Source organism: Flagellimonas baculiformis (assembly GCF_033441575.1).
GTDB lineage: Bacteria > Bacteroidota > Bacteroidia > Flavobacteriales > Flavobacteriaceae > Flagellimonas > Flagellimonas baculiformis.
In genome coordinates, this window is sequence record NZ_JAUZVW010000003.1 from 1 (window position 1) to 115,343 (window position 115,343).

97 protein-coding genes and 1 pseudogene (1 of these 98 running past the window's edge) are annotated in these 115,343 nt (G+C 46.7%); 57 read left to right on the forward strand and 41 right to left on the reverse strand.

Annotated features, from left to right (window positions below):
• Positions 1-69: 69 nt before the first annotated feature.
• Positions 70-714 (reverse strand): hypothetical protein, encoded by a 645-nt coding sequence (locus SD450_RS05000; RefSeq protein WP_318343544.1) that lies wholly within the window; start codon positions 712-714, stop codon positions 70-72.
• Between the two features lie 342 nt (positions 715-1,056).
• Here SD450_RS05000 and SD450_RS05005 point away from each other — a divergent pair, with 342 nt between their 5' ends.
• The 18 genes from SD450_RS05005 (at position 1,057) to SD450_RS05090 (ending at position 22,428) form a co-directional block, all read left to right on the forward strand.
• Entirely contained in the window at positions 1,057-2,448 is a 1,392-nt protein-coding gene (locus SD450_RS05005; RefSeq protein ID WP_318343545.1) for an NAD(P)/FAD-dependent oxidoreductase, read from the forward strand.
• A 12-nt stretch (positions 2,449-2,460) separates the two neighbouring features.
• On the forward strand, positions 2,461-4,071 hold the full coding sequence (locus SD450_RS05010) for a 4Fe-4S binding protein (RefSeq protein WP_318343546.1): 1,611 nt from the start codon (positions 2,461-2,463) through the stop codon (positions 4,069-4,071).
• Positions 4,072-4,171: 100 nt separating this feature from the next.
• The gene (locus SD450_RS05015; RefSeq protein ID WP_318343547.1) at positions 4,172-4,861 is read left to right on the forward strand and encodes a glycosyltransferase family 2 protein; all 690 of its coding nucleotides are present in this window, start codon (positions 4,172-4,174) and stop codon (positions 4,859-4,861) included.
• 1 nt (position 4,862) lies between these two features.
• Positions 4,863-6,347, forward strand: a complete 1,485-nt coding sequence (locus SD450_RS05020; protein WP_318343548.1) for a cellulose synthase family protein — start codon at positions 4,863-4,865, stop codon at positions 6,345-6,347.
• Positions 6,348-6,350: 3 nt separating this feature from the next.
• A complete protein-coding gene (locus SD450_RS05025; protein WP_318343549.1) occupies positions 6,351-7,703 on the forward strand; it encodes a mannosyltransferase in 1,353 nt (450 codons plus the stop codon).
• 219 nt (positions 7,704-7,922) lie between these two features.
• Positions 7,923-8,540, forward strand: a complete 618-nt coding sequence (locus SD450_RS05030; protein WP_072875789.1) for a GNAT family N-acetyltransferase — start codon at positions 7,923-7,925, stop codon at positions 8,538-8,540.
• A gap of 78 nt (positions 8,541-8,618) precedes the next feature.
• The gene (locus tag SD450_RS05035; RefSeq protein ID WP_318343550.1) at positions 8,619-9,809 is read left to right on the forward strand and encodes an argininosuccinate synthase; all 1,191 of its coding nucleotides are present in this window, start codon (positions 8,619-8,621) and stop codon (positions 9,807-9,809) included.
• A complete protein-coding gene (gene argC / locus SD450_RS05040; protein WP_318343551.1) occupies positions 9,802-10,776 on the forward strand; it encodes an N-acetyl-gamma-glutamyl-phosphate reductase in 975 nt (324 codons plus the stop codon). The genes SD450_RS05035 and argC overlap by 8 nt, the downstream gene beginning before the upstream one ends.
• Positions 10,777-10,881: 105 nt before the next feature.
• Positions 10,882-11,676 carry a pyrroline-5-carboxylate reductase gene (gene proC, locus SD450_RS05045; RefSeq protein WP_072875795.1) on the forward strand — a complete coding sequence of 265 codons (795 nt, stop codon included), beginning with the start codon at positions 10,882-10,884 and terminating at the stop codon, positions 11,674-11,676.
• Between the two features lie 38 nt (positions 11,677-11,714).
• Positions 11,715-12,863 carry an aspartate aminotransferase family protein gene (locus tag SD450_RS05050; RefSeq protein ID WP_318343855.1) on the forward strand — a complete coding sequence of 383 codons (1,149 nt, stop codon included), beginning with the start codon at positions 11,715-11,717 and terminating at the stop codon, positions 12,861-12,863.
• Positions 12,860-13,798 carry a Rossmann-fold NAD(P)-binding domain-containing protein gene (locus SD450_RS05055; RefSeq protein ID WP_318343552.1) on the forward strand — a complete coding sequence of 313 codons (939 nt, stop codon included), beginning with the start codon at positions 12,860-12,862 and terminating at the stop codon, positions 13,796-13,798. Before SD450_RS05050 ends, SD450_RS05055 begins: the two co-directional genes overlap by 4 nt.
• Positions 13,799-13,897: 99 nt before the next feature.
• The gene (argB, locus tag SD450_RS05060; RefSeq protein WP_318343553.1) at positions 13,898-14,677 is read left to right on the forward strand and encodes an acetylglutamate kinase; all 780 of its coding nucleotides are present in this window, start codon (positions 13,898-13,900) and stop codon (positions 14,675-14,677) included.
• Complete coding sequence (locus tag SD450_RS05065) at positions 14,674-15,747, forward strand: M20 family metallo-hydrolase (RefSeq protein WP_318343554.1); 1,074 nt, start codon at positions 14,674-14,676, stop codon at positions 15,745-15,747. Before argB ends, SD450_RS05065 begins: the two co-directional genes overlap by 4 nt.
• A gap of 69 nt (positions 15,748-15,816) precedes the next feature.
• The gene (argH, locus tag SD450_RS05070) at positions 15,817-17,100 is read left to right on the forward strand and encodes an argininosuccinate lyase (protein WP_318343555.1); all 1,284 of its coding nucleotides are present in this window, start codon (positions 15,817-15,819) and stop codon (positions 17,098-17,100) included.
• A gap of 224 nt (positions 17,101-17,324) precedes the next feature.
• On the forward strand, positions 17,325-17,801 hold the full coding sequence (locus tag SD450_RS05075; RefSeq protein WP_072875812.1) for an Hsp20/alpha crystallin family protein: 477 nt from the start codon (positions 17,325-17,327) through the stop codon (positions 17,799-17,801).
• 83 nt (positions 17,802-17,884) lie between these two features.
• A complete protein-coding gene (locus tag SD450_RS05080; protein ID WP_318343556.1) occupies positions 17,885-18,367 on the forward strand; it encodes a hypothetical protein in 483 nt (160 codons plus the stop codon).
• A gap of 150 nt (positions 18,368-18,517) precedes the next feature.
• Positions 18,518-20,113 (forward strand): M1 family metallopeptidase, encoded by a 1,596-nt coding sequence (locus SD450_RS05085; protein WP_318343557.1) that lies wholly within the window; start codon positions 18,518-18,520, stop codon positions 20,111-20,113.
• 125 nt (positions 20,114-20,238) lie between these two features.
• The gene (locus tag SD450_RS05090; RefSeq protein ID WP_318343558.1) at positions 20,239-22,428 is read left to right on the forward strand and encodes a DUF5916 domain-containing protein; all 2,190 of its coding nucleotides are present in this window, start codon (positions 20,239-20,241) and stop codon (positions 22,426-22,428) included.
• An 88-nt stretch (positions 22,429-22,516) separates the two neighbouring features.
• On the opposite strand, the gene SD450_RS05095 is transcribed toward SD450_RS05090, so the two are convergent.
• The 5 genes from SD450_RS05095 to mvaD all read right to left on the reverse strand — a co-directional run bounded on the left by SD450_RS05095 (position 22,517) and on the right by mvaD (position 26,946).
• The gene (locus SD450_RS05095) at positions 22,517-22,927 is read right to left on the reverse strand and encodes a hypothetical protein (protein ID WP_318343559.1); all 411 of its coding nucleotides are present in this window, start codon (positions 22,925-22,927) and stop codon (positions 22,517-22,519) included.
• Between the two features lie 37 nt (positions 22,928-22,964).
• Positions 22,965-23,813: a pseudouridine synthase gene (locus SD450_RS05100; RefSeq protein ID WP_318343560.1), complete on the reverse strand. Its 849-nt coding sequence runs from the start codon at positions 23,811-23,813 to the stop codon at positions 22,965-22,967.
• 63 nt (positions 23,814-23,876) lie between these two features.
• Positions 23,877-24,782 (reverse strand): geranylgeranylglycerol-phosphate geranylgeranyltransferase, encoded by a 906-nt coding sequence (locus SD450_RS05105; RefSeq protein WP_318343561.1) that lies wholly within the window; start codon positions 24,780-24,782, stop codon positions 23,877-23,879.
• A gap of 10 nt (positions 24,783-24,792) precedes the next feature.
• Positions 24,793-25,722 carry a mevalonate kinase family protein gene (locus SD450_RS05110; RefSeq protein WP_318343562.1) on the reverse strand — a complete coding sequence of 310 codons (930 nt, stop codon included), beginning with the start codon at positions 25,720-25,722 and terminating at the stop codon, positions 24,793-24,795.
• Between the two features lie 138 nt (positions 25,723-25,860).
• Complete coding sequence (mvaD, locus tag SD450_RS05115; protein ID WP_318343563.1) at positions 25,861-26,946, reverse strand: diphosphomevalonate decarboxylase; 1,086 nt, start codon at positions 26,944-26,946, stop codon at positions 25,861-25,863.
• Between the two features lie 92 nt (positions 26,947-27,038).
• Between mvaD and SD450_RS05120 the strand changes: the two genes are divergently transcribed.
• From SD450_RS05120 to SD450_RS05130, 3 genes are all read left to right on the forward strand, one after another.
• Complete coding sequence (locus tag SD450_RS05120) at positions 27,039-27,515, forward strand: TspO/MBR family protein (RefSeq protein ID WP_318343564.1); 477 nt, start codon at positions 27,039-27,041, stop codon at positions 27,513-27,515.
• A gap of 116 nt (positions 27,516-27,631) precedes the next feature.
• Complete coding sequence (gene glpK, locus SD450_RS05125) at positions 27,632-29,128, forward strand: glycerol kinase GlpK (protein WP_318343565.1); 1,497 nt, start codon at positions 27,632-27,634, stop codon at positions 29,126-29,128.
• A gap of 30 nt (positions 29,129-29,158) precedes the next feature.
• Complete coding sequence (locus SD450_RS05130; protein WP_318343566.1) at positions 29,159-29,887, forward strand: MIP/aquaporin family protein; 729 nt, start codon at positions 29,159-29,161, stop codon at positions 29,885-29,887.
• A 7-nt stretch (positions 29,888-29,894) separates the two neighbouring features.
• Here SD450_RS05130 and SD450_RS05135 read toward each other — a convergent pair whose 3' ends face one another.
• Both SD450_RS05135 and SD450_RS05140 read right to left on the reverse strand, forming a co-directional pair.
• Complete coding sequence (locus SD450_RS05135; protein WP_318343567.1) at positions 29,895-31,160, reverse strand: BaiN/RdsA family NAD(P)/FAD-dependent oxidoreductase; 1,266 nt, start codon at positions 31,158-31,160, stop codon at positions 29,895-29,897.
• On the reverse strand, positions 31,160-31,855 hold the full coding sequence (locus tag SD450_RS05140; RefSeq protein WP_318343568.1) for a glycerophosphodiester phosphodiesterase: 696 nt from the start codon (positions 31,853-31,855) through the stop codon (positions 31,160-31,162). The genes SD450_RS05135 and SD450_RS05140 overlap by 1 nt, the downstream gene beginning before the upstream one ends.
• Positions 31,856-32,101: 246 nt before the next feature.
• Between SD450_RS05140 and SD450_RS05145 the strand changes: the two genes are divergently transcribed.
• A complete protein-coding gene (locus SD450_RS05145; RefSeq protein ID WP_318343569.1) occupies positions 32,102-32,521 on the forward strand; it encodes a hypothetical protein in 420 nt (139 codons plus the stop codon).
• Positions 32,522-32,568: 47 nt separating this feature from the next.
• Here SD450_RS05145 and SD450_RS05150 read toward each other — a convergent pair whose 3' ends face one another.
• From SD450_RS05150 to SD450_RS05160, 3 genes are read right to left on the reverse strand one after another with little or no spacing between them, the layout of a single operon-like run.
• Entirely contained in the window at positions 32,569-34,440 is a 1,872-nt protein-coding gene (locus SD450_RS05150) for an alpha-amylase family protein (protein ID WP_318343570.1), read from the reverse strand.
• Entirely contained in the window at positions 34,437-36,743 is a 2,307-nt protein-coding gene (locus tag SD450_RS05155) for a glycoside hydrolase family 65 protein (protein WP_318343571.1), read from the reverse strand. Before SD450_RS05155 ends, SD450_RS05150 begins: the two co-directional genes overlap by 4 nt.
• 56 nt (positions 36,744-36,799) lie before the next feature.
• On the reverse strand, positions 36,800-37,819 hold the full coding sequence (locus SD450_RS05160; RefSeq protein WP_318343572.1) for a LacI family DNA-binding transcriptional regulator: 1,020 nt from the start codon (positions 37,817-37,819) through the stop codon (positions 36,800-36,802).
• 371 nt (positions 37,820-38,190) lie between these two features.
• On the opposite strand from SD450_RS05160, the gene SD450_RS05165 reads away from it, so the two are divergent.
• The 7 genes from SD450_RS05165 (at position 38,191) to SD450_RS05195 (ending at position 52,933) form a co-directional block, all read left to right on the forward strand.
• Positions 38,191-41,313 carry a SusC/RagA family TonB-linked outer membrane protein gene (locus tag SD450_RS05165; protein WP_318343573.1) on the forward strand — a complete coding sequence of 1,041 codons (3,123 nt, stop codon included), beginning with the start codon at positions 38,191-38,193 and terminating at the stop codon, positions 41,311-41,313.
• Between the two features lie 10 nt (positions 41,314-41,323).
• A complete protein-coding gene (locus SD450_RS05170) occupies positions 41,324-42,898 on the forward strand; it encodes a RagB/SusD family nutrient uptake outer membrane protein (RefSeq protein WP_318343574.1) in 1,575 nt (524 codons plus the stop codon).
• A gap of 339 nt (positions 42,899-43,237) precedes the next feature.
• On the forward strand, positions 43,238-46,585 hold the full coding sequence (locus tag SD450_RS05175; RefSeq protein ID WP_318343575.1) for an FG-GAP-like repeat-containing protein: 3,348 nt from the start codon (positions 43,238-43,240) through the stop codon (positions 46,583-46,585).
• On the forward strand, positions 46,578-49,817 hold the full coding sequence (locus tag SD450_RS05180) for a VCBS repeat-containing protein (RefSeq protein WP_318343576.1): 3,240 nt from the start codon (positions 46,578-46,580) through the stop codon (positions 49,815-49,817). Before SD450_RS05175 ends, SD450_RS05180 begins: the two co-directional genes overlap by 8 nt.
• Before the next feature lie 10 nt (positions 49,818-49,827).
• The gene (locus tag SD450_RS05185) at positions 49,828-51,159 is read left to right on the forward strand and encodes a vanadium-dependent haloperoxidase (RefSeq protein ID WP_318343577.1); all 1,332 of its coding nucleotides are present in this window, start codon (positions 49,828-49,830) and stop codon (positions 51,157-51,159) included.
• Positions 51,160-51,182: 23 nt separating this feature from the next.
• Positions 51,183-52,079, forward strand: coding sequence for a GyrI-like domain-containing protein (locus tag SD450_RS05190; protein WP_318343578.1), 897 nt, complete (start codon positions 51,183-51,185; stop codon positions 52,077-52,079).
• On the forward strand, positions 52,076-52,933 hold the full coding sequence (locus SD450_RS05195) for a hypothetical protein (RefSeq protein WP_318343579.1): 858 nt from the start codon (positions 52,076-52,078) through the stop codon (positions 52,931-52,933). The genes SD450_RS05190 and SD450_RS05195 overlap by 4 nt, the downstream gene beginning before the upstream one ends.
• On the opposite strand, the gene SD450_RS05200 is transcribed toward SD450_RS05195, so the two are convergent.
• Positions 52,930-56,643: a metallophosphoesterase gene (locus SD450_RS05200; RefSeq protein ID WP_318343580.1), complete on the reverse strand. Its 3,714-nt coding sequence runs from the start codon at positions 56,641-56,643 to the stop codon at positions 52,930-52,932. The two genes, SD450_RS05195 and SD450_RS05200, sit on opposite strands and share 4 nt — an antisense overlap.
• 56 nt (positions 56,644-56,699) lie before the next feature.
• Between SD450_RS05200 and SD450_RS05205 the strand changes: the two genes are divergently transcribed.
• Positions 56,700-57,893: a Pycsar system effector family protein gene (locus tag SD450_RS05205; protein WP_318343581.1), complete on the forward strand. Its 1,194-nt coding sequence runs from the start codon at positions 56,700-56,702 to the stop codon at positions 57,891-57,893.
• A gap of 3 nt (positions 57,894-57,896) precedes the next feature.
• Here the strand turns inward: SD450_RS05205 and SD450_RS05210 are convergent, their stop codons facing one another.
• A complete protein-coding gene (locus SD450_RS05210; RefSeq protein ID WP_318343582.1) occupies positions 57,897-60,272 on the reverse strand; it encodes a GAF domain-containing protein in 2,376 nt (791 codons plus the stop codon).
• A gap of 117 nt (positions 60,273-60,389) precedes the next feature.
• On the opposite strand from SD450_RS05210, the gene SD450_RS05215 reads away from it, so the two are divergent.
• The 4 genes from SD450_RS05215 (at position 60,390) to SD450_RS05230 (ending at position 64,416) form a co-directional block, all read left to right on the forward strand.
• Positions 60,390-61,286, forward strand: coding sequence for a metallophosphoesterase (locus tag SD450_RS05215; protein WP_318343583.1), 897 nt, complete (start codon positions 60,390-60,392; stop codon positions 61,284-61,286).
• 1 nt (position 61,287) lies between these two features.
• Entirely contained in the window at positions 61,288-62,463 is a 1,176-nt protein-coding gene (locus SD450_RS05220; protein WP_318343584.1) for a helix-turn-helix domain-containing protein, read from the forward strand.
• A gap of 92 nt (positions 62,464-62,555) precedes the next feature.
• Positions 62,556-63,698 carry an acyltransferase family protein gene (locus SD450_RS05225; protein ID WP_318343585.1) on the forward strand — a complete coding sequence of 381 codons (1,143 nt, stop codon included), beginning with the start codon at positions 62,556-62,558 and terminating at the stop codon, positions 63,696-63,698.
• A gap of 76 nt (positions 63,699-63,774) precedes the next feature.
• Complete coding sequence (locus tag SD450_RS05230; protein WP_318343586.1) at positions 63,775-64,416, forward strand: hypothetical protein; 642 nt, start codon at positions 63,775-63,777, stop codon at positions 64,414-64,416.
• Here SD450_RS05230 and SD450_RS05235 read toward each other — a convergent pair whose 3' ends face one another.
• The 6 genes from SD450_RS05235 to SD450_RS05260 all read right to left on the reverse strand — a co-directional run bounded on the left by SD450_RS05235 (position 64,417) and on the right by SD450_RS05260 (position 70,619).
• Complete coding sequence (locus SD450_RS05235) at positions 64,417-66,579, reverse strand: acylase (protein WP_318343587.1); 2,163 nt, start codon at positions 66,577-66,579, stop codon at positions 64,417-64,419.
• A gap of 52 nt (positions 66,580-66,631) precedes the next feature.
• On the reverse strand, positions 66,632-67,669 hold the full coding sequence (locus SD450_RS05240) for a TPM domain-containing protein (protein ID WP_318343588.1): 1,038 nt from the start codon (positions 67,667-67,669) through the stop codon (positions 66,632-66,634).
• An 80-nt stretch (positions 67,670-67,749) separates the two neighbouring features.
• On the reverse strand, positions 67,750-68,082 hold the full coding sequence (locus SD450_RS05245) for a 2Fe-2S iron-sulfur cluster-binding family protein (RefSeq protein ID WP_072875890.1): 333 nt from the start codon (positions 68,080-68,082) through the stop codon (positions 67,750-67,752).
• A gap of 31 nt (positions 68,083-68,113) precedes the next feature.
• Positions 68,114-69,172, reverse strand: coding sequence for an NAD(P)/FAD-dependent oxidoreductase (locus tag SD450_RS05250; RefSeq protein WP_318343589.1), 1,059 nt, complete (start codon positions 69,170-69,172; stop codon positions 68,114-68,116).
• A 65-nt stretch (positions 69,173-69,237) separates the two neighbouring features.
• Positions 69,238-69,477 carry a NifU family protein gene (locus SD450_RS05255; RefSeq protein ID WP_108422822.1) on the reverse strand — a complete coding sequence of 80 codons (240 nt, stop codon included), beginning with the start codon at positions 69,475-69,477 and terminating at the stop codon, positions 69,238-69,240.
• A gap of 2 nt (positions 69,478-69,479) precedes the next feature.
• Positions 69,480-70,619 (reverse strand): Mrp/NBP35 family ATP-binding protein, encoded by a 1,140-nt coding sequence (locus SD450_RS05260; protein WP_318343590.1) that lies wholly within the window; start codon positions 70,617-70,619, stop codon positions 69,480-69,482.
• Between the two features lie 279 nt (positions 70,620-70,898).
• Here SD450_RS05260 and SD450_RS05265 point away from each other — a divergent pair, with 279 nt between their 5' ends.
• Positions 70,899-72,557, forward strand: coding sequence for an amidase (locus SD450_RS05265; RefSeq protein WP_318343591.1), 1,659 nt, complete (start codon positions 70,899-70,901; stop codon positions 72,555-72,557).
• Here the strand turns inward: SD450_RS05265 and SD450_RS05270 are convergent.
• The 3 genes from SD450_RS05270 to trmB are packed head-to-tail and all read right to left on the reverse strand — an operon-like array spanning position 72,554 to position 74,185.
• Positions 72,554-72,877 (reverse strand): MGMT family protein, encoded by a 324-nt coding sequence (locus tag SD450_RS05270; protein WP_318343592.1) that lies wholly within the window; start codon positions 72,875-72,877, stop codon positions 72,554-72,556. The genes SD450_RS05265 and SD450_RS05270 overlap by 4 nt on opposite strands.
• A 1-nt stretch (position 72,878) precedes the next feature.
• Positions 72,879-73,508 carry a LysE family transporter gene (locus SD450_RS05275; protein WP_318343593.1) on the reverse strand — a complete coding sequence of 210 codons (630 nt, stop codon included), beginning with the start codon at positions 73,506-73,508 and terminating at the stop codon, positions 72,879-72,881.
• The gene (gene trmB, locus SD450_RS05280) at positions 73,505-74,185 is read right to left on the reverse strand and encodes a tRNA (guanosine(46)-N7)-methyltransferase TrmB (RefSeq protein WP_318343594.1); all 681 of its coding nucleotides are present in this window, start codon (positions 74,183-74,185) and stop codon (positions 73,505-73,507) included. Before trmB ends, SD450_RS05275 begins: the two co-directional genes overlap by 4 nt.
• Positions 74,186-74,270: 85 nt before the next feature.
• Here trmB and SD450_RS05285 point away from each other — a divergent pair, with 85 nt between their 5' ends.
• On the forward strand, positions 74,271-75,383 hold the full coding sequence (locus SD450_RS05285; protein WP_318343595.1) for a glycosyltransferase: 1,113 nt from the start codon (positions 74,271-74,273) through the stop codon (positions 75,381-75,383).
• Here the strand turns inward: SD450_RS05285 and SD450_RS05290 are convergent.
• Positions 75,308-76,363 carry a sensor histidine kinase gene (locus tag SD450_RS05290; RefSeq protein ID WP_318343596.1) on the reverse strand — a complete coding sequence of 352 codons (1,056 nt, stop codon included), beginning with the start codon at positions 76,361-76,363 and terminating at the stop codon, positions 75,308-75,310. The genes SD450_RS05285 and SD450_RS05290 overlap by 76 nt on opposite strands.
• Positions 76,363-77,049 (reverse strand): response regulator transcription factor, encoded by a 687-nt coding sequence (locus tag SD450_RS05295; RefSeq protein ID WP_318343597.1) that lies wholly within the window; start codon positions 77,047-77,049, stop codon positions 76,363-76,365. The genes SD450_RS05290 and SD450_RS05295 overlap by 1 nt, the downstream gene beginning before the upstream one ends.
• A gap of 213 nt (positions 77,050-77,262) precedes the next feature.
• Between SD450_RS05295 and SD450_RS05300 the strand changes: the two genes are divergently transcribed.
• The 5 genes from SD450_RS05300 (at position 77,263) to SD450_RS05320 (ending at position 84,529) form a co-directional block, all read left to right on the forward strand.
• Entirely contained in the window at positions 77,263-79,629 is a 2,367-nt protein-coding gene (locus SD450_RS05300; protein WP_318343598.1) for an autotransporter outer membrane beta-barrel domain-containing protein, read from the forward strand.
• 97 nt (positions 79,630-79,726) lie between these two features.
• Positions 79,727-82,546: a TonB-dependent receptor gene (locus SD450_RS05305; RefSeq protein ID WP_318343599.1), complete on the forward strand. Its 2,820-nt coding sequence runs from the start codon at positions 79,727-79,729 to the stop codon at positions 82,544-82,546.
• 148 nt (positions 82,547-82,694) lie between these two features.
• On the forward strand, positions 82,695-83,006 hold the full coding sequence (locus SD450_RS05310) for a T9SS type A sorting domain-containing protein (protein ID WP_318343600.1): 312 nt from the start codon (positions 82,695-82,697) through the stop codon (positions 83,004-83,006).
• A 147-nt stretch (positions 83,007-83,153) separates the two neighbouring features.
• Positions 83,154-83,477, forward strand: a complete 324-nt coding sequence (locus SD450_RS05315) for a T9SS type A sorting domain-containing protein (RefSeq protein ID WP_318343601.1) — start codon at positions 83,154-83,156, stop codon at positions 83,475-83,477.
• Between the two features lie 65 nt (positions 83,478-83,542).
• On the forward strand, positions 83,543-84,529 hold the full coding sequence (locus SD450_RS05320; protein ID WP_318343602.1) for a long-chain-fatty-acid--protein ligase: 987 nt from the start codon (positions 83,543-83,545) through the stop codon (positions 84,527-84,529).
• 2 nt (positions 84,530-84,531) lie between these two features.
• Here SD450_RS05320 and tyrS read toward each other — a convergent pair whose 3' ends face one another.
• Positions 84,532-85,824 carry a tyrosine--tRNA ligase gene (gene tyrS / locus SD450_RS05325; protein ID WP_318343603.1) on the reverse strand — a complete coding sequence of 431 codons (1,293 nt, stop codon included), beginning with the start codon at positions 85,822-85,824 and terminating at the stop codon, positions 84,532-84,534.
• Positions 85,825-85,910: 86 nt separating this feature from the next.
• Between tyrS and SD450_RS05330 the strand changes: the two genes are divergently transcribed.
• Positions 85,911-86,915, forward strand: coding sequence for an NAD-dependent epimerase/dehydratase family protein (locus SD450_RS05330; RefSeq protein ID WP_318343604.1), 1,005 nt, complete (start codon positions 85,911-85,913; stop codon positions 86,913-86,915).
• Here the strand turns inward: SD450_RS05330 and SD450_RS05335 are convergent.
• Genes SD450_RS05335 through SD450_RS05345 form a run of 3 tightly spaced genes read right to left on the reverse strand, consistent with a single transcriptional unit; the run spans position 86,899 to position 89,402 of the window.
• Positions 86,899-87,333 (reverse strand): DUF4296 domain-containing protein, encoded by a 435-nt coding sequence (locus SD450_RS05335; protein ID WP_318343605.1) that lies wholly within the window; start codon positions 87,331-87,333, stop codon positions 86,899-86,901. The genes SD450_RS05330 and SD450_RS05335 overlap by 17 nt on opposite strands.
• A gap of 3 nt (positions 87,334-87,336) precedes the next feature.
• Positions 87,337-88,671, reverse strand: coding sequence for a dihydroorotase (locus SD450_RS05340; RefSeq protein WP_318343606.1), 1,335 nt, complete (start codon positions 88,669-88,671; stop codon positions 87,337-87,339).
• Positions 88,672-88,673: 2 nt separating this feature from the next.
• Positions 88,674-89,402, reverse strand: a complete 729-nt coding sequence (locus SD450_RS05345; protein ID WP_151891483.1) for a polyprenol monophosphomannose synthase — start codon at positions 89,400-89,402, stop codon at positions 88,674-88,676.
• A 122-nt stretch (positions 89,403-89,524) separates the two neighbouring features.
• Between SD450_RS05345 and SD450_RS05350 the strand changes: the two genes are divergently transcribed.
• Genes SD450_RS05350 through SD450_RS05360 form a run of 3 tightly spaced genes read left to right on the forward strand, consistent with a single transcriptional unit; the run spans position 89,525 to position 92,583 of the window.
• Positions 89,525-91,180, forward strand: coding sequence for a glycosyltransferase family 39 protein (locus SD450_RS05350; protein ID WP_318343607.1), 1,656 nt, complete (start codon positions 89,525-89,527; stop codon positions 91,178-91,180).
• Positions 91,177-91,833, forward strand: a complete 657-nt coding sequence (locus tag SD450_RS05355; protein ID WP_318343608.1) for a DUF4271 domain-containing protein — start codon at positions 91,177-91,179, stop codon at positions 91,831-91,833. Before SD450_RS05350 ends, SD450_RS05355 begins: the two co-directional genes overlap by 4 nt.
• A 6-nt stretch (positions 91,834-91,839) precedes the next feature.
• The gene (locus tag SD450_RS05360; RefSeq protein WP_072875948.1) at positions 91,840-92,583 is read left to right on the forward strand and encodes a uroporphyrinogen-III synthase; all 744 of its coding nucleotides are present in this window, start codon (positions 91,840-91,842) and stop codon (positions 92,581-92,583) included.
• A 52-nt stretch (positions 92,584-92,635) separates the two neighbouring features.
• Here SD450_RS05360 and pckA read toward each other — a convergent pair whose 3' ends face one another.
• Positions 92,636-94,252 carry a phosphoenolpyruvate carboxykinase (ATP) gene (gene pckA / locus SD450_RS05365; protein WP_318343609.1) on the reverse strand — a complete coding sequence of 539 codons (1,617 nt, stop codon included), beginning with the start codon at positions 94,250-94,252 and terminating at the stop codon, positions 92,636-92,638.
• A gap of 62 nt (positions 94,253-94,314) precedes the next feature.
• A complete protein-coding gene (locus tag SD450_RS05370; protein WP_318343610.1) occupies positions 94,315-94,707 on the reverse strand; it encodes a DUF423 domain-containing protein in 393 nt (130 codons plus the stop codon).
• A gap of 77 nt (positions 94,708-94,784) precedes the next feature.
• Here SD450_RS05370 and SD450_RS05375 point away from each other — a divergent pair, with 77 nt between their 5' ends.
• From SD450_RS05375 to SD450_RS05390, 4 genes are all read left to right on the forward strand, one after another.
• The gene (locus tag SD450_RS05375) at positions 94,785-96,158 is read left to right on the forward strand and encodes a saccharopine dehydrogenase family protein (RefSeq protein ID WP_318343611.1); all 1,374 of its coding nucleotides are present in this window, start codon (positions 94,785-94,787) and stop codon (positions 96,156-96,158) included.
• A gap of 48 nt (positions 96,159-96,206) precedes the next feature.
• Positions 96,207-96,677, forward strand: a complete 471-nt coding sequence (locus tag SD450_RS05380) for an Lrp/AsnC ligand binding domain-containing protein (RefSeq protein WP_318343612.1) — start codon at positions 96,207-96,209, stop codon at positions 96,675-96,677.
• Positions 96,678-96,715: 38 nt separating this feature from the next.
• Entirely contained in the window at positions 96,716-97,036 is a 321-nt protein-coding gene (locus SD450_RS05385; protein ID WP_318343613.1) for a hypothetical protein, read from the forward strand.
• A 123-nt stretch (positions 97,037-97,159) separates the two neighbouring features.
• Complete coding sequence (locus SD450_RS05390; protein ID WP_318343614.1) at positions 97,160-97,678, forward strand: ferritin; 519 nt, start codon at positions 97,160-97,162, stop codon at positions 97,676-97,678.
• Positions 97,679-97,740: 62 nt separating this feature from the next.
• Here the strand turns inward: SD450_RS05390 and SD450_RS05395 are convergent, their stop codons facing one another.
• The 3 genes from SD450_RS05395 to SD450_RS05405 all read right to left on the reverse strand — a co-directional run bounded on the left by SD450_RS05395 (position 97,741) and on the right by SD450_RS05405 (position 103,124).
• Complete coding sequence (locus SD450_RS05395; protein ID WP_318343615.1) at positions 97,741-98,442, reverse strand: zinc metallopeptidase; 702 nt, start codon at positions 98,440-98,442, stop codon at positions 97,741-97,743.
• Between the two features lie 93 nt (positions 98,443-98,535).
• The gene (gene ald / locus SD450_RS05400) at positions 98,536-99,636 is read right to left on the reverse strand and encodes an alanine dehydrogenase (protein ID WP_318343616.1); all 1,101 of its coding nucleotides are present in this window, start codon (positions 99,634-99,636) and stop codon (positions 98,536-98,538) included.
• A 287-nt stretch (positions 99,637-99,923) separates the two neighbouring features.
• Positions 99,924-103,124, reverse strand: a complete 3,201-nt coding sequence (locus SD450_RS05405) for a leucine--tRNA ligase (protein ID WP_318343617.1) — start codon at positions 103,122-103,124, stop codon at positions 99,924-99,926.
• Positions 103,125-103,213: 89 nt separating this feature from the next.
• On the opposite strand from SD450_RS05405, the gene SD450_RS05410 reads away from it, so the two are divergent.
• The 5 genes from SD450_RS05410 to SD450_RS05430 all read left to right on the forward strand — a co-directional run bounded on the left by SD450_RS05410 (position 103,214) and on the right by SD450_RS05430 (position 106,707).
• Complete coding sequence (locus SD450_RS05410) at positions 103,214-104,092, forward strand: cell division protein FtsX (protein ID WP_318343618.1); 879 nt, start codon at positions 103,214-103,216, stop codon at positions 104,090-104,092.
• 76 nt (positions 104,093-104,168) lie between these two features.
• Positions 104,169-104,432, forward strand: coding sequence for a DUF3098 domain-containing protein (locus tag SD450_RS05415; protein WP_318343619.1), 264 nt, complete (start codon positions 104,169-104,171; stop codon positions 104,430-104,432).
• Position 104,433: 1 nt separating this feature from the next.
• The gene (locus SD450_RS05420) at positions 104,434-105,228 is read left to right on the forward strand and encodes an undecaprenyl-diphosphate phosphatase (RefSeq protein ID WP_318343620.1); all 795 of its coding nucleotides are present in this window, start codon (positions 104,434-104,436) and stop codon (positions 105,226-105,228) included.
• A 35-nt stretch (positions 105,229-105,263) separates the two neighbouring features.
• The gene (truB, locus tag SD450_RS05425; protein ID WP_318343621.1) at positions 105,264-105,953 is read left to right on the forward strand and encodes a tRNA pseudouridine(55) synthase TruB; all 690 of its coding nucleotides are present in this window, start codon (positions 105,264-105,266) and stop codon (positions 105,951-105,953) included.
• A gap of 34 nt (positions 105,954-105,987) precedes the next feature.
• Complete coding sequence (locus SD450_RS05430) at positions 105,988-106,707, forward strand: hypothetical protein (protein ID WP_449757761.1); 720 nt, start codon at positions 105,988-105,990, stop codon at positions 106,705-106,707.
• On the opposite strand, the gene SD450_RS05435 is transcribed toward SD450_RS05430, so the two are convergent.
• The 6 genes and pseudogenes from SD450_RS05435 to SD450_RS05455 all read right to left on the reverse strand — a co-directional run bounded on the left by SD450_RS05435 (position 106,690) and on the right by SD450_RS05455 (position 112,522).
• Positions 106,690-107,310, reverse strand: coding sequence for a thioredoxin family protein (locus SD450_RS05435; protein ID WP_318343623.1), 621 nt, complete (start codon positions 107,308-107,310; stop codon positions 106,690-106,692). The two genes, SD450_RS05430 and SD450_RS05435, sit on opposite strands and share 18 nt — an antisense overlap.
• A 107-nt stretch (positions 107,311-107,417) precedes the next feature.
• Positions 107,418-108,833: a TolC family protein gene (locus tag SD450_RS05440; RefSeq protein WP_318343624.1), complete on the reverse strand. Its 1,416-nt coding sequence runs from the start codon at positions 108,831-108,833 to the stop codon at positions 107,418-107,420.
• On the reverse strand, positions 108,817-110,172 hold the full coding sequence (locus SD450_RS05445; protein ID WP_318343625.1) for an HlyD family secretion protein: 1,356 nt from the start codon (positions 110,170-110,172) through the stop codon (positions 108,817-108,819). The genes SD450_RS05440 and SD450_RS05445 overlap by 17 nt, the downstream gene beginning before the upstream one ends.
• Complete coding sequence (locus SD450_RS19525; RefSeq protein ID WP_404828228.1) at positions 110,172-110,960, reverse strand: ATP-binding cassette domain-containing protein; 789 nt, start codon at positions 110,958-110,960, stop codon at positions 110,172-110,174. Before SD450_RS19525 ends, SD450_RS05445 begins: the two co-directional genes overlap by 1 nt.
• A gap of 21 nt (positions 110,961-110,981) precedes the next feature.
• Positions 110,982-111,845: pseudogene (locus tag SD450_RS19530) on the reverse strand (ABC transporter transmembrane domain-containing protein); the annotation flags it as partial.
• A complete protein-coding gene (locus SD450_RS05455) occupies positions 111,845-112,522 on the reverse strand; it encodes a TetR/AcrR family transcriptional regulator (RefSeq protein WP_318343627.1) in 678 nt (225 codons plus the stop codon). The pseudogene SD450_RS19530 and the gene SD450_RS05455, both read right to left, overlap by 1 nt.
• A gap of 119 nt (positions 112,523-112,641) precedes the next feature.
• Here SD450_RS05455 and SD450_RS05460 point away from each other — a divergent pair, with 119 nt between their 5' ends.
• From SD450_RS05460 to SD450_RS05470, 3 genes are read left to right on the forward strand one after another with little or no spacing between them, the layout of a single operon-like run.
• The gene (locus SD450_RS05460) at positions 112,642-113,205 is read left to right on the forward strand and encodes a DNA-3-methyladenine glycosylase I (RefSeq protein WP_318343628.1); all 564 of its coding nucleotides are present in this window, start codon (positions 112,642-112,644) and stop codon (positions 113,203-113,205) included.
• Positions 113,192-113,776 carry a hypothetical protein gene (locus SD450_RS05465; RefSeq protein WP_318343629.1) on the forward strand — a complete coding sequence of 195 codons (585 nt, stop codon included), beginning with the start codon at positions 113,192-113,194 and terminating at the stop codon, positions 113,774-113,776. Before SD450_RS05460 ends, SD450_RS05465 begins: the two co-directional genes overlap by 14 nt.
• 13 nt (positions 113,777-113,789) lie before the next feature.
• Entirely contained in the window at positions 113,790-114,446 is a 657-nt protein-coding gene (locus SD450_RS05470) for a DUF2490 domain-containing protein (protein ID WP_318343630.1), read from the forward strand.
• On the opposite strand, the gene aat is transcribed toward SD450_RS05470, so the two are convergent.
• Positions 114,417-115,028, reverse strand: coding sequence for a leucyl/phenylalanyl-tRNA--protein transferase (gene aat, locus SD450_RS05475; protein WP_318343856.1), 612 nt, complete (start codon positions 115,026-115,028; stop codon positions 114,417-114,419). The genes SD450_RS05470 and aat overlap by 30 nt on opposite strands.
• Before the next feature lie 186 nt (positions 115,029-115,214).
• Positions 115,215-115,343 carry the final stretch of a DUF3127 domain-containing protein gene (locus tag SD450_RS05480; RefSeq protein ID WP_318343631.1) on the reverse strand. Its footprint extends 249 nt past the window's final position, so the window shows 129 of its 378 coding nt (coding positions 250-378); its start codon lies off the right edge, out of view; it ends in the stop codon at positions 115,215-115,217.

The window sequence follows — 115,343 nt, forward strand, 5'->3', positions numbered from 1 at the left end:
TACTCATCTGACAAATCTAATTTAAGGGTTAAACTAATTTATAAAGATTGTCAGATTAAGTCTTAACTATTACAAATAAATAAATGAATAAATAGTTAGCTCAACAATTTGACCAGAAAAAGGTATTTCAAATTCCTTTTTTTCATAATCCTCAATAACACTTTTTGTAAGATGATAGATGAATTTCGATTGCATAATTATTTTATCTTTCTGCAATCTATATTTGTCTTGTTGCTTTCTAAACCTCCTAACTAATTTTGGATATTTTTTATCCAGTTCTTTCAAATCTTTTCTTGTCTCGCTTGCTAACTCCTGTAGTACTTGGTCTTTATGTTTTGTAAATTCAATTTCTTTTTGCCATCTGTTAGAAAACGATTGAAGTGTTTTGAAGTCTTTGATTTGTTCTTTTTGTGAAACTTGTACAATTTTTCCTTTTTTGGCTTTATAAAAAGGCCCGGAAAGATTGTTATGAAAATAGGTCAGATACAATTCTCTAAATATAAAATCATCACAAAATCCATAGTCTTCAGGTTTTCCGTCTGCTTCTAAATAGGATATTTTTAGACCGACACATAAAAATCTTTTCTCTCTTTCTAGAAGTGATTTCCCATCTAATGCTCGTTGTTTTAATTCTTCAAAAATCTTTCTAGTCCTAACTTGTTCAGCAAAGGAGTCTTCTTTAAACTCAAGTTCTTCCGGCGAAAAATGTTGCATACATTCTTAAAATTTGGTATATAAGATATTATTGGAAATCTCCTAGCGCTAAAGATGTCATTCCTTTCAAACAAATGATATCGACCGACACTGAAATCAAGTTCAGTACAAACATGTAAAGTTAATGATAATCAGAATACTATATCCAAGAAATGCATTCTCGACACCTTCCTTTGCCAGCAGGCAGGCAATTTTTCTAAAGAAAAACACTCGAGCTGACATTTCTTCAACCTGCTAAATCCCTAAAGAACACCTCAAACACAAATTAAATCCTTTCTAAATTGGGGGACAGGGTTAAGTTCCTATCTTTAGGTACGACACAAGACCCATAATCCTTCTTTCATGGAGCACATTGTCATCATTGGAAATGGAATAGCGGGGGTGACCGCGGCCCGGCACATCCGAAAGCTTTCCAACAAAAAAATCACCATCGTTTCCGCCGAGACGGATTATTTTTTCTCTCGAACCGCGCTGATGTACGTCTATATGGGCCACATGAAGTTTGAGCACACCCAACCCTACGAAAACGCTTTTTGGAGAAAAAACAAGATCAACCTTGTCCGTGCAAGGGCCGAAACTATCGATACCCAAAACAAGAAGATCCATGTGAAGGGTCGCCCCACTAAATTTTACAACAAAAACATCCATGTCCCGACAGTGGATGGGGAGTGGATCTCGTACGACAAGCTTGTCATTGCCACAGGATCCAAGCCCAACAAGTTTGGATGGCCGGGCCAGGATCTGGAGGGTGTCCAAGGATTGTATTCCAAGCAGGACCTTGACCTTTTGGAGCAAAATGCGCCGAACAACGACCGTTGCAAAAGGGCGGTGATCGTGGGTGGTGGGCTCATCGGTATCGAGTTGGCCGAAATGCTTCGGACACGTGACATCCCCGTCACTTTTTTGGTACGGGAAAGCAGCTTTTGGAACGGTGTTTTGCCCAAGGGCGATTCCCAAATGATCAATGAGCACATTCGGGAGCACCACATCGACCTTCGGTTGAATGCCTCTTTGAAGGAAATTGTTTCCGATGGGAACGGGAAGGTCAAATCGGTGATCTTGGAAGAAACCGAAGAAGAAATCCCTTGTAATGTGGTGGGATTGACGGCAGGTGTGACGCCAAATATCGATTTTTTGAAAGGTTCTGGGATTGAACTGGGTCGTGGTGTAAAGGTGAACCGCTTTTTGGAAACCAACATAGCGAACGTGTACGCCATTGGCGATTGCGCGGAACAGCACGAGGCCATTGGCAACCGAAAACCCGTGGAAGCCGTTTGGTACACGGGCAGGATGATGGGCGAGGTACTGGCACAGACCCTTTGCGGCAACCGAATGGAGTACCGCCCGGGCCATTGGTTCAATTCGGCCAAATTTCTGGACATTGAGTACCAAACCTATGGTTGGGTGTTCCCCGAACGGAAGAAAACGGACTCGGAAATCCATTTTCATTGGCGACATCCCCAGGAAAAAATCTGCATCACCATAGCTTTCGACAGGGGTTCCGAAACCTTTTTGGGCATCAATACCTTTGGTATCCGGATGCGGCATCAGGTCATCGACCATTGGTTGAACGAGAAAAGGGATATCGATTTTGTGATGGCCCATTTGGTGGATGCCAACTTCGACCCTGAATTCTACAAAGGATTTGAATCTGAAATCGTTTCAAAATACAATGCCGATTTCGGAAAATCCATCACCTTGAAAAAGAAAAGTCTCATCAGAATATTTCAATAGGAAAAACAACCCATGAACAGTCAAACCCACAACCCGAGCATGGCCCTGACCGGGGAACCTCCAAAAAGCCTGAGCACAGGCCAAAAAATGGCGACCCTTTTGGGAATGGCAGGACTTGGAATCCTGCTGTTGGCTGTGTTCAATGTCAATTTCCCGAACCAAACCTTGTGGTTGATCGTTTCGCTTTCCGCGATCAGCATCGGGACCCTTTGGTTTTCCTGGGATGCCTATTCCCAAAAATTGCCGGGCATCAAAAATGACGGGGTGTGGTTCAAATCCATTTCCAGTCGGGGTTTTTGGGCCTGGGTCGTCGGGTTGGCACTCACCGGCTTTTACATCGTGCTTTATTTTTATCCCGAATATCTCGGATTGGTGAGCGGCGGGGAAAACCGGGGCGTCATTGCGCTTTTTGACCCTTTGAGCAAATTGCTGAGCGGCAATCCCGCCAGTCAGTGGTTTGTCTATGGCACTTTATATACCGTCGCCATTTTGATTTTTGGGGCAAAGTTCCTTTGGAAATACCGACATAGCCGTTACCAACGATTTCGCACTTTCAGTGTGATGTTCTTTCAATTGGCCTTTGCCTTCACCATACCCGAATTGATGGCCCGGCTTAACGGCCACAAGATCCTGGATGGGGGAAGCCTGCCCTACTACGACCTCAAAAACGTCTGGCCCCTCAACTATTATAACTTTGAAAGTTACCGCATCAAAGGATTTTTAAGTTCGGGGGATATTGGCCTTGCCCTGCTTATTTTTGGCATTGTGTCCATTTTTGTGATTACCCCGATATTGACCTACAAATACGGAAAACGATGGTACTGCTCCTGGGTCTGTGGGTGCGGCGCACTTGCGGAAACCGCCGGGGATTCCTTCAGGCAACTCAGTGATAAATCCACTTTTGCCTGGAAAGTGGAACGTTGGGTGGTGCACAGCGTGGTCGTTTTTGTCACCTTGATGACCACGGCGGTCGTCTATTCCTATTTGGGCACGGACACCAGCAAATATTGGCTCACCAAGAGCACTTTTTTGATTGGGGTGGCCGTGTTGCTCACTCTCGTTTTCGGTTGGGCAATGATTTTTAAGAGAGACCAGCTCCAAAAAGATGCCCAATATGGGGCCATTGGGTATTTCGTGATTATTTTGGCCTTGATTGGGTTCCATTTTTTCAGTGGCGAGGGGCAGGTGTTTCTTTTCAAATCCGAAACCCTTCGGAAATCCTATTCCTTTTTGATCGGCAGTATTTTCTCGGGTGTCATCGGCACAGGGTTCTATCCCATTTTTGGGAGCCGGGTCTGGTGCAGATACGGATGTCCCATGGCGGCTATCTTGGGCTTCCAGCAACGGTTGTTGTCCCGCTTCAGGATCACTACCAATGGCGGACAGTGTATTTCCTGCGGCAACTGTTCCACCTATTGCGAAATGGGCATCGATGTGCGTGCCTACGCCCAAAAAGGCGAGAATATTGTCCGTTCCAGTTGTGTGGGTTGTGGCATTTGCTCTGCCGTCTGTCCGCGGGGCGTGCTCAAACTGGAAAATGGTCCGCTAAAGGGACGGATTGACAGCAACCAAGTGCTTTTGGGGAACGATGTGGACCTCATGGCACTGGTCAATCAAAAATAACGGACAAAACATTTCCTTTACCTTCATTTTATGTGGATGGACCCTAAAAATCCATGGAAAAGTTTAGTTTTGGTTACTTCAAGCAAAAACTAGCTCTTCAGTGGCGGACATCAAAGTCATTATTCCTGCGATCAACGAAGGAGATTCCATTGGAAAAGTGGTTTCCGAACTGCCAAAACACGTTTCCGAAATCGTAGTGGTGGACAATGGTTCCAAGGACGATACCATGGCAAATGCACGGAAAGCAGGGGCCACCGTCATCACCGAAAACCGCAAGGGATATGGCTCTGCCTGCCTAAAAGGATTGAATTATATTTCCGAACAATCCAAAACACCCGACATCATCGTATTTATCGACGGAGATTATTCCGATTATCCCGAGGAGTTGGATAAGGTGGTCGCCCCGATCTTGGAAAATGAGGTGGATTTTGTGGTCGGTGCACGAACAAAAGCGCTTCGTGAACCCGGTTCGATGACCCCGCAACAGGTTTTCGGGAACCAATTGGCCACTTTTTTGATGAAATTGTTCTTTAGGTCAAGATTTACGGATTTAGGTCCATTCAGGGCAATTAAATATGAAAAACTCAAAGAATTGGACATGCAGGATACCACTTATGGGTGGACTGTGGAAATGCAGTTAAAAATTTTAAGAAAAAAAATGACATATACCGAAGTACCAGTGCGTTACAAAAAAAGAATTGGCGTCTCAAAAGTGTCTGGTACGGTAAAAGGTACTATATTTGCAGGCATAAAAATTTTGGGTTGGATCTTTAAATACAGTTTAAAATAAAATGGGACTTACTATCGCTCTTATCATCATTGCTGTTTATAGTACAGCCTTGATCCTGATTTTCTTCTACAGTCTTGCCCAATTGAATCTTTTGGTCAACTATTTGGGTTACAAAAGACGAAACGAGGAAGCCCCAAAATTCAACCTGTTAGATCCAAAGGAAATTCCCTTTGTCACCATCCAGCTTCCCATCTACAACGAAGAGTATGTGATGGAACGACTGTTGGACAACATCGCCAAGATAGAATACCCCAAAAGCAAATTGGAGATCCAAGTCCTGGACGATTCCACGGACGACTCCATCATAGAGACCGCAAAACGGGTGGAAGAGCTCCAAAAAACAGGACTCGACATACAACATATCCGTAGGGAAAACAGAAAAGGGTTCAAGGCCGGGGCACTCAAAGAAGGACTGGCCATTGCCAAAGGGGAGTTCATCGCCATATTCGATGCCGACTTCCTTCCTGAAAGTGATTGGTTGAAAAAAACCGTGCCCTATTTCAAGGACAGCGAGATCGGTGTGGTGCAGACCCGTTGGGGACACATCAACCGCGACTACTCCACCTTGACCCGTATCCAAGCCTTTGCATTGGACGCCCACTTTACTTTGGAACAAGTGGGAAGAAACTCCAAAGGACACTTTATCAACTTTAACGGTACTGCTGGTATCTGGAGAAAACAATGCATCCTCGATGCAGGCAACTGGGAAGGTGACACCCTTACCGAAGATTTGGATTTGAGCTACCGTGCACAGTTGAAAAACTGGAAATTCAAATATTTGGAAGATGTGGAGACTCCCGCCGAGCTTCCCGTGGTGATCAGTGCCGCCCGTTCCCAACAGTTCCGTTGGAACAAAGGAGGTGCCGAAAACTTCAGAAAAACGGTTTGGAGCGTCATCAAGGCGAAGAACATTCCGTTCAAGACCAAGTTCCATGGTGTGATGCACCTCTTGAACAGCTCCATGTTCCTTTGTGTGTTCATCGTGGCCCTCTTGAGCATTCCCATGCTCTACATCAAAAATACCTACGGGCATTTGGGCTGGGTGTTCGAAGTGACCAGCTTTTTCATCGTCAGCACCATTATCCTGTTCATCTGCTATTGGTTCACCTACAAGAGTATCCAAGGCAGTAGTTTTGACAATTTTGTGGATTATATCAAACTCTTCTTTACCTTCTTCTCCGTGGCATTGGGCTTCTCTTTGCACAACACCGTGGCCGTTTTGGAAGGACACCTTGGGAAGCGAAGCGAGTTTGTACGTACCCCAAAGTTCAACATCAACAGTATTACCGACACATGGAAGGGCAATAAATACTTGACCAAAAAGTTATCGCCCAACATGATTTTGGAATTTGCCCTGATGGTCTATTTCCTATTCGGAATGTATAGCGCGGTTCCCTTGAACGACTACGGATTGTTCCCTTTCCACTTGATGTTGTTCCTAGGCTTCGGATTTGTATTCTTTAAATCCCTGACATCCAAGGCTTAAAACATGCTATCTTACTGGCGACTGCATAGATACCCGATACTTTTTGTTATCGGCTCCGTGTTGTTCTACACCAGTTTTGCCTATGACCTTGCCCGCACCGATTTCGTGAAACTTTTCATGCTCTTTGCGGCAACGTTCTTTCTTTGCCATAAGATCATGCAGTTTGAAAAATGGAACTTCAATTTCCTGTTGGTCATCGGTATTTTGTTCCGGTTGGTATTCCTCGTGGCCGAACCCAATCTCTCCCAGGATTTTTTTCGTTTCATATGGGATGGGGAACTCATCAAAAATGGCATCAATCCCTATCTGCACACCCCGGACCAACTCATGGAGCAGGGCAATGTGCCCATAGCCAATGCGGAGGGGCTCTATGCAGGAATGAGCGAGCTCAATGCTCGCCATTATAGCAATTACCCCCCAGTGAACCAATTGTTCTTTACGCTGGCAGCCCTTTTGGGAGGCGGGAGCATCCTCGGTTCCATCATCGTAATGCGATTGACCATTATCCTTGCAGACTTGGGCATCCTCTACTTTGGCAGAAAACTGCTGCAAAACCTCAACCTTGCCAACCACATGGCCTTTTGGTATTTTTTGAACCCCTTGGTGATCATAGAACTGACAGGAAATCTCCATTTTGAAGGCATCATGCTGTTCTTTTTTGTGTGGTCGCTCTACCTCATCTCGAAAAACCAATGGTTGTGGGGCGCACCTGTCTATGCTGTTTCCATCATGGTGAAACTGGTGCCCCTTTTGCTCCTGCCCATGTTCCTCAAATACCTGGGAATCAAAAAAGGTGTGGCTTTCTATGGCATAGTAGGTCTTTCCTGCGTTCTGATTCTCTACCCCTTTTATTCCTCCTTTTTTATTGACCATTATTCGGAGACCGTCGGGCTCTGGTTTTCCAATTTTGAGTTCAATGCAAGTGTGTACAATGTGGTCAAAAAAATCGCTGTTGAACAGTACGAGGCCAAACCGTGGGAACTCATCGAATCCTACGGTTCCATGATCGTCAAAGCTATGATAGCCATCGTATTGATGATTGCCCTTCTCCGGAAAAACCAGAAATTACAAACGGTCATCACCTCGATGATGCTGGCTCTGGCGTGCTATTATTTTCTGTCCAGCACAGTCCATCCGTGGTACGTGGTGTTCCTTTTGGGAATCGCCATTTTTACGGAATACAAATTTGTTTTGATCTGGTCGTTTGCCGTTATCCTGAGTTATTATGCCTATACCGACCCAGACTATACGGAAAATCTTTGGCTACTGGCCGTTGAATACATTTTGGTGATTGGCTTCTTTCTTTATGAAATGATAACCAAAGGGCCAAAAAAGTTATATTTCTTCAAAAAATGACCCTCACCCACGGGTCTATTCGGATTAATTTGTACTTTTGATTCATAATGAAAGGACAAGAGTACATATCGTTTACACTGAGCGTTCCCGCGCCCATCAGTCCATTTTCTCCCCGTCGCCGCCCGTAAGGGTGCAAAACTATTTATGGAAATAGGTGAGTCCATTTCCGCAAAAACCAACAACTTTTTTTAATAATTTTTATCAGTCTATACGCTTGCAATGGAAATTGTAATTGCCAACGAATCACATTTTAAATACGCACAGATCATCTGTGACACCATCGCGGAATCAGCCAAGATCCGAGGGACCGGTATTGCCAAACGCACCCCTGAATACATCATGAAACGGTTGCAGAACGGGAACGCCATCATTGCTTTGGATGGTGATAAATTTGCCGGGTTCTGCTATATCGAAGTCTGGGGCAACAAGGATTTTGTCGCCAACTCCGGATTGATCGTACACCCCGATTACAGGAACCAGGGATTGGCCAAACAGATCAAGAAAGCCGTTTTTGACCTGTCCCGGAAAAAATTCCCCGATGCCAAGATCTTTGGGATCACCACTGGTTTGGCCGTGATGAAAATGAACTACGAACTGGGATACAAACCCGTTACCTTTTCCGAGCTTACGGACGATCCCGAATTCTGGAAGGGCTGTCAGACCTGTAAAAACTTTGACATCCTGACGCGGACGGAACAGAAAATGTGCCTCTGCACCGGAATGCTGTACGACCCCAACGCCAAAAAAGCGGAAGAACCCAAAAAATTGAACAGCAAGGCATTCCAAAGACTGAAGCAGATCAAGGAAACCCTTTTTCTTAAAAAGAAACAAAAGTAAATGTCAGTTCGAGCGCAGTCGAGAACAACATCACATTTCGACTCCGCTCAATGTGACACATAAATCGAACATAAAACCATGAAAAAATTAGTATTGGCCTATAGCGGCGGATTGGACACTTCCTATTGTGCAAAATACCTATCCCAGGATGAAGGCTTTGAAGTCCATGCCGTGAGTGTGAACACTGGCGGGTTCAGCAAAGCTGAAATCGAAGAAATCGAAAAAAAGGCCCTGGCATTGGGCGCCACCACCTATACCTCCATCAACGCCATCAACACCTTCTATGACAAGGTGGTGAAGTACCTCATCTTCGGAAACGTGTTGAGGAACAATACCTACCCCCTTTCCGTGAGTGCCGAACGGATCGTTCAGGCCATCGAGATCGTGAACCATGCCAAGAAAGTGGGTGCCAAATATATTGCCCACGGCAGCACAGGTGCCGGAAACGACCAAGTACGGTTCGATATGATCTTCCAGATCTTGGCCCCGGACATCGAGATCATCACCCCTATACGCGACAAGAAACTGGCCAGGGAAGTGGAAATCGAGTATCTGCAGAAAAACGGGATCGATTATTCTTGGGAAAAGGCCAAGTATTCCATCAACAGGGGACTTTGGGGTACCTCAGTGGGCGGTTCCGAGACCTTGACCTCCCATCTGTCCCTACCGGAAAATGCATTTCCGAGCCAATTGGAAAAAGAACTTCCAAAAGAACTGAAGCTGACGTTCAGCAAAGGGGAATTGGTGGCCGTTGATGGGGAAAAGGACACTCCAGTGGCCAATATTGAAAAACTTGCGGAAATCGCTTCCAAATACGCCATCGGAAGGGACATCCACGTGGGCGACACCATCATCGGGATCAAGGGGAGGGTCGGTTTTGAGGCCGCTGCCCCATTGATCATCATCAAAGCGCACCATTTGTTGGAAAAACACACCTTGAGCAAATGGCAGCAATATCAAAAAGAGCAAATGGGCAATTTCTATGGCATGTTGCTCCATGAAGGCAACTATCTGGACGAAGTGATGCGGAACATCGAGGCCTTTTTGGCAGATACCCAAAAGCACGTTTCCGGGGATGTGTACCTAACGTTACACCCATACCGATTTGAACTGAACGGGATCTCGTCCGAGCATGACCTTATGAACGCTTCCTTTGGAAGTTATGGGGAAATGAACAAAGGATGGACCGCAGATGACGCCAAAGGGTTCATCAAAATATTGTCCAATTCGGGCAAAATTGCGAACCATGTAAACCAAGACCATGATTAAAGCGGGAATCATAGGAGGTTCTGGATATACGGGCGGGGAACTGATCCGAATATTGCTCCACCATCCTAACGCCAAAATCGATTTTGTATATAGTACCACGAGGGCCGGAAAACCCATTGCTTCGGCACACCAAGATCTTTTGGGGCTGACCGATCTTACATTTTCCGGAGAAATCAATCCGGCTGTGGATGTGGTCTTTTTGTGTTTGGGCCATGGCAATTCTACGTCATTTTTGAACGAACACGCATTCTCGGCAAGTACCAAAATCATCGACCTGAGCAACGATTTCAGGCTACAGGCCGATTCCACCTTCAACGGCAAACGTTTCATTTATGGACTTCCCGAATTGAACAGGTCTGCCGTTGCATCAGCCGAGGCCATCGCCAATCCCGGCTGTTTTGCCACCGCAATCCAACTGGCTTTGTTGCCCTTGGCAAAGGCCGGTCTGCTGGCAAACGAAGTGCATGTGAATGCCGTGACGGGAAGTACAGGAGCCGGCGTAGGCCTGTCCGACACCTCCCATTTCAGCTGGAGGAACAACAACGTTTCGTGGTACAAACCCTTTACCCACCAACATTTGGGGGAAATTGGGGAAAGTCTCAAGTCCTTCGGCAACAATGTGGGCAAGCTGCTATTTTTGCCGAACCGGGGAAATTTCACCAGGGGCATTCTGGCTACGGCCTATACCCATTTTGAAGGTTCTTTGGACGAAGCCAAAAAACTGTATTCGGATTTTTATGCCGATGCCGTTTTCACCCATATGTCCGAAGCGGAAATCCATCTGAAACAAGTGGTGAACACCAACCAGTGTCACATCCATTTGCACAAGCACGATGACCTCTTGTTGGTGACTTCTGCCATTGACAATTTGTTGAAGGGTGCCTCGGGGCAAGCTGTACAGAACATGAACCTGATGTTCGGTTTTGCAGAGACCGAAGGGCTGTTATTAAAAGCAGGAGTATTTTAAAAACCTTAGGCCAAACTGTCACATCGAGCGCAGTCGAGATGCTAGACCTAGATTGATGAAAATTTACATCTCTCGACTGCGCTCGAGATGACAAACAAGAAAACCATGAAAATAGCGATCATAGGAGCAGGAAATTTGGGACTGGCCATTGCCAAAGGGATTTTGCACACCAACGGGGCCACCACCATGTACCTGACCAAAAGGAACACCAAGGGCATCAAGGATTTTGAGAAATATGGAAACGTCACGGTCACCTCGGACAACCTAGAGGCCGTAAAAAATTCCGACATCCTCATCTTTGCCGTACAGCCGGGCCACTTTGCCTCCATTTTGGAACAGAGCAAGGAGCTACTTACCGAAAAACATGTGATCATCAGCACCATTACCGGTTTTGGCATCGCCAGGATCGAAAGTATCATCGGTGCCGATAAGTTCATCATCCGTAGCATGCCCAACACGGCCATTTCCGTGGGCAAGTCCATGACCTGTATCTGCAGTAACGAACTGGGCAAAAAACGGGTAGATCTGGCCAAGGCCATTTTCAACCGAATGGGACACACCATGGAAATCCCCGAAGAGCAAATGCAGGCAGCCACGGTGATCTGTGCAAGCGGTATCGCCTTTTGGATGCGCTTGATACGTGCCACGACCCAAGGGGCCATCCAGTTGGGGTTCGATGCCAAGGAAGCCCAGGAACTTGCCATGCATACCTGTAACGGAGCTGCCAGCCTGTTGATCGAATCCGGTAGCCATCCCGAAGAGGAAATCGATAGGGTGACCACACCAAGGGGCTGCACCATAGAAGGACTGAACGAAATGGAGCACCAAGGGCTCAGCTCTTCCCTCATCAGGGGCATTGTGGCCTCCTACGAAAAAATCAGCCAGATCAAAAAAGGATAAAACTTTCGACCATGATCGAGACGACAAACAAAAAGACCATGAAACTATTCGACGTTTACCCCCTATATGACGTGACCCCGGTATCGGCAAAGGGCATTGAAGTCTGGGACGACAAAGGACAAAAATACTTGGATTTCTATGGCGGCCATGCCGTGATTTCCATTGGGCATACCCATCCCCATTACGTAAAGCGCATCGAGGATCAATTGGAAAAAATCGCTTTTTACAGCAATTCTGTGCAAAATCCGGTTCAAGAAGCATTGGCCGAAAAACTGGGAAAAGCATCAGGTTGCGAAAATTATACCCTATTCATGTGCAATTCGGGGGCGGAAGCCAATGAAAATGCACTGAAAATGGCTTCGTTCCACACCGGAAAGGCCAAGGTCATTGCCTTTAGGAACAGTTTCCATGGTAGGACGTCCGCTGCCGTTGCCACAACGGACAACCTAAAGATCAATGCCCCCATCAATCTGCAACAGGAAGTGACCTTTCTGCCCTTGAACGATTTTGATGCGTTTGAAAAAGCCATCTCATCGGAAGGGTATTGTGCGGTGATCTTGGAAGCGATCCAAGGCGTGGGCGGTCTTGACGAACCCACCACTGAGTTCTATCAATTCATCGCCGAAAAATGCAAGGAGAATGGCGTGGTCCTCATCGCGGACGAGGTACAGTCCGGTTATGGGCGAAGCGGAAAATTCTTTGCGTTCCAGCACCATTCGGACACTGAGCGGAGTCGAAGTGTCCAGCCCGGTATCATTTCCATCGCGAAAGGTATGGGGAATGGCTTTCCAGTGGGCGGAATTTTGATCCATGAATCTTTTGAAGCTTCCTATGGACTTTTGGGCACCACCTTTGGTGGAAACCATTTGGCCTGTGCCGCAAGTTTGGCCGTTTTGGAGGTTTTGGAAGATGAAAATCTCGTGGAAAACGCCGCAGAACTTGGCATCTATTTTAGAACAAAGGCGGCAGCCGTTCCCGAAATCATCAAGGTGAAGGGCAGGGGACTCATGATCGGACTGGAGTTTGATTTTGAAGTGGCCGACCTGCGCAAAAAACTGATCTATGACCATCACATGTTCACCGGGAGTGCCAACAACAAAAAACTGCTACGGTTTTTGCCCGCACTCAACATCACCAAAGAACACATAGACCTATTTTTTGAAGCCCTCCAAAAAGCATTGAAATGAAACATTACCTGTCCATAAACGATATTGACTCCCTCCCCGATTGGGTGGAAGAAGCGATCAACCTCAAAAAAGACCCTTATCAGTTTGAAGGTTTGGGCAAACGTAAAACCTTGTGCCTGCTGTTTTTCAACAACAGCCTTAGAACCCGCTTGAGTACCCAAAAAGCGGCCATGAACCTCGGTATGGAGGTCATGGTGATGAATTTTGGCAGTGAAGGTTGGGCCCTGGAGTACGGAGATGGGACCATTATGGACAAAGGTACCTCGGAACATATCAAGGAAGCGGCACAAGTGGTCTCCCAATATTGTGACATTGTGGCCATCAGGGCTTTTGCCGGTTTGGAGGACAAGAAAAAAGACGAGGCGGAGGAAGTGATCAATGGATTTGCCAAATATGCATCCATCCCGGTGGTGAACATGGAAAGTTCCGTGGGACATCCGCTCCAAGCGTTGGCAGATGCCATCACCTTGGCCGAGAACAAGACCAAGGACCGACCCAAGGTCGTGCTGTCCTGGGCACCACACCCTAGGGCATTGCCACATGCCGTGGCCAATTCCTTTGTGGAAATGATGAAATTGCAAGATGCTGAATTTGTGATCACGCACCCCGAAGGATATGAACTGAACCCAGAGATCACGCAAGGGTGCCGGATAGAACATGATCAGGACAAGGCCTTGGAGAATGCAGATTTTGTGTATGTGAAGAACTGGAGCAGTTATACGGATTATGGAAAAATCGTGAACAAGGACCCCAACTGGACCATGACCGAACAAAAATTGGGTGTGGCCAAATTCATGCACTGTTTGCCTGTCCGCAGAAATGTGGTGGTTGAAGATGCCGTGTTGGACGGAACACAATCCTTGGTGGCCCAACAAGCCAAAAACCGGATCTATTCGGCACAAATCGTCTTGAAAAAGATATTGGAAAATCTATAATTGATTATTATTGATCCAAACCGACCAAACCTTATATGTGAATCACTTCCAATGGCCAATATTGACGGGAAGGACACATTATAAAATAGAAATAAACAAATGAAACAAAAGTTATCCGTAGTAAAAATAGGCGGCAATCTGATTGAGGATTCCAAGGGATTTGAACATGTCCTGGACCTGTTTTCCAAAATGCACGGAAACAAGATCTTGGTCCATGGAGGCGGCAACAAAACCACCGAAATGAGTGAAAAGTTGGGCATTGAATCCAAAATGGTCAACGGGCGACGAATCACTGATGCCGATACCTTGGATATTGCCATCATGATCTATGGAGGTCTGGTCAGTAAAAAAATCGTGGCCAAGCTCCAGGCCTTGGGCACTGATGCCATCGGGATGAGTGGTGCGGATGCCAACGCTATCAGGGCCCACAAACGACCCGTTCTAAAAGTGGATTTTGGGCTCGTGGGCGATGTGGATTCCGTCAATGCCTATGGCATCTTCAAATTGCTCCAAGCAGGGTTCACCCCTATTTTTTGTGCCCTTACGCACGATGGGCAAGGACAGTTGCTGAACACCAATGCCGACACTATTGCCGCTGAACTTGCCATTGCCATGTCCGATCAGTTCGATACCACGCTTTACTATTGCTTCGAAAAGAAAGGTGTGCTCCAGGATGTGGAAGATGAAAACTCGGTGATTCCCCATATCGATTCCAAAGGCTACGATGAACTTTTGGCCTATGGCATCATTTCCGATGGAATGCTCCCCAAAATGCACAATTGCTTCTATGCGCTGAAGAACAACGTTTCCAAAGTGTGTGTGGGCAACAGTAGCATGCTCGAAGCTGGCAATCCTGAATACACAACGCTGACCTTATGAAATTGACCCAAGAAATATTGACCGAAAAGGCCATAGCACTGTTGAAGGAACTCATTTCCATTCCCTCCTTTTCCGGGGAAGAGGACAAAACAGGGGATGCCATTGAAGCCTTCTTACAGGGTTTTGGGATACAAACGGAGCGTCAATACCACAACATCTATGCTTTCAACAAATATTTTGATGAAAGTAAACCCACCCTATTGCTCAACTCGCACCACGATACAGTAAAACCGAACAGCGCCTACACCAAAGACCCTTTCCATCCACATGTTGAAGATGGCAAATTGTACGGTTTGGGAAGCAACGATGCGGGCGGGTGTCTGGTTTCCTTGCTCGCCACCTTCGTCCATTTTTATGACAAGGAAGGATTGAGCCACAACATCATCATGGCAGCCACGGCGGAGGAAGAGGATGCAGGGGAGAAAAGTATCCGTGCTTTGCTGCCCATCCTCCCCAAAATTGATGTGGCCGTGGTGGGCGAACCCACTTTGATGGATCTCGCCATTGCCGAAAAAGGGCTCGTCGTTTTTGATGCCGTGGTGGAAGGCACCCCTTCACATGCCGCCCATCCGAACAACAACAATTCCATATACAATACTATCGAAGTGCTGCAATGGTTCAAGGACTATACGTTTGAAAAAGTTTCCGATGCCTTGGGTGAGGTGAAACTCACTGTGACCCAGATCAATGGCGGAAAACAACACAATGTGGTGCCCGCACAAGTGGATTTGGTGGTGGATGTTCGGGTGAACGACTGCTATACCAACCAAGAAATTGCAGATATGCTGCAACGGGAGGCTCCCTGCAAAATGACACCTCGCTCGTTACGTTTGAATTCATCCTGTATTGACCCTAATCACGACTTGGTAAAAAGTGGTCTGGCCTTGGGCAGAAAAACCTATGGTTCCCCTACCTTGTCCGATCAGGCGGCATTGACATGCCAATCGGTGAAACTGGGACCAGGTGACAGTACCCGTTCCCACTCCGCCAACGAATTCATTTTTGTGGATGAGATTGAAGAGGGAATCACTTTATATATTAAAATATTAGAAGGTTTTCTAAAAAAATAAAACACAAGTACAAGCTTCAAACACAAAAAACTGTGCTTGAACTTGACAATTGAACTTGAATTATTCACTATGAAACTCTGGGACAAAGGTTTTAGCACCGATAAAAAAATAGACCATTTTACCGTGGGCAACGACCGCGAACTAGATCTGGTACTCGCCAAATACGATGTGATCGCTTCCACCGCACATGCTAAAATGCTGGGCAAGGTGGGGTTGATCACCGAAGAAGAAGCCAAGGATTTGGTGAAAGCGTTGGGTGAAATCGGTAAGGATATCGAAAAAGGGAATTTTACCATTGAAAACGATTTTGAAGACATGCATTCCAAAATTGAATTCATCCTGACCGAAAAATTGGGCGATACCGGCAAAAAAATACATTCGGCACGATCCAGGAACGACCAAGTTTTGGTGGCCATGCAATTGTACCTGAAAGAAGAACTTTCCGAAATCAGGGAGCAAGTGAAATCCTTGTTCGACCTGTTGATGGATTTGGCCGAAAAGCATCAAAAAGTGTTGTTGCCCGGCTACACCCACCTACAGATTGCGATGCCCTCCTCTTTTGGACTTTGGTTTTCTGCCTATGCCGAAAGCTTGATCGATGATCTGTACTTTGTACAGGCCGCCCATAAGATTGCAGACCAAAACCCGTTGGGAAGTGCCGCCGGTTATGGGAGTTCCTTCCCGATAGACCGTACGTTCACCACAGCCGAAATGGGTTTTGAAACCTTAAAATACAATGTGGTGGCCGCCCAAATGGGCCGCGGAAAAGTGGAAAAAGCCGCTGCTTTTGGTATTTCCAGCGTGGCTGCCACCCTTTCCAAAATGGCGATGGACATCTGCCTTTACATGAGCCAGAACTTTGATTTTATTTCGTTCCCGAACGAACTCACCACGGGCAGTAGCATCATGCCGCACAAAAAGAATCCCGATGTGTTCGAGTTGATCCGTGCAAAGTGCAATAGGATTCAAGCCGTGCCCAACCAACTGACCTTGGTCACCAACAATTTGCCCAGTGGCTACCACCGTGATCTGCAATTAGTGAAGGAAGTGATCATCCCCGCCTTGCAGGACATGCAAGCCTGTTTGGAACTGATGACTTTTAGTTTGAAGGAAATCAAGGTGAACCCCAAGATTTTGGACGACCCAAAATACGATTACCTCTTCAGTGTGGACACCTTGAACGAGCTCGTCAAAAGTGGAATGCCGTTCCGGGATGCCTACAAAACCATGGGCAAGGCCATTGAAAATGGCAACTTTAAACCCAAAAAAGACATTGAGCATACCCACGAAGGCAGTTTGGGAAATCTGTGTTTGGAGGAGATAAAAGCCAAAATGAATGCTGCACTTGCTTGAAAAGGGATTTTTTCAAACCAAAAACTGACAACATATCACCCTTGAAAAATTCCTTGTGACCCAGAAAAATGTCATTTTGACATTTTCTAAAATATTCTTTTAACATTCTAAAAACAAGAGTATTAAAAACGGTTAAAAAAATAAAAGAACTGCTGTATTTGGCATTTGATTTGAATATTTCTGCATGAACATTTGAATTATTGTCTAACTAAAATTTAGCAGTTATGAGTAATTTAGTTGCAACCAAAAATGGAAGTGTGGCAAAGTCTAATTCGAATGGCCTCACCTTCCCCATGTGGTCTTCTTGGATTGATGAGATGTTCAACAAGGAGATTCCGACCGTTTTCACCTCCAATTTTAACACAGGGATTACCTTGCCCAAGGTCAACATTCGGGAAACCAAAGATTCCTATTATGTGGAAATGGCAGTACCAGGATTAAAAAAATCCGATTTTATGGTGGATTTGGACAATAAAATCCTGTCCATCAGTGCCGATGCAAAAACTGAGGCCCATGAAAATGAGGGCAATCTTATTCGCAAGGAGTTTGGATATTCATCATTCAAACGTTCCTTTTCCTTGCCCGAAACGGTAAATGAAGACAAAATCAAAGCCGAGTATAGGGATGGTATATTGAGCATCCATTTGCCCAAATTGGAAGAAGCCATACAAAAACCGGCCCGTACCATCAAAATTGCGTAAAATAGTAGTAAGTAGGGCCCGAAATAGGGCCCTACTTTTTTTTACTCAACTTTTACCCTTTGTTTGACTTAAATTTTGATCCCATGAGAAAAATTGCCATAGTTTCCCTGTTCTCGTTGCTTTGTCTTGGCTGCCATGGTCAGGAAAAGGCAAACGGAAAAACCGGGGAAAATCAGGATATAGTGGAGCAGCCCAAAGGAAACTGGAAAGTGAACCGGGAATTTGATAAAGATGGTAACCTGATTCGATACGATTCCATTTATTCGTGGTCCTCATCTGATTATATGGATAAGTTGGGTGAAATGGACCGTGATAGCTTGTTTACATCCTTTAAATCCAAATTCTCCAAACACTTTTCATACTTTGATCAAGATAGCTTCCCTAATTTCTTCGAGAATGATTCCCTTTTTACCCAACACTTTTTCAGGGACGATTTTTTTGATAGCCCCATGGGCAAAGACTTCATCAATTTGGATTTATTGCACCAACGCATGGAGGATATGCACAAAAGATTTATGGGGCAATATGTGCCTGAAGCAAAAGAGAAAGTGAACCAACAATTGTAACCCAATCGTTCTTCGAAAGCTCCAATGCCCCTATCCATAAAATATAGGGGCATTTGTTTTGGAAGAAATGAGTTATGAAAATAAATACTGTTCTGACTAAAATAGATAAATTGGGCTCAAATTTAAGCCTCTGGCTTTCAACCTAAGATTATGTCCATCAAAATTGTAGTCAGTCTTTTTCTTGGCATGGGAGTATATTATATTTCCCTGGCACAGGATATATACCAAAAAAATGAGTCAGTCGATATCCAAAACTATGTTTTCGGACTCAGCCTGAACGATGAAAACAACGAGATAAAAGGCGAAGCCGAGATTACGGTTTCCTTCAAATCCGGAGCAGTTCCATTTGCCTTGGACCTTATTCAAAAATCAGGGGAATTTGGCATGGAAGTCACCGAAGTTTTGGAAGGAACAGCTCCCGCCAATTTTTCCTATGCGGATAACAAAATCAACATTGTTCCGACCACTTCGGAAGGCAACACCCAAACCTATACCATAAAATACCATGGGGTTCCCGAGCGTGGTCTGGTCATTTCGAGCACCAAATTTGGAAATCGTTCCTTTTTTGGGGACAATTGGCCCAATTTGGCACGGCACTGGCTTCCCTCCGTGGACCATCCCTACGATAAAGCAAGTGTGGAGTTCCGGATTACCGCTCCTGACCACTACGATGTGGTCGCCACAGGAAAAAAGCTGGAAGAGAGCCATCTGGAAAATGGTTACAAACTTACCATCTACGAAGAACCCGCTCCAGTGGCCACCAAGGTGATGACCATCGGGGTGACCGAATTTGCATCTAGGTTTCTTGGCGAAGTCCATGATATCGAGGTCTCCGCTTGGGTGTATCCACAGAACCGTTTGGAAGGTTTTGGCGATTATTCGGTCGCGACAAACGTGCTGGACTATTTTATCAATCATATCGGCCCTTATTCATATGCGAAATTGGCCAACATGCAGGCCAAGACCCAATGGGGCGGACTGGAAAATGCGGGCACCATCGCCTACTTTGAGAATTCCGTGACCGGAAACAAGACTGTGGAACCTTTGATCGCACACGAAATTGCCCACCAATGGTTCGGAAATTCGGCCACCGAAAAAAGTTGGAACCATGTGTGGCTCAGCGAAGGGTTTGCCACCTATTTCTGCATTCTTTATTTGGAAAGTGTGTATGGCGATGAGCGAAGAAAAGAAGATTTGGCCACTGACAAAAAAGAAATCTTTGAGTATTACCGCAAAAATCCATCCCCGATAGTGGACCTTACCATCCAAGACCCCATGAAGGTACTGAGCACCAACACCTATCAAAAAGGAGGTTGGGTGTTGAACATGCTCCGCCATAAGTTAAGTGATGATACTTTTTGGGAAGGCATCCGAAAGTATTATGCTTCCTATCAAAACAGCAATGCCCTCACCGACGATTTCCGCCATGTGATGGAAGTGGTATCAGGTCAAGATCTGGAAGTCTTTTTCCAGCAATGGTTGTTCACCAAAGGGCACCCGCAACTCAAATGGAACTGGGAATACAAAAAAGGGAAGGTCATTGTGCATTTAGAGCAAGTGCAGGAGCACCATGTGTTCCAATTTCCTTTGGAAATCGGATTGGTCAAAGAGGGGGAAACCATCATTGAAACCATCCAACTGGACGAGCGTTCCAAAAGTTTTGAGTTCAAGGCCAAAGACCGTCCAGATTCCGTGGTATTGGATCCCGATCAATGGACTTTGTTCGAGGAGATGGGGAAAATGTAATCTTGGTTAGCGCAAAAGAGGCATCCGTCATTCTAAAAATAGTTATTTGACAATGAGAATGGGGAAATGGGGGTTCATTGTTAAAAAACAAAGTAAATTATTACATTTACGGCACTGAACAAACCATGAATAACCTCCGCCTAACCACTCCCGTTTCCATAGCGTTTGCCATGCTTTTTTGTGTGCAAACCTTTGCGCAAAAGAAAAACGCCGATTACCAAATCCATCTGTACCACACCAATGAAACCTTTACCATTGACGGTATCGGTGACGAGGCCACTTGGCAAAAGGCAGAGGCCGCCCAGGATTTTTTTATGGTGCTGCCGATGGACGACCGCAAGGCCACTCAGCCTTCCGAGGTGAAAATGGCCTACGACGACCGACAGCTCTACCTTTTGGCCACCTTTTACAAAACACCCGGAAACACCTACGTGGTGGAATCGCTCCGCAGGGACTTCACCTTTGGTGGCAACGATAATTTTTTACTGTTCATGGACCCGTTCAACAACCAGACCACAGGGTTCAGTTTTGGGGCCAACGCCTATGGCGCACAATGGGACGGCACTATGTCCAACGGTGGCAGTATTGACCTGAACTGGGACAGCAAATGGGTATCGGAAGTGCAGAGCCATGAGGACAAATGGGTGGTGGAAATGGCGATTCCCTTTAAATCCATCCGATACGAAAAAGACGTGACCGAGTGGGGCGTCAATTTTTCCCGATTGGACCTCAGCACCAACGAAAAATCGAGCTGGACACCCATACCACGGCAGTTCCCAACCGCATCCTTGGCCTACACGGGCACTATGATCTGGGACAAACCTCCGCCCAAACAGGGACTCAACTATTCCATTATTCCCTATGTATTGGGCACAGTGGGCAATTCGAGTATCGAAAATCTGTCGTACGATAACGAGTTTAAGGTTGGGGGCGATATCAAATTAGGGCTGACCTCTTCCTTGAATCTCGACTTGACCATCAATCCTGATTTTTCCCAAGTGGAAGTCGACCGTCAAGTGGCCAACTTGACCCGTTTTGAACTCTTTTTTCCAGAAAGACGGCAGTTTTTCCTTGAAAATGCCGACCTCTTTGCCAGTTTTGGATATGATGAAATCCGTCCGTTCTTTTCGCGAAGAATCGGGTTGGGTGTTCCCATCATCGCTGGAGCTAGGGTCAGTGGGAACCTGAACCGCAATCTACGTTTGGGCGCTTTGAACATGCAAACCGACAAACTGGACGAAACGGGGCTCCCCAGTCAGAATTTTGCCGTACTCTCCTTGCAACAAAAGGTGTTTTCCCGTTCCAACATCGGGCTGATGTTCGTGAACAAGGAATCACTGGACTACAATGCCTTGGCCGATAGCTTACAGACGCAATACACGAAGTTCAATCGAAATTTAGGTCTGGAATACAATCTGGCCTCTGCCGATAACAAATACAACGGAAAGGTGTTTATGTTGAAATCGTTCGGCCCCGATGAATCCTATAACGGTATTGCCCAGGGTGCCCATTTGGAATATAGCAGCCGAAACTGGAACTGGCGGGTACAACAGGAATATATTTCGAATGACTTCACCTCGGAGGTGGGATTTGTGCCCCGGAACAACTACCTCAAATTCGAGGGTTCGGTAGGGTATCAATTTCTGCCCGCCAGTGAAAACGTAGTGAGCCACGGCCCACAGTACACCGGTTATTATTATTTCAACCCAAACATGAACGCTACGGACTATGTGTCCATTGTGGGCTACGGAGTGGACTTTCTGGACCGTAGTTCCCTGAGTGTGGATGTATTTAACGAATATGTCCGATTGCTGGCCCCCTTTGACCCTACCAATACGGGGCAGGAGCAACTGGCGACTGGCACACAGCACCACTGGAACGGGGTTTATTTGCAATACAATTCGCGCCCAAAAAGTCTGTTCACCTATAATTTGACCACCCGCTTGGGCCGCTACTTTGCAAGCGGTTACCGTACCAACCTAAATGCCGAGCTGGGATATCGCTTTCAGCCCTATGTGAGTCTGGGTGCCAACCTCAGTTACAACAACCTCGATTTGCCGGCCCCATGGTACACCACGGATTTTTGGTTGGTGGGTACGGAGGCGGACATCACCTTTACCAACAAACTGTTCTGGTCCACCCTACTGCAGTACAATGAGCAGAACAACTATTTTGGCATCAATTCGAGATTGCAATGGCGCTATGCCCCTGCTTCCGACCTTTTTTTGGTGTTCAACAATAATGAGTTGCTCACTCCGCTCGAAGGGAACCTATGGTCGTTGACGCTCAAGTTTACGTATTGGTTCAACCGATAATACCTGGACATCTGTCAACTCAAATATGTATGCTTAAATTGAAAGTTCCGGACGAGACGAGTAGGTATTTCCCTTTAATTGATGGCCCTTAGACTTCTCTCTTTAGGGATAGTGTAGAAACCAGAATATTCAAGAAATAGGCCAACTGCCCCAATACAAATCCTCCTAGGCTCAAGACAAAAATTCCTTGTGCCACGTACAATCGATCAAACTGATCGGGACCATAACTTCCTTGAAAATACACGAGCAGGGGCAAAAACACAAAGGGCAAAATGCTGAGGATTACATGCACCCAATGGGCCCATTTGTAGAGCTTCACCCCTTTTATTGCAACTATCCAATAGCCCAAACCGCAAAGGACAAACCAAATACCGAACAGCAGGAAGAAATCAAAATAGGTCACCACATAATAGGTGTCATGGACGTTGACATCTATCAGGCTTTGGTTCGAAAAAACATAAAAATAGAATGCCAAGGCAAAGAAAACCAAGGACAACATCCAAAATCTGATATGGTATCCTAAACCCTTCAATGCTTTACTTGATCATCTTCAGATTGATCACCTCCTGTTCGGTAAGATGTCGCCAGTGTCCCCTTGGAAGGTCCTTTTTGGTGAGTCCCGCAAAGATGACGCGGTCCAGTTTAACGACCTCGTAGCCCAAATGTTCAAAGATGCGGCGCACAATGCGGTTTCGTCCGCTATGGATCTCCACCCCGATTTCCTTTTTGGGTGCTCCTTGGATGAAACTGATACTGTCCACATCAATGGGACCATCCTCCAGTTCCAGACCTGCCTCGATCTTGTGCAGATCGGCCAAGCTCAAGCTCTGGTCCAAGTGCACATGGTAGATCTTTCGCACACCGTGTTTGGGATGGGTCAGCTTTTTGGTCAGGTCACCATCGTTGGTAAAGAGCAAAAGCCCCGTGGTGTTCCTGTCCAATCGGCCAACAGGCAACAAGCGTGCCTTTGTGGCACTGGAAATCAATTCCATTACGGTTCGCCTTCCCTTTTCATCACTGGTGGTGGTGATAAAGTTCTTGGGTTTGTTCAAAAGGATGTATTCTTTCTTTTCCGGATTAAGGCGCTTTCCATCAAAGCGCACATCATCGGAACGTTTTACCTTGTAGCCCATTTCGGTGACGGGCTTCCCGTTTACCGTAACATTTCCTGCTGCGATAAAGGTATCGGCTTCCCTTCGGGAACAGATGCCCGCATTGGCAATGTACCTGTTCAATCGAATTTCATCGGGATTGGATTTTTTCTGGGGTGGGGCAGGTTTCTGCTTGTTGATGGGTTTCTTGGAAAAAGGCTTTCGTTGCCCCTGTCCTTGATCCCTTCGGTTACCGGAAGGCCTGTTGCTTCGGTTATTGTCTGATTTCGCCATCAGTCATCAATTTTTTTGCAAATGTAGTCTTTTTCAGTTCCAAAAAACCACTGTACCAAAGAATTACAGAATACGGTTCAGCACCAAATCCAAATCGATCAAAAGGATACTGAAAACCCCTGCCACGATAATGAATTTCAATATGTTGTGCAGCCACACATAATGTATTTTGCTCCCTGATATCCACAAGAGCACCAAGAACAGCACCAACAGGGCAATACAGGCCATAAAGTAGAGATACATGTACCCCACATCGAACGTTTTGATGAGCAATAGGGCCGGCACAAGGGTCAGTACAATCAAGAAAGTGATGAGGGATTTGGACACTTTGGGGCCGTAGATAATGGGAATGGTCCGGTAGTTTTGGGCCATATCGCCCGCCATGTTCTCCAGATCCTTGATCATCTCACGGGCCAAAATCAGCAAAAATAGGAACATGGCATGCACAAAGATCACTGTCTTAAAATTTTGATAGTACACGAACACCACAAAAAATGGGGCAATGGCCAAGGTGGACGAGACCAGGTTGCCCACGAAAAGAATCCGTTTGAGCTTGTGCGAATAGAACCAAATGCCAAAAATATAGGCCGAAAAGAACAGCACCGCCTTAAAGGAGATGTAACTGGCCACGAACACTGCCAAAAAGTTGAGGATGAAGTAGGTCGTCAGCTTAAAACGCTGGCTCACCAAACGGTCCAACATGCTCTTGGTGGGTTTGTTGATCAAATCCTTTTCCGCATCATAGAAATTGTTGATGATGTATCCACTGGCAATGGTAAGAGCCGATGCGGTGACAATTAGAAAGAGGTTTAGGTCAAACACCACTTCCCGAAGGGGGATGTCCGGCGATAGGATATAAATGGACGCCAAGTACTGCGCCAAGGTGATCATCAAAATGTTATAGCCCCTCACCACGGAAAACAGACTCAATAGCTTAAAAAGCAAGAGTTTGTTTTTTCTATTAAGCATGGGTTTGCTTTTAGAAGTTGTACACTACCTCCAGATTGTAGTCCTTGAGTGCTTTTTTGGCCTTTTCCAAATCTTCGGTGAAGCCCAAGATGTACCCTCCGCCTCCAGATCCACAGAGTTTCAGGTAGTAGTCATTCGTCTCGATGCCCTGCTGCCAGAGTTGGTGGAACTTGGCAGGGATCATGGGTTTGAAATGATCGAAGACCACATGCGAAAGTTGCTTCAGGTTGCCAAACAGGGACTTCACGTTGCCGTTCAGGAAATCCTCCACACAGGCATCGGTATGCTTGATGAACTGGTTCTTGACCATGTTCCTGAAACCTTCCTGTTTCATTTTCTCCATGAAAATCTGGACCATGGGAGCCGTCTCGCCCGTCATTCCGCTGTCCAACAAAAACACAGCGCCCTTGCCATTGGTGTTTTGGGAAGGAATGCTGGTGGATTCAATATTGTCTTGGGAATTAATCAAAATGGGCAGACTCAGATAGCTGTTCAAAGGGTCCAGTCCCGATGACTTACCATGGAAAAAGGACTCCATTTTCCCAAAAATCTTCTTGAGTTGCAGAAGTTTGTCCCTGGTCAAGTTTTCCAAAATGGTGATCTTGTCCATGGCATACCGATCGTAAATGGCGGCGACCAAGGCCCCACTACTACCAATACCATACCCTTGGGGGATGGAACTGTCAAAGTACATGCCATGGGCAATGTCGTTTTCAAGGGCCTCCATATCAAAGGAAACGAGTTCTTTGTCCAGATTTTTCAGGTAGCCCGCAAAAGCCTTTAGGCTTTCGTTGGACTTGCGTGCCATTTCCGAAGGGTTCTTGTCCCTTTTGAGAGCGCCTTTGAAAAAATTATAGGGAATGGAAAGTCCTTTGGAATCTTTGATGATACCATATTCCCCGAACAGTAAAATCTTTGAATAGAAGAGTGGACCTTTCATATGCTGGTACTAAGATACAAACTATACTGTTTAATTTTTAAAAAATTCCGGTGAACAAAACTATTTGATCTATCAAATCTTATTCCTTGTCCAAAAATTTGGGCAAATAACGTAAAAAAACAGCTTAACTGTTCATTTTTAGTCGTTTATTTTGACCGCTCCTTTCCCGACCCTGTCATGTATATACTGCCCGTTTTCGCAGTGCATGGCCAATTCATCATCAATGAAACGCTGCACATTTTCCTTGACGTTTTCCGGATAGAGCATGTGCACATTCGCCCCAGCATCCAAGGTGAAACAGACCGGGACCTTGCTCTCTTGCCGATATTTCCAGATTTTATTGATGATTTGCAAGGTATCGGGCTTCATCAGTATAAAATAGGGCATACTGGTCATCATCATAGCATGTAGGGTGAGTGCTTCGCTCTCCACCAGTTGGATGAATCCGTCCAAATCGCCACTGGCCAAAATAGGTTTTAGGCTGTCCAAGTTTAGTATCGCCTGTTGAAATCGGTTGTCTGCGTAGGGATGGCCCTTCATCAGTTGGTGGCCCACCGTGCTGCTCACCTGTTTTTCCCCTTTGTGCACCAGCAAAATGGTATCTTGGTAGGTCTTGAAAACGGAATCTACCGCAAACGGGTACTCGGTTCCATACAAATCCGAACTTTGGGGTACGTTCTCGTGCATCCCCCATTCCACCAAACTTCCATGGATGCTCCTACAGGCACTTCCAGAACCCAATCGAGCCAAATAGGATGCCTTCCTATTGAAGGCAACATGGTCCATTGTCGGGTCCAACAGTCTTTCAATGTCCATCAAACAAAGCGAGAGAGCAGCCATGCCACTGGCAGATGACGCAATGCCACTGCTATGTGGAAAGGAATTGGAGGTATCTATATCGAAATGATACGCCTTCAGAAAAGGCAGGTAAGACACAATCCGCTCGAAAAAAGTGCGGATCTTGGGTTTGAAATCTTCTTTGGGTTTCCCCTCGAACAACAGGTCAAAGGAAAAATCCGCATTTCCTTCCTTCTTTGTAAAAGTCACCGAAGTGGTCGTGGCGCAGGCATCCAACGTAAAACTGATGGACGGGTTGGCCGGTATCTGGACCGGTTTCTTCCCCCAATATTTCACAAGGGCAATATTGCTGGGCGCCCTCCATGTCACTTTCCCCGACAAGGGAAATTCCTGATAGGCATTGGGCAGAAAATCGTTCTCCGTCATTGAAAGGAAATTTGGACAAATATACGTTTGCCAAGCCCTAGCTGGAAATTGGATTCAAATAAATTCTTATTTTAGTTGCTGTTGCACCGACCATGAAAAAACGAATTCTTTATATTGCCATAGGTATCCTTGTTTGCCTGCTGATCGGGTTTTTATCCAGTATCGCCACGCAGAGCTCGGTAAATGATTGGTACACAACACTCAACAAGCCTTCGTTCACTCCTCCTAACGAGCTCTTTGCCCCCGTTTGGACCGCCCTTTACATTATGATGGGCATTTCGGCCGGCATAGTCTGGTCCAAGGGCTATCACCACATTTGGGTGAAGACCGCGCTCTATCATTTTGTTTTCCAATTGTTGTTCAATGCCTTATGGAGCATTGTATTTTTCGGACTGAAAAACCCACTTTTGGGGCTTGTGGTCATTTTGGTGTTGCTGACCTTGATTATGCTCACCATCAAATGGTTCCGGATCATAAGTAGACCTGCTGCCTATCTTTTGATACCCTATATGCTCTGGGTTGGATTTGCCGCCGTGCTGAACTATCGGATATGGGCCCTCAACCCCTAGGGTGAAAAATCAAGCGCAAGTAGAAAGTTCAAATTCAAGCAAAAAGAGTGCTTCTTGGTTTTTGTGTAGCCACTCAGATTTATTTTAGTAAATTCAAGCGCACATAAATCACAAAAATGAGCCAATACATCCTTGCCCTAGATCAAGGCACCACCAGTTCCCGCGCCGTGGTGTTTGATGAAAAAGGAACCATAATCTCCGTAGCACAAAAAGAATTCACCCAAATATTTCCCAAACCCGGATGGGTAGAGCATGACCCTGACGAGATCTGGTCCACCCAAGCGGGCATGGCTGCCGAAGCGGTCAGTAAAAAAGGCCTCAAAGCGGAACAAATGGCCGCCATCGGCATCACCAACCAGCGGGAGACCGTAGTGGTTTGGGACAAAAAAACCGGTCGGCCTGTCTATAACGCCATTGTGTGGCAGGACAAACGCACCGCCGATTATTGTGACGAACTAAAAAAGGCCGGAAAATCGGACCTCATCCGGGAGAAAACGGGTCTCGTGATCGACTCCTATTTCTCGGGAACCAAGGTGAAATGGATCTTGGACCATGTGGACGGTGCCCGCGAAAAGGCAGAGGCGGGTGAACTGGCTTTGGGCACCATCGATTCTTGGCTCATCTGGAAGATGACCGATGGCCAACTCCACATCACCGATGTGACCAACGCATCACGCACCATGCTCTTCAACATCAATCCCATGGATTGGGACGATGAACTGTTGGACCTCTTGACCATTCCAAAAAGCATGCTGCCCGAAGTGAAACAATCCAGCGAGGTATATGGACACACCTGTCCCAACTTCTTTGCTTCCAAAATCCCCATTGCGGGCATTGCGGGCGACCAACAAGCGGCCTTGTTCGGGCAGATGTGCACCAAACAGGGCATGGTAAAGAACACCTACGGAACGGGTTGTTTCATGCTGATGAACATTGGTGAAAAGCCGATTGTTTCCAAGAATAACCTGCTGACCACCGTGGCCTGGAAAATCAATGGAAAAACACAATACGCCCTCGAAGGGAGCATCTTTATTGCCGGGGCGGTGGTGCAATGGCTTCGGGACGGTCTTGGCATCATCAAAAACTCTGCACAGGTGGAAAAATTGGCAACTTCAGTCGATAGTTCCGAAGGCGTTTTCTTTGTTCCTGCCTTTGCTGGATTGGGTGCACCCCACTGGAACCAACATGCCCAGGGTACCATTTTTGGGTTGACACGGGGCAGTACCGATGCCCATATCGCACGTGCCGCATTGGAGTCCATTGCCTACCAGACCATGGACATCCTAAAGGCCATGGAGGCCGATTCTGGTATTTCCATCAAGGAATTGCGCGTGGATGGAGGTGCCACGGTGAACGATATGCTGATGCAGTTTCAGGCCGATGTACTGAACACGGTCACTGTGCGTCCGAAGATTGTGGAGACCACCGTTATGGGTGCCGCCTATTTGGCCGGATTGGCCGTGGGCTATTGGAAAAACCCCGAGGAAATCCAAGATATTTGGCAGACCGATGTGCATTTTGAGCCTACCCAGGAGCGCGAAACGATTGAAAAAGGCATCCGGGGATGGTACAGGGCCATAAAAGCACTGGAACACTGGACTGAAAATCAATAATACCATACAAAAACTAACTTCCAAACCAATATGACTCCTTTTGTTGCAGAAATCGCGGGCACTTTTTTGTTGATGCTCATGGGATGTGGCGTGAATGCCAATGTTTCCCTACAAAAAACCTACGGAAATGGTTCCGGCTGGATCGTGATCACCACTGGCTGGGCCTTTGCGGTCTATACCGGCGTGGTGGTGGCCGGTCCTTACAGTGGGGCACACCTCAACCCTGCAGTGACCATTGGGTTGGCCGTTGCTGGGGAATTTCCTGTTGAATCCATCGCCAATTACATCCTTGCGCAGTTTATCGGCGCCATGTTGGGTGCGTTTGCCGTTTGGCTCATGAACAAGGACCATTTTGATGCCACTGAGGACGGAAACACTAAAAGAGGTGTGTTCTGCAATGCGCCAGCCATTCCCAATACCCCTTTAAATTTGTTGACAGAGATTCTGGGTACCTTCGTGTTGGTGTTCGCGGTGTTGTATTTTACGGATGCGGTACTGTCCACCGACAATGCCATCATCGGTCTGGGTTCTTTGGGGGCGTTGCCCGTCGCGTTGATCGTTTGGGGGATTGGCCTCTCGTTGGGAGGTACCACGGGATATGCCATCAACCCGGCACGGGATATGGGTCCGAGGATCGTGCATGCACTGGTCCCTATCAAGGACAAAGGTTCCAATGGATGGGGCTATTCCTGGGTTCCCGTTGTAGGACCCATATTGGGTGCTGTCCTTGCGGCAGTCATCGCCCTACTCTTGCAATAGATCAGCTTCAAACCACAATGCCCTGGGCGGCCAAGTAGGCCCCGGTCCAAGCATTCTGGAAGTTGAACCCCCCGGTTATGGCATCCACATTAATGATTTCCCCGGCAAAATAAAGGTTGGGGAGCAACTTGCTCTCGAAGGTCTTAAAGTTGATCTCTTTCAGATCTACGCCCCCTGCGGTCACAAATTCTTCCTTGAACGTGCTCTTCCCCTCCACCCTGAAGGAACATGCAGTAAGTTGTTTGGAAAGGTCTTGCAGTTTTTCCTTGGTGACATCCGCCCATTTTTCATCGGGTTGAATGTGGGCCGCCTGCACCAGTTTTGCCCAAAGTCGTTTGGGAATATCAACGGCCGAAGTGCGCAACACTGTTTTTTTGGCCTCCACCTCCTTCACCTTTCTTAAGAAAGCCTCCATGGAACCTGTGGTGTATTCCGGGGTCCAGTTGATGTTCAACCGGAAGGAATAATGGTAATCGTGCAATAGGTTGGCGCCCCATGCCGAAAGCTTCAGGATGGCGGGACCGCTCAACCCCCAATGGGTGATCAGAACGGGACCTTCCGATTGTAGCACAGGTTCTGTTTGGACTGCACTTTTGAGGCCAAGCCCTGCTCTTTCGGTCGTAAAAATCTTTTTGGGGAGTACTTCCACGGCCGCATCGACACTGATTCCCTGGATTCCCTTTATCCGCTCATCCGTGATATTGAAGGTGAACAACGATGGCACAGGAGGAACGATGTGATGGCCCATTTCTTCCAATTGTTGCCATATCTTGGTATTGCTTCCCGTAGCCAACAACAATTTTTTGGTCTGATAGTGCTTGTTCATCGTGGTAACCTGCCAACCGTCCCCTGTTTGGTCAAACCGTTTTACTGAACTGTTCCTCAACACCTTCACACCCAATCGTTCGGCTTCGTTGAGAAAACAATCGATAATGGTCTGTGAGGAATCGCTTTTGGGAAATACGCGTCCGTCTTCTTCTATCTTTAAAGAAACACCCCGTTCCTCAAAAAAGGACATGACATCCATGGGGGCATATTTATGGAAAGGTCCCAAGAGTTCCTTTTCGCCCCGAGGATAATTGGTAGCGAGTTCCTTCGGTGAGAATTCGCCATGGGTCACGTTGCAGCGCCCTCCACCGGATACTTTCACCTTGGAGAGTACCGTTTTGCCCCTTTCAAAAATGGCTATCTTCAGATGGGGTGCTTGTTCCGCAATCTGGATGGCGGCGTAGAATCCCGCGGCACCACCCCCTACAATGATCACATCGAACATCAATCTACCCGTTCAGGATAGTTGGTAATGATCCCATCCACCCCAAACTCCTTCATCTGTTGGATATCCTGAGGTTCATTAACAGTCCAAGTGTAGATTTTCAATCCTTCACTGTGTATCTTGTCCACATTTTCCTGGGTGAGTGTCTTGAAATGAGGGTTGATGGCCACAGCGTCCAGTTCTTTGGCCACTTGAATGGCCTTCAATGGATCTTCTTCCGTGAGAACAGCTATTTTGATATCCTTGTTATGGCTACGCATGTCCCTGAGTTCGTTCCATCGAAAACTGGAGATGATGAAATTGTCCGCAGACCATCCTTTGTTCTTGATATAGTAATCCACTATGAAATTCACCCTGTCCGCAGTTCCAGCACCTTTCAGTTCAATGTTAAGCGCCACTTGGTTGTTGATGAGGGCCAATACTTTTTGAAGGTCCGGGATTTTGTGGTTTCCTTCCAATGTAAGCTGCTTCAGGTCCACGATGTTATATTCCTCGATATTGCCTCCCCCATTGGTGAGCCTGTCCACTTTTTCGTCATGGAACACCACAATTTCCCCACTACGTATTTTGAACACATCGATTTCGATCATATCCACCCCAAGGTCCATTGCTTTTTGGATGGAGGCGAGCGTGTTCTCTGTTTCGTGGCCCATAGCACCTCTATGTCCAATGACCAATGGTTCAGATTTTGACATACCACAACTGTTTAAAAGAAATAGGGCAACACATGCCCCAAGTACTTTTTTATTCATTTTGGTTCGTTTTGTACGCTAAAAATACGATTTGAAAACGAAATGTCCACCGCTTTTACTTGATTTAGATTAGTTCAAATATTTAACCCTAAAAATGAGGTTATCAAAAAATATATTATCAATAATTATTTATTTGATATTTTTTTATTGATACATTTATCATATTAATAACCAATAAATCGACTTATTATGTTTTCAAAATCAAACTTATTGGCCACTTTGGTGGGCACGGTCGTTATGTTCTTTTTGGGGTACCTCATCTGGGGTATTGCCACTGTCGATTTTTTCACCCAGCATTCCTTGGTGGATATTGCGAAAGATCCTCCTAACTTGGGGTTGGTCGCATTGGGCAATCTCATAGCTGTCTTTGCCCTTAGCACTTTGTACAGTAAATGGGCCCGGGGCCATCATTCCATTGGACAAGGTTTTACCTATGGCGCTTGGATCGGGGTCTTCATGGGGGTTGGCATGGGATTGCTGTACTATGGCACCATGATCTGGATGGATTTGACGGGACATGCCGTGGAAGCCATTCTGGATATTGTTTTTTATGGAATCATAGGTGCCGTGATTGCCTTCGTTTACCAAAAAACAGCGGTCAAGGAATAGTATCTGGTTTTATCTTGACCTCTGCGGGTTGCTTTGCAACCCGTTTTTTATTTTACAAAACCAAGGATATGGGATTGAAGGGGTTGCAATTCCACTTGGATTTTCCCCTGCCCATTCGCTACGGACAGCCTGGTGGTGAAATCACCGAACAATTTATCCTGCAAAGGATATTCCCCGTCCTTCAACTGCCATTGGGCCATCACATCTTCCGGCAGTTTCAACTCAAATGCATAGTTTTTCCCGGCATCGAAATTGGTAACGATGATGAGTCTTTCATTTTCGGACCAGCGCACATAGGAAAGCACCCTGTGGTCATACCCTTCGGTCCGTTCCTTATTGTAGAAGTGGATTTCCTGGTATTTCCCCATCAGGGCATCACTTTGTATGGTAAAGTTCAACAGGCGCTTGTAAAAATCCCGAAGGCCTTTTTCTTCTTCGGAAAGTTGGCCGCCATCGAACTTTTTATCGTTTACCCACCTTTGGTGATGAGGCACCCCAATATAATCAAAAATGGAGGTTCGGGAAGGTTTGCCAAACCCGGCATCCTCGGCTGCCGGCTCCCCCACTTCCTGTCCAAAATAGATCATGGTGGGCGAGGTGCTAATGGTGGCTGAGACCACCATGGCAGGTTTTCCCAATTGCGCATTCCCAACAAATTCGGGACTGGCGATACGCTGTTCGTCATGGTTCTCCAAAAAATGGAGCATGTGGTGTTCAATATCGGCCATACCCCTTTGCACTACGGGAATGTGGTCCGTCCATCCGTAGCCTTTCATAATGTGCTTGATGCTGTCGTACAACTCCACTTTGTCGTAGAGATAATCCATCTTGCCCTTGTGGATGTAGTCCCGGTACAGGCCAGGATTATATACTTCGGCCAATAAAAAGGCATCAGGGTTCTTCATTTTGATCGTGGAATTGAGGTAGCTCCAAAATTCCACGGGAACCATTTCGGCCATATCGAAACGGAATCCATCAACCCCAAAATCCAACCAGTAGAGGGCAATGTCCTTGAACTTGTACCATGAATCGGGCAGGGTCTTGTCTTTCCAAAAATCAACATGGGCCCGATGGTCCTTACCACCAAAGTCATCAGGAAGTTCCACAAAATCTTTTGTCCCGTCAGGACGCACCCCGTAATTGATCTTTACCGTTTCGTACCAATCATTGAAATGGGGCTGTGCCAAACGCGAACCGTTTCCTGTCCATTTGGCTGGATTTTCCTCAAATTTGGAGTCGGTCAATGCACTTTTATCTCCCCCCAAAGGCTGGTAACCGTTTTGCCATTCGGGCACCCTGAACGCTTCGCCGGGGATATAGTAAAAATTGTTGTTGACATCATATTCTTTGGAGGTATCATCATTCGCCCCAAAATCCTCAACCCCTTTGGGGTTGGTCTTCCCTTCATAGTTCCGGGCCACATGGTTGGGAACAATATCGATGATGACCTTCATCCCCGCGTCATGGGTCCTTTGGATAAGGGCCTTGAACTCTTCCAATCGGTTGGAGGGATCGGTGGCGAGATCAGGGTTCACATTATAGTAATCCTTGACCGCATAGGGAGATCCCGCCCTGCCCTTCACCACATCGGGATCGTCATTCGAAATTCCGTAGGCGGTATAATCATTAATCAGGGCATGGTGTGGCACTCCGGTGTACCAGATGTGCGTGATGCCCAGTCCTTTTATTTCTTCCAGGGCCTTTTCCGTAAAGTCGGAAAACTTGCCCACACCATTTTCGGCTAGGGTACCCCACGGCTTATTGGTGGTGTTGGTGTTGCCAAAAAGTCTTGTAAACACCTGATAGACTACGATTTTCTTTTTCATGGGCGGTTCCACTGGCCTTTGTACGGTTTTTTCCTTGCATGAATATAACGCTCCCAACACAATCAGAAAAGTGATGAAGCGATTAGTTTTCATGCCTTGACCGTTTCCCCGGGAACCAACTGGACCGGTTTGCCATGTACTTGGATAGTGAGTGGCCCTTCTCCCGTAATCCCAAAAGAGCAACCGTCCGCAGAAACAGTAACGGTAATGATCTGGTTCCTAAAATTGATCTTAAAGGAGTAGGATTTCCATTGTTTAGGGATCCTTGGCCCAAAATGCAATGTGCCGTCCAGCACCCGCATCCCTCCAAAACCTTCCACAATGCTCATCCAGGTTCCTGCCATGGAAGTAATGTGAAGGCCTTCCTCCACTTCTTTGTTATAATCGTCCAAATCCAATCGGGAGGTCCTTAAGTAAAAGGTATAGGCCTGCTCCATCCGTCCCAATTTAGCCGCCTGAATACTGTGCACACAAGGTGAAAGGGAGGATTCGTGCACGGTGAAGGGTTCGTAAAAATCAAAATGCCTTTCCAGGTCTTTTGGGCTGAAATGGTCCTCAAAAAAATAGAAGCCTTGGAGCACATCGGCCTGTTTGATGTAGGGCGAACGTAAGATCCGGTCCCAACTCCATTTTTGGTTGATGGGCCGTTCGGACCTGTCCAAATCTTGCACCTTTACCATTTTCTTATCCAAAAATCCATCTTGCTGCAGGTACACTTGGTGCTTTTCGGAATAAGGAAAGTACATATTGCCCGAAACTTTGGCCCAATCCTCAATTTCAGCAGGGGACAGCTTTGCTTTGGCCATGATCCTTTCGTAGTCCTCGGGATAGGATTTGCGAACCTTATTGATCTGTTCGATGGTATAATCGATGCACCATTGAGCCAAATAGTTGGTGTACCAATTGTTGTTCACATTGTTCTCATATTCATTGGGCCCTGTTACGCCAAGCATTACATATTGCTGTTTTTCCTCTGAAAAATTGACGCGCTGGTGCCAGAATCGGGCTATCCCGATCAAGACTTCAAGACCCATTTTAGGGATGTAACTATAGTCGCCCGTGAATCGATGGTAATTGTAAATGGCAAAAGCAATGGCCCCGTTCCGATGGATTTCCTCAAAAGTAATCTCCCATTCGTTGTGGCATTCCTCGCCGTTCATGGTGACCATGGGATAGAGTGCCGCGCCGTTGGCAAAGCCCAATTTCTCGGCATTCTCGATGGCCTTCTGGAGATGGTTGTATCGGTATTGGAGCAGGTTCCAAGCTACTTGCTGGTTTTTTGTGGCCATATAGAAAGGCAAACAATAGGCCTCGGTGTCCCAATAGGTACTTCCACCGTATTTTTCTCCGGTAAATCCTTTAGGGCCAATGTTCAAACGGGAATCTTTGCCCGAATAGGTCTGGTTGAGCTGGAATATATTGAACCGAATGCCCTGCTGCGCCTTTACGTCGCCCTCGATGACAATATCGCTCATCTCCCAAACCTGTGCCCATGCTTCTTTCTGCTTTTGGAGCAAGCCATCAAATCCTAAAGCAGATGCCTTGTCCAGAACTTTGTTGGCGGCTTCCTGCAGTTTGTCCTTAGGGTGGTTCCTGTCCACCGTGTAACCTCCAAATTTTACCAAGGTAAGGGTTTCATCCTTGCCAAGATTCACTTTATAGGCATGCCTCACCGACGTCGCAGTCTCTTCAACTGCGGGTTCTATATCCAATTTAGCTCCATCGACATAAAGTTCAGCCTGCATAAAAGTACAGACGGCAAAATCGGTCTTCATGGTATGTGACGCCACAAAAGCCCTGTTCCCATCCGAAGCAATATCGGTGATGTTCCAGAACTTGTCGGCCCAATTGCTGTCCATATTCTTGATGCCCCCATCCAAATAAGGAATTACAACGACCTCGGCATCCGAGTTCAGCAGTTGTACATTATATTGTATGGCTCCCGTCTCGTCCAAATCCAAGCTCAGAAATCTGACCACCTCAACGGCCACTTCCACATCGTTGGGCAGGGTGGCCACAAAGCTGCGTTTGTACCAACCTTCCTTCATATGGAGTTCGCGACGGAAATGTTCCACTTTTTTGCAAGTGTTCAGGTCCAGTGCTTCATCATTTATGATGATATCCACCCCGATCCAGTTGGGGGCGTTGAGCACCTTGGCAAAGTATTCGGGATACCCATTTTTCCACCAACCCACACGGGTCTTGTCTGGATAATAGACCCCGGCAATGTAGCTGCCCTGAAAGGTCTCGCCTGAGTACTGTTCCTCAAAATTGGCACGCTGGCCCATGGCCCCGTTCCCGATACTGAAGAGGCTTTCGGAGGATTTTACCTGTTCCCGGTCAAATCCTTCCTCGATGATGGACCAAGGGTCTGCTTGGATATAGTCTTGATTCATAAATAATTAAACTTGATAAACAACTGCAACCGCCCCCATGGACAGCTTGCGCAAACTTAATGATTTATGGATTCCCTGATGACCAATGTGGGTTCCAAAATTTTGGTCTGGTAGGTTTCTTCCTCTTCCTCGCTTTCGATTTTGTCTATGAGCATTTTGGCGGATACTTCGCCCATTTTCTCCCCATGTTGCGCGACCACAGTGAGGCTTGGGTTGGCATACTTGGAAAGGACGCCATCCGTGAAACCGATAAAGGAAATATCCTCCGGGATCTTTAGGCCACTTTTTTGCACCAAACGCATGCTGTACACCGCAAATATTTCGTTGACGCAGAGAACGGCATCCGGTTTTTGGGTTTCCAGGAATTCCTTGATGCGGTTTTCGTCCATTTCCATCGATGGCATTTTCAATACCAGGTCATCGTTTACTCCCAAGCTGCTTTCGGAGAGGGCCTTTTGGTAGCCCATGGTCCTGGCCTTGCTCACACTCAAATAATCGCCCGTGGTGATCATGGCTATTTTCTTCTTTCCCTGTTCTATGAATTTTTTGGTGGCTATGTATCCGCCCAATTCATCATCGATGACTACCTTATCGCAATCTATTTCATTGGTGATTCTATCGAACAGTACCACCGGGATTCCTTGCTCAGTGACCTCTTTCAGGTGATTGTAGTCCCCTTTTTGCTGTGTTTCGGAGGAAAGTGACATGATGAAACCATCAATGCTACCATTGGCCAGCATCTCCATATTGATCACCTCTTTGTCAAATGATTCTTCCGAAAGACAGACAATTACATTATAGCCCCTTGCATTTGCATATTTCTCGATCCCACGGATCACAGTTGTAAAGAAGTGGTGTACGATATCGGGGATCACAACACCGATGTTCTTTGTCCTCTTGTTCTTGAGGCTGATCGCTATGTTGTTGGGTTTGTAGTTATAAAGTTTTGCGAAGGCCTGTACCTTTTCCTTGGTGTCCCTACTTATTTCCTCACTGTTCTTAAGCGCTTTAGATACGGTAGAGATGGACACTTCAAGCTCCCTTGCAATATCCTTTAAGGTAATCTTGGTTTTCAATTTGGTAAAATTTAATCTTTTTGGTTTGACGTTGGAAATTACTCAATAAAGAGACAAGCCATCGGACAAAACAAGCTTTTTAACAAAAACCCGGGACAGCTTTGCAAAAACTCCAAAAAGAATGTTAATCGTACCAAAGCTAAAAAACATTATATTAGCAGGACTATTGCGAAATTCTTTAAATAGACTTGGTTATTTTGTGATATGGATAAATCGACTCTTTAAGTTTTGCCAACCTCGCACCTGCCCAAAGTTATCAACACGAAACCGTTTTCGTGATAGATTGCGATATAGTTAAATTTCGATTAACACTTTTTTTATATATGTTTAACACTTGAATTAAAATTAACTAAACTTAAAATTAATCATTTATGAAGATTACGCTACTAAAAAGCTTTTTGTTGCTTGGAGCATTTTTATGCTTTGGCATGGTAAAAGCCCAAACAGTATCAGGTACCGTTTCGGATGCAAACGGACCTTTGCCAGGGGCTAGCGTATTGGTCAAAGGCACGACCAATGGTACCCAGACCGATTTTGATGGTAACTACACCCTCAACAACATTGATGGTGCGGCTACCTTGGTGTTCAGCTACATTGGCTACAAGACCGTGGAAAGATCGGTAAATGGCCAGTCCACCATCAACGTAACCTTGGAAGAAGATGCCCAGGCATTGGACGAGGTTGTGATCATTGGTTATGGCCAAACGACGGTAAAGGACGCTACAGGTGCTGTGGCAGCTGTTACTTCCGAGGATTTTAACAGAGGTATCATCTCTTCCCCTGAACAATTGATCCAAGGTAAAACCGCCGGTGTCCAGATTTCACAAGGGAGTGGTGAGCCTGGATCTGGAGTTGCCATTAGGATCAGGGGTACTTCCTCTGTACGATCCAACAACAACCCTCTTTTTGTGGTGGATGGAGTGCCATTGCCCTCGGGTGACACTTCTTCCGAAGGCACAAACATTGGTGTGGGTTCCAGTTCCGCCAGAAACCCGTTGAGCTTCCTTAACCCAAATGACATTGAGAGCATGAGTATCTTGAAAGATGCTTCTGCAACGGCCATTTACGGATCCAGGGGTGCCAATGGTGTGGTCATCATCACCACCAAAAGTGGAAAAGGAGGCGCCAAGGGAGGTACTTGGGAGTATTCCTCGGATTTGAGCTATTCCACACCTGCCAAAGAGCTCGACCTCTTAAACGCTTCTGAATTTCTTGACGCTGTGGATGCCTTCGGGGGTACTGCCATCAACTATGGCAACGATACCGACTGGCAAAATTTAGTCACAAGATCTACTGCTTCGACCAATAATAATTTGGCCTACTCCCAAAATTATGGTTCAGGGAATGTCAGGGCCACTTTCAATTATGGAAAACAGTTTGGTATCATTGAAAAATCCTCCCAAGAAAGGATTACTGGAAGATTGAATGCCTCTCATCGCTTTTTGGAGGATAAATTACGCCTCAACTTACAGGGTACACTTTCAAGGGTAAACGATGAAGCACCACCATTGAGTGGTAGTGCTGGGTCTACTGGTGATTTATTGGGTGCAGCCTATGCTTCAAATCCAACATGGCCAGCTAACCCCAACTTCAACCCTGGTGATAGGATCAATCCAATCAACCTTTTGCAAAACTGGCAGAGCATGACCTACACTGATCGTGTATTGGTCAACTTCTCCGCGGAGTATGACATTTTGGACGAATTGACCGCCAAAGTGACTTTGGGATATGACAAGTCCGATTCAAAAAGGGAAGCTTCTCTTTCTAGCAAATCATTCAATGTAGGAAGCGGTGCTGCTGGTAATGGTAGAGGTGCCCTGAACGATCTTATCAATGAGAACAGATTGTTGGAATTGACCGTTAACTACAATACGGAGTTCGAGAACTCCAATTTGGATGCCCTAGTTGGTTTTTCTTACCAAGATTTCAATGTAAGGGGCAGGAACATTCAAGGATGGGGATATAGTTCAGCCGATTTGAACCAAATGGCAACAGATCTTTCCAACTCTGCATCTGCTTTAGAATCACAAATTTCAGGAAGATACCAACAGTATGGTTATTCATTCGACGTTCCAAACAACCCCAATGGGCTTTTTGTGAACCGTTTGTTCCCTACACCTGAAACTGAGTTTCTTGGAGAAACTTCCGGTCTTGGTGTACGCGCCCTGTTTGCAGACACCTTCGACAATACGGACGAATTGCAGTCATTTTTTGCAAGAGCAAACTATACCATTGCGGATAAATATTTATTCACTGCAACTGTAAGAGCCGATGGTTCGTCAAGATTTGGGGAGAACAACAAATACGGTGTATTCCCATCCGCTGCATTTGCATGGAAAATCAATGAAGAGGACTTTATTGGCGACGCCGTATCCACCCTTAAATTGAGATTGAGCTATGGTATCACTGGTAACCAGGATGGTATTGGCTACGGAAGATACATCAGACGAGAAAGATATTCTGGAGGTGGTATAGCTGACGGAGGCGCGGTCAATGTACCTGGTACAAGTACTGTTGATTTTGCAAACCCTGACCTTAAGTGGGAAGAGACTACCCAATATGGAGTGGGTCTGGATTTTGGTTTCTCCAATGATCGCCTTAATGGTAGCTTGGACGTGTACCGCAAAGAAACCCGAGATCTATTGTTGAGCGTTGAGGCAGCACAACCTTCTCCCCAACCATTTTTCTTCCAGAACTTGGATGCCGTTGTTCTTAACCAAGGTGTTGAATTCTCACTTAACTATGACATTTTACAGGGAGAGGATTATAACTGGACCGCTGGTTTCAACATGGCCTATAACAAAAATGAGATACAGGATTTTGAAGGAGCAATTCCTGCAGGTACCATTAGAGGAGCTGGTCTTACCAATGCGTTCGCCCAGCGTTTGCAGAATGGACAACCACTTTATTCATTCTACCTTAGGGAGTTCACTGGTTTTGATGATGATGGAAACCCAGTCCATGAAGGTGGTACCGATAATCAAAAATTCGTAGGCAAAAGTGCCCTCCCTGATATCACTGGAGGTTTTTCAACCTCGGCTCGATATAGGAACTGGGATGCTTCCCTGTATTTCAATGGACAATTTGGAAACTACATTTATAATAACACAGCCAATGCCTTCTTTACTGGAGGTGCTATCGGAAGTGGTAACAATGTCACCCAAAATGTGGTTGATTTGGCAGGTGTGGAAAGCCGTTTTGCTGAAGCTTCCGTTTCCACTCGATTCTTGGAAAAAGGAGATTTTGTGAGACTACAGACCGCTTCCATAGGTTACAATGTGCCTTTGTCGGGAGACGGCATGTTCAAATCGATGAGGCTGAGCCTTACTGGCCAGAACCTTTTCGTGATCACTGATTACAGTGGATTGGACCCCGAGGTAAGTGTTACGCCTGCCACAGGAGACCTATTGAACGGTCTTCCCATTGCCGGTATCGACTACTCGGCATTCCCAAGGCCCAGAACATATACGTTTGGCTTTAGTGTAACTTTTTAAAAAAATTAGCATGAAACTAGAAACATATAAAAAAATTGTTTTTGCTTCACTATTCATAATAGGGTTTACCCTCTCTTGTACCGATTTGGAGATTGAGGAAACTGACTCAATTATCAGTGAAGGATCTGGTGGCGGTGGATTTACAGGCGTCACCAACCCAGAATCAGCCTTGAATGATTTGTACAACAAGGTAGGTGGGGATTTTGCAACGCAGGAAAACATGTACGCCCTATCTGAGGTGACTTCTGACGAACTATTGATTCCGACAAGAGGAACCGATTGGGGCGACAATGGAGTATGGAGACAATTGCATACACACACATGGACCCCCGACCACCAGTTTGTAAAAAATGCTTGGAACAATTTGAACCAAAACATTTTTAGGGCATCTGAAATTATTGAAACGACAAGTGCCAGTACCAGTACAGTGGCACAGGCGAAGTTCCTTAGAGCATTCAACATGTTCTTCTTGATGGATCTTTACGGTTCTGTTCCCTTTAGGGGGGTGGATGAAGGGCCCGAAATCAATCCTACAGTGCTTTCAAGAAGTGAGGCTTTCAGCTTCATAGAAACAGATTTGAACGACGCTGTGGATGGTTTATCCTCAGTTACACCAGGAGTGGCCAATGTGGGAACCGCTTCCGTAGAAGCAGCAAAATTCCTATTGGCAAAAATGTATTTAAATGCCCATATCTATAAAGGCACGGGTACAGCAGAGGCCGCAGATATGCAAAAGGTTGTGGACCTAGTGGACGAAATCAATGCTAGTGGATTTGACATACAAGAGGGTTATTTCCAAATTTTTGAGCCCACAGATGATTCTGAGACCATACTCTTTTTACGAAGTGATATCGGAGCAAGGATATGGAACAGTATGCACTACAATCAGAATGCCCCAGACAATACTGGTGGAGGTTGGAACGGCTTTTCCACACTTGCAGAATTTTACGATCTGTTTGAAGGAGATCCAGAGACCAATTATGTAGGCGATGGTCAAGAAGAGCGTAGAGGTTTTGTTCCTGATGCCGCCACTGCGACCAACCTGAATTTAGGAATTGGTTATGGTTTCTTGATCGGGCTTCAGTACAATGAGGATGGAACCCCTCTTGAGAACAGGCAAGGACAGCCGTTGGTATTGAAGAAGGAAATACCTTCATTGGTAGGTAATGGCGAGACAGAAGGTATCAGGGTAATTAAATATCACCCATACGATCCCACAGAAGAAGACAATGTGAATTCTTTCAGACAACATCAAATTCTCTTCAGGTATTCAGATGCGCATTTGATGAAGGCCGAGGCCATGATGCGTATGGGCGATGACCCAACCGCAATGGTGAATGAGCTTCGTGCCAAAAGAGCAGACACAGACCCGCTTCCTAGTGTAACGGAAGAAACCCTATTGGACGAAAGGGCACGTGAACTGTACATAGAGTTTTGGAGAAGGAACGATTTGATCCGATTTGGTCAGTTCACAGCTCCTTGGGGCCTTAAGGAAGTTAGTGGAGATCCGAATGTAAACCTGTTCCCAATTCCTGCAACTGCCTTGCTGTCCAATCCAAATTTGGTACAGAACCCAGGCTACTAAATAGGAAAAAGTTTAAGTTGTTTATATGCCGCCCCTATGTGGGCGGCATTTATTTTTGATCAATGGTAAACAGCCTATATTCTTACATAGGAACATATGTGTCAATGAATGAAAAAACAACAAATAAACGATTAACAAAATATTAATGCCCTGAGAATATTTTGAGATAATTGCCCAACTTGGTAGATTAGGAGTTTTGTTTGGGCACCTGTTTCTGCATATAGTTAAGCTAATACCGAAACAAATCTGTTGACACAGCCACAGTTCACAAAAACGATATAATGAGAGTGGCCCTAAAACTATAAAGACACCACATCCCGTGATAAAAGAGAATATCAAATGAAACTAAAATACGCCGCCGTACCCCTTCTTTTGATTCTCGGCACTGCATGCAAGAACCATGAAAGCGAACAATCGAAAGTGGAAGAAAAAGGGGAGACACTTTTCACATTGTTGCCTTCCGAAGATACGGGCATAACCTTTGTCAATTCGGTTGAAAACCAGAAGAATTTCAACATTTTCAAATACAGGAATTTTTACAACGGAGGGGGCGTGGCCATTGGCGACATCAACAATGATGGTCTCCAGGATATTTACCTCACCGGGAACATGGTCCCGAACAAGCTCTACCTGAACAAAGGCAATTTCCAGTTCGAGGATATTTCCGAAAGTGCGGGCGTGGGCGGAAACAAGCCATGGTCCACGGGCGTGGTGATGGTGGACGTGAACCAAGATGGCCTTCTGGACATCTATGTGTGTAATGCGGGGAACATGGAAGGCAACAACCACGATAATGACCTATACATCAACAACGGCGACCTCACCTTTACCGAAAAAGCGAACGAATACAACCTCGCCAAAACCGGGTTTACCACCCATGCTTCCTTTTTCGATTATGACAAGGATGGCGACCTGGATGCTTATATCCTGAACAACAGCAACATTCCTGTGAGCAGTCTTGGCTATGCCGAGCAGCGCCAGGTTCGTGCACAAGATTGGGAAGGGGTCCCTGATATTTTTAAAGGCGTGGGAGATATGCTCCTTCGGAACGACAATGGAAAATTTGTGGATGTCAGCGAAGAAGCCGGGATTTACGGAAGCCTCATCGGATTTGGATTGGGTGTCCTGGTCACCGATTTTAACGGAGACCTGTACCCTGACATCTATGTGTCCAATGATTTTTACGAAAGGGATTATCTCTACATCAACCAAAAAGATGGCACCTTCAAGGAAGAGATCAAGGAATGGACCTCGCACCTCAGCCTTTCCGCTATGGGCATTGACATTGCCGACATCAACAATGATGGACACAACGACATCTTCATCACCGACATGTTGCCCGAAGAGGAAGAAAGGGTGAAATCCGTAATGGAATTTGAGGGGTTCAATGTTTTTGACCTTAAGCAGAGTAAGGATTTTTACCAACAGTACATCCAGAACACCCTGCAATTGAACAATGGTAACGGCACTTTTTCCGAAGTCGCCTACTACAGTGGCATAGATGCAACGGATTGGAGCTGGGCAGGACTCATGTTCGACATGGACAATGACGGCCTTAAGGACATTTTTGTGACGAACGGCATCAACCACGACCTTACCGATTTGGATTTTGTGGATTTCTTTGCCAACGAGATCGTGCAGAAAATGGCCCTCACGGGAAAAAAGGAATCCATAGACTCCATCATCAGCAAAATGCCCATCAAGCCACAACCCAATTATGCGTACAAGAACAATGGTGATATTACCTTCAAAAATGCCAATAAGGAGTGGGGATTTGACCTTCCCTCCCGCTCCAACGGGGCCGCTTATGGCGATTTGGACAACGATGGCGACCTGGATCTGGTCATCAACAATGTGAATACGGAGGCCTATATATACCGAAATAATTCCGAAGCTCAGTTGGACAACAACTTTATCCAATTGAAGTTCAAAGGATCTGAAAAAAACCCTTTTGCTGTCGGTACCTTGGCCAAATTCTATTTTGACGGGCACATCATCAACCAAGAATTGATACCTTCACGTGGTTTCCAATCCTCCATGGAATACGGTATGACCATTGGCTTGGGGAAATCAGAAGCTTTGGACTCCATCCGTATCGTTTGGCCGGACGATCGCACCCAAAAATTGGAAAACGTCAAGGCCAACCAAGTGTTGACCTTCACCCACGCCGATGCAACGGAGACCTACAAAGTGCCTAAAAAAGAACCGATAAAATCCTTTTTGAGCGAGCTGGACAACAAAATGATGGCCAACCACAAAGAAGATGCCTACAACGATTTTGACTATGAGGGGCTTATCTACCAAAAACTTTCACAAGAAGGCCCTTCACTTGCAGTGGCAGACATCAATGGTGATGGCCACGAAGATTTCTTTATCGGCGGGGCACAAGGCCAGGCCGGCACCATATACCTGCACACGGGCAATGGAAAAGTTTCCCAGAAAAAATCACCTGTCTTTGAAAACGATAGGGATTTTGAAGATGTGGCCGCAGCCTTTTTCGATGCCGATGGCGACGGTGACCTGGACCTTATTGTAGGCTCTGGCGGCAACAATGTGGGTATGCAACGTAGTTATAGAGCACGACTCTACCTGAACGATGGAAAAGGTAATTTCACCAAACCGCAAAGCGAACTGCCCTCCACCTTCAAAAATATTTCAACCATCTCCCCTTATGATTTTGACAACGACGGGGATATGGACCTCTTCATTGGGTCGCGAAGCGTAGTGGGCGTATATGGCATCTCACCAGATCACCTGCTGCTTGAAAATATGGGGGACGGAACGTTCACGAATGTTACGGAACGATTGGGCTACGACCTCAAGGATGCCGGTATGGTCACCGACTCCAAGTGGGCGGATGTTGATGGGGATTCCAAAAAAGACCTTATCGTCACGTCCGAATGGGACACACCAAAAATTTATAAGAATACGGGCAGAAGGCTGGTAAAAATGTCAAGTTCTTTGGATAGCCTTTATGGATGGTGGAACACTGTAGAGGCAGCTGACCTCGATAATGATGGCGATTTGGACCTGATATTGGGCAACCAAGGGCTCAACCTCCACTACAAGCCCACCCACGAGACCCCCATGAAAATGTGGATCAATGATTATGACAACAATGGCACCATAGAGCAGATCACGACCCTCCAAAAGGATGGAAAGGACTATCCCATTCATCAAAAGAGGGAACTTACCGAACAACTGCCCGCACTCAAGAAACAGAACCTCAAGGCCTCTGACTATGCAGGCAGAACTATACACGAGCTTTTTCCAAAGGACGTATTGGACAAATCCATTGTGAAAAAAGCGGAGACCTCCGCATCCGTCATTGCCATCAATGAGGGCGGTGGAAAGTTCACCATCAAAAACCTTCCGCCCAGGGTACAGCTCTCCTGCATTTGTGACATCACCTGCATGGATGTGAACAAGGACGGTAACCTCGACCTGATCATGGCCGGGAACAACTTCGAGTTTAAACCGCAATTCTCCAGATTGGATGCAGGCTACGGCAACCTCTTGTTGGGCGACGGCAAACTCGGTTTTGAATGGCAGGATTTTGATACCAGTGGCTTCAAGGTTCGCGACGAGGTCAAGTATCTCCAACAGTTCAAGGATAAAAATGGCAAGGTTTTCGTCATAGCGGCCATCAACAACAACACACCCAAGATTTTTGCCATCAATGATTAGGTTTCGCATCGCACTGGTATTTGCTGTACTTTTTGTGTCCTGCCAAAAAGAAGGGAGTCTATTCAAAAATCCGGACCCTCGGGAAACGGGGATCACCTTTACCAATACACTCACCCCCACGGATGAGCTGAGCATATTGGACTACCTGTATTTCTATAACGGTGGAGGCGTTTCCATCGGCGACATCAACAACGATGGGCTTCCCGATATTTTCTTTACCGGGAACCAGGTCAAGAACAAACTGTACCTGAACAAGGGCAATTTGGAGTTTGAGGACATTTCGGCAACCGCAGGGATTGAAGGGAACAGCACATGGAACACAGGGACCACCATGGCAGATGTGAACGGTGATGGGCTTTTGGACATTTACGTATGTGCCGTGGTGGGCATCAATGGCTTCAACGGATACAATGAGCTATACATCAACGATGGCGACAACACCTTTACAGAAAGCGCTGCGCAATATGGTCTGGATTTTGATTCCTACAGTTCCAACGCCGCTTTTTTTGATTATGACCTGGATGGTGACCTAGACCTCTACCTCCTGAACCACGCCGTCCACACACAAAATTCCTTTGGAAAGTTCGACCTGCGTTTTGAAAGACGCTACGAGACCGGCGACAAACTGTTGCGCAACGACAATGGAAAGTTCAAGGATGTGAGTGAGGAAGCGGGCATCTATGGCGGGGTGAACGGGTACGGTCTTGGCTTGGCCATAGCCGATTTCAACCAGGACGGTTATCCCGACATCTACGTGGGTAACGATTTCCATGAGGACGACTATTACTATCTGAACAATGGCGATGGCACCTTCACGGAAAGTCTCCGGAAATATTTCGGGCACACCAGCAGGTTCTCCATGGGGAACGATGTGGCCGACATCAACAACGATGGCAGGCCCGATTTTTTATCCCTCGACATGTTGCCAGAAGATGAAGTTGCCCTAAAGTCATCGGAGGGGGACGATAACATCCAGACCCAAAAAATGAGGGTGGACCGTTTTGGCTACCACTATCAGTTTACACGGAACATGCTCTATGTGAACCAACCCGACGGGAATTTTACGGAAACGGCCCTTATGAGTGGCATTGCCGCCACCGATTGGAGCTGGAGCGCCCTTTTTGGGGATTATGACCAAGACGGCCACCAAGATGTGTTCATCTCCAACGGCATTCCCAAAAGGCCTAATGATCTCGATTTTATCAAATTCGCTTCCAGTAATGAGATCCAGAAAAAACTGGACAATACCAAATTGGTGGATGAAAAGGCATTGGACCTTATGCCCTCGGGAAATGTGCACAACTACACCTTCAAAGGAGGCAAGGATCTCATGTTCCAAGACACATCCGGGGATTGGATCACCAAGGACACCTTGATTTCTGGGGCCACGGCCATGGGCGATCTGGATGGGGATGGGGATATGGACCTGGTGACCAACAACATAGACCAACCTGCATCACTTTACATCAATAAAGTGGACAAGAAATCCAACTACCTCAAGGTCAAGTTCAATTTTACTCCAAAAAACAGCTTCGGCATCGGCACCAAGGTATATTCCTATCACAACGGGAACCTTCAGTTCAAGGAGCTTTTTCCCACCCGTGGTTTTCAGGCTTCATCTGAACCTATGGTACATTTTGGGTACGGAAATGCCCAAAAAGTGGATTCCCTAAAAATCATATGGCCGGACAGGACCTATCAAGTCCTGAAAAATGTTTCGGTAAACCAGACCCTGACCCTGAAACCGGAAAACACCAAGCCGTTCGATTACGGCACATTGCACAGGCCCACAAAATCCATATTCACTCCGGTAGAGGGCAATTTGGGCTTGGATTACACCCATGTTGAGGACAATTATACCGACTTCAACCGCGAAAAACTCATCCCCTATCAAGTTTCGGACAGAGGTCCCGCCTTGGCACAGGGCGATTTGAACAATGATGGAAAAACAGACGTCTTCTTTGGTGGATCCAAATTTTTCCCTGCGCAAGTCTATGTCCAGCAAGACAGTGTATTTGTGGCCCAACGGTTCGATAGCATCCAAAAAGATTCCATCAGGGAAAACATATCCGCGACCATAGCGGATTTTAACAATGATGGCAAGAACGACCTTTTTGTCACTTCGGGGGGCGGTGATTTCTTCGGGGAGTCCGATGCCCTGTTGGATGCCTGTTACATTCAGACAGATTCGTCATTTACCAGCATCCAACTACCTGAAATCTTCCAGAATTCATCCGTGGTAAGACCTTTCGATTATGACGGGGACGGGGACATGGATGTCTTTGTGGGCGGACATACATTGACGGCTCAATTTGGGGCACCTGCTACATCCTATCTGCTGGAAAACAACCAAGGCCAGTTTCAATTGGTCGATAGCTTTGCCAAACATTCCAAAGGAATGGTCACCGATGCCATTTGGAGCGATTTTGATGGTGATGGCTCAACGGACCTCATAGTGGTAGGGGAATGGATGTCGCCCAAGTTCTTGAAAAATGAAAATGGCACCTTCACGGAAGTAGCTGCGTTGGACCTCAAAGGCCTATGGCAGAGCATTACGGCTTTTGATATGGATGGGGATGGAGATTTGGACTATCTGCTGGGGAATTGGGGCACCAATTCCAAATTCAAGGCTTCCAAGGAATTCCCCATGAAACTCTATTTTGATGATTTTGATGACAATGGACAGACCGAGACCGTGACAGCCATGGAAAAAAATGGCAAATACTATCCGTTGGAGTCTATGGACGGCCTAACGGCACAATTGGTCTATCTCCGTAAAAAATACACCAGCTATAAATCCTTTGCCGGAAAGACCATGGAAGAGATTTTCGGAGAGGATGTCCTGAAAAAATCCGCGGTTTTGGAGGTCAACACCCTAAAATCGGGCTATTTGAGGAACGATGGCGGCAAATTTGTCTTCGTCCCTTTCCAAAACGAGTTACAGGTTTCTCCCATTACGGCATTTTTGGTGGATGATTTTGATGGTGACGGTTCCCAAGAAGCGCTTTGCGGGGGCAATTTCTTTGGGGTAAAACCGTACCATGGCCGTTTGGACTCCTTTTCCGGGGCCCTGATCAAAAATGACGAAACGGTTATCTTAGGGGCCGAACTGGGTCTCGATTTCACCAAAAAATCGTTGCGGCACCTACAAACCTTGGAACTGAACAGTCAAAAATATCTGTTGGCCGTGTTCAACAATGATAAAGTACAAGTCTATACATTCAAAAAATAACCAAAAGGTCATGAAATTAAGATTGAGTTTAATAGCGGTAGTATTTTTGGCGCTATCAGCCTGCCAAAAAAAGGAAGAACCCATTGTGGTCACTTCGGAGGATTTTCACAAATCTGTGGACAAGGTGGTCGAGGTCATGATACACGATATCTTTTCCCCTCCGGTGGCCAGTAGGATTTTTGCCTATCCCAACATCGCAGCTTATGAGATCATTGCGAAGAAGGGCGACAAGTACAAATCGCTTTCGGGTCAATTGACCGGTTTGGGCGACATCCCGGCCCCCAAGGATACGGAAAATGTAAATTTTGAAGTGGCCGCATTGGTGGCCCATATCGATTTGAGCCGAAGACTTATCTTCTCCGAGGAAAGGGTCTCCAATTTCAGGGACAGCCTTTATACCCTTTGGACAGCAAAGAACGAGACCATGTTCAACGCTTCCAAGGACTATGGGATGGAAGTGGCGGATTTTATCGCTGCTTGGATGGGCAAGGACAACTACAAGGAAACTCGTACCATGCCCAAGTTTTCGGTCAATTCCGACGATCCTTCGCGGTGGCAACCCACCCCACCTGCCTATATGAACGGCCTTGAACCGCATTGGGCCAAAATCAGGCCTTTTGCCATTGATTCAGCGGCACAGTTCAAGCCTATACCACCACCGGTTTTTTCCATGGAAAAAGACTCCGATTTTTACAAAGAATTGATGGAGGTTTATGAAGTCAGAAATGAGATGACCGCCAAAGGCGATGCTTCCGAAGAGGTGGCCATTGCCAAATTTTGGGACTGTAATCCCTATGTTTCAGTGACCCGTGGGCATTTAATGTTCGCCACTAAAAAAATCACTCCAGGCGCGCACTGGATCGGTATCACCAAGATTGCCTGCAGGAAGGCCGATACGGATTTTGCAAGAACCGTTTTTGCCTACACCAAGACTTCCATTGCCATTGCGGATGGGTTCATCAGCTGTTGGGACGAAAAGTACCGAAGCAACCTCATACGACCCGAGACCGTAATCAACGAATATATTGACGATAGCTGGACACCCGTTCTGCAAACACCCCCATTCCCGGAATATACCAGTGGGCACAGTGTGGTGTCAGGCGCAGCATCCACCGTTCTTACGAGCATTTTTGGGGACGGTTTCTCCTTTGACGACGATACGGAGACACCCTATGGGCTTCCCGTCCGTTCATTCACCTCGTTCAACCAAGCTGCGGATGAGGCCGCCATCAGCAGGATGTACGGTGGCATACACTACCGCGCTGCCATTGAGGTGGGGATCAAGCAGGGACGTGACCTTGGGAAATTTATTGTGGACAAACTGGACATGACCAAGGGCTAATTTCCTATTTTTACGGATGAATTATGAAGAAGGTTTTTATATCCATTCCAATACTCCTATTGGTTCTGCTCTTGTGGTATCTGTTCATCAAGCCCCAAGATTATCAGGTCAGTTTTAAGGCAAAAGCTATCCCTGGCACCATCTATGAGACCGTAAAGGCATGGAACATGGGTTTTGACAGTGTTGTTCCCCTTCAATTTGAAAGTCCTAGCCATTTTGAACAGACCATTGTAGTGAACGATTCCGTTCACGTCTATGAATGGAACATTACCCGTATCCATGATTCTTTGAGCCAGGTAAAAGTCAACATCAAAGATCCGGAACACACCTTGAAAAATAAGGTTTCAGTACCCTTTTCGGACACGGATTTTGAAAAAGGGTCCCGAAAGACACTTTTGGATTTCAATGGTTTTTTGAACGACCATTTGAAGGATTTTAAGGTATCAATCGTGGGGGAAGCAGAGCTTTTTTCCTCTTTTTGTGCCTGTGTTGCCCTCAACACTTCTCCAGAAGACAAGGCAAGGGGTATGATGGCCAATTATTCCCTGCTGAATTCCTTTTTGGTGGACAACGGGGTTACGCTGAATGGTCTCCCTTTTGTGGAAGTGGAGAATTGGGACATCAAGGCCAATATGCTGGACTATAATTTCTGCTATCCCATAGTACGGTCCGAAAAATTGCCCAACCATCCTGATATCGAGTACAAGCGTATTTTCAGCAAAAGATCTTTGAAAGCCATATACAATGGCAACTACATCACTTCGGACAGGGCATGGTACGCGCTACAGGATTATGCCAAAAAAAACAATATCGCAGTGGAGAACAACCCTATAGAAGTGTTCTACAATAACCCGAACATGGGGGGTAACGAGTTGAATTGGAAAACCGAGGTCTATCTGCCCCTAAAAGAATCCAAGTGAAAAAAATTGCACTGATTCTAGTGTTGATCTATGCACAAGCTTGTGCCCAACAAACCTATTATGGAAAATTGGACCCCGTGGGCAAGTTTTCCTCCAAACTCAAAGAAGTTTCGGGCATCGAGACTTCACCTGCCGGGGCCATTTGGGTAATCCAGGACAGTGGAAATGAGGACAAGATCTATCAGGTCGATGCGAAGGCAAAGTTGGTCCAATCCCTCAAAATCGATCATGCCAAAAACCAAGATTGGGAAGATTTGGCATTTGACAACGATGGCAACCTATATATCGGGGATTTTGGGAACAATGCCAATGAGCGCAAAAACCTGACCATATACAAAGTGCCCCAATCCGAATTGGACAAGAAAAAACCGAATGCCAAAAAGATTTCGTTCCACTATCCCGATCAGAAAAACTTCCCTCCCGAAAAGGACAGTCTCTATTTTGATACGGAAGGTTTTTTTCACTTGGACGGCCATCTGTACATCTTTACCAAAAACAGGACACGCCCCTATTCCGGAAAAACATTGATTTACAGGGTTCCGGACACCGAGGGTGAACATACCGCGGAACCTTTAGGTTCCCTGTTCCTGTGCGGAGATCAAGACCGTTGTTCGGTGACAGGAGCGGACATTTCCCCCGATAAGAAGACGATTGCACTACTCAGCTATGGCCTTGTGTTCCTATTGACGGATTTTGAGCTTTCCGATTTTTCCAAGGCATCCATTCAGACCATCGACTTGAACTGCCAAACCCAGATTGAGTCCATCTGTTTTTTGGACAACAAGACCCTCTTGATCGCCGATGAACAGAACAAGTATGGTGGACGGAGCCTTTATCAATTCAAGCTGGATTAAAACCCGAATCCGAGCCCGAAAGCAAACCTGAGCCCATCCGCACTTTGGAAGAGGCCTGCATTTGCCGTCAAAATATCCGCGCCGTTCAGAAAAAATCCGCCTCCGTAGGAATTGTGCCATTTTTGGGACACATCGCCTGGAAACCAAATCCGACCATAATCGAATCCGCCATAGATTCCCGGGGTGACAGGCAAAATCCCTGTGGGTCTGGCCCTGAAACTGTACCGCAGGTCCGAGCTTTGGTAAAAAGCGGTTTTTCCCGTGAAGCGTTGGAACCTATAGCCCCGTAATCCATCGTTGCCCCCAATGCTTGCCCCTTGGTAAAATTCAAAATCATCGCCAATGTTGAAATGGCCTTTCAGTTTGGTGGCCAAAACAAGTCTTCCGCTTGGGACCAACCTATGATCTATGGACAGGCTGGGCACGATGAACCCAAAGGACCTGCCCTGCTCTTCCACATTGGTCTTGTAGCCGCCGAGCAGTGTGAATGCCATGCCAAGGGTCGGGAAAGCCTCATTGTCCGTGTTGGAGTAGCTGTATTCACCTTCCACTCCCAAAAAGCTTTTATGGTTTTCCTCACCGTTTTCAACATAGAACTCGTTGATGAACCTGTTCTCCGTCTCTTCCACCTCAATGCTTTCATAGGAAATCCCGGCCCGCACCTTGGAACCCAGATAGCCCCTCCAAACCAAAGATGGTGTGAACCTCAACGTCCGCAGACGCACCCGGTTATAATCCAGGCCCAAAGGTTCGTCATCATCATTGTTCGCGGTCTCATTTCCAAAACCAAAAAAGTTGAGCGTGAAGTTGGGACTGGTGAACCTGGCGTTCAACTCCAGGTTGACATGGTTAAAAACATGCGCAAATTCTCCCTTGTACCCCACATCATATCCTTTGGTGGCAAAATAATAGGCGGCATTGAACGTGTGCTGTTGGGTGAACGGGTTCTTCCTGAACCCATTGAACGTATAGGTGTCCGTCAGCCCGATACGCAGCCCATCATCCGGATTGAAACCAATGGTCGGTAGTATTTGGTTGTTGCTGGCCTTTATCTTGAGGAACTCGTAGGTGTTGGTATCGTAATCGTCCAAGCGGTTGATGTTTCCCCCGTAGGCTTCATCATAAGTGTTCTTCTTGGCCTTGGAATCATAGACGAACGCTTTTTTTGATTTTTCAGAGATTTGGTACACATCATTGTTCTGTCCGCCGACCATACGCACCTTTATTTTGGAAGATTCTGTATCCACTTCAAAAACATCATCATCATCCAACCCGTAGATCCAAATCTCCTTGGTGTACGAAGGGTCGTACACTTTATGAAAAAACGGGTCCTTGATCTCGCCTCCTTTGATTCGATGGCCCCATACTTCCACTTTTCCATCTGGCAGGGAAACCACCTTGAAGTGGTCGTCCTTGTCCGTGCCGGCCACCACGCTGTATTTGTTCAACACGGAAAAATATTCCTTTGCCGTTTCCACGAGGTTCTCTTTTCTTGCCAATAGGATTTCCTTGATCTCGGCAAGGGTTTCATCCCTTACTTCCTCCGGAAAATCCAAAAAGGCCTCATCGATTACCGCTTCGTCAATATGCTCTTGGATAAACTTGGCCTGCTCGACCCAGACGTCTATCGATGTTTCCGATAGCAGGGCCATATCAAGGGCAAAGGTCCGTGGTGATGATGTGAAGCCCTTCACGCTCCGGATCTCTTCATGGAAGCCTTCAAAAATGCGGAGTGCCGGTACCGCCCTCGAACCAAAATTCATGATCAACCCATCGCCCCATCGGGAAAAAACTTGGTCCCTGTCCCTAGGTATGGGCTTGAACACCTTATCTCCATCTTCGGTCTCAAACTCGGCCCATCGCCATTGGTCCACATGACGGTCCCAATCCCCGACAAGGATGTCGAACAAGCGTGCCTTGGCATATTCCTTTTGGTCAATGCTGTATTTTTCATCCTCCCGTAGCTTATCGATAAGGTCGTAGGTGCTTTCAATTTTCTTGGTCCGTCCAAAACTTTCAAGGTCGTCGTGCTCATCGGAAACGTGTTCCTCGATCATGTAGAGTCCATCCCCAAACTCCGAATTGAAATCGCCCAAAACGGATTGTTTGGGCACATAATATAAGGTAGGATTGGTGTGATAGAGACCGACGGCATCAGAGAGTTTGCCCATGGCAAAGGGCGCATAGGGGTGTGCTCCCGTATAAAGGTCCAACAGCAATTCTTCGGTAAAGGTATCCTCAAACTGGCCTATGATGTACTGATCTTGGAAGGCCATGGCCTGCAGATATCGCTCGGCACTCTTTCTTAAGTCCCGCATCACATATTGCTTTCCTTTTTCATCTTCCAAACGAAGGGAACTGGACTGGTTGCCGCCCCCTTTGCGCACCACCTTCAATCCCCCGAAAAGGGTATCCAGATCCACAGTGGGCGCCTTGACCTTTGTGGCGTAGTATTTTCTGTAGCGTTCGCCCCAAAGCCATTTGTGGAACCCGCTTTTGTCCACTTCCTCTTCGGTATAGACCGAAGCTTCCACATAGGGCGGAAATTTTTTGGAAAGTCCGGTCATTGCCGTGGACTTGTCTTTGGGAAGCACCTCGGTGTGGAAGAGCAGTTCCTCCGAAACATCATCCGCCCCATAAAAGTCGACAGCGGACGAACCATCTTTGTACACTTTAAGGATGGCGTACCCATTTTTCCCTGTTGAAAACTTACTTCCGTTCAGCAGTCGGGTGGCGCCCGTCTTGGCCCCGGAACCACTCACAATCTGTGGCTTGCCATATTCCTCTATGTATTGGAGGGTATGTTCGTGCCCGGACACAAAAATCACCTTTTCGGAAAACTGGGACATGGTCAGTATCCTCTTTTTCAGTTCGTTGTATTTTTTATTGGACAAATCTTCCACCGAGGCACCGGAGGTTTTCCGCAAAAAATTGGCCACAGTCCCAAAAACGGGAAGGGGTACCTTGCCCCCACTGGGATAAAGGTGCTGTTCAAAGGAAAACTGCCCTCCATGCGAACCATAGGTGAACATGGGGTGGTGCAGGGCAATGATCACCGTTTTGTCCAAATTTTTCTTGATCTCGCTTTCCAGTTCCTCAAAAAACCGACCCCTGTCCTTGATCTCGCATTTATCGTTCATGGTGGGATGTTTGTCCCAATTGGTCAGGTACCACTCCGTGTCGATGGCAATGACCATGACCTTGTCGCTGATGGCCATCTTTTCCATGGGGCACCCATTTTGGGGCTGGAACACTTCCTTGTTGTCCAATGCCTCCTGAATGTATTTTTCTTCCCGCTCCAGACCTTCCAGACCTTTGCTGTACCAGTCATGGTTGCCCGGAATAAAAATGGCGTTCCCTTTGAACGATTCAAGTGTTTGTAATTGGGCATCCAAATAGTGCTTGGATCGTTCGTTTCCTACGGGGTCATCTTTTTCGTCCACAAATCCTGCCGGATAAATATTGTCTCCCAAGAAAATAACGGTACTGTTTTCGTTGGCCCTTTCCAGAACAGACTTAAACCTTTTCAAGGTAGGATTGAGCTCTCCCATGGGGGATTGCCCGGCATCCCCGATCAAATAAAAAGTGTGCTCCAATTCCTTATGGTCGGAGGTCTCCTTGCCGGAAAAAGGTGCTGCGTATTTGGCTTCATACGTAGCGCAACCGCATACCAAAGCAATCAGAAGGAAGAGTAAGTAATGTTTAACCATATCCACATGAGGTTGATTCCAAAATTTTGTACTTTGGATAATTGAAACATACGGTTATGTCGGAAATTGTTGAAAAAACTGAACGCTTTGCATCAAAACTTCTCACGGAAAAACTGGATCCCAGGTTTTTATACCACAACCTTCGACATACCCAACGTGTTGTTAAAAGTACTAAAGAATTGCTCAACTTCTATCGTTTGGGCGAGGATGAAAATGAGAGGATATTATTGGCCGCTTGGCTCCATGATATCGGCTATGTTGAAGACAGGGAAAACCATGAAGAGGCGGGCTGCAAAATGGCCACTTCCTTTCTGGAGGAAAATGGATATGATGCCGCGGACATAACCCAAGTATGCGAACTCATCATGGCCACGAAAATGGGGCATGAACCGCAGAATTTATCGGAAGAGATCATCAAGGATGCAGACACTTCCCACTTTGCGCAAAGCAGTTACTGGGAAACCACGGATTATTTGAAGGAGGAGCTCAAACTGCTCGGCATTGCCGATTTTTCCTCAAAGGACTGGAGGGACAAGAACATCCAGATGTTCCGAAACCACCACAGTTTTTACACCGACTATGCCAAAGAAAATTGGGAGGAAGGCAAGGAACGGAACTTAAAACAGCTGCTCAAAGAAAAGAAAACCGAAAAAAACATCGCCAAGAAGGAGGCGTTGAAGGCGAAGTACAAAAATGAAAGCCCAGATCGGAGCATACAGACGCTTTACCGCGTGACCCTTAAAAACCACCTGAAACTCAGTGACATTGCGGACACCAAGGCCAACATCCTGTTATCCGTAAATGCCATCATCATCTCTTTGGTCCTGGCCAATTTGCTCACCAAACTGGACAGCCCTTCCAACGCTTACCTCATCTATCCTACGTTCGTCCTGATCCTGTTCAGCGTGGCCTCCATGATATTGTCCGTTTTGGCCACTAGGCCCAATATCACCAGTGGAAGGTTCACCAAGGAGGATGTGGAACAGAAAAGGGTCAATCTGCTGTTCTTCGGCAATTTCCATAAAATGGAACTCAAGGAATATGAATGGGCATTGCAGGAACTGATCAAGGACAAGGAGTATGTATATTCCTCGCTCACCAAAGACCTTTATTATTTGGGACTTGTACTGAACAGAAAATACAAGATTCTCCGGATCACCTATACCATTTTTATGGTGGGCATGATCATCTCAGTGATCGCTTTTGGCGTTGCCTTTCGCTTTTTTGGTCCCGATCGGATAACCTTTTGAGGGCTATGACTTCAACTCTTCCATGAGATCGTCATAGGTGTAGGTGCGCTCGGATTTTTTGTCCTTTTTGTAGAGTATCTCCGCCCGAATGGCCTTGAGACCCGTCACGCCCTGGAGCCCTTCGAGCTCCACAATCTCAATATTGTTGGTAAAATAGCCCTTGGCCTTCAAGAAGCCTAGGTATCTCATATATTCCCTTTCGTCCTTGCGCTGGGAATAGACAATGGAAAGCTTGCCTTTTTGGGTCAAACGCTCATTGGTACCCTTGATGTATGACTTGTCTATCCGTTTTTTGATGACCTCGTACCTCGCATTGTAGGTCCCATCCACATCAAAACGTTTTTCGTCCATGCGAAAACGTATGGCCAAGGAAGTGCTGTACACCAAAATAAGGGAGGTCACATCCAGTTTCACGGGCAACTTGGATTTGAGTGCGTAGTATTTGTTCTCCATTTCGCACATCACCTGAAGTTGCCAAAGCCTGAGGTTGCTCAGATACAACTTGTCAAAAACGCGGTCCCTTGCGATGGAACTGCCAATGTACATGTTGTGCTCCACCCCATCGGTCTTGTAACGCTCAAAGTAGTGGGGAAACATGGCCTGGGCCTCCTCTTGCTTTTTGTCCAGATGGGCGGCCAACTGCATGTTGGCCTCCATCACGCTTTCGTCATAATTGCGACGATGGTCGTAATAGGACTCCGTGGTGCTATCTATCTTTTTCTCATATTCCCCAATGAGTGCCTTGAGGTGCTTGTCCTCTTTCTTGAAGTGTTTGAAGACGGGGTCGATCTCTTCTTTCACAAAATCGAACACGGCCTGTTCGGTATGGGTAAAAAGGGCTTCCCTGACCTCTTCCAGATAATTGTCCACCCGGTACATGAGCTCTTCATAAATGGGAAGTCCATATTTCTTGATCGCCTCCTTCAGGATTTCGTTGATCTCCGAAAGCTGGATCATCAGGTCCCTTTGGATGGACAGGTTTCTTTCCTTGGAAGAATCCTTGATATCGATCTGTCCATATAACGGATAAACGTCCTTGAAGACGATTTCCCTGAAAACAGGTTGGTGGCCTGACAGTTCATCCGCCATGAAACGCTTGGCCTCCTCTTGGAACTTCCAATATACCGAAGGATGCACTGTGGTGCATTCATGTTGGATCACGGCATCGATCAGGTTTTCCTCTTCTTCAATGGTCCGCATCACTGCCGAGATGATATAGGGCATCACATCGTCCAGTTTATTGGCGTTCACGCTGTTCAGTTCATTCACATTGCCCGAAACGAGCTCCAATACGCCCAAAAGATTGCCATTCACAGAGATAGGGGCCAATATGGCACTCCGTATCCCTTGTTCCATAAGGTTTTTATAGGGCTGTACACTCCCTGCAGACTTCTCAAAGTATTTTTCCACATTGGAAATGGCAAAATACTTGCCCTCCTTGAACAATTTTCCATGGGAATTGTCACAGAGCATCACATCGCAGGATTCAAGATCCTTCCCATTGAGTATATAGCTCTCCATGCCCTTGCCATAGATCTTGAAAAAATTGTTGGCATTGGAATCATATCCCGCAAAACCTACATTGATGTCCTTCAACCTGAACAAAGACCGGAAGGTGTTCTGAAAACTATCCATGAAAGGTTCGTTATCCTTTTTCTTGCTCCCGATCAAGGTGGATTTTATTTCCGAAATGGAATGCTCCGCGGTCACATCGAACATATTGGAGATGATGAATCCTTTGGCAATAAAGCTGTTCGGGGGGATTTTTTCCTTCCACAGGTCAAGGTTGTCAAAACTCGCCAAAAGCTCATCCACATCGTCCTGTGTGAGTTCCTTTGCCTTTTCGGTGGGGTGGATCTCCATAAAATCCGCATTGTACATGATGCGATAGCGGTTCATTACCCCGTTGGCATCTGGAATGTCATAGAAAAGGGGACGCTTAAAGTCGAGATTGTATCCGTAATGAAATTTGAGGATCACACTACATTTCATGATGTAGCTATACTCCATGGGCAAGTTGTGGATCTGCGGTTGAAAGCCCTCACCTGCTTCTTTCAACAATTTTTGAAAACGCTCCGAAGAGTTGAACACCAAATCCTCGAAGGCCGTGGTGGCCGTCTTTATCTCATTGTTGGTGAGTATGGGCGCAAAGGTGTCCTCCAGAATGATCTTGATCACATCCTTGTGTTCTTCCAAAAGCGAAAGATCACTGAAACCTTCCCTCAATATGGGGTACGGGGCTTGTGCGTCCAACACATATTTGGCCCGTTCGGCCAAGTGCGCATTGGGACTGTTCAGTTGTTCATCGTAATGCTCCAACAATTTGTTGAAACTTACCAACTGTATCACAGGGCTTTCCATTCCTTGATCCTGTTTCATACAAGCGTTAGTCGAAGTTGAGGCGATAAAGTTACAAAAAGAAAAAATGCATTTCCTTGAATGCCGTTCTTTATGGATTAATTGCCATTTTTGAGGATATTTGGTAAAATTTATTCCATGTCATCCACCACAAGATTGGACCGGGCCTATGATAATGCCAAGGCCATTCCTTTTGACGACACTTCCAAGTTCATCTTCTTCAGTGATTGCCACAGGGGGGACAACAGTTTTGCGGATGATTTTGCGAACAATAGGAACATCTATTTCCACGCCCTGAACCATTATTATAGGGAAGGTTTCCACTATTGCGAACTGGGTGACGGGGACGAGCTTTGGGAAAACATCAGTTTTGAAGCCTTGATCGAGGCCCATAAAAATGTGTACCAGTTGCTACGCCAGTTCCATTTGGAAAAACGGTTGCACATGCTTTGGGGCAACCACGACATGGTCTATCGGGATGAGAATTATGTAAAAAAGCACCTTTCCCACTATTTTGAGCCCATTGACGGGTCTGACAAGGCCCTTTTTGAAGGGATCACCTATCATGAAGCCCTTATCCTCAAACATCGGGAAACGGGGCAAGAAATATTCTGCACCCATGGCCACCAAGCGGATTGGTGGAACTACGTGTGCTGGCGCATCGGTCGGTTTTTGGTAAGGGTGCTTTGGAAACCGCTCCAGGTAGTGGGTATTGCGGACCCCACCAGCCCCGCGAAGAACTACAAGGAACTCATCCGTATCGAAAGGCGCATCAAACGCTGGATCTTGAAAAAAAACCTTCTGCTCACTATTTCCGGCCATACCCATCGACCACGGTTCCCCGAACCGGGACAGATTCCCTTTTTCAATGATGGCAGCTGCGTGCACCCCCGGAGCATTACAGGGTTGGAGATTGAAAACGGTCAGATTTCCCTCATTAAATGGCACATTGCCACCAAAGCGGACGGTACGCTACAGATTGTACGTGTTCTGTTGGAAGGACCTGAAAATTTATCGGACTATATAGCTCCTTGATATGAACAGCCTCGAGGCCTTACTTGACCAGATCCCGATACGCCACAACCTTGCGTCCCACATCCTGCTCCTTGGAATTGTCCAAGGGCTTTTCCTGACCTTGGTCATTTTTATCAGGGCCAAAAGAAGGTCCGCCATCCTATTTTTTGGGTGGATGCTGTTGGTCCAATCTATCGTGTTCCTGGACCTATACCTCTGCTATACGGGCCTTATAAAAAACGTAATGTGGGTGAACGATTCCACCGAGCCCTTGGTACTCCTTATCTTCCCCACGCTGTATTTCTTTCTTTATGCCCTGCTTGAAAGGAAACCCGTCACCTTCAAAAAACATTGGCTCCATTTTTTATTGCCCTTGGCCTATGCCCTCTCACAGACCTATTATTACTTAAGTCCCATAGAGGTTAAAGTCAATGCCTATATGGGGGCCTATTACCAAAACCTTGGGTTTTTGGACATTCCGGATGGGGTGAACTATTCGTACAACATCACAAAGGACCGTTTTAGGTGGCTGGTCCTATTGAGTTGTACCTTATACTTGATATGCTCTATCCATTTGGTCCTGAAATCGAAAAAGAACAGGTGGATGTCCGCCAAGAACATCAAACTGGACAAGTATCTTTTTTCGCAGAATACGGTGATGATTGCCTTGATCCTATCACTGACCCTGTTCTTTATCTTTTTCAATTTTGATGACGATGGCGGCGACCATTATATTGGTATGGCCCATACACTAACGGTATTCATTTCCTCTTTTTTCATTCTTTCGGAATCCCGCTTTTTCGAAAAATCATGGATTGCCGACAAATATGAGACCTTGGCAGGCAGTTCCATCGAGTTTGAATCCATCGAACAATTCTTGAACGAAACCGCTTATTATTCGGACCAAGAGGCCTCCCTGAAAAATCTGGCGGAAAAACTGGGCACCAATGCCAATACCGTGTCCAGATTGATCAATTCACAAACAGGGATGAATTTTAACGACTACATCAACCAGAAAAGGATTGTGCTTTCCAAAAGTAGGTTGGTGGACCATGACTTTGCCCATCTAACGGTCGAGGCCATTGGACAAACGGTAGGTTTTAAGTCCAAATCCGCTTTTTACAGTGCCTTCAACAAACATGTGGGGCAATCGCCATCGGCCTTTGTAAAGCAGAAAAAAGGGCAAAAAACGCTCTAATTTCTCCCAAATTGTAATTCAGGACATTTGCAACGACCCAAGTACATGCTATTTATAACCGCTCTCCCCATCTTTGGCCAAAACTTTTCAAAATGGAAAAAACAATTAGGCGTTATGATCTGGACTGGTTACGGGTCATTGTATTTGGGCTGCTCATTTTTTATCACGTGGGCATGTTCTTTGTCCCTTGGGGCTGGCATGTGAAGAACAATGTAATCTACGATTGGCTGCGTTGGCCCATGCTGTTCCTCAACCAATGGAGGCTTCCCATACTTTTCACCATCTCCGGGATGGGCACGTACTATGCCCTTGGCAAAAGGACCTTGGGCAAATTTGCATGGGAACGTTTCCTCCGACTGGGCATCCCTCTGGTTGCGGGTATGCTCCTCATTGTCCCTCCCCAAGTCTATTTTGAACGCTTGGCGGAAGGCTCTTTTTCGGGTTCCTACCTTCAGTATTATCCGTCTATGGCTTTTGATGGGGTCTATCCCGAAGGAAACCTCAGTTGGCACCATCTCTGGTTCTTGCCCTACCTTTTATTGTTCTCCTGGGTGCTTTCGCCCCTATTTATTTACTTGAGAAATCATAGCACCACGTTCATCGATGGGGTCAAAAGACTGCTCCAGAAACCCTTGAGAATCTATTTGTTTGTTATACCACTTTATTTTGTAGAAGCCTTGGTGGAGCCTTTTTTTCCAGTGACCCATGCCCTGATCGATGATTGGTTCACCATCATTTTCAATATCATCCTATTTTTCTATGGATTTGTCCTGATCGCGACCGGAAACGTATTCTGGGAAAGTCTGACCCACTTGAAGCACAAGGCACTTGTCATCGGCATAGTGGCTTTTTCGGGTCAAGTGGTCATCTGGTTGTTTTTTGAAGATGGTTATGTGATTCATTTTACCGAAGCCCTGTTGAAAGTGGTGAACATTTGGTCGTGGATCTTGGTGTTGTTCGCTTACGCCTCCCAATACCTGAATAGGCCCAGCAAGGGTCTTGCCTATGCCAACCGGGCCGTCTATCCCTTCTATATCCTGCACCAAACCGTGACCGTGGGCATTGCCTATTATCTCATGGATCTGGATTGGGGCCTTTTGCCAAAGGCATTCGTGCTGATCGTGGGCACGTTTGGCATCAGTTGGTTGATCTATGATCTTGTCATTTTAAGGATTCCTTGGCTGCATCCCTTGTTCGGGTTAAAAAAAGAAAAGGGCAAAAAGATTGCAGGTTAACGATTTAACTTCAATTTATCATCTTCATGGCAAGGTATTTGTTACTTTTATTTGTGCCAAATTGTTCTATCTTGCCATGAAGAAGCTATTTTTTGTTCTACTGGGAATGCTACTCTCCTCAGCTCCCTTGTTCGCGCAGGGTGATCTGCCCACTACGCGTCCGTTGAAAATTGGCGAGAAGAACGACCTCGACATCAAGGCCAGCAATCAAGGGACATCGCTCCGAATGCCTTCTGTTTTGGACGAGAACCTTACTTCCAAAAATGAAAAACCTGGCATCCAAATGCTCCCCGATCGGGAACTGCTCCAGGCAGGGCACGACATGGTCATCGACCCCAAGGTTGTGGAAAAAAAGGAAAAAGGAAGCAATGAGCATTTTGGCGACCAATATCTGGGTGATTTCAAGACCAATGCCAAGTTTGTGGGCATCGTGGCAAGGGACCACGAGTATGTGGATGGCGACCGCATCAAAATCTATGTGAACGGAGAAGTTGTGGAGTACAACCTGTTGTTATCTGGCTCGTTCAAGGGCATCAATCTTGATTTGGCCCCAGGATTCAACCGCGTTGAGTTCGAAGCCTTGAACCAAGGATCATCCGGACCGAACACGGCCCAAGTGGTAGTGACCGATGACAAGGGTGAGGTCATCCACAACAACCGATGGAACCTTTCCACCGGTTCCAAAGCCAGTTTGATCATTGTCAAAGAAGACGAATGATCACTGTCCAGGCCTGTACGTCCGCTTGGCCCGTTCCAAAACATCTTCCTTATAATATGCCGCATCTTTAAATTCGATATCGGCATAGCGTTGTGCCTGATCATCGAAATGGGGTGAATCAGGGTCTCCACTCTGTCCTCCGGCAAGTATCGTCTTGGCCCTGACCTTATCCCCGAATTCCACCACAGCCACAAAACTGTTGCCGCGGGTTCCATATATCTTTTTGGTACCGTTGTCGTACCGTGCACCATAGGCCGCCAACGCCCCCCACATACCACTGGCAAAACCGATGGGAATACTGGGCTTGGCATCGTCAAAAGGTTGACGGATGTCCCCGTTCAGCCGTTGGTAACGGTTCACTTCGCCCCAAGGCATTTTCCAAGTGCCAAAGTCATTTGTCAACCGATCTAAGGTTTCTTGAAACAGGTCTAATTTTTCCAAATTTGGGGAAGCGGAGCCCCAATATTCCACAAGTTCCATACCTGAAAGACCTTCAGGCCGCACTGCTTTGGAATAGCTCATCGTTCCATAATAATGGGCCAAGGTCATCGCCACAGATTCCTTGGAAGTGGCAAAGTCCCAATTTCGCATAACCTCCACTGCCTCCTTCAGTTCCGGTCTTGGTTGGGCATCATACGCACGTACCAGACCAGGAATCAACGCTTCAAAAGCGGGCAAATAAGGGTCGTGGGCCAATTGGATGAGGCTGTCCAAGGTATAACCGCTACGCTCTGTCAACAATCCAATGGCATGGACGCCCCTAAAATTTTCTTCATCCCTGGACATGTAGTTGGGGTAATCCTCTTTCTTCGGGCTGTATTCCAAGGCCGAAGTGTATGGGGTCGAATTGCAGTTCTGTATCCATCCATTTTTGGGATTGAGCACCAGAATGTTCTCGTCCACCGTGTGAAGTCCTTGCCAATCGGTCTTGGGATCACTGCCATCCACAGGCTCCCTGTAATCATAAATGGTATCGCGTTTCGGGATGAAGTTTCCATGGAAATAGGCGATGTTGCCCTCAGCATCGGCATAAACCGTGTTGTTCGATGAATTGGTTCGGATGTCCATCATTTTTCGAAAACCATCATACCCATCCTGTTTGGTACGGATATAGGATTGCTCCAAAGCCTTTACCGGCTCCCACATCATTGCCGATGCGGTCCATTGCCCCCCCACTTGGTGGGTGATCGGGCCGTGATGGGTGCGGTACACGGGAAAAGTCTTCTCCTTCAAACTGTCCCCATCTTTATATGTTAAGGTCACTTGACTGGAATCCACTGGGCGCAGTTCCTCTCCATACTTGTAGAAAAGTCTGCCCTCATTCTTCACTATGGTTTCCTTGAACTCGTCCATCACATCGGTATAGGTCGATGTATGCATCCAACCTGTTTTCTCATTGAATCCCTGATATACAAAAAACTGCCCCCAGGTGACGGCACCGTAGGCGTTCAGACCTTCCTCACTCACCACGTGCACTTCGCCCCGAAAATAGAAAGAAGTATGTGGGTTGATGAGCAACATCGCATTCCCCGATTGGGTCAAGTCGCCTGAAATGGCAATACCGTTGGAGCCTTGGGGTTCGGCCATTTCCTCTTCCTTTTTCTGTTGGAACAGTTCCATCTCAGGGATTTCCATCCCACTTTCGTAAAAGCTTTGGACCTTTCGGGTGGAAATGCGTTCAATGTCACCTCCAATAGATCCCTCGCTGAAATACATGGGCATCCAAGGCTCGAAACGCGTCAAAAGTTTGGGTTTCACTTCCGGATGGGTGTGGAGATAATAGTTAACGCCATCGGCAAAGGCATCGCAGAGTTTCTTCAACCATTCGGGGCTTTTTTCATAATTGGCCTTGGCCTCCTCCTCTGTCATGAAAAGTTTGGCCCGCAAATCACTGTACAAAGCCTCTTCGCCTTCCACTTCGGCCAATCGGCCCGTGGCCCAGATATAATTTTGCTCCACGCGGTTAAAATCATCCTCGCACTGGGCATACAGCAATCCAAAAACGGCATCTGCATCGGTTTTTCCATAAATGTGGGGCACTCCAAAATCGTCTCGAATGATAGTGATGTTCGCGGCTTGGGCCTCCCATTTTTCAACTTCGGTCCGTGGTTTTTCCGAACATGAAAGAAAGACGAAAAGAATGGCAACAAGAAATGTCCTCATTTGGAGTGTGGTTTGGTTTTTATCTCCATGAAAATACGGGAATTCTCCTTCCCTACCAACTTCCGCTGGCGCCGCCGCCGCCAGAACTGCCGCCTCCGCCGGAAAAACTGCTGGAACTTCCCCCGGAACTACTCGACCCAAACGAATGGCTGCCCGATGACGAAAAGGTCTTACCCACATACGTTTTATCCGATTTGAACCAAGAAAGCTTGAAATCTTCCTTGCCCTTGACCAAAATCTTCATCACGGCCAAAAGGATTGTCAGCAGAAAGAAGCCGCCAAAAACATAATAAACCCAGCCAATGTCCTCGACCAAGGCCTCAAAATCCAAATTGAAGCCATAGATCATACTCAGAAAAAACAGGGGCATCAAAATAAAGACCAACCCAAACCCGATCATGAACAGTGCGGAGAAAATCATGAACAAACCAGGAACAAGGCCCAGTTTCCCCACCATGATTCCCCGGAACATTTCCACTAGACCCGAATAACCCTTGTAGAAAACAAATACCCCGGCAGCAATAAAAATGGACAGGAACAGGGTGAACAACAGATAGCCCCACCAAGGCATTTCGCCTTCCGCCTCAATTTCCCTGTTGAACTCGGCCAAGGCTTCGGGGTTTTTGAGGAACTCGATGATCTGTCCCGTGGCACCATCTATCCCTGCAAAATAGGCTTCTTCCTTAAAATTGGGGATCATGATATTGCGGATGATGCGTGAGGCCACGGCATCCGTGATGTAGGATTCCAGTCCATAGCCCACCTCAATGCGTACTTCCCTATCATTTTTTGAAAAAAGGATGAGAATCCCATTGTCCTTGCCCACCTGTCCCAATTTATTCTGGTTGAAAACGCCATTGGCATATTGCTCGATGGTCTCGTAACCCAGATCATCAATGGTCAGCACCACCAATTGGTTGGTGGTCTCGTCCTCAAACTGGGTCAGTTTTGCCCGAAGGTCTTGTAGTTCTTGTGGAGTGAAAATGTTGGCATTGTCCGTAACAATCTCGGTCAATTGTGGGTACTGGTCCTGTCCCCAGCAAAATCCTGAGAACCACAACAAAGCACAGAAAAGTAATGTCCTTCCCATAAACTTGTTCAGCAAGAAAGACTAAAGATAGGATTTTGTTGCTTTGTCCGCTCTTGGATTTGATCGATGGCTTCCTTAGATCAATCCTCGGCAGGGGCCAGCTCCACTTCCAGACCGTCGAGGTCTTCGGTAATGTGCAGTTGGCAGCCCAATCGACTGTTGTCCTTTACAAAGAAGGCTTCGGCCAACATGGCGTCCTCATCGTCGGATTTTTCAGGGAGCTGATGGTCCGAAAGCACATAACATTGGCAAGAGGCACACATGGCCATCCCCCCACAGATTCCTATGGTACCCTCCGGGGCCAGTTCGTAGGATCGAACCACCTCCATCAGGTTCATGTTCATATCTGTTGGGGCATCTACCTCGTGCAGAACGCCATCACGGTCGGTTATTTTTAATTTTATGTCGCTCATAATCTGTCTAGGGGACAATTTTACGAAATATTTAATCTATTGCCTTGATAACTGCCTTCGGCGCTTCTTTTTTACTGCCATCAAAGCCTGTAACGCCCCCGACGGTGGTATATTTCATCACATACTTTTTATCGGGATGGATGCGCTGGTATGCACTTTGGCACATCAATGTTGCTTCGTGGAATCCACAAAGGATCAATTTCAACTTTCCGGGATATGTATTCACATCCCCAATGGCATAGATGCCGGGAATATTGGTCTGGTAGTCCAACGCATTGTCCACCTTGATGGCGTTTTTTTCGATTTCCAACCCCCAATTGCCAATCGGTCCCAATTTGGGCGAAAGGCCGAACAAGGGGATAAAATGGTCCACTGCAATCTCCTTATCTTCATCGGTATCGGTATTCCTGACGGTGACCTTTTCCAATGTGTCCTCGCCATGGAGGGACACGACCTCGGAAGGGGTCATCAGTTTGATTTTTCCTTGATCCTTGAGGTGTTGTACTTTTTCCACAGAGTCCAAGGCTCCCCTGAACTCGTTCCTGCGGTGTACCAAAGTGACTTCTTCTGCCACATCGGCCAAGAAAATGGACCAATCCAAGGCCGAATCTCCTCCCCCGGCAATCAATACTTTTTTGTTGCGATACACCTCAGGTTCCTTGATCATATAGGCCACACCATTGTCCTCATATTGGGCTAGGTTGTCCAACAAAGGTTTTCTGGGTTCAAAACTGCCCAGACCACCAGCGATGGCAACTACGGGGGCGTGGTGCTTGGTCCCTTTGTTGGTGGTGACCACAAAGGTGCCATCGTCCAATTTTTCAATGGTCTCTGCCCGTTCTCCCAGGGTAAAACCGGGCTGAAAGGGTCTTATCTGCTCCATAAGATTGTCCACCAGCTCCCCCGCCAATACTTCAGGGAAGCCCGGAATATCATAAATGGGCTTTTTCGGATAGATTTCGGAACATTGTCCACCGGCTTGGGGCAATGCGTCTATCAGGTGGCATTTCAATTGGAGCAGGCCTGCTTCAAAAACGGCAAAAAGACCCGTAGGCCCTGCTCCGATTATCAATATGTCGGTCTTGATCATGTGCAATGGATTTTGTGGCATGCAACTTACTGCTTGCCCAAGGAAAGGCGAATGACTTTTATCAGTTAGCTCAAATTGATGACTTCCTCAATTTGGGGCGCATATTTCTTAATGGTCATCTCCACACCGCTCTTCAGGGTCATCTGGTTGACGCTACAGCCTATGCAATTGCCCTCCAATCTGACTTTTACGGAATTGTCATTGTCTATCGAGACTAAGGTGATATCGCCCCCATCACTTTGGAGAAAGGGACGTATTTCCTGTAAGGCCTTTTCAACATTGCTTTTTATTTCTTCTGATGTCATGCTCATTTCTTTTTAACGGCGGCACAACCGGCCATTGTTGTAATTTTTATCGCTTCGGTGGGAGGGAGATTGGTGTTTCGTCTCACCAATTCCTGCACCACGTTTCTAGTCAGTTCCTCAAAAGCTTCCTCGGTCGGGGTAGCTGTCTGCAGTGCCGCCGGTCTTCCCACATCACCTGCTTCCCTGATGCCCTGCACCAACGGAATCTCTCCCAAAAAGGGCACATCGAGGTCTTCCGCCAGATTTTTGGCACCGTTTTGTCCAAAGATATGGTATTTATGATCAGGAAGTTCGGCCGGGGTAAAGTAGGCCATGTTTTCCACTATACCCAAAACCGGTACGCTAATGGCTTCCTGCTGGAACATGGCAACGCCTTTTCGGGCATCGGCCAAGGCAATTTCCTGCGGGGTGCTAACCACAACGGCGCCTGTTACGGGCAAGGACTGCATGATGCTCAAATGGATGTCCCCGGTTCCAGGGGGCAGATCCAGCAACAAAAAATCCAATTCGCCCCAATGGGCATCAAAGATCATTTGGTTGAGGGCCTTGGCGGCCATGGGCCCACGCCAGATAACGGCCTGGTTGGGCTGGGTGAAAAATCCGATAGAAAGGAGCTTCACCCCATAGTTTTCAATGGGCTTCATCTTTGCCTTGCCATCCACATTGATGGACAAGGGCTTCTCATTGGCCACATCGAACATAATGGGCATGGAAGGTCCGTAGATATCCGTGTCCAAAAGCCCCACCTTGAAGCCCATCTTGGCCAAGGTAACGGCTAAATTGGCGGTAATGGTCGATTTTCCTACACCCCCTTTTCCCGAGGCCACGGCCACGATGTTCTGTATGCCTGGAATGGGGTTCCCCTTGATTTGGTTGACCTTGGGTGTGGCGGGGGCATCAACCTTTAGGTTGACCTTGATCTTGGCCTTTTCATAGACCTCTCTGTGGATGCATTTCAAGATTTCCACCTCGGTCTTCTTTTTGGCCTGAAGACTTGGATTCTTTATCGTGACATCCACTTCCACCTCATCACCAAACACTTGAATGTTCGTGATTGCACCGCTCTCCACTATATTTTGACCATCTCCAGGCGCAGAAATTTTTTCCAATGCCTTGAGAATATCTGCTTTTTTCAACTTCATTGTCCGAATTTTATATGCAGTCGTTTGTACTGATTCTAAATTACAAAGATACGGTGTTGTGCTTAGATTTAGAAGTTGGTCCATTGAATTTCAATATGGTAGAACAACTTGCCTCTATATTGTGAGGATTGGTCCCATTTTAGTGTGCTTTTGGGCATTTTCCACGGCTCCAAACCTGGAAATAATACTTCTGTCCCCGTAGAAATACGCTGCAATCCATCGCTTTTTTTTGAAAAAAATGTAGATTAGGTCATTGAATACAACCATAACCGACCGAACATGCCAACCCACCTCAAAATTCCTCCTTTCCTTTGCTTTTTTGGTTTGATCTTCATGATTTCCTGTGCCTCAAAACAAGAATTCACCAAAAGGGATGTCAAGAGATCCGAACGCTTGATCGGCATCCAATTTTCGAAAGAGGCACGCGATACTTTGTATCCTTATTTGCATAGGAACCGGGAAGGGTTCGACTCACTCCGAAAATATCCGTTGGGAAATGATGTCTTTCCCGCCGTTCGTTTTGATCCCATTCCATTTGGCTTTGAGATGCCCGAACAATTGGAACATCAGGCTTGGGAAATTCCCGACCATGTCGAAATTCCACAACCCTATGATCTGCTGGCCTTTTATACCATTCCACAGCTGGCATCCCTCATCAAACATCAAAAAATCTCTTCCACCGAGCTCACCCAGTTCTTCTTGGCCCGATTGAAAAAATATCAACCCATGCTACAATGCAGCATCACTATTACCGATAGTCTGGCATTGGCGCAGGCCAAACGTGCCGACGATGAGATAAAAAATGGACGGTATCGAGGCATTTTGCATGGCATTCCCTATGGCACCAAAGATTTGATGTCCGTTGCCGGATATCCGACCACTTGGGGCGCCGCTCCCTACAAAGACCAAGAAATCGATGAAACCGCCACAGTAATCAAACGCCTTGAAGAAGCAGGGGCCATTCTGGTCGCGAAGCTGGTTTCGGGGGCCTTGGCCCGGGGCGATGTATGGTTTGGCGGCAAGACCAAAAATCCGTGGGACACCACCCAAGGAGCCAGTGGATCATCGGCTGGATCGGGATCGGCCACTTCGGCGGGACTGGTACCCTTTGCCCTTGGGACCGAAACCTTGGGTTCCATCACATCGCCGAGCAGCAGAAATGGGGTCACTGGACTGCGCCCTACTTATGGAAGGGTGAGCCGACACGGGGTGATGAGCTTGAGTTGGTCCATGGACAAGGTTGGGCCATTGGGGCGTAACGCGGAGGATTGTGCCATTGTGTTTGCGGCCATTCAAGGGAAAGACGAAAAAGATTTGACCACCATCGATCTTCCTTTTGGAATCGATTGGAAAAAAGACATCACCAGCTTGAAGGTAGCCTATCTCAAAGAAGATATTGAAAAAGATACCACGGAAAGTGGTGACAACTTGCGAAAGGCCCTTGAAACCTTAAGGGAAATGGGGATAGCGCCTACGGCCGTGAAATTGCCCGAAGCCGTACCCTATCGTGGGTTTGACATCATCCTCAGGGCAGAGGCAGGAGCCTTTTTTGATGCATTGGTGCGTTCAGGGAAAGTGGACGAGATGGTGGAACAGGACCAGCGTTCACGGGCCAATTCCTTGCGGCAAAGCCGTTTTATCCCGGCGGTGGAATACCTACAGGCCAATCGGCAAAGACAGGTATTGATGCAAGAAATGAACGCATTGATGAAGAATTACGATGTGCTCATTTCACCTTCGTTCGGGAACGACCAATTGCTTGCCACCAACCTCACGGGGCATCCCGTGATCGCTATTCCTACCGGTCTGGACAAAAAAAACCATCCCACCAGCATGACCTTCGTGGGCAATCTGTATGATGAAACCAGCATTTTACTATTGGCAAAGGCCTTTCAAGAGAATACGGAGTTTGATGAAATGCACCCTCCCGGATTTTAAAGCTCTTTCCCCGGGTCCCAAAAATGTTTTTGGAAATCCACAATTTGGTTGTCCTTTACCTTGACGCCCTCATTTTCCAAGAGTTGTTGCATCAGATTGGTGCCCCCAAAATGGTGTTTTCCAGTAAGCACCCCAACACGGTTCACCACCCTGTGCGCGGGCACCTCCTTTGCCGATGAATTGTTCATCGCCCAGCCCACCATTCGGGCGCTACGGGCCGCTCCAAGATATTTGGCGATGGCCCCATATGAAGTAACTTTCCCATAGGGAATTTCCCTTGCCACCGCGTATACTTTGTCAAAGAAATTTTCCTCTTCCATATCAACGGTAAAAAATCCGAATAAGGGTGATCACCAGTAGCAAGAGCATAAGTGCGCTCAGGATGTAATTGGAGTTTTTGGAAAAGCGGTTGGTCTTGGTCTCCAATTTATCAAAATAGAAGGTATAGAGATAGAGCACGGAGAACGTCCCTGCCCCGGCCGCCACCACAAAGGTGGTAATGTCCTTGGCCTCAAACTTGATCCATCCGGCTTCGTTCCACATGGCATTGAGTCCACTGTAATAAGGGATGGTGAGCAGGTTGACGGCGGCCAAAAGTATCCCCTTGAAAAAACTGTTCTTCTTGCTCAGGTTCACTTTTTTGATCTTCTGCGTTTTCTTCCGCTTTGCCACTACAAAAAAATAAATCGCGAAAAAGGCAAAAATGGCAATGGCAATTTTAAGAAGAATGTCGATGACCTCGGGATTCCTATATAAAAATTTGGAGATGAAAACCGCGATATAGGCCTGCACCATGATCATGGAGGACACCCCAAGGCTAAAGATGACCCCGTTGACTTTCCCTTTTTCCACACTGATCTTGGCCGCATTCATATTCAGCAATCCCGGCGGCACGGTAGCCATGAAGGCTGCCGAAAATGTGGCAAAAAAAAGGATGAGGATATGGGTCATTGGTCGGGCGATCCTAACTTAAACTGGATATATGTAATCGGTTTTCCTTTCTCAAGATACTGATTTTCATAGAAAGTCTGGATTTCCAAAACTTCTGCGGGGCTTCCACTGTTTTTATAGACATCGTGGTTGGCATAGGCAATCTCGTACCCCAGCCCTTGCAACAGCCCAAGCGTATAACCGTGCATGAACTCGCTGTCCGTCTTCAGGTTCATTGTGCCCCCCTTCTTCAGGATGTTTCTGTATTTTTCCAAAAAAACGGGATTGGTGAGCCTATGTTTGGTGCGCTTGTACTTGATCTGCGGATCGGGGAAGGTGATCCAGATCTCATCTACTTCATTTTCGGCAAAAAGATGGTCCACCAATTCGATTTGGGTACGCAGGAACGCCACGTTGGACAATTGTTTCTCCACAGCGATCTTGGCCCCACGCCAAAATCGTGCGCCTTTGATATCGACCCCGATATAGTTCTTGTCCGGGTTCCTTTCGGCCAGACCAATGGTGTATTCGCCCTTGCCGCAGCCGAGTTCCAGGACAATCGGATTGTTGTTCCCAAAAAAGGAGGCCCAATCCCCCTTGAACCTGAATCCTTGCAGGACCTCATCCCTCGTTGGCTGTACCACGTTCGGAAATGTCTCGTTCTCCCTGAATCTCTTAAGTTTGTTCTTGCTTCCCACTTTTGTCCTGAATTGACCAAAAATTTAATGATTTGGCAAAACTAAGGAAATCCACAAGCAAATTACATTTTGTTTTTTTGCACTCATGTTCAATTCCAAGCGGATTTTGGTCGCCCCGTTGAATTGGGGCCTTGGGCATGCCACAAGGTGCATTCCCATAGTTCGGGCTTTGCTGGAGCACGGCCACCAGCCATACCTTGCTTCGGACGGGGTCGCCCTGTCATTGCTGCAGAAGGAATTCCCGGAATTGCCCTCGTTTGAACTGCCCTCCTACAAGATCACCTATGCGGAAAAGGGCAAAAACTTCAAGATCAAGATGATCTGGGACTCTCCGAAGGTGATCAAGGCCATGGCCAAGGAAAAAAAAGAGGTGAAGCGATTGGTGAAGGAACATGGGCTGGATGGGATCATTTCCGATAACCGATTGGGGGCATTCTATAAAAAAGTGCCCTGTGTGTTCATCACCCACCAATTGAACGTGCTTTCCGGAAATACTACCTGGATGAGTTCCAAGGCGCACCAGAAGATCATACAGAAATTTGATGCTTGTTGGGTCCCCGATGTTGAGGGCAAGCCCAACCTGACGGGCAAATTGGGACATTTGAAAAAATCCAAGCTGAAGATTGCTTACTTGGGGCCGCTGAGCCGTTTTGAAAAATTGGATATTCCTATTTCCCATGATCTCATGGTGCTGCTTTCCGGCCCGGAGCCCCAGCGCACCTTTTTGGAGGAAAAACTGTTGAAAGAACTGCAAGGATTTGAGGGAAACATTGTTTTTGTGCGTGGAAAAATTGAAGATGAGCAAACGTTCGAAGAGCAAAAATTGGCCAAGGGAAACCTCCGCCTATACAATTTCATGAAATCCGATGCCCTTCAAGAAGCATTGAACCAAAGTGCCAAAGTGTTGTGTCGATCGGGATACACTACGGTCATGGATTTGGCCAAACTGGAAAAAAAGGCGTTTTTCATACCCACCCCAGGGCAGTACGAACAGGAATACTTGGCCAAGCGATTGGAAAAACAGGAACTGGTGCCCTACTGCGAGCAGGATGCTTTCCGTCTTTCGGAATTGTCACGGATGGAAAATTTCAAGGGACTTGCCCAATTTGAATCCAATATTGATTATTCGGTCCTTTTTGCGGTTTTTTCCAAGGTGAACGAAAACTCGGAACCTACGCCCACTTCACTTTCCACATAGATTTTTTCACCGTGGGCCTCAATGATGTGCTTCACAATGGAAAGTCCCAATCCAGAACCACCTTCACTACGGCTGCCGCTCTGGTCCACACGGTAAAAACGTTCAAAAAGTCGTGGAATGTGCTGTTTGGGAATTCCTGCACCATTGTCCGTTACCCTGATGATGACCTTGTTCTTGATCAGGTTTTCCACACTGACCTCGGTGGTTCCGTTCGCATGGCCATATTTGATGGAGTTGACCAAAAGGTTACTGATCACCTGTTGGATTTTCTCCCGGTCCGCATTCACATACACAGGATTGGTGTATTCCATATCAAAAACAAGGGCTATCTGTTTTTGGGCGGCCTTCATCTCCAGCAGGTCAAACGTGTTCTGTATGAGTTCGATGACATCAAAATCCTCCCGCGCCAATTTCAGATCGCCAACTTCCAATTTGGTGATGAGATCCAAGTCCTTGACAATATAGATAAGACGCTCTACCCCTTTGCTGGCCCTTTGCAGATATTTTTGGCGCAGTTTCTTGTCGTTCATGGCGCCATCCAGCAGTGTAAGTATATAGCCTTGAACGGTGAACAGGGGAGTCTTGAGCTCATGGGACACGTTCCCCAAAAAATCCCTTCGGTACTCCTCCCGTATTTTTAAGGTGTCTATCTCTATCTTCTTGCCCTCGGCGAATTTTTCGATCTCTTCGGTAAGGGTTTTCATGTCCGTGGTAACGGGCTTGGACGAAAACGATGTGGATTCCAGGAGGGACACATCATCATATATTTTTTTAATACGCCTGTAGATGAACCGTTCCACCCTGATCTGGATAACGACAAAGCAAACGATGAAGCAGATCACGGCAAACAAAATGGCATACGGCCAATCCAATCGGCCCTTGTCCAAAAGAAAGGCCACGAACAATGCAGAAACAAAAATGGTGATCAGAAGGGATGACCTTAAAGCAAATTTATATGACTTCTTTAGCTTGATGGCCATTAAAGAACAAACTTATACCCTACACCCTTGACGGTTTTAAAGTGATCATCACCTATTTTCTCCCGAAGTTTTCTGATATGCACATCGATGGTGCGCCCGCCGACCACGACCTCGTTGCCCCAGACCTTGTCGAGGATCACTTCACGCTTGAAAACTTTGTTGGGTTTGGAGGTCAACAGGGACAAAAGTTCAAACTCTTTTCTGGGCAGTACGATCTCTTCCCCATTGTTGATGATCTTGTATTCTTCCCTGTTGATGACAATGCCCCCTACCTTGACAATGTCCTCCACTTCCTTCTTGTCCTCTTTCAACCTCCTGAGCAATGCCTTTACCTTGCTCACCAAAACCTTTGGTTTTATGGGTTTGGTAATGTAGTCATCGGCCCCGGCATCAAAACCGGCCACTTGGGAATAATCCTCTCCACGTGCGGTAAGGAAAGTAATGATGGTATTTTCGAGCCCTGGTGTATTGCGTATCACCTCACAGGCTTCGATACCGTCCATTTCGGGCATCATCACGTCCATGATGATCAAATGGGGAGCCTTCTTCTTGGCTTTGGCCACGCCCTCCACACCGTTTTTGGCGGTAAAGACCTCGTAGCCTTCAGAGGCTAGGTTGTAGCTCACAATTTCCAGAATATCAGGTTCATCGTCAACAAGTAGAATCTTAATGTCCTTCGTTTTCATGGGATGGTATTTCTATGTTAAACGCCCAAATGTAAAGATAATACTATAACGGCATAAATGCTTAACGTTCATTTAATCCCATAACCTTATTGTAACGATAAGCCAAAGAACACTTAACACACAGCTAACATCGCTTTTACAGCCTGTGGCGTTCTTTGCCGTGTTGAACTAAAGGTCTAACACCTTACTAATTAAACGAAAAACAAATAGATCATGAAAAAATTTCTTTTTTCTTTATTGGCCATTGCCTCCTTGTTCATTAGCTCTTGTAGCGGCGATGACAATGGCACAACCCCAACAGATGATGATCCAGACCCATCTGGTGAAGAGATTACCAAGACAGGTATTATAACCGCAGATGAGACTTGGGAATCGGAGAACATCTATATTCTTGACGGGAAGGTCGTCGTCGGTGACGGCGTCACCCTGACCATCGAGGCTGGTACCATCATCAAAGGTGAGGAAGGGCAGGAGACCCTGGCATCTGCCCTTGTGGTGGACCAAGGCGGTACATTGATCGCTGAAGGGACGCCTAGCAGTCCTATCATCTTTACCTCTGTACTTGATGGTATAGAGCAGGGACAGACAACAGGTACCCTTACCACTTCCGACACAGGTCTTTGGGGAGGTGTGATCATCCTAGGCAAGGCCCCCATCTCTGTGAACGGGGACGTGGAGACCGCTCAAATCGAGGGACTTCCCGCCGATGAGGACTACGGACAGTATGGTGGCACCGATCCAGCCGACAATTCCGGTTCATTGAAATACATCTCCATCCGTCATGGTGGTGTCGCCATCGCAGCGGACAACGAGATCAACGGACTTACTCTTGGTGGTGTCGGTTCAGGCACAACTATTGACCACATCGAGGTCGTTGCCAACCAGGATGACGGTATCGAATGGTTCGGTGGATCTGTGAACGTGACCAATGCCTTGGTATGGTCCCAAGGGGACGATGGTTTTGATGCCGACCAAGCTTGGACGGGAACGCTTTCCAACGGTGTGGTAGTCATGTCCACCGAGTCAGGTTCCGCATTGGAACTCGACGGTCCCGAGGGCAGTGCAGCTACCGAGGGCGGGTACACCATGGAGAACATCACCCTTATAGGTGCGGGTACGTCCAGTATGTACGCCGATCTTAGGGATGGATTGATCGCCAACCTGAACAACATATTTGCGTACGATTTTGGAGCTGAGGCCACTGTGAACATTAACGGTGCCGATTCTGCAACAGAACTTACCAACGACCGCATCACTTTCTCCAACTGGGAAATTGTATTGCCTGAAGGCCTAGTTATAGCAGATATTTTTGCTGGAGACTTCACTCCTGGTGACGAAAGTAAATTCTTGGATAACGCAACTGCAGTAGGAACTGGAAGCGTAGGTGCCAATATCGATGTATTTGGATGGACTTTGGCTGCTTCTGAAAGTGCCATTCCAGCAGAACCGCTAGGAACCACCATCACCAAAACAGGATTCCTAACTGTTGATGAGACTTGGACTGCAGACAACATTTATGTCTTGGATGGAAAGGTTATCGTCGGTGACGGCGTTACACTGACCATCGAGGCCGGCACCATCATCAAAGGAGAGGAAGGACAGGAGACCCTTGCCTCTGCTCTTGTGGTGGACCAAGGTGGTACATTGATTGCTGAAGGAACTGCAGATAGCCCTATCATCTTTACCTCTGTACTTGACGGTATAGAGCAGGGACAGACAACAGGTACCCTTACCACTTCCGACACAGGTCTTTGGGGAGGTGTCATCATCCTTGGAAAAGCTCCCATCTCCGTGAACGGGGACGTGGAGACCGCACAGATCGAGGGACTTCCTGCTGATGAAGACTACGGACAGTACGGTGGTACCGATCCAGCTGACAATTCCGGATCATTGAAATACATCTCCATCCGTCACGGTGGGGTTGCCATCGCAGCAGATAACGAAATCAACGGATTGACACTTGGTGGTGTCGGTTCAGGTACAACTGTTGACCATATTGAGGTCGTTGCCAACCAGGATGACGGAATCGAATGGTTCGGTGGATCTGTGAACGTGACCAATGCTTTGGTATGGTCCCAAGGGGACGATGGTTTTGATGCCGACCAAGCTTGGACCGGTTCTTTGACCAATGGTGTAGTAATAATGTCCACCGAGTCCGGTACAGGTCTTGAACTAGATGGTCCTGAAGGAAGTGTCGCTACTGAAGGAGGTTACACATTGGAGAACATCACCCTTATAGGTGCAGGTACGTCCAGCATGTACGCCGACCTTAGGGATGGTCTTATTGCCAACCTGAACAACGTCTTCGCCTATGGTTTTGGAACAGACGCCACTGTGAACATTAACGGTGCCGATTCTGCAACAGAACTTACAAATGACCGTATCACTTTCTCCAACTGGGAGATCGTGCTGCCCGAAGGTGTGGTCGCAGCAGACATTTTCGCTGGTGCCTTTACTCCAGGCGACGAAGCCAAGTTCCTAGATAATCTAACTTCCATAGTAGCTCCGGAAAATGCCACCATTGGTGCCGACATTACGGTTTTTGCATGGACTTTGGCCTCTGGTGAAGGAGCTTTGTAAGCCAACATCACAATAAAAAATACAATGTCCAAAGGCTTGACTTTTAAGCCTTTGGACAATTTTGTTAAAAAACTGAATGCTATTTAAACTTGATATAATGCTGAAAAAATTTCTCTTGGTAGCCGCCCTGACCTTTGTGCATTTCGGCTTTGCCCAAACTGGGACCATAAGAGGCAAACTCATGGATGGTGAATTTAACGAGGTATTGCCTTTTGCCAATATTTTGATAAAGGGGACCACCATAGGAACCACCTCCGATTTTGAAGGAGCCTATTCCCTGGATGTGGAACCGGGCACCTATACCCTTTCCTTTTCCTTTCTTGGTTATACTTCACAAGAAATAACCGATGTGGTGGTGGAAGCAGGCAAGACAGTGGATGTCAATGTATCCCTACAGCCTGCATCAGCACAGTTGGACGAAGTGGTGCTCACCACGACCGTCAGAAAAAATACGGAAGCCTCTGTATTGAACCTTCAAAAAAATTCTGTGACCCTTATGGACGGACTTTCATTGGAAGCCATAAATACCACTGGGGCCAGCAATATTGCATCGGCCATAAAGCGAGTGCCCGGTGTATCGGTCCAGGAAGGCAAATACGTCTATGTGAGAGGTTTGGGGGACAGATATACCAAATCCATATTGAACGGTATGGACATCCCTGGTCTGGATCCCGATAAGAATACGGTACAGATGGACATTTTTCCTACCAACATTCTTGAAAATGTAATCGTGCTTAAATCCGCCGCGGCCGAGCTGCCAGCGGACTTTACTGGGGGAGTGGTAAACATTGTGACAAAAGATTTTCCTTCCCAAAAACAGATGTCCTTTTCTGTTTCCATGGGTTATAACCCCAGCATGCACTTTCAAGACAATTATTTAAGTTATGAAGGTGGAGGGACAGATTTTCTGGGCTTTGATGATGGCACAAGGGAATTGCCCATATCTCCCAACACTGATGTGCCAAGCCCTTCTGATTCACGGAACAACGGTAGCCTTGAGGGCATAACCCGCTCTTTTGACAAGACCATGGCGACCGAACAACAAACTTCCAAGCCCGATTTCAGTCTAGGTTTCAGCTATGGGAACCAATTCAATGTCGGGAACAATACCTTAGGTTTCATTGCTTCTTTGGATTATAAGAACACCACTACCTTCTACGATGGTTTTGAAAACGGGATCTACCAAAAAAATCCGGAGAGCGATATTTATGAACTGCGATTTGATAGGAGACAGCGAGGCGATATAGGTTCCAACAACGTATTGGCATCCGCTTTGGCCGGACTTTCATACAAAACTGGAAAATCCAAGTATCGATTGAACCTATTGCACATCCAAAACGGAGAGTCCAAGGCAGCCCTTTTTGACCAAAGAACAGAAATATCCAATGCCATAGATGTGGTAAAAGACAACTTGGAGTATTCCGAGCGTTCGGTATCAAACGTGCTCCTATCCGGTAAACATACCTCCGAGGATGCTTCTTTTGTGACGGAATGGAGCCTTTCCCCTACCTTGACCAGTGTTCATGACAAGGATGTGAGGCTCACTACCTTCATTGTCAACCCAGATGGCTATACCATCAGTTCCGATGCCGGTTTCCCCATACGTTTATGGAGGGAACTCGATGAGGTCAACGCCGTGGGAAAGATCGATTTTTCCAAAAGCTACGAACTTTTTGGCAACAAGTCCATGCTTAAATTCGGTGGGCTATACAGCTACAAACAAAGGGATTATAGCATCTATAACTATAATATCGCCTTTTTCAACTTCAGTACGGCAAGCCTCAATGGCGAACCCAATGCCATTTTGGCCGACGAGAATATCTGGACCGTGGAAAACAATTCGGGCGCTTATATAAGAGGTAATTTCCAACCAGCGAACACGTTTGATTCCGAGCAGAACACCATGGCTTTCTATCTTTCCAATGAGTTCAAGTTTGCGGATAAGTTCAGAGCGATTCTTGGGTTGAGGGCTGAGCAGTTTACCACTTATTTTACTGGACAGAACAATACAGGAACTGAAGTTTATGACAATGAAAAGACCATAGACGAACTGGATTTCTTCCCATCTGCCAATTTAATCTATGAATTTAAGGAAGATGTGAACTTTAGGCTATCCTATTCACGGACCACTGCGCGGCCAAGTTTCAAGGAACTTTCCGTGGTACAGATTCCAGACCTTTTGACGGGAATCCTTTTCTTGGGGAACCTAGACCTAAAACCCACCTACATTGACAATTTTGACTTTAGGTTTGAAGTTTTTGGCAACAGTGCGCAAATGTTCGCCATCAGTAGTTTTTATAAAAAGTTCACCGATCCCATTGAGATCGTTGCTTATGACATTACCGCTCCGAACCAGTTTACACCACGGAACGCACCTTCTGCGAATGTTTTTGGTGTGGAATTGGAAGCGCGCAAGAATTTTGGGTTCATTTCCGAAGGATTGCAAGACCTTAGTATGAACCTGAACCTGTCCATCATTGATTCTCAGATCGATATGGCCCGTGGCGAGAACCAAGAATACGAATCCAGGCAGATTTTTGCCAGGGACGGGGAGACCATAGATGACAACCGTCAACTGCAAGGCCAGTCCCCATTCTTGATAAACGCCGGGTTGAACTACAACAACAGGGAAACAGGTTTGGAGACAGGAATCTTTTACAATGTTCAGGGAAAAACGTTGGAAGTGGTCGGTTTTGGACAAAACCCAGATGTGTTCACACAACCTTTCAACAGTTTGAACTTCAATTTTTCAAAGACACTGGGACAAGAGCAACGTTCCAAAATAACTTTGAAAGTGGATAACATTCTCAACGATGATCGTGAAAGTTTGTACGAGTCTTTTGGCGCGGCCAAACAAAATTTTTCGTTCAGGAATCCTGGTGTAGCTTTCTCATTGGGTTACAGCATCAATTTTTAAAATTTTCAACTTTATACTTTTGAAAGCCCCACAAATTGTGGGGCTTTTTGCATTTTATCGAAAAGTAACCTCTTATTCATCAAACGGTTATCCAATCGCATTGCATTTTTTATATATTTGTGGCACAGCCTTTGCCGTAAATAGATTTATGAAACACTTTTACCTTGTTGCCCTTCTTTTTGTCTGTGCCCTTGGATTTTCACAAGAAAATGCCCAGGGAAGTGCGGATATTGAAGGTTTCAAGCTGTATCCCAACCCTGTTACGCAAGGTAAGGTCTATATCGAGACCAAGCTGAATTCCCCCAAAAAAATCCTCGTTTTTGACGTTTTGGGCACCCAGGTCATTGAGACCACCCTTCTGGGCAAGGAACTCAATCTTTCCCATTTGGACAAAGGAGTGTATATCCTCAGGGTTTTTGAGAACAACAAAGTGGCCACCAGAAAGCTCATTGTCAAGTAGTTTCCTTTTATTTTAACGGCTTCAAGAACCGCCAGACCACAGTTTTTCCCTTTTTACCTACACAATTATTGCTTTCACAACATTTTGTAGTCCTTTTATAGGTGTTTATCTACTTTTACCCTGCACATATACCCCAAATCAGCATTTATGAAGAAAATCTACTTTGTCCTTCTTATGGCCTTACCCTTACTCACTTACGGTCAAGAACTGGTCAGTGTAAATACTGAGCCGGTACAGGAACTCAAGGGATTCAAAATGTATCCCAACCCAGCGTACGGGGATGAAGTGTATATTACCACCGAATCCAACGGTACCAAGCAAATCAAAGTCTATGACGTTTTTGGAGAGGTTGTGCTCACCGACAGGATCACCACCAATACGTTGGACATCTCACGACTCGTTCCCGGTGTGTACGTGCTCCAAGTAACCGAAGAAAAGAAAACCATGACCCGAAAATTGGTCATCAAATAAAAAAGACTCTCTTTCAAAGCCTCTTTTAAAAAGGGGCTTTTTATTTTTGGGTACTTTTGTGGCCCATGGACACCAACAATTTTCAACGGGTTTTTTCCATTACCAACGCTGCTGGGTTTGAGGATATGGCGTTGGACATCTTCCGTTTTCAATATGCCAGCAATAAGGTCTATGCAAAGTATTGCGACCATCTGGGAAAATCTCCCGCAACGGTGTCCAGCCTTTCGGAAATTCCCTTTTTGCCCATTTCTTTTTTTAAGACACACCGCGTAGTGTCCACCAAAAAAACACCAGAGACCATTTTTGAGAGCAGTGGGACCACCCAGAGCACTACCAGCAAACATTATGTGCCCCATCTCACCATGTACGAACAGAGTTTTTTGAAAGGCTTTTCCACCTTCTATGGCAATCCGGGGGAATACTGTATCTTGGCATTGTTGCCCGCCTATCTGGAACGGGAGGGCTCATCGCTCATCCATATGGTGAACGAACTTATTTTGCGCTCTGGCCATCCGCATAGTGGGTTCTATCTCAATAATTTGGAAGAACTCCACCAAAAACTCAAGGAACTGGAACAGAAAGGGACCAAAACCTTGCTCATTGGGGTTTCATTTGCCCTCTTGGACCTGTCCGAACAATACCCCTTACCGCTTAAACATACTATCGTCATGGAAACCGGGGGGATGAAAGGACGAAGAAAGGAATTGATCCGGGAAGAGCTGCACGCCATCTTGAAAAAAGCCTTTGACGTCCCCAAGATACATTCCGAATATGGGATGACGGAACTCTTGTCCCAGGCCTATTCCGATGGTGACGGACTGTTCCGTACCCCTCCATGGATGAAAGTACTGGCACGTGACACCGAAGATCCTTTGAGCATGCAGCCCACTGGAAAAACCGGTGGCATCAATGTCATCGATCTTGCGAATGCGTACTCCTGCTCCTTCATCGCCACCCAAGACCTGGGAAAAATACATCCTGATGGCTCTTTTGAAATTTTGGGTCGTTTTGATGATTCCGATATTCGAGGCTGTAATTTGATGGTGCTTTAAATCTATTCCACCACCAATACAAAATAATTTTTCTTGCCCCGTTGGAGCAACACAAACTTATTGTTGATCAGGTCATCTTTGGTAATAAGGTATTCCTCACCCACTTTTTCCTTGTTCACCGAAATGGAATTCTGTTTCAGCTCCCTTCGGGCTTCCCCGTTGGATCCCAAAAAGTTGGTCTTCGCGGCCAAGGCGCCGATCATGTCCAGCCCGGGCTCAAGTTCACTTTTGAAAATAAATGCTTGTGGCACGCCTTCAAAGACGTCCAAAAAGGTCTTCTCGTTTAATTTTTTCAAATCTTCGGAGGTGGATTTTCCAAAAAGGATATCACTTGCCTTGATGGCATTTTCCAACTCCTCCTTGGAGTGGACCATGGTCGTGATCTCTTCGGCCAATCTCTTTTGGAGTGTCCTCAGGTGGGGAGCTTCCGTGTGGGCCGCAACAAGATCCTCTATTTCCTTTTGATCCAAAAAGGTGAATATCTTGATGTATTTTTCCGCATCCTCATCCGAAGTGTTCAGCCAATATTGGTAAAATTTATAGGGCGATGTCCTTTCCGCATCCAACCACACATTGCCGCCTTCGGTCTTCCCAAATTTGGTGCCGTCCGCCTTGGTGATCAGCGGACAGGTGAGGGCAAACCCTTTTCCCCCTCCAATCCTGCGGATCAGTTCCGTTCCGGTGGTGATGTTGCCCCATTGGTCGCTTCCCCCCATTTGAAGGGTACAGTCATGATTTTGGAACAGGTAGAGAAAATCATATCCCTGGACCAATTGATAGGTGAATTCGGTAAAGGACATTCCTTCCTTCGCATCCGAAGAAAGTCGTTTCTTCACGGAATCCTTGGCCATCATATAGTTCACGGTGATGTGTTTCCCAACATCCCTGATGAATCCAAGGAACGAAAAGTCCTTCATCCAATCGTAATTGTTCACCAAAACAGCGGAATTGGGTGCATCGCTCCCAAAATTGAGAAAACGGGCCAACTGTCCCTTGATAGCTTCTTGGTTGTGCCGAAGGGTCGCTTCATCCAAAAGATTGCGCTCCGCAGATTTTCCGGAAGGATCCCCGATCATTCCCGTGGCACCGCCGACAAGTGCATAGGGTTTGTGCCCTGCCAATTGAAAATGCCTCAACATCATCACGCTCACCAAATGACCGATGTGCAGGGAATCTGCCGTAGGGTCGATACCCACATAAGCGGCCCGCATGCCTTCCATAAGATGTTCCTCGGCCCCGGGCATCACATCGTGCACCATTCCCCTCCATTGCAGTTCTTGAACAAAATTCTTCACCTTGGTTATTTTTTGAATAGGTGCAAATATAAAATGATGTTCCCAGTTCTCTGAATAAATCGGTTACAAATAGGTATTTTTACCGCATGATATTGGTTACCGGAGGCACAGGGTTGATTGGTTCGCACCTACTTTTCCATTTGACAAAAAATGGGGAGCGGGCAAGGGCCAGTTACCGAACAAAGGAATCCTTGGACAAAGTTGCCAAGGTCTTTGGGTACTATACGGAAAACCCTTCCGCTTTGATGGATCAAATTGAGTGGGTTGAGGCCAACATTACCGATATCGGCCAGATGGAACGGCTTTTTAAGGGCATCAAAAAAGTGTACCACTGTGCGGCATTGATCTCTTTCGACCCAAAGGATTACAAGGCCTTGGAAAAAATCAATGTGGAGGGAACGGCCAATGTGGTCAATCTCTGCCTGAAACATGGCATCCAAAAACTCTGTTATGTCAGTTCCATTGCCGCCATTGGCCCAGCTACCAAGGGAAAGGTGAGCACAGAGGAAAATGAATGGTCGGACACCCACGTATCTGTTTACGGACTTACCAAGCGGGATGCCGAGCTTGAGGTCTGGCGAGGGTCGCAAGAAGGTCTTTCTGTTGCCATTGTCAATCCAGGGGTAGTCATTGGGCCCGGTTTCTGGAGGTCGGGCAGCGGTTCCTTTTTCACTTATGCCGCAAAAGGGAAAAAGCACTTTATCCCTGGCGGAACCGGTTTTGTTACCGTGGATGATGTGGTGAATGCCATGGTACAATTAATGGAATCGGATATCAAGGGTGAACAGTTTATCCTTGTGGGTGAAAATTTGACCTACGGAGAACTGTTCCAAAAAATTGCAAAGGGACTGGGGGTGGAACCTCCATCAAAAAAAATAGCTTTCTCCGCGCTGGAATGGTTCTGGCGATTGGATTGGTTACGGAGCAAACTTTTGGGAAAAAGGAGAAGACTTCCAAAGGCCGTCGCCAAGGGGCTGTACCATCAGGAACACTACAGTAGCGAAAAAATAAAGGACACCCTCAACTTTTCATTTGCCGATCTGGATCAGGCCATCCTTTTCTGCTGCTCCAAATTTAAGGCTCGGGGATAATACTGTCTTTTGGGGTTTTTGCTGACCTTATCGAGTCGCTACGCTTTTCGTTGGCCTTTCGGATACTGTCATTTTTTTTCTCCGTTGCTTCCTCCATCGCTTTTTGCCGCTTATCGAGCCTAGTCTCCACTTCGGTATAAATGGCTTGGTATTCCAAGGGTAGGGAAGCGTAATACAGATCGCTCTCCGAAAATTGGGTACTGTCAATCTGGTATTTCTTGTAGAGAAACTCCATGATGTCGATGCCCGATTCGTCCAATTTGGCTCCTATGGTGGTCTTGGTGGCATTCAAGATGGCCAGATCGTGGAGAATGTCGATCATTTTTTCCTTCTGGATAAGGTTATCCGGCTCTTCCACCACCTTTTCGGCACAGGAAACCACCATCAAAAAAACAAGAAGGAACAACAGCTTTTTCATTTCCTATCGATTAAAGGTGAGCCTTTTCGCATTTTTCTCCCCGGCAAAAACACCATCGTCATACGCCAAGAGGCCATTCACAAAAGTGCGCACCACTTTGGAGCCAAAAGTAACACCTTCAAAGGGAGACCAGCCACATTTGTAGAGAATATTAGATCTTTTAACCTCGTTTTGGGAATTGCGGTCCACTTGGACGAGATCTGCGTAATATCCTTCCCGGACAAAGCCTCGACGGTCAATATCAAAAAGCTTGGCGGGGTTGTGGCTCATTTTCTCCACGATTTTTTCCAAGGAAATGATCCCTTCCGATTCCTTTTGGAGCATGGCCAATAGCGCATGCTGCACCAACGGTCCCCCGGATGGTGCCTTGGTGTAGGGATTGTTCTTTTCTTCCAGGGTGTGGGGTGCATGGTCCGTGGCCACCACATCGATACGGTCGTCCAAAAGGGCCTCCCAGAGTTTCGCCCTATCCGTCTTGGTCTTCACGGCCGGGTTCCATTTGATGAACGCTCCCTTTTCGGCATAGTCCTCATCCGAAAACCACAAATGGTGGATGCAGACCTCCGCAGTGATCTTTTTTTGTTCCAGCGGAACGGCATTGGTGAAAAGGTCCGTCTCCACTCCCGTGGAAACATGGAACACGTGCAAGCGGGCCCCGGTCCTTTTGGCCAAGGCAATCGCCTTGGAGGAGGACAGGTAGCAGGCCTCTGCGCTGCGGATGATGGGGTGCATGCCTATGGGAATGTCTTCCCCGTACATGGCTTCGTATTTGGCCATATTGGCCCTGATAGTGCCCTCGTCCTCACAATGTGCCGAGATCACCATTTCCGTATTGCTAAAAATCTTTTCAAGCACCGCTTCATCATCCACCAACATATTTCCCGTGGACGAGCCCAGGAACAGTTTCACCCCGGAGCAGGCATTCTTGTCCAAACGTTTCAGTTCTTCCAGATTGTCGTTGGTACCCCCAAAAAGAAAGGAATAGTTGGCAAAGGAATCCTTGGCCGCAATGGCCATTTTTTCTTCCAGCTTTTCTATGGTCGTGGTCTGCGGGTTGGTGTTGGGCTGCTCCATATAAGTAGTGATCCCACCGGCAATGGCTGCCCGGCTCTCCGTGGCAATGTTTCCCTTGTGGGTGAGCCCTGGTTCCCGAAAGTGCACCTGGTCATCGATGACTCCGGGCAACAAAAGGTCACCGTCCAAGTCAATCACCTTGGTATGGGCATCGGAAATATCGGGGTCGATGCGGGCAATGAAATCCCCATCGAGCAGTACATCCGTTTCAAAAACGCTGTTCTCATTGACAACTTTGGCATTCTTCAACAGTATTTTCGACATAACTAAAAGTTCTTTTTAAAGAATATGCTCCTGAATTTCATGGCGATGACCCCAAAAATGGCCTCGCGGATGATGGCGGAATTCATTTTGGACTTTCCATTGACCCTATCCGTGAATATGATGGAGACTTCCTCGATCTTGAATTTTTTCAGATAGGCCCTATATTTCATTTCTATCTGGAAGGCATAGCCAATGAACCTGACATTGTCCAGATTGATGGTCTCCAACACCTTTCGTCTATAGCACACAAAACCGGCAGTGGGGTCATGCACCTTCATCCCGGTGATGATCTTCACATAAAATGACGCACCGTAGGAAAGCAGTATCCGGGCGAGGGGCCAGTTTACCACGTTCACCCCTTTTTTGTACCGTGATCCCACGGCCATATCGGCCCCGTTCACACAGGCCCTGTGCAGTCGGGAAAGATCGGCAGGACGGTGCGAAAAATCGGCATCCATTTCAAAAATGTACTCGTAACCATGTGCCAAGGCCCACTTAAACCCATGGATGTAGGCGGTGCCCAATCCTGATTTCTCTTTGCGCACCTCAAGAAACAACTGTTCGGGGAATGTTTTCTGTAGCTCCTGAACGCAGGCTGCCGTTCCATCAGGGGAATTGTCATCCACCACCAGCACATGAAAATCCTTCTTCAAGTCGAAGACCGTTTTCACAATGGCCTCGATGTTCTCGATTTCATTGAAAGTGGGTATGATCACCAAGCCGTCCGCCATTCACATTGGATTAGAATGTGTCAAAAATACGGTTTTCTGTCTTGCTTGTGCAAGTTGCCCTGAGCTTTACGTGGACCCAGTTTGCCAATATTTGTACCTTTGCGCCATCTAAAATCTATTTGATGTCTCAAAAGTTTCCCAGACTTTTTATTGTATTGCTGACAATCCTTTTTGTGCTGAACCTAGTGCAAGCCTCGATCACGGAGCTCATCTATGATGAGGCCTATTATTGGTACTATGCGCAAAATATGGCGTGGGGGTATTTTGACCATCCGCCCATGGTGGCCTTTCTCATCAAGTTGAGCAGTTTTCTGTTCGATGGGGAACTGGGGGTCAGGTTCATGAGCTGTGTCCTTTCTGCGGGTACTTATGCCCTTTTGTGGCTGCTTATCGACAATCCCAAGAAAAAGGACTACGTGGTGCACTTTTTTCTGTTGGTGTTCTCCTTTACGTTGATGAACGCCTATGGTTTTTTGACGCTTCCCGACACGCCTTTGTTGTTCTTTACGGCCCTGTTCCTATGGCTCTACAAACGTTTTCTGAAAGAACCATCCGCTTGGACCACCGTGCTCATGGGCATTGTGATGGCCTGCCTGATGTACAGCAAGTACCATGCGGTCTTGGTGATCCTGTTTGTTTTTCTCTCGAACGTGAAGCTCATAGCGAACAAAAAGGCTTGGCTTGCCGTGGCCATTGCATTGGTCTGCTATCTTCCACACTTTGTGTGGCTCTACCAGAACGATTTTGTGTCCATCACTTTCCATTTGTACGAAAGACCCAATCAGGCCTATTCTTTTGAGGGCTTTACCTTGGGCTACTTCCTGAACCTTATTGTGATCATCGGGCTTTTGTTCTATTGGATCTATGCCTCGTTTTTCAAATTCAGGGCCACCGACCAATTCTCCAAGGCACTGGTGTATTTGGTGTATGGTGTACTTATCTTCTTTTTTGTTTCCAGTTTCAACAGAAGGGTGCAGGCGCAATGGGCCATTGTGATCTCCATCCCGTTGATCGTCATCGCTTTCAATCATCTTTTGGAACATGCTAAGAGCAGGAAGTGGATGTACCGCATCGGCATCGTGAGCTTGGTGCTGCTCTTCTATGCAAGGGCCTGGTTGGTGTATTACCCCCTCTTCCCGAAAGTCTATGAGACCCATGGCAACAAGGAGTGGGTAAGCGATCTCCGCGAAAAAGCGGGCGATGTACCCGTTATTTTTGAAAATTCGTACCGGCGCGCGCCCATGTATGAGTTCTATTCGGGCATGCCCGCCATTTCACTGAACAATTTCATGTACCGAAAAAACCAGTATTCCATTGACGGCTCCGAGGAACGGGTTCGCGGAAAAAGGGTGCTCTATGTTTCCCAATACCGAAAAAGCGGGGACATCAACTATATGCACTTGGACAGTACGCTCTTTTATGGCATTTTTATGGACGATTTCCAGTCGTACCGGGAGCTGCAGTGCATTGTGGAAAAGCCAGAGACTGGCACCCGGCATGCATTGAAAGTCTATAATCCATATCCCTTTGATGTTCCCTTGGAAGGTCTGAAATATACCATTTCCTACTCCAACAAACACAAACAGGTGAAGCAGATGCTCCCATTGAAGGTGGACATGGATCCCATCCAAAGGACATTGAAATCCAAGGACACGGTGTATTATTCTTTTGAGCTACCCTTGCCAAAAATGGAAAATCCGACGTACTTTAGGATTGGGATTTCGGAGAACGGCCTACCCCCGGGCCTCAACGGGAAACCTATCAAAATCCACGAATGAACCCAATAGATAAAGTTGCAACTTCCTTGGATTGGATGACCATTGTGCTGTTCGTCAGCCTAGTGGTGATGGCATTGGGAAAATACCTGTACCATGCCAGGTTCCTCAACTTTATCATCTTGCCGTTCAATGACAAGTATGTACTGCTGCACAATAAAAATGGACAGCTGTTGAACTGGTTCCATATCCTTTTGACGCTCTTCCAGATCGTGAACCTTTCACTGTTTGCTTTCTTCGTGCTGAGGGCTTTTGACATATCGCTAGGGGAAGATCCTTTATGGGTCTTTTTTATGGTCTTGGGCGGTTTGGCTCTTTTCCAGTTGGTCAAATTGGGGCTACAGTCCTTCACGGGGTTTGTTTTCAATGCACAGGAACTCATCGTGGGGCTCATTTTCAGCAAAACCTCCTATCTGAATTACAGTAGCATCGTTTTGTTCATTGCCAATGTGATTTTGACCTATATCCTAAAGGACTCCAAAACCGTAATTTATAGTGCTTTTATCTTAATTCTCCTTATAAATGGCATTGGTGCCATAAAGCTGTTGAAGAACTATCAAAAAGCTATGTTTCCGTATTTTATGTATTTTATTTTGTACCTTTGCGCACTCGAAATTGCGCCCTTGGTGTTAATTGGAAGCTATCTAAAAGGTTGAAAACTTATGAAAGTAAAAACAATTTTGGTTTCCCAACCAGAACCCAAAGTCGAAAATTCCCCCTACTCCCGTCTGATCGAGAAAGAAAAAATTAAAGTGGATTTTAGGCCTTTCATACATGTGGAGGGGGTTGAAGCCAAAAATGTTAGGCAGCAAAAAATCGATTTGAACAATTTTACGGCAATCATCCTGACCAGCAGAAATTCTGTGGACCATTTTTTCAGGATTGCCGAGGAGATGCGCTTTAAGGTTCCGGACACCATGAAATACTTTTGCCAATCGGAGGCAGTGGCCTACTATCTGCAGAAGTATGTAGTGTACAGAAAACGAAAGATCTATGTGGGCAAAAGGACCTTCAATGAATTGATCCCGTTGATGAAAAAGTACAAGGACGAAAAATTCCTTCTCCCTTCATCGGACCAATTGAAACCTTCTGTTCCCGAAGCTTTGAACGAGCTGGGCGTAGATTGGAAACGAGGTATTTTCTACAAGACAGTGATCAGCGACCTGTCCGACCTTAGAAATGTTTACTATGACATATTGGTATTCTTCAGTCCTTCGGGGATCGAGTCCCTTTTGAAGAACTTTCCCGATTTTGAGCAGAACAATACCCGTATCGCCGTATTTGGTAACAGTACAGTGAAGGCAGCCACAGATGCAGGGCTTAGGATAGACATCCAAGCGCCCACCCCGGAGACTCCCTCCATGACCATGGCCCTTCAGAAATACATTACCAGCGTAAACAAGTAAAAAAACTTACTGGAAAAAAAAGCAACGCCCCCGTTTGGGGGCGTTTTTTGTTTTAAAAGGCATACCGTTGTGGTCCGCCACGCCTGATTTCCTCGCTGGCGTAGGCCTCAAACTTTTTAAAGTTTTCCCTGAAGGCATTCGTCAACTTGAAAGCGGTCGTGTAATAGGCCTCATCATTGTTCCAAGTGGCCCTTGGACTCAATACTTCGGTGGGCACTCCCGGACATTCCCTGGGCTGTGCCACGCCAAAAACGGAGTGGATGTGGTACCTGTCATAGCTGTAAAGCCCAAGATCCCCTCGAAGTGCCGCACTGATCATGGCCCGGGTATATTTCAGTTTCATTCGGGTCCCGACCCCATAAGGTCCTCCGGTCCACCCGGTATTGATCAACCATACATCCACACCTGATTCCTTCATCTTCCTACTCAACATTTCTGCGTATTTCGCGGGGTGCAACGGCATAAAAGGCGCTCCAAAACAGGCAGAGAAGGAAGGTTGTGGCTCCACCACGCCCGCTTCGGTGCCGGCCACTTTGGCCGTATAACCCGAAATAAAGTGATAGGCCGCTTGTGCCGGTGTCAGTTTCGATATGGGGGGCAGTACCCCAAAGGCATCGGCCGTGAGGAAAAAAATGTTCTTCACGTTCTTGCCTATGGACGGCTCCTGTATATTTTCAATATGCTCTATGGGATAGCTCACCCTGGTGTTTTGGGTAATGGAGGTATTTGCAAAATCCACCACACCATTTCCATCCATGATCACATTTTCCAGGATGGCCCCTCTCTTGATGGCCCCATATATCTCCGGCTCATTTTCTTGGGACAGGTCTATGACCTTGGCATAGCAGCCTCCCTCAAAATTAAAAACGGTATTTGCCGCGGTCCAACCGTGTTCGTCGTCCCCAATCAATTTTCTGTCCGGATCGGTGGAAAGCGTGGTCTTCCCTGTACCGGAGAGGCCAAAAAAGATAGCCGTGTCACCTTCTTCGCCCACATTGGCGGAGCAGTGCATGGGCAAGGTGTTCTTATAGACAGGCAGGATGAAGTTCAATGCCGAGAAAATCCCTTTTTTGATCTCCCCTGTATATCCCGTTCCCCCGATCAGGGCAATTTTTCGTGTAAAATTGAGAATGGCAAAGTTGTGCTGGCGTGTTCCGTCCACCTCGGGAACCGCTTTGAAACCAGGTGCGTTCACCACGGTCCATTCCGGTTCAAAATCTTCCAGTTCCTCCTCTGTGGGCCTCAAGAACATATTGTAGGCGAACATATTGGACCAAGGGTATTCGTTGATGACCCTGATGTTCAACTTGTAAGCTGGGTCTGCACAGGCATACGAATCCCTGACGAAGAGTTCCTTTTCGTTCAGATACTGGATGACTTTGTCATACAACCTGTCAAACTTTTCACTGTCAAAGGGAATATTGATGTCTCCCCACCAAACTTTGTCTTCCGTAATGGCATCTTTCACGATAAAACGGTCTTTGGGCGACCGCCCCGTAAACTCGCCCGTGTTCACGGCCAAGGCTCCCGAGGAAGCCTCTTTTCCCATCCCTTTTTCCAAGGTGATGTCGTGGAGCTCGTACGGAGAAAGTTGATATTGGAAATTGTCATGTTTGATTCCGTAAGACCTTAACGAAATCGTTTTCGATGTTGAAGCAGAATCCTTCATCTGTTTGTTTTAATGTTAATGCAAAGCTAAAAAATATTCACTTTTTGACCTCTTTTTGTGACTTAATTGAAGCCTTTTTTAGCTAAAATGTAGTATCCCAAAAACACCCATCCCAAAATCAGGAAAACTCCCCCGATCGGTGTCAAAAATCCTATGCTTTTAAAATCGAACGAGGTCAAACTGTTCAGGGCCAGCAGATAGATAGAGAACGAGAACAGCAACACTCCCACAACAATCAAGGTAAACACCGTTTTTTTATGCCCCCTTGCCAAGTTTGGCCAAATTCCCAAAAAAAGAAGAAAAAGGGCATGGTACATCTGGTAGCGGACGCCAACCTCAAAGGTCTCGATGGAAGACGCATCCACCAATTTCTCCAATCCGTGTGCCCCAAAAGCACCCAAAATAATGGCCAAAACTCCCAATAGGATACCAATCAACACAATTGTTCTGTTCATAACTTTATATGCTAATTTTTTTAGAAATATAACAATTTGATACCTTAGTATCCATCTAACAAAAGTAAGCAAAACCTATGGTCCGTACTATTTTGGTCATTGGCGCTGGAAAGTCCACCTCATACCTTTTGGATTATATCTTGAAGAAATCCAAAGAAGAAAATCTTCATCTGAAAATCGGTGATCTTCACCCTGAACATATTCCCACAGAATTTACCTCCCATCCCAATTGCACGGCATTTACATTGGATATCTTCAATGATGGGGAACGCAAAAAAGCGGTCTCCGAAGCATCCATTGTAATCTCGATGCTGCCCGCCAGTCTGCACATCAAGGTAGCGGAAGATTGTATCCAGTTCAAAAAGCATTTGATCACGGCTTCCTACGTGAGCAAGGAACTGGAAGCCCTTGATGGGGAGGCCAAAAAGAATGGGTTGGTCTTCATGAATGAAATCGGACTGGACCCGGGTATTGATCACATGAGTGCCATGGAGGTGATAGACCGTATTCGCGACAAAGGGGGAAAAATGCTTCTTTTTGAGTCCTTTACCGGAGGGCTGGTGGCCCCGGAAAGCGATTCCAACCTTTGGAACTATAAGTTTACCTGGAATCCCCGCAACGTGGTGCTGGCCGGGCAGGGTGGTGTGGCCAAGTTCATTCAGGAGGGCACCTACAAATATATTCCCTACCAAAAACTTTTTAGAAGAACGGAATTCATGAACATTGAAGGTTATGGGACCTTTGAGGCCTATGCCAATCGGGATTCCTTGAAATATAGGGAGGCCTATGGCCTACAAAATGTACTGACCCTGTATCGGGGCACCATGCGGAGGGTCGGGTTTTCCAAGGCTTGGCAAATGTTCGTGATCCTTGGCATGACGGATGACAGCTACACTATTGAAAATTCGGAGGGCATGTCCTATCGCGAATTTGTGAACCTGTTCCTTCCCTATTCGCCCACCGATTCCGTGGAGCTGAAACTGAGACACTACCTCAAAATAGACCAGGACGATATCATGTGGGGAAAATTGCTGGAGCTTAACCTTTTTGATCCCCACAAAAAAATCCCACTGAAAAATGCCTCCCCTGCACAAGTGTTGCAATACATTCTCGAGGACAATTGGACGTTGAAGGAACATGAGAAGGACATGATCGTGATGTACCACAAATTCGGCTACGAACTGAACGGGGTAAAAAAACAGATCGATGCCAATATGGTCGTCATTGGGGAGAACCGCACCTACACGGCCATGTCCAAAACGGTGGGGCTGCCCGTGGCCATGGCCACGCTCCAGATCCTGAATGGAAAGATCTGCACACCGGGCGTGCAGATTCCCATCAAAAGGGAAGTGTATGCCCCGATACTTTCAGAGTTGAAGTCCCATGGGATACATTTTAAGGAATATGAGGTACCTTATTTGGGCTATAATCCGGATTCGGTGGCAAGTTAAATTTTGATGGATTTTGAATACCTTTAGCTACAATTTCAAATCTTTAAAGTGAAGAACAATAACAATTCGGTTAAAATCGATGGTATAGACAAGAAAATCTTAAGATTTTTGATGGAGGATGCCCGTAAACCCATTCTAGAAATTGCCCGCAGCATTGGCATTTCAGGGGCGGCCATACACCAAAGATTGCGCAAGTTGGAAAGTGCAGGATTGCTTACAGGCTCCAAATTCATCATAAATCCACGGGTTTTGGGCTACACCACCATGGCCTACATTGGCATCTTTCTGGACAAGGCCATGTCCAATCCCATGGCCGTAAAAGAGCTGGAAAAAATCCCTGAGGTCTTGGAGTGCCACTATACCACGGGCAACTGGTCCATCCTCATCAAAGTACTCTGTAAGGACAACGAACACCTCATGCAGGTACTCAATAAAAAAATCCAACAGATAGAAGGGGTGTCCCGTACGGAAACCTTCATTTCCCTGAACCAACAAATTGATCGACAAATACAGATCTGATATTTGTATTCAATCTAAATAAATATTACATTTGGGCCATGAATGTAATAGTTCAATCTACATATTACACCCTGTACCAAGACACCCAGCAACGGTGCTTCTTTGTCGATTTTGGCCAGAAAATGGTCCGCATGTCCCTTTGCCAGTTGTTGTCGCTCCGCCAAAAGGTGATGTCCATTTCCATTGAGAGCCATTTCGATAGCGACCTGAACAAGCACGGGTTTGAAGTGTTGATGCTCTGCAATAAGGAACACCTTTTTATCCTGAACACTTTTGAGATCCTGGACCTTAAAAGAATGGTGAGCCAAGGTTTTGTGGCCATGGGCCTATCCGCGGAAAACGAGCTTGTCAGCGCCTGATCCGACCTTTTATTTTCCTTATTTTTATTCAGTCTTAAATTGGCTTAAAATTAAATACTTAGCCTTCGTATGCCGTGAAAATTCAGTATTTTTACACTATACACAACTTCAATAAAATCAATTATGAAAGATATAGCTAGACAAAGCATGAGCATCAAAGTGGAATCCATGGACCTGCTCAATGCCCAGATAAAAATGGAAGCCCATGCCTCCGCCACCTATTTGGCGATGGCATCTTGGTGCGAGCAAAACGGATTTTTTACCAGTGCCAAGTTTTTCTTCAAACAAACCGAGGAAGAGCGTGAGCACATGATGAAGATATTCAACTTTTTGGTGGATACCGGTGGTAGCCCCGTTTCTCCGGAAGTGACGAACATCAACCACGATTATTCCTCCATTGTGGATGTATTCGAAAGCACTCTGGAACATGAGGTGGCCGTGACCAAGTCCATCCACAACATCGTGAAAAAAGCGAGGGAGATCGGTGACATTGCCACGGAGCGGTTCTTGGATTGGTTCGTTATGGAGCAGGTCGAAGAGGAAAACACTATCAGGGACATTTTGGACATGATCGAAATCACAGGCACGGAAGGTGTAGGTCTTCAAATGATCGACAACCAAGTTGCCAAATGGATTGATTAATTTTTCATCCGACCATAAAATTAAAAAGGGGCCTTAGGCCCCTTTTTGTTACTATACTTTTTTTAATCCCTGCCACCAAAGACCTGAAGAGCCCAGTAAAGCAAGGAGGCCAATGCACCGATGGCAGCCACCAAGTAGGTCCGTGCGGCCCATTTCAAGGCATCTTCCGCTCCTGCATATTCTTGTTGACTCACCATGTTCTTCTGCTTCAGCCACACCAATGCCCTTTTACTGGCATCGTATTCCACAGGAAGGGTGATGAAACTGAACAAGGTGGCAAAACCCATCATGATCAATCCGGCCACGGCAATGTAAAATCCGATACCGCCTGCCACTCCGGTCGCGGCCATCAGGGCAATACCCCCGAACACCACCCAGGTGGACATCCCGGAGGTCACGCTCACCACGGGCACCAATTTGGACCGCATGGTCAGCCACTCATACGCTTGGGCATGCTGTACGGCGTGCCCGCATTCGTGGGCAGCCACGGCTGCCGCGGCGGCATTCCTTTGGCTATAGACGCCTTCGCTCAGGTTGACCGTTTTGTTCTTCGGGTTGTAATGGTCCGTCAACATTCCAGGGGTGGAAATCACCTTCACGTCCCTGATGCCATGGTCGTCCAACATTTTTTGGGCAATTTCTGCACCGCTCATCCCATTGCGCAGGTGCACTTGGGAATATTTCTTGAACTTGCTCTTCAATTGATTGCTGACCAACCAGCTGACCAGTGCGATGGCACCTATCAATATATAATATGTCATCATAACTTTTCTATTTTGGTATCATAAATATAGCATATTAAAGCAAAAACCCCGCCAATTTATGACGGGGCTGTTTTTCTGACAAAATGTACGTTCTTAGGCCAAGACCGGCTCAAATTGGAACGCCTTGGCTATCTCTTTGTAAACGATGTCGCCCTCCACAATGTTCAATCCCTTGCCTAGGGACCTGTCCAGTTTGCAAGCGGTCCGCCATCCTGTGTTGGCCAGTTTTAGCACATAGGGCAGTGTTACATTCGTCAAGGCAACTGTAGAAGTATAAGGCACTGCCCCTGGCATATTGGCTACACAGTAATGGACCACATCGTCAACGATATAGGTAGGGTTCTCGTGGGTAGTGGGTCTGGTGGTCTCCACGCAACCCCCTTGGTCCACGGCAACATCAACGATCACCGTGCCCGGACGCATGTCCTTGAGCATGTCCCTGGTGATCAGGTTGGGTGCTTTGGCCCCTTTCAAGAGGACCCCGCCTATAATCAGATCATGGGTTTTTATATGTTTTCTGATATTGAATTCGTTCGAAAATTCGGTCACCACATGCGGTGGCATAATGTCGTTCACATGGCGTAGGCGTTTCATATTGACGTCCAATATGGTCACATGGGCGCCAAGTCCCGCTGCCATTTTAGCAGCCTGAATGCCCACTACGCCTGCACCAAGCACCAAAACACGCCCTGGTGCCACACCGGGCACACCGCCCAAGAGCACGCCGCGCCCCTTTACAGGTTTTTCCAGGTATTTGGCCCCTTGCTGAATGGCCATCCTTCCGGCAACTTCGGACATGGGGGTGAGCAGGGGAAGGGTCCCGTCCTCATCCTCCACTGTTTCGTAGGCAATACAAATGGATTTGCTCTCGATCATGGCCTTGGTCAATGCCTCGCTGGATGCAAAATGAAAGTAGGTGAACAAAATCTGGCCCTTTTGGATGAGTCCATATTCCTCAGCGATGGGCTCCTTGACCTTTACGATCATGTCGCTCATGGCATACACCTGACCGATGGTATCCAAAATAGTGGCCCCGGCCCGCTGGTAATCGTGATTGAAAAAACCACTCCCTTCGCCCGCTCCGGACTGCACATATACGGTGTGGTTGTTCTTTACCAATTCAAAAACCCCGGCTGGTGTCATCCCAACCCGGCTTTCGTTGTTCTTGATTTCCTTTGGTACCCCGACTATCATTTTGATATGTTTTGTGGTTAATGCCCCAAAGGTGATACAAAAAACAGAATCCACGAAACAAAATCGACAAAAAATAGGGGTAAATCGCCAAAAATCATTATTTTTTAACTTTATACCCTATTTTTAATAGGGGTTATTTTATTTTTTAAAGTTTTTACATTGAATTACCCTATGTTTTTTAGGGGTTGAATGATTGTAAAATAAAAATGCACGCCTTTTGGCATGCATTTTTAGATTCTGATGAATATTATGCAATGAAAATTGGCCTCAGCCCATAAATCCAAAATCTATCCTACTATATTCACGATTTTTCCGGGAACCACAATCACCTTTTTGGGAGCTCTCCCCTGCAGTTGTTCCTGGGTCTTTTCATGGGCCAACACAGCTTCTTCAATCGCCTTGCTGTCCATGTCCATTGGGAATTCCAGTTTGAACCGCATTTTGCCATTAAAGGAAATGGGGTATTCCTTGCTACTCTCCACCAAATATTTTTCTTCGAACTTGGGGAAAGGTACCTCGGCAATGGAGCCTGAGTGGCCCAATCGTTCCCAAAGCTCTTCGGCAATGTGCGGCGCATAGGGCGACACCAAGACGGCCAAGGGTTCCAAAATGGCCCTGCTGCTACATTTCTGTGCCGTGAGTTCGTTCACACAGATCATAAAAGTGGACACCGAAGTATTGAAGGAGAAGTTCTCGATATCCTCCTCCACCTTTTTGATGGTCTTGTGCAGGGTTTTTAGGTTGTCGGCAGTGGGTTCCGCTTCGACTCCCTGCCCATCCGGCAGGCGGGCGCTCAGCGACCCGTCCACATAAGGGGCATAGAGCTTCCATAGTTTTTTAAGGAAGGAGAACACACCAGTGATGCCCGCGGTGTTCCAAGGTTTGGATTGCTCCAACGGCCCTAGGAACATTTCGTACAGACGAAGGGAATCTGCCCCATACTCCTCACAAATGGCATCGGGGTTGACGACATTGTATTTGGATTTAGACATTTTTTCGACTTCGCGATGAGTTATGTAGCGATCACCTCCCTTTCCATAGACTTTTTGATTTTCACAAAAAATAGGAGATCTCTGGAATTGCTTGTTTCTTTCATCATTCAAAAAACTCGAAATATCCAATTCGTTTTTCAAATTCACATACTCAACATCTAATCTAAATGGGAAGATGCCATAAATTAATTTTTGACCCTCTTTTAGACTTTGATTGACATGCCTTTTAAATTCCTCTTTCCAGAAAATTGGCAAACCTTCAAAGTCTCCTTCATATCTACCTATTTCATCAAAATGCTGTTTGCCAATAATAAATTGTGGCACAAGAGGAGTTGATGTATTCCCTAAACCCTTAATGTATTCTTGGACATTAAATTGAAGCACATATACAAAAGCACTTTCTCCCGTAATCATCCCCTGGTTGATCAACTTTTGGGCATACTCGGTTTTAGGCACATAGCCCCTATCGAACATAAAGTGCTGCCAGAAACGGGAATACAGCAGGTGGCCCGTGGCATGCTCACTACCTCCAATGTAGAGATCTACATCTTGCCAATAGTCAATGGCTTCCTTAGAGAAAATGGCCTCGTTGTTTCGGGGATCCATATATCGATTAAAGTATTGGGAGCTTCCTGCCCAACCCGGCATGGTGTTCAATTCCAAAGGATATACGTTAACATGATCAATGAGGTCATTGCTAACCACTGCCGCCTTGAGGCGGTCCCAAGCCCAATGGGTGGCGTTGCCCAAGGGCGGTTCGCCAGTTTCGGTGGGAAGGTATTTTTCCACTTCGGGCAATTCCAACGGCAAATGTTCCACATCGATCATCTGTGGCATGCCATCCACATAATACACCGGGAAAGGTTCTCCCCAGTACCGCTGACGGCTGAACACTGCATCCCGAAGGCGGTAATTCACCTTGCCCTTGCCCTGACCTATTTTTTCCAGTTCGGCAATCGCTTTTTTGGTGGCTTCCTTATAGGAAAGTCCATTCAAAAAGTCAGAATTGGCAATGATGGTCGTGGCCTTGTCGGCAAAGGCCTCTTCGGAAATATCCACTCCCTCAAAAATATTTGGGATGGGTATGTTGTAGTGTTTGGCAAAATCATAGTCGCACTGGTCCCCACACGGAACGGCCATCACGGCACCGGTTCCATAGCTGGCCAACACGTAGTCGCCAATCCAAATAGGGATGGGTTCCTTGGTAAATGGATGCTCGGCGTAGGCTCCCGTAAAAACCCCTGAAACGGTTTTCACATCGGCCATACGGTCCCGTTCGGAACGCTTGGCAGTGGCTTCCACATAGGCATCCACGGCAGTTTTTTGTTCCGATGTGGTGATTTTGGCCACCAAATCATGTTCGGGTGCCAAAGTCATAAAACTTACCCCAAAAATGGTGTCGGGGCGAGTAGTGAAGACTTCTATTTCCAGTGATGAGTTCTGAGTGCTGAGTTCTGAGTTCTCAACTCTTAACTTTTCACTCATCACTCTGAACTTTACCGACGCCCCTTCAGAGCGACCGATCCAGTTGGTTTGGGAATCTTTCAAGGGTTGTGGCCAGTCGATGTTGTCCAACCCGTCCAACAAACGCTGGGCATAGGCGGTGATGCGCATGCTCCATTGCGTCATTTTTTTACGGATCACGGGATGTCCCCCGCGCTCTGAAACACCGTTCACAATCTCATCGTTGGCCAACACGGTGCCCAAAGCCGGACACCAGTTCACTTCGGTATCCGCCAAATAGGTCAACCGGTATTTTAAAAGGAGTTCTTGTTTTGTTTTTTCTGAAAAATTGTTCCAATCGGTGGCACTGAAACTTGGCGTGTCATCATCGCAAGCCGCTTCGACATTCGCATTGCCTTCTTTTTCGAACTGTGAAACCAAGGTTTCTATAGCTTCCGCCTTGTCCAATTTTTTATTGTACCACGAATTGAACAATTGGATAAAGATCCATTGTGTCCATTTATAATACGCAGGGCTGGAAGTACGCACCTCTCGGCTCCAATCGAAGGAAAAACCTAATTTGTCAAGCTGTCTTTTATAGCCTTTAATTATATTATCTTGGTAATTCTCCTGATGTATCGATGTTGGTAAACTCTTATCAATTAAAGCAGCCTTTTTTATCGAACCATCGCGATTAACATATTTTGGAAGAACCTTGCCTTCATCATCCAAGCATCCTTCTATATTAATTTCTGTTGTTTCAGCCGGGTGCTGTCCGGTTTGGATGGCATACTGCTCCGCGGGCAACCCGAAGGAATCGTAGCCCATGGGGTGCAGCACGTTGAACCCTTTGTGCCTTTTGTAGCGCGAATAGATATCCGTGGCAATATAGCCCAGTGGGTGCCCCACGTGCAGTCCCGCCCCAGATGGATAGGGAAACATGGACAGTGCATAGAACTTGGGTTTATCGGAGTGGTTGGAAGCCTTAAAGGTTTCATTCTCTGCCCAATACTTCTGCCACTTGGCTTCAATTTTTCGGAAATCGTAATTCATGCTATTCGCTTTCATTTTCGAGTTGCAAAAATAGGTTTAATCCCCTAAATACAATTTACTTTTCTATTTTTACGTATTGATACCACTATATGAGCCAATATATTGAAAGATATCAGCGAAGAAAACTGATCTCCTCCTACTTTTCCGTGGTACTGAGTATAGGACTGGTGTTGTTCCTGCTCGGTGCGCTCGGTCTTTTGGTGCTGAACACCAAGAAGCTGGGCGATCATTTCAAGGAGCAGATCACCATTTCCGTATTCCTGAAGGACAGTGCCAAGCCCGTAGAGATCGATCAATTGCAAAAAAGCCTTGCTCTGGCGGAATACACCAAATCCGCCGAATATATTTCCAAAGAGGATGCCGCCGAACAGTACAGTGAGGATATCGGCGAAAATTTCGTAGAGTTTTTGGGGTACAATCCCCTTAAAAATTCCATTGATGTGCACCTGAAAGCGGATTTTGTGTCCCCGGAACAGATCACCGAGATTGCCGAAGGGATAGCGGAAAAAACCTATGTGGACGAAGTGAGCTATGACAAGCCCCTGATAGAGCTCCTGAACGACAATGCCCGAAAAATTGGACTTTGGATCTTAGTGGCCAGTGCTATTTTCACGGTCATTGCGGTTTTGCTCATCAACAGTTCCATACGCTTGTCCATTTACTCCAAACGATTCATTATCAAAACGATGCAAATGGTCGGGGCGACCAAAAAATTTATCCGAAAACCGTTCATCTGGACCAATATCAAACTGGGCATGATCGGGGCTTTGGTGGCCCTTGTTTCCTTGGGTATTTTGCTGTATTACCTCAACAAAAATTTCCCGGAACTGAACCTCTTGGACGATTATCCCATCCTTATCATCCTATTTGTGGGCGTGTTCGGATTGGGGGTTGCCATCTCTTGGGCCAGCACCCATTTTGCCACCCAACGCTTCCTCAATTTGAGGACGGACGATTTGTACTATTAGACACAAGACTCTGGACCGCTGCGCTTTTAGATATAAGACGACATGAACCTGGGAAAGTTTTGATTAAATTTGTGCCATGAGCAAGAAAAACAACAACAATCAAAAACCCAACAAGGAGTTTGTTTTCCAAAGGAAAAATTACCTCTTTCTCTTTATCGGCATTGCCTTCATTGCCTTGGGTTTTATTTTGATGAGTGGCGGTGGTAGCGACGACCCCAATGTCTTCAATCCAGAGATCTACAATTTTAGAAGGATTCGTTTGGCTCCCACCTTGGTGTTGATCGGCCTCGGCATCCAAGTATATGCCATTTTGTTGAACCCCAATAAAAATAAGGACTGATTTGGAGTTGATAGATGCGATCATCCTTGGTATCATCCAAGGGTTGACAGAATTCCTGCCCGTGTCTTCCAGCGGTCATTTGGAATTGGGAAAAGCCATTTTGGGCGCGAATGCCCTGCCTGAAGAAAGCCTTTTGTTCACCGTGATACTGCACTTTGCCACCGCATTGAGCACCATTGTGGTGTTTCGAAAGGACATTCTCGATATTTTTAAGGGTCTTTTTCAATTCAAATGGAACGAACAGACCCAATTTTCCCTCAAGATCATCATCTCCATGATACCAGCGGCATTGGTCGGCCTCTTTTTAAATGATTTCATCGAAGTATTTTTTGATGGCGCCATCATCATTGTAGGGATCATGCTCATCATCACTGCCATATTGCTCTACTTGGCCGACATGGCCAAGACCACGGACAAAGGGGTGTCTTTCCGGAGTGCCTTTGCCATCGGTATGGCCCAGGCCGTGGCCATCCTCCCCGGTATTTCCCGAAGTGGGGCCACGATTTCCGCGGCCGTGCTATTGGGTGTGGACAAGACCAAATCCGCTCGTTTTTCGTTTTTGATGGTAGTTCCATTGATCTTGGGCAAAGTGGCCAAAGACCTTATGGGTGGCGAGATCAATTTCCATGGGGACCAGGCCGTGGCCATGGGTGCCGGGTTCATCGCTGCTTTCATTGCCGGATTGGCCGCTTGTACGTGGATGATCAAACTGGTACGTCAAAGCAAATTGACCTATTTTGCCATCTATTGTTTCATTGTTGGGCTTATCGCCGTGGCTTGGAGCATTTGGGGATAGATCAGTACCTTTGCCCAAAACCCAAAGCTTAGCTTTTGAATACCAAAGAAGATTTTTTGAACGGTCAGATCCTTCTGATCGACAAGCCCTTGGAATGGAGCTCGTTCCAGGCCGTTAATGCCTTAAAATGGGCCATCCGCAAAAAATTCGGCCTCAAGAAAATAAAGATTGGCCATGCAGGGACCCTGGATCCATTGGCGACGGGCCTGTTGATTATCTGTACCGGAAAGTACACCAAAAAAATTCCTGAGCTCCAAGGTCAGGTGAAGGAATATACCGGCACGTTCACCGTGGGGGCCACTACGCCTTCCTATGACCTGGAAACCGAAGTGGACCAAACCTTCCCCACGGAACACATTACCGAGACGACCATCAAAAAAACCGTCGACCAATTTTTGGGGGAAATAGATCAAGTTCCCCCTGTGTTTTCCGCACTAAAAAAAGATGGCAAACGGCTCTATGAACTGGCGCGGGAAGGGAAAGAGGTGGACATAAAATCCCGAAAAGTGGAAATACTTGAATTTGAAATCACACGAGTCACACTTCCTGAGGTCGATTTCAGGGTGGTTTGCAGCAAAGGGACCTACATCCGATCCCTGGCCCACGATTTTGGCAAGGCCCTGGGTTCAGGGGCCTATCTTTCAGCACTCAGGAGAACCAAAATAGGAGATTTCAACGTAAATAATGCTACCAGTCCTTTGGCTTTCAAAGAAAGCCTGGAGTAAAATATTTTTCGAAAAAAGCGGTTATAGTATGACCATGAACCTGAACAGAAGCCAATTATCGCTCTTGATCACCTTCTTTTCCATGGCCATTGTGATCTTGTTGTTGTTCAACATTCACTTGGGCGGGATGAAAGAGGATGAATATGTCATTGAAATGAGCTTGGCCGATGAGGACATCGAGAAATTGCTCGAAGAGGAGGAGCGAAAACTGGAAGAACTTGCCGCCAACAGCGACCCCATCAAAAGCCACATGGCCCTGAACGAAACGGCAAAACCTACCGTGGGCAGCCCAGAACCCTTGAAAACTTTGGAAGAACTCATTGAAGAAAGAGCCTTGAGCAGTGAGACCGGGGAATATTCCGGGGACGACAACTTTTCAAGCCAGCTGAAGCAACTACGGCAGCAACGGGACGAAAAAAAACAAAAATTGGGCGAACGTGATGCCCAAAAGGAGGAATTCACCAACTATTTGAAGGATAAGCGCACCTCCATTTCCTACTCCTTGGTGGAAAGGAACGCTTACTCTTTGCCACCTCCCATTTATACCTGTATCGAAGGCGGAAAAGTGGTCATCAACATCAATGTGGATTCCAACGGGTATGTCACGGAGGCCAGTTTTAACGATAAAAGTTCCACGACCAGCAATGGTTGCTTGGTGGACAACGCCATCACCTATGCCCTAAAGGCGCGTTTCAGCCCCGATTCCAAAAGTTCGCAGATCGGGACCATTACCTATCTATTCCAGAGCAAGTAGTTGTAGCATATCGCTCAGGATATTCTGGCCTTTGTCCTTGTTGTACCATACCTGGAGTTCCTGTTTGAAGTCATCGGTCAGTTTGCCGTGCGCTGCCTTGAAGGCCTCTACCATTTCCGTGGCGATACTGGGCCTGGGACCCCATTCACCCACAATTTGACCTTTTTTCTTATCCAAAACGATGAGTTTGGGAATGGAACGACTGCCATTGGTCAAAAAAGCATCCATAAGTTCAAGGTTCTCATCCCTGAACACGACCTTTAGATCCACGTTCTTTGCTCCCTCGGCTATTTTGTCCATAATCGGCAAGCTGGCAGCAGCATCCCCACACCAACTCTCCGTCAATACCAAAAAGACCAGTTCTGGATCCAATTTGGAAAGCTGCTCCTTTACATCTTCCGGCAGTTTGAAGGTTTTCTCCCATCGGTGCATGCGGCGGTCGTTGAGTTGGGTAAAATTGATTCGGGCCTCCGATGGGTCCAAACCTGTGGTCTTGCCCTCTTCAGCCAATCGGTGTACTTGTTCCCGATACTCTTGATATTCCTTTCCTTTGGAAAGGGCTTCTTCTACCAATGCCTGCCTGTCTTTTTCGACGACTTCCATAGCTCATCATTTATTTTTTCAAAAATACCATGGCACAATGGCCTATTTGGTGACTTTTGTCATAGGTTGTCGCAGATAATCCAAGAACTTACATCCTTTGGAATTGTTTAGAGTGTTTTGGGGTTGATGGCCAAACTCTTGAACAGCATGGCCTTGGCATGGAAGAATTTGTTCTCCATTTCGTTCTGCTTCAGGTAGGCGTCAATCAATTTACCTTCCCTGGAATTGATCAAAAAGAGGGAACTTTCACCGAAGCTGAACTTCCGTTCTTCGGCGGTCAGCAATGTGGCATAATCTTTTACTATATCTTGGATCAGTTGATTTTGGAGGACATAGGAATCCAGTTCGTTATAGATAGCGGTTACCTTGTTCTGTATTTCCACTTGGGCATTGTCCCTTTCAAATTCGGCATCCCGCAGTTTGAATTTGGCCAATTTCAGGTCGCCCCGCTCCTTGCGAAGGAACAAGGGCAATTGAAAGGTAAGGCCCCCTTTATAGTTTTCGGTCACAAAGGAATTCATCAGTTCGGGGGTTTCCGTGATAAAATTGTATTCCACGTCCAACTTTGGCAGTAATTTGTTGGCTTTTAACCTTTTGTCCACTTCCAATCCTTCAATTTTGTATTCCAAGGACATCATTTTGGGGTGGTTGTTGAGATCGAAACTGTCCAAGGGCACTCCTTGGATCTCCAATGTGGAATCAATGGCGAGGTCCGTCCCCAAGTCAGGTTTCACTCCGGGCTGAAGCTCCACGGGTACATCGTTTATCCACAAAAAGTTGGACAGTTGCAAGGATTCTTTCATCAGTTTCACTTTGGCCTGCTCATAACCGAGTGACCTGTTCCGCACGGCTATCTTCGCCTCAACGGTATCGATCATGGCAATATCACCTGCCAGGGCACTCTCACGTATCCCATTAAACCTGATTTCGGCGTTGTCCAAAAAGTCCTTGTACACCTCGGCATCCCGAAATGCCCTCAACCAATCAAAATAGGCCAGCGATGCCTTGTACAGCACCTCGTTTACCTGAAGGTCTTGTTCGGCCTTGGACTGCTCCCTGAAGAGCTTGGCCTTTCGCAAAGTGGCCATCCGTTCGTTGATCCAAAAACCCTGTGCCAACGACATGGAGACCCCAGCGCTGTACAATCCATCCTCCGGAAGGGTTTCATCGGGGTTGATATAGACCCCTTCGCTCTGCTGAAAATTCCCTTTGAGTTCTATCCCGAACCAGGTAGGAATTTTGAACGTGGTGTTCAATCGGTCCCAATATTCGGTTTCCTTGAACTCCTTGCGCTCATAGTCCACTTCTATCTTGGGGTCGAAGCCTCCCCTTGCTTTCATCAGGTTGGCCTGCCCCATGGGGATGTTCAACTGGGCCTGTTTGGCCACGGGATGGTATTTCTTCACATAGCCCAAATATTCCTTGAACCCTAGCACCAATCCGTCCTGCTGGGCATAAAATTGCCCAGTGACAAGGAAAATGAATGCGCAAAGAAGCGATTGCGTTCTATTTTTTTGTGGCATTCTCAGCTGTGTTTTGGGGTTGATAATAATCCGGAGGAAATCCATTGAGCTGCCTCCATAGTTCGAACCATATGGGAACGTCCTGCAAAAGTGCCAGGGTACTGGCCCCAGAGCCCACCCGTACATCCTTGGGCCAAGGAACGTCATCTGGATCGGGCGCCAACAGCACACGGTATTTTCCGTTTGGGCTGATGAAAGTCTCAATGGCGACTATTTCGCCCCCAAAAGTTCCATAGGATACGTTGGGCCAACCGCTGAAGACAATGGCGGGCCAACCATCAAATTGTATCCGTACTTTTTCGCCGACATGGATCAATGGCAAATCTATGGGGTCCACATAGGTCTCCACTGCCATATCATAATCTGACGGCATTATGCCGACCAATTGCGCTCCTTCCTTAAAGGTCTCCCCGATGCCGGACTGGAGGGCCTTGTTGATGTAGCCACTTTGTGGGGCCCTTATGTACAGCAGGCTGTTCCTGATCTCATAATTGGTGTACTCGTTTTCCAATTTGGTCACTTGTGCCTCGGAATCAAATTGATTGGACTGGGCCGTGTACAGGTCGCTCTGCGCCTTTGAAATTTTGTCGGTGTACTCTGCCTGCACCCTGTTGATTTCCACCTGGGCATTGATCACATCATTCTTACTGGCCAGCAATTTGTTCTCCTGGCCGATGAGTTTGGCCTGGGTCTCTTGGAGTTTCAGTCGTTTTTCTTCCACATCGGTGACCGCCTTCAGCCCTTCTTCCTGCAACTGCACCACACGATCGTATTGGCGTTGTGCAATGGTTATGTTGGTCTTTGCCGCTTCCAGGTCAATGCTGTCGCTGCGGACCTTTAATTTGGATTGGAGCAGTTTGTTTTTGGCCTGTTCCAACTTCAATCCGCGCTCCCTGGTCAATGCATCTATCTGCTGGTCCAAGGCCTTCACTTTTTCTTTGTACGAGGTTACGGCCATGGATTTCGCCTCTATCTGTTTGCCGGTACGCTCCACAAGATCGGGATCGAAATATTCGCTCTTCACCTCGGATATGTGCAGGATGGTGTCTCCTTTTTCCACGTAGTCCCCTTCACGGACATACCATTTTTCAATACGGCCCGGTATGGGCGATTGGATGGTCTGTGGCCTTTGGTCCGGCGTCAGGGTGGTCAAATATCCCCTTCCGGATATGGTCTGCGTCCATGGGAGGAAAAGGATAAAAAAGACAATGATGGAGAATGCTGCCAAAAAGCGGTTAAACTGTTTGTAATGTCTCTTGTGGAACACTTTTTTCCCGGCACAGTACTGGGAAATGTCCACCTTTTCATTCAACTTGCTATGTGAGGAAATATTCAGCATTATCTTAATGTTTCATTGATCAACCGTCCGTTTTCCATGGTAATAATCCTATTGCAGCGATCGGCCCATCTAGGGTTCTCGCTGACCACTATTAGGGCCCATCCGTTGGAAGGATCGGCAAGAAAATCCATGACCTGTCCTGACTCATTTTCCCCAAACAGTTCCAAGGGGTCCTTGAGCAGGAGTAGTTTGGGCCTGGTCACTATACTGCGGGCCAAAACGATCTTTTTGGAGATAAAGTCCGGTATCTTCTTCCCTTCGGGGTAGAGTATGGTCTTCAGTCCTTTTGATTGTTCTTTGACAAATTGGGTCAGCCCCACTTTTTCCAAGGCCCAATAGATGTCGTCCATAGGGATATTCTTGTTCCCAAAGGTGATATTGTCCTGAATGGTTCCTTCAAACGGATATTCTTCGGTAAGGGAATGTCCGAGTTGGGATCGATATTCCCTAAGGTTGATTCCTTGGAGCGACACATTGTTGACATAGATCTTGCCCTGATCGGGTTCCAAGATTCCGGCAATCATTCTGAGCAGGGTGGATTTGCCCGATCCGTTGGAACCTTGTATGAGTATCCTGCTCTGGGGTTCTATGGTGAAGGACACATCGTCAATGATCTTTTTGTCCCTTCCAGGCACTTTATACACCACGTTCTGAAGCTCCACCACAAGTCCCTGTGTACCATCAAAAGGGGTTTCACCTTCTAGGGGTTCCAGTTTCTTATCGACCACCTGTCCCAGTTTTTCCAAGGAAGTGAGCAGGTCGTAGAACACTTCTAGTCCCAAGATCATTTTTTCCACAGAATTGATCACCAAAAGAATGATGATCTCTGCGGCCACAAACTGACCGATGTTCATCTGTTGGTCCAATACGAGAAGTCCGCCTATCAATAAGAGTCCTGCTGTGACCAAGACCTTGAACCCGACCATTTGGACAAATTGGAGCACCAAGATCCGAAAGTGCCCTTCCCTGGCATCGAGATATTCCGCCACGAGGGCATCGTTCTTGTCCATGGCGTGCGAAGTGCGGCCCGAAAGCTTGAAGCTTATGATGGATCGGGCTATTTCCTGGATCCAATGGGCGACTTTGTATTTGCTGTTGGATTCTTCCAAACTTGTCTCCAGTCCCTTTTGCGCCGTAAACTTGAACACGAAATAAATCAACAGGAGCAACAATAGCCCATAGATAATGAAAAAGGGGTGGTAAAAGGACAGGAGCAACAGCCCGAAGATAATCTGCAACAATGCCGATGGAAAGTCGATGAGTATCTTGGACAGTGATTTTTGGACGGTAATGGTATCAAAAAAACGATTGGCGAGTTCCGGCGGATAATAGTCCCGTAGTTCGCTCATCTTTATTTTGGGAAAGCGATAGGTGAACTCAAAGGATGAGCGGGTGAAAATTTTCTGTTGGAGGTTTTCAATGATCCGTATCTGCATCAATTGAAGTGCCCCTACAAAAGCCACTCCCATGGTGACCAGAACGACCAGTACCACCCAGGAAGTACTTACCCTTGCCCCCTGTATCAAATTGATGATGGCCTGTATGCCCAAGGGCAAGGACAAATTGACCAATCCGGCAAAAATGGCGTAATAAAAAACTTGAAAGACATCTTTTTTGTCCAAGGTCAGCAACCCTATCAAGCGTTGCCAAGCAGTAAGAATGTTTTTTGCCATTATGCGTTTTTTAGAATACCGAAAACCAAATCCGTGAAGTATTGAGTGGGGCCCAAGTTTTCATCACAATCCGTGAGCGATGGAAAATGTTCCTTTAAAAAATATTGGTAGAGCGCCCCTTCCAAAACCGTACTTGCCAATGAATTGGGATAGGGATATTCTTTGTCCACTTCCTCCACCATCTTGCCCAATCTGCCCACCAACCTTTTGTAAACAATGAAATAGCCGTCCTTATTTTCTTTTCCTACTTCCTTGACCAATAAGGATTTGGAGTATTCGTCAATGATTATCCTGTTCAACACCACCTCATTGATGTGCGAGACCGAGGAGTCTTCCTGTACATTTTGGGTCAATACCTCAATGGCCTTTTTCAGTTTTTCCCTAGGGTCCGAAATCCCATTCGTGGCAAAGACCATTCTGTATTCCAACCATCCCCAGTACCAAGAGGCCAAGTACAACAATAGCTTGTGTTTGTTTTCAAAATAGCGGTAGATGGAGCTTTCGTTCGATTTGATCCGTACACCAAGTTTTTTGAACGTAAACCGCTCAAAACCCATCTCATCGATCATTGAAATGCTGTGCTCCACAATTTTTTTGCCCAAATCCGACGATTCCGGGTCTTTGATGTAGAGCTCTGAGTTGATTCCCATTTTAAGGGACTGCATCAATACTTCCATCACAAACACATTTTGAAATTATGAATCGCAAAAATAATAGTATTGCTATCATATTATGATACTTTAACTTTCAATTAACTATTCGCGTTTTTCACGTATTTTTGAAGAAATTGGAGAACATGGAAAAACACAGGTGCGGCTGGTGTCTTGGCGACCCCTTGTATGAAGCCTATCACGACACGGAATGGGGAGTTCCCGTTAAGGATGATGATACGATCTTCGAGTTTTTGATCTTGGAAACCTTTCAGGCCGGGCTGAGTTGGATCACCGTATTGAGGAAGCGCGATAATTTCCGAAGGGCCTTTGATCAATTCGATTATAAAAAAATTGCCGCCTACGAACAATCCAAAATCGATGCACTCTTGGAAGATCCGGGCATCATCCGAAATAAATTGAAAGTGAATGCTACCGTCTCCAATGCCATCGCTTTTATGGAGATCCAGAAGGAGTTTGGTAGTTTTAGTGACTATATCTGGGGGTTCGTGAACGGCAGTCCCATCAAAAATAAACTGGAAAATTACAAGCACGCCCCCGCAACCACCGCCATTTCGGATGCCATCAGCAAAGACCTGAAAAAACGAGGCTTCAAGTTTGTGGGCAGCACGGTGATCTACGCCCATATGCAGGCCACTGGCATGGTAAACGATCACGAAATCCACTGTTTTAGATATGATGAAGTATAAGATTGGGCTATTATTGTTGCTCTGTTCCCCTTTTTGGGCACTGTGCCAAGTAAAGCGTGAACAGGAATTCAGGATCGATAGGGAACAATTTCCCGACGCGGCATTTTCGCAAATCGAGGAATATGTGGCCAACGCCAAAAGAATACGGTTCTACCAAGAACTGGACAGCACCAAAAAAAGCTACGAGGCCAAGTTCAAAAAAGGCAGGCTGCACTATAGCGTGGAGTTCAATGAAAAAGGAAAACTGGAAGATGTGGAGTTCATCATCACCGAAAGGGACATCCCCGAAGATTCCTGGAATGCGATCACGGACCATCTCCATGCGGAATATCCCAAATTCCGGATCAGAAAGATCCAGCAACAATATCCGCTGGACGATCGAGATCCAAAAAAAACGTTGCACGATGCCTTCCAAAACCTCATCTTGCCCTACATCAATTACGAGCTTGTCTTTTCCGCCAAAAAGGATAAGGGTTTCCAAACCTATGAGGCACTTTTCAACTCCGAAGGCACTTTGATCAACATCCGCAAATCATCACCCCTTAGTTACGACCATGTCCTATACCCCTAAATGGCTTCTTTTTTTGCTGCTTTTTTTCTCTTTTGGCTACATCCGTGCCCAAGATAACCTGACCGGCTATTGGCAACCTGAATTTGCCATAAATTATGATGTCAACAAGGTCTATTCTCACAACTTTTCCGTGGCCAATAGAAATTACATCATCGAGGATAGTGAGGTTTTGCTGAAAACAAGACAAATCGACCTGGTCCATTTTTCCAATCTTGAGATCAAGGACAACCAAAGTATCGCCCTTGGTGTGCAGTACCGGTTCAGGAACAATTTTGATGGTGGTGACAACGAACTCAGGCTCGTACAGCAGTACAATGTGACCCATAAGCCTTTTTCGGTACGTTTTGGGCATCGGTTCCGTTCGGAGCAACGTATCACCAAACCCTTGACCACACACAGGTTCCGGTATCGTTTTGCCTTGGATTTTCCATTGAAGGGTGAAAAACTGGACTTGGGGGAGCCTTATTTTGTGGGCGGTTTTGAAAACCTGCTCAGTGTTGCCAAAGGCAACTCGCCCCAATACGACACCAGACTGAGCGGACAGGTCGGGTGGCAACTGGACCATGGGCTTAAACTCCAAGTGGGGGTGGAATACCGCATGGAGGAATATACTTCAGGATTGCCCCAAAATGTGGTGTTCTTACTCACCAGTGCCCAATTGTCCCTGTAAAATTTCCATAAACCTATTTCTGGGGATCAATTCGGCGCCTAGGCTTTCCAGATGGTCCGTATGGACTTGGCAATCGATAAGACTGTATTTTTTTCGGGCCAGTTCCTGTGCCATTCGTATAAAGGCATATTTGGAGGCATTGGGCCTCAGACTGAACATGCTCTCCCCGCAGAACACATGACCCAGGTCCACCCCATAGAGCCCCCCCACCAATTGGCCTTCCTCCCACACTTCGTAGGAGCGGGCAATCTTCTTGTGGTGAAGGTCCGTATAGGCCGTCTTCATCTCCGGAGTGATCCAAGTACCGTGCTGTCCCTTGCGTTCCACTTGGGCACAGTGCTCCATCACTTTTTCAAAACAGGTATCTTGGGTGAGCCTGAACTTGTCGGTCCGTAGTTCCTTCCGCATGCTCTTGGATATTTTTATTTTATGCGGAAAAAGCACCATACGGGGGTCCGGGCTCCACCAGAGGATAAGGGCATCGTCATTGAACCAAGGAAAAATTCCGTTCTTGTAGGCCAAAAGGAGTCTTTCGGGAGTAAGGTCGCCGCCCACGGCAAGAAGGCCATCCTCGTTGGCCATCTCCACTGGGGGAAACTCCAATCGTTTGCCTAAAAAATGTAGCGGAAATTTGCTCCCGTCGTTTTCCACAATGCAGTTTTATCCTAAAAATAAGCAATGGGACACAAAACAGAAAGCCCTTCCTGTTTCTCAGGTAGGGCTCTCATGAAAAATCGTCGTTTTCCTAAAGAAAAAATCGTTGGCCTTTTAGAACGGAAGGTCGTCGTGATCCTCCTCATTGAGGTCGTCCGCAGGCTCAAAGGCTTCCATGGGGGGAACCGGGGGCATGTTGCCGCTTCCGGCATCGGGCTGTAGGTTCTCGATACGCCATCCTTG

Excerpts from the sequence above, each read along its gene's own strand:
- SD450_RS05000 (WP_318343544.1), bottom strand. The coding sequence starts at position 714 with ATGCAACATTTTTCGCCGGAAGAACTTGAGTTTAAAGAAGACTCCTTT.
- SD450_RS05005 (WP_318343545.1), top strand. The coding sequence starts at position 1,057 with ATGGAGCACATTGTCATCATTGGAAATGGAATAGCGGGGGTGACCGCG.
- SD450_RS05010 (WP_318343546.1), top strand. The coding sequence starts at position 2,461 with ATGAACAGTCAAACCCACAACCCGAGCATGGCCCTGACCGGGGAACCT.
- SD450_RS05020 (WP_318343548.1), top strand. The coding sequence starts at position 4,863 with ATGGGACTTACTATCGCTCTTATCATCATTGCTGTTTATAGTACAGCC.
- SD450_RS05025 (WP_318343549.1), top strand. The coding sequence starts at position 6,351 with ATGCTATCTTACTGGCGACTGCATAGATACCCGATACTTTTTGTTATC.
- SD450_RS05030 (WP_072875789.1), top strand. The coding sequence starts at position 7,923 with ATGGAAATTGTAATTGCCAACGAATCACATTTTAAATACGCACAGATC.
- SD450_RS05035 (WP_318343550.1), top strand. The coding sequence starts at position 8,619 with ATGAAAAAATTAGTATTGGCCTATAGCGGCGGATTGGACACTTCCTAT.
- argC (WP_318343551.1), top strand. The coding sequence starts at position 9,802 with ATGATTAAAGCGGGAATCATAGGAGGTTCTGGATATACGGGCGGGGAA.
- proC (WP_072875795.1), top strand. The coding sequence starts at position 10,882 with ATGAAAATAGCGATCATAGGAGCAGGAAATTTGGGACTGGCCATTGCC.
- SD450_RS05050 (WP_318343855.1), top strand. The coding sequence starts at position 11,715 with ATGAAACTATTCGACGTTTACCCCCTATATGACGTGACCCCGGTATCG.
- SD450_RS05055 (WP_318343552.1), top strand. The coding sequence starts at position 12,860 with ATGAAACATTACCTGTCCATAAACGATATTGACTCCCTCCCCGATTGG.
- argB (WP_318343553.1), top strand. The coding sequence starts at position 13,898 with ATGAAACAAAAGTTATCCGTAGTAAAAATAGGCGGCAATCTGATTGAG.
- SD450_RS05065 (WP_318343554.1), top strand. The coding sequence starts at position 14,674 with ATGAAATTGACCCAAGAAATATTGACCGAAAAGGCCATAGCACTGTTG.
- argH (WP_318343555.1), top strand. The coding sequence starts at position 15,817 with ATGAAACTCTGGGACAAAGGTTTTAGCACCGATAAAAAAATAGACCAT.
- SD450_RS05075 (WP_072875812.1), top strand. The coding sequence starts at position 17,325 with ATGAGTAATTTAGTTGCAACCAAAAATGGAAGTGTGGCAAAGTCTAAT.
- SD450_RS05080 (WP_318343556.1), top strand. The coding sequence starts at position 17,885 with ATGAGAAAAATTGCCATAGTTTCCCTGTTCTCGTTGCTTTGTCTTGGC.
- SD450_RS05085 (WP_318343557.1), top strand. The coding sequence starts at position 18,518 with ATGTCCATCAAAATTGTAGTCAGTCTTTTTCTTGGCATGGGAGTATAT.
- SD450_RS05090 (WP_318343558.1), top strand. The coding sequence starts at position 20,239 with ATGAATAACCTCCGCCTAACCACTCCCGTTTCCATAGCGTTTGCCATG.
- SD450_RS05095 (WP_318343559.1), bottom strand. The coding sequence starts at position 22,927 with ATGTTGTCCTTGGTTTTCTTTGCCTTGGCATTCTATTTTTATGTTTTT.
- SD450_RS05100 (WP_318343560.1), bottom strand. The coding sequence starts at position 23,813 with ATGGCGAAATCAGACAATAACCGAAGCAACAGGCCTTCCGGTAACCGA.
- SD450_RS05105 (WP_318343561.1), bottom strand. The coding sequence starts at position 24,782 with ATGCTTAATAGAAAAAACAAACTCTTGCTTTTTAAGCTATTGAGTCTG.
- SD450_RS05110 (WP_318343562.1), bottom strand. The coding sequence starts at position 25,722 with ATGAAAGGTCCACTCTTCTATTCAAAGATTTTACTGTTCGGGGAATAT.
- mvaD (WP_318343563.1), bottom strand. The coding sequence starts at position 26,946 with ATGACGGAGAACGATTTTCTGCCCAATGCCTATCAGGAATTTCCCTTG.
- SD450_RS05120 (WP_318343564.1), top strand. The coding sequence starts at position 27,039 with ATGAAAAAACGAATTCTTTATATTGCCATAGGTATCCTTGTTTGCCTG.
- glpK (WP_318343565.1), top strand. The coding sequence starts at position 27,632 with ATGAGCCAATACATCCTTGCCCTAGATCAAGGCACCACCAGTTCCCGC.
- SD450_RS05130 (WP_318343566.1), top strand. The coding sequence starts at position 29,159 with ATGACTCCTTTTGTTGCAGAAATCGCGGGCACTTTTTTGTTGATGCTC.
- SD450_RS05135 (WP_318343567.1), bottom strand. The coding sequence starts at position 31,160 with ATGTTCGATGTGATCATTGTAGGGGGTGGTGCCGCGGGATTCTACGCC.
- SD450_RS05140 (WP_318343568.1), bottom strand. The coding sequence starts at position 31,855 with ATGTCAAAATCTGAACCATTGGTCATTGGACATAGAGGTGCTATGGGC.
- SD450_RS05145 (WP_318343569.1), top strand. The coding sequence starts at position 32,102 with ATGTTTTCAAAATCAAACTTATTGGCCACTTTGGTGGGCACGGTCGTT.
- SD450_RS05150 (WP_318343570.1), bottom strand. The coding sequence starts at position 34,440 with ATGAAAACTAATCGCTTCATCACTTTTCTGATTGTGTTGGGAGCGTTA.
- SD450_RS05155 (WP_318343571.1), bottom strand. The coding sequence starts at position 36,743 with ATGAATCAAGACTATATCCAAGCAGACCCTTGGTCCATCATCGAGGAA.
- SD450_RS05165 (WP_318343573.1), top strand. The coding sequence starts at position 38,191 with ATGAAGATTACGCTACTAAAAAGCTTTTTGTTGCTTGGAGCATTTTTA.
- SD450_RS05170 (WP_318343574.1), top strand. The coding sequence starts at position 41,324 with ATGAAACTAGAAACATATAAAAAAATTGTTTTTGCTTCACTATTCATA.
- SD450_RS05175 (WP_318343575.1), top strand. The coding sequence starts at position 43,238 with ATGAAACTAAAATACGCCGCCGTACCCCTTCTTTTGATTCTCGGCACT.
- SD450_RS05180 (WP_318343576.1), top strand. The coding sequence starts at position 46,578 with ATGATTAGGTTTCGCATCGCACTGGTATTTGCTGTACTTTTTGTGTCC.
- SD450_RS05185 (WP_318343577.1), top strand. The coding sequence starts at position 49,828 with ATGAAATTAAGATTGAGTTTAATAGCGGTAGTATTTTTGGCGCTATCA.
- SD450_RS05190 (WP_318343578.1), top strand. The coding sequence starts at position 51,183 with ATGAAGAAGGTTTTTATATCCATTCCAATACTCCTATTGGTTCTGCTC.
- SD450_RS05200 (WP_318343580.1), bottom strand. The coding sequence starts at position 56,643 with ATGGTTAAACATTACTTACTCTTCCTTCTGATTGCTTTGGTATGCGGT.
- SD450_RS05205 (WP_318343581.1), top strand. The coding sequence starts at position 56,700 with ATGTCGGAAATTGTTGAAAAAACTGAACGCTTTGCATCAAAACTTCTC.
- SD450_RS05210 (WP_318343582.1), bottom strand. The coding sequence starts at position 60,272 with ATGAAACAGGATCAAGGAATGGAAAGCCCTGTGATACAGTTGGTAAGT.
- SD450_RS05215 (WP_318343583.1), top strand. The coding sequence starts at position 60,390 with ATGTCATCCACCACAAGATTGGACCGGGCCTATGATAATGCCAAGGCC.
- SD450_RS05220 (WP_318343584.1), top strand. The coding sequence starts at position 61,288 with ATGAACAGCCTCGAGGCCTTACTTGACCAGATCCCGATACGCCACAAC.
- SD450_RS05225 (WP_318343585.1), top strand. The coding sequence starts at position 62,556 with ATGGAAAAAACAATTAGGCGTTATGATCTGGACTGGTTACGGGTCATT.
- SD450_RS05230 (WP_318343586.1), top strand. The coding sequence starts at position 63,775 with ATGAAGAAGCTATTTTTTGTTCTACTGGGAATGCTACTCTCCTCAGCT.
- SD450_RS05235 (WP_318343587.1), bottom strand. The coding sequence starts at position 66,579 with ATGAGGACATTTCTTGTTGCCATTCTTTTCGTCTTTCTTTCATGTTCG.
- SD450_RS05240 (WP_318343588.1), bottom strand. The coding sequence starts at position 67,669 with ATGGGAAGGACATTACTTTTCTGTGCTTTGTTGTGGTTCTCAGGATTT.
- SD450_RS05245 (WP_072875890.1), bottom strand. The coding sequence starts at position 68,082 with ATGAGCGACATAAAATTAAAAATAACCGACCGTGATGGCGTTCTGCAC.
- SD450_RS05250 (WP_318343589.1), bottom strand. The coding sequence starts at position 69,172 with ATGATCAAGACCGACATATTGATAATCGGAGCAGGGCCTACGGGTCTT.
- SD450_RS05255 (WP_108422822.1), bottom strand. The coding sequence starts at position 69,477 with ATGACATCAGAAGAAATAAAAAGCAATGTTGAAAAGGCCTTACAGGAA.
- SD450_RS05260 (WP_318343590.1), bottom strand. The coding sequence starts at position 70,619 with ATGAAGTTGAAAAAAGCAGATATTCTCAAGGCATTGGAAAAAATTTCT.
- SD450_RS05265 (WP_318343591.1), top strand. The coding sequence starts at position 70,899 with ATGCCAACCCACCTCAAAATTCCTCCTTTCCTTTGCTTTTTTGGTTTG.
- SD450_RS05270 (WP_318343592.1), bottom strand. The coding sequence starts at position 72,877 with ATGGAAGAGGAAAATTTCTTTGACAAAGTATACGCGGTGGCAAGGGAA.
- SD450_RS05275 (WP_318343593.1), bottom strand. The coding sequence starts at position 73,508 with ATGACCCATATCCTCATCCTTTTTTTTGCCACATTTTCGGCAGCCTTC.
- SD450_RS05285 (WP_318343595.1), top strand. The coding sequence starts at position 74,271 with ATGTTCAATTCCAAGCGGATTTTGGTCGCCCCGTTGAATTGGGGCCTT.
- SD450_RS05290 (WP_318343596.1), bottom strand. The coding sequence starts at position 76,363 with ATGGCCATCAAGCTAAAGAAGTCATATAAATTTGCTTTAAGGTCATCC.
- SD450_RS05295 (WP_318343597.1), bottom strand. The coding sequence starts at position 77,049 with ATGAAAACGAAGGACATTAAGATTCTACTTGTTGACGATGAACCTGAT.
- SD450_RS05300 (WP_318343598.1), top strand. The coding sequence starts at position 77,263 with ATGAAAAAATTTCTTTTTTCTTTATTGGCCATTGCCTCCTTGTTCATT.
- SD450_RS05305 (WP_318343599.1), top strand. The coding sequence starts at position 79,727 with ATGCTGAAAAAATTTCTCTTGGTAGCCGCCCTGACCTTTGTGCATTTC.
- SD450_RS05310 (WP_318343600.1), top strand. The coding sequence starts at position 82,695 with ATGAAACACTTTTACCTTGTTGCCCTTCTTTTTGTCTGTGCCCTTGGA.
- SD450_RS05315 (WP_318343601.1), top strand. The coding sequence starts at position 83,154 with ATGAAGAAAATCTACTTTGTCCTTCTTATGGCCTTACCCTTACTCACT.
- SD450_RS05320 (WP_318343602.1), top strand. The coding sequence starts at position 83,543 with ATGGACACCAACAATTTTCAACGGGTTTTTTCCATTACCAACGCTGCT.
- SD450_RS05330 (WP_318343604.1), top strand. The coding sequence starts at position 85,911 with ATGATATTGGTTACCGGAGGCACAGGGTTGATTGGTTCGCACCTACTT.
- SD450_RS05335 (WP_318343605.1), bottom strand. The coding sequence starts at position 87,333 with ATGAAAAAGCTGTTGTTCCTTCTTGTTTTTTTGATGGTGGTTTCCTGT.
- SD450_RS05340 (WP_318343606.1), bottom strand. The coding sequence starts at position 88,671 with ATGTCGAAAATACTGTTGAAGAATGCCAAAGTTGTCAATGAGAACAGC.
- SD450_RS05345 (WP_151891483.1), bottom strand. The coding sequence starts at position 89,402 with ATGGCGGACGGCTTGGTGATCATACCCACTTTCAATGAAATCGAGAAC.
- SD450_RS05350 (WP_318343607.1), top strand. The coding sequence starts at position 89,525 with ATGTCTCAAAAGTTTCCCAGACTTTTTATTGTATTGCTGACAATCCTT.
- SD450_RS05355 (WP_318343608.1), top strand. The coding sequence starts at position 91,177 with ATGAACCCAATAGATAAAGTTGCAACTTCCTTGGATTGGATGACCATT.
- SD450_RS05360 (WP_072875948.1), top strand. The coding sequence starts at position 91,840 with ATGAAAGTAAAAACAATTTTGGTTTCCCAACCAGAACCCAAAGTCGAA.
- pckA (WP_318343609.1), bottom strand. The coding sequence starts at position 94,252 with ATGAAGGATTCTGCTTCAACATCGAAAACGATTTCGTTAAGGTCTTAC.
- SD450_RS05370 (WP_318343610.1), bottom strand. The coding sequence starts at position 94,707 with ATGAACAGAACAATTGTGTTGATTGGTATCCTATTGGGAGTTTTGGCC.
- SD450_RS05375 (WP_318343611.1), top strand. The coding sequence starts at position 94,785 with ATGGTCCGTACTATTTTGGTCATTGGCGCTGGAAAGTCCACCTCATAC.
- SD450_RS05385 (WP_318343613.1), top strand. The coding sequence starts at position 96,716 with ATGAATGTAATAGTTCAATCTACATATTACACCCTGTACCAAGACACC.
- SD450_RS05390 (WP_318343614.1), top strand. The coding sequence starts at position 97,160 with ATGAAAGATATAGCTAGACAAAGCATGAGCATCAAAGTGGAATCCATG.
- SD450_RS05395 (WP_318343615.1), bottom strand. The coding sequence starts at position 98,442 with ATGATGACATATTATATATTGATAGGTGCCATCGCACTGGTCAGCTGG.
- ald (WP_318343616.1), bottom strand. The coding sequence starts at position 99,636 with ATGATAGTCGGGGTACCAAAGGAAATCAAGAACAACGAAAGCCGGGTT.
- SD450_RS05405 (WP_318343617.1), bottom strand. The coding sequence starts at position 103,124 with ATGAATTACGATTTCCGAAAAATTGAAGCCAAGTGGCAGAAGTATTGG.
- SD450_RS05410 (WP_318343618.1), top strand. The coding sequence starts at position 103,214 with ATGAGCCAATATATTGAAAGATATCAGCGAAGAAAACTGATCTCCTCC.
- SD450_RS05415 (WP_318343619.1), top strand. The coding sequence starts at position 104,169 with ATGAGCAAGAAAAACAACAACAATCAAAAACCCAACAAGGAGTTTGTT.
- SD450_RS05430 (WP_449757761.1), top strand. The coding sequence starts at position 105,988 with ATGAACCTGAACAGAAGCCAATTATCGCTCTTGATCACCTTCTTTTCC.
- SD450_RS05435 (WP_318343623.1), bottom strand. The coding sequence starts at position 107,310 with ATGGAAGTCGTCGAAAAAGACAGGCAGGCATTGGTAGAAGAAGCCCTT.
- SD450_RS05440 (WP_318343624.1), bottom strand. The coding sequence starts at position 108,833 with ATGCCACAAAAAAATAGAACGCAATCGCTTCTTTGCGCATTCATTTTC.
- SD450_RS05445 (WP_318343625.1), bottom strand. The coding sequence starts at position 110,172 with ATGCTGAATATTTCCTCACATAGCAAGTTGAATGAAAAGGTGGACATT.
- SD450_RS19525 (WP_404828228.1), bottom strand. The coding sequence starts at position 110,960 with ATGATCTTGGGACTAGAAGTGTTCTACGACCTGCTCACTTCCTTGGAA.
- SD450_RS05455 (WP_318343627.1), bottom strand. The coding sequence starts at position 112,522 with ATGGAAGTATTGATGCAGTCCCTTAAAATGGGAATCAACTCAGAGCTC.
- SD450_RS05460 (WP_318343628.1), top strand. The coding sequence starts at position 112,642 with ATGGAAAAACACAGGTGCGGCTGGTGTCTTGGCGACCCCTTGTATGAA.
- SD450_RS05465 (WP_318343629.1), top strand. The coding sequence starts at position 113,192 with ATGATGAAGTATAAGATTGGGCTATTATTGTTGCTCTGTTCCCCTTTT.
- aat (WP_318343856.1), bottom strand. The coding sequence starts at position 115,028 with ATGGCCAACGAGGATGGCCTTCTTGCCGTGGGCGGCGACCTTACTCCC.